General features: G+C 63.7%; 104 protein-coding genes, 3 tRNA genes and 4 pseudogenes (2 of these 111 running past the window's edge). 58 read left to right on the forward strand and 53 right to left on the reverse strand.

Annotated features, from left to right (window positions below):
• Positions 1 to 781, reverse strand: the 5' portion of a protein-coding gene (serS, locus tag C479_RS11070) for a serine--tRNA ligase (RefSeq protein ID WP_049907248.1). It extends 590 nt beyond the left edge of the window; the window shows 781 of its 1,371 coding nt (coding positions 1–781); its start codon is at positions 779 to 781; the stop codon falls past the left edge of the window.
• A gap of 182 nt (positions 782 to 963) precedes the next feature.
• Here serS and C479_RS11075 point away from each other — a divergent pair, with 182 nt between their 5' ends.
• The 4 genes from C479_RS11075 (at position 964) to C479_RS11090 (ending at position 2,885) form a co-directional block, all read left to right on the forward strand.
• Positions 964 to 1,677 carry a carbonic anhydrase gene (locus C479_RS11075; protein ID WP_007702333.1) on the forward strand — a complete coding sequence of 238 codons (714 nt, stop codon included), beginning with the start codon at positions 964 to 966 and terminating at the stop codon, positions 1,675 to 1,677.
• 106 nt (positions 1,678 to 1,783) lie between these two features.
• Positions 1,784 to 2,008, forward strand: coding sequence for a hypothetical protein (locus C479_RS11080; protein WP_007702336.1), 225 nt, complete (start codon positions 1,784 to 1,786; stop codon positions 2,006 to 2,008).
• Positions 2,009 to 2,126: 118 nt separating this feature from the next.
• Positions 2,127 to 2,321: a cold-shock protein gene (locus C479_RS11085; RefSeq protein ID WP_004267330.1), complete on the forward strand. Its 195-nt coding sequence runs from the start codon at positions 2,127 to 2,129 to the stop codon at positions 2,319 to 2,321.
• Positions 2,322 to 2,519: 198 nt separating this feature from the next.
• Positions 2,520 to 2,885, forward strand: coding sequence for a cupin domain-containing protein (locus C479_RS11090; RefSeq protein WP_007702349.1), 366 nt, complete (start codon positions 2,520 to 2,522; stop codon positions 2,883 to 2,885).
• Positions 2,886 to 3,059: 174 nt separating this feature from the next.
• Here C479_RS11090 and C479_RS11095 read toward each other — a convergent pair whose 3' ends face one another.
• Positions 3,060 to 4,037 carry an aldo/keto reductase gene (locus C479_RS11095; RefSeq protein ID WP_007702355.1) on the reverse strand — a complete coding sequence of 326 codons (978 nt, stop codon included), beginning with the start codon at positions 4,035 to 4,037 and terminating at the stop codon, positions 3,060 to 3,062.
• Between the two features lie 95 nt (positions 4,038 to 4,132).
• Between C479_RS11095 and C479_RS16835 the strand changes: the two genes are divergently transcribed.
• A complete protein-coding gene (locus C479_RS16835; RefSeq protein WP_241430186.1) occupies positions 4,133 to 4,294 on the forward strand; it encodes a hypothetical protein in 162 nt (53 codons plus the stop codon).
• 54 nt (positions 4,295 to 4,348) lie between these two features.
• Entirely contained in the window at positions 4,349 to 6,439 is a 2,091-nt protein-coding gene (locus C479_RS11100) for a prolyl oligopeptidase family serine peptidase (protein ID WP_007702357.1), read from the forward strand.
• 37 nt (positions 6,440 to 6,476) lie between these two features.
• Here the strand turns inward: C479_RS11100 and C479_RS11105 are convergent, their stop codons facing one another.
• The 3 genes and pseudogenes from C479_RS11105 to C479_RS11115 all read right to left on the reverse strand — a co-directional run bounded on the left by C479_RS11105 (position 6,477) and on the right by C479_RS11115 (position 9,897).
• The gene (locus C479_RS11105; protein ID WP_007702359.1) at positions 6,477 to 7,466 is read right to left on the reverse strand and encodes an FAD-dependent oxidoreductase; all 990 of its coding nucleotides are present in this window, start codon (positions 7,464 to 7,466) and stop codon (positions 6,477 to 6,479) included.
• A 2-nt stretch (positions 7,467 to 7,468) separates the two neighbouring features.
• Positions 7,469 to 8,584, reverse strand: coding sequence for an ABC transporter substrate-binding protein (locus C479_RS11110; protein WP_049907249.1), 1,116 nt, complete (start codon positions 8,582 to 8,584; stop codon positions 7,469 to 7,471).
• A gap of 135 nt (positions 8,585 to 8,719) precedes the next feature.
• Positions 8,720 to 9,897 (reverse strand): annotated as a pseudogene (locus tag C479_RS11115) (FecCD family ABC transporter permease).
• Between the two features lie 182 nt (positions 9,898 to 10,079).
• Here C479_RS11115 and C479_RS11120 point away from each other — a divergent pair.
• From C479_RS11120 to C479_RS16100, 10 genes are all read left to right on the forward strand, one after another.
• Positions 10,080 to 12,140: a DEAD/DEAH box helicase gene (locus tag C479_RS11120; RefSeq protein WP_007702364.1), complete on the forward strand. Its 2,061-nt coding sequence runs from the start codon at positions 10,080 to 10,082 to the stop codon at positions 12,138 to 12,140.
• A 162-nt stretch (positions 12,141 to 12,302) separates the two neighbouring features.
• A complete protein-coding gene (locus C479_RS11125) occupies positions 12,303 to 13,001 on the forward strand; it encodes a DUF7504 family protein (protein ID WP_007702367.1) in 699 nt (232 codons plus the stop codon).
• A 53-nt stretch (positions 13,002 to 13,054) separates the two neighbouring features.
• A tRNA-Pro gene (locus C479_RS11130) sits at positions 13,055 to 13,127 on the forward strand.
• Positions 13,128 to 13,209: 82 nt separating this feature from the next.
• Complete coding sequence (locus tag C479_RS11135) at positions 13,210 to 13,497, forward strand: DUF7563 family protein (RefSeq protein WP_007702370.1); 288 nt, start codon at positions 13,210 to 13,212, stop codon at positions 13,495 to 13,497.
• Positions 13,494 to 13,628 carry a hypothetical protein gene (locus C479_RS16935; RefSeq protein ID WP_007702373.1) on the forward strand — a complete coding sequence of 45 codons (135 nt, stop codon included), beginning with the start codon at positions 13,494 to 13,496 and terminating at the stop codon, positions 13,626 to 13,628. Before C479_RS11135 ends, C479_RS16935 begins: the two co-directional genes overlap by 4 nt.
• 112 nt (positions 13,629 to 13,740) lie before the next feature.
• Entirely contained in the window at positions 13,741 to 14,268 is a 528-nt protein-coding gene (locus tag C479_RS11140; protein ID WP_007702378.1) for a hypothetical protein, read from the forward strand.
• Positions 14,258 to 14,839 (forward strand): hypothetical protein, encoded by a 582-nt coding sequence (locus tag C479_RS11145; protein ID WP_241430187.1) that lies wholly within the window; start codon positions 14,258 to 14,260, stop codon positions 14,837 to 14,839. The genes C479_RS11140 and C479_RS11145 overlap by 11 nt, the downstream gene beginning before the upstream one ends.
• Positions 14,836 to 15,123: a hypothetical protein gene (locus C479_RS11150; protein WP_007702384.1), complete on the forward strand. Its 288-nt coding sequence runs from the start codon at positions 14,836 to 14,838 to the stop codon at positions 15,121 to 15,123. Before C479_RS11145 ends, C479_RS11150 begins: the two co-directional genes overlap by 4 nt.
• Before the next feature lie 3 nt (positions 15,124 to 15,126).
• Entirely contained in the window at positions 15,127 to 16,752 is a 1,626-nt protein-coding gene (locus tag C479_RS11155) for a DUF7845 domain-containing protein (RefSeq protein WP_007702387.1), read from the forward strand.
• A gap of 747 nt (positions 16,753 to 17,499) precedes the next feature.
• Positions 17,500 to 17,913 carry a homing endonuclease associated repeat-containing protein gene (locus C479_RS16100; RefSeq protein ID WP_161607172.1) on the forward strand — a complete coding sequence of 138 codons (414 nt, stop codon included), beginning with the start codon at positions 17,500 to 17,502 and terminating at the stop codon, positions 17,911 to 17,913.
• 145 nt (positions 17,914 to 18,058) lie between these two features.
• On the opposite strand, the gene C479_RS16105 is transcribed toward C479_RS16100, so the two are convergent.
• A complete protein-coding gene (locus tag C479_RS16105; RefSeq protein ID WP_152415880.1) occupies positions 18,059 to 19,180 on the reverse strand; it encodes a hypothetical protein in 1,122 nt (373 codons plus the stop codon).
• A gap of 314 nt (positions 19,181 to 19,494) precedes the next feature.
• Between C479_RS16105 and C479_RS11160 the strand changes: the two genes are divergently transcribed.
• Together C479_RS11160 and C479_RS16110 are read left to right on the forward strand one after the other, a co-directional pair.
• Positions 19,495 to 19,749, forward strand: a complete 255-nt coding sequence (locus C479_RS11160) for a DUF7692 domain-containing protein (RefSeq protein ID WP_007702389.1) — start codon at positions 19,495 to 19,497, stop codon at positions 19,747 to 19,749.
• Positions 19,750 to 19,999: 250 nt separating this feature from the next.
• Positions 20,000 to 20,605 (forward strand): hypothetical protein, encoded by a 606-nt coding sequence (locus tag C479_RS16110; RefSeq protein ID WP_152415881.1) that lies wholly within the window; start codon positions 20,000 to 20,002, stop codon positions 20,603 to 20,605.
• An 820-nt stretch (positions 20,606 to 21,425) separates the two neighbouring features.
• On the opposite strand, the gene C479_RS16265 is transcribed toward C479_RS16110, so the two are convergent.
• Positions 21,426 to 21,575: a hypothetical protein gene (locus C479_RS16265; protein ID WP_161607173.1), complete on the reverse strand. Its 150-nt coding sequence runs from the start codon at positions 21,573 to 21,575 to the stop codon at positions 21,426 to 21,428.
• A gap of 99 nt (positions 21,576 to 21,674) precedes the next feature.
• Between C479_RS16265 and C479_RS11170 the strand changes: the two genes are divergently transcribed.
• Positions 21,675 to 22,040 (forward strand): hypothetical protein, encoded by a 366-nt coding sequence (locus C479_RS11170; protein ID WP_007702400.1) that lies wholly within the window; start codon positions 21,675 to 21,677, stop codon positions 22,038 to 22,040.
• A 37-nt stretch (positions 22,041 to 22,077) separates the two neighbouring features.
• Here C479_RS11170 and C479_RS11175 read toward each other — a convergent pair whose 3' ends face one another.
• The 7 genes from C479_RS11175 to C479_RS11205 all read right to left on the reverse strand — a co-directional run bounded on the left by C479_RS11175 (position 22,078) and on the right by C479_RS11205 (position 27,908).
• A complete protein-coding gene (locus C479_RS11175; protein WP_049907250.1) occupies positions 22,078 to 22,461 on the reverse strand; it encodes a hypothetical protein in 384 nt (127 codons plus the stop codon).
• A 151-nt stretch (positions 22,462 to 22,612) separates the two neighbouring features.
• Complete coding sequence (locus tag C479_RS11180) at positions 22,613 to 23,785, reverse strand: ATP-binding protein (protein WP_007702405.1); 1,173 nt, start codon at positions 23,783 to 23,785, stop codon at positions 22,613 to 22,615.
• Positions 23,782 to 24,576: a hypothetical protein gene (locus tag C479_RS11185; RefSeq protein WP_007702408.1), complete on the reverse strand. Its 795-nt coding sequence runs from the start codon at positions 24,574 to 24,576 to the stop codon at positions 23,782 to 23,784. Before C479_RS11185 ends, C479_RS11180 begins: the two co-directional genes overlap by 4 nt.
• Positions 24,573 to 25,106 (reverse strand): hypothetical protein, encoded by a 534-nt coding sequence (locus C479_RS11190; protein WP_049907251.1) that lies wholly within the window; start codon positions 25,104 to 25,106, stop codon positions 24,573 to 24,575. The genes C479_RS11185 and C479_RS11190 overlap by 4 nt, the downstream gene beginning before the upstream one ends.
• 2 nt (positions 25,107 to 25,108) lie before the next feature.
• Positions 25,109 to 26,863: a hypothetical protein gene (locus C479_RS11195; RefSeq protein ID WP_152415882.1), complete on the reverse strand. Its 1,755-nt coding sequence runs from the start codon at positions 26,861 to 26,863 to the stop codon at positions 25,109 to 25,111.
• A 53-nt stretch (positions 26,864 to 26,916) separates the two neighbouring features.
• Positions 26,917 to 27,474, reverse strand: a complete 558-nt coding sequence (locus tag C479_RS11200; protein ID WP_007702417.1) for a hypothetical protein — start codon at positions 27,472 to 27,474, stop codon at positions 26,917 to 26,919.
• 5 nt (positions 27,475 to 27,479) lie between these two features.
• A complete protein-coding gene (locus C479_RS11205; protein ID WP_007702420.1) occupies positions 27,480 to 27,908 on the reverse strand; it encodes a hypothetical protein in 429 nt (142 codons plus the stop codon).
• A gap of 141 nt (positions 27,909 to 28,049) precedes the next feature.
• On the opposite strand from C479_RS11205, the gene C479_RS11210 reads away from it, so the two are divergent.
• On the forward strand, positions 28,050 to 28,232 hold the full coding sequence (locus tag C479_RS11210; protein ID WP_049907252.1) for a hypothetical protein: 183 nt from the start codon (positions 28,050 to 28,052) through the stop codon (positions 28,230 to 28,232).
• On the opposite strand, the gene C479_RS11215 is transcribed toward C479_RS11210, so the two are convergent.
• Both C479_RS11215 and C479_RS11220 read right to left on the reverse strand, forming a co-directional pair.
• The gene (locus tag C479_RS11215; protein WP_007702426.1) at positions 28,233 to 28,793 is read right to left on the reverse strand and encodes a hypothetical protein; all 561 of its coding nucleotides are present in this window, start codon (positions 28,791 to 28,793) and stop codon (positions 28,233 to 28,235) included.
• A 355-nt stretch (positions 28,794 to 29,148) separates the two neighbouring features.
• A complete protein-coding gene (locus C479_RS11220) occupies positions 29,149 to 29,412 on the reverse strand; it encodes a winged helix-turn-helix domain-containing protein (RefSeq protein ID WP_083893859.1) in 264 nt (87 codons plus the stop codon).
• Positions 29,413 to 29,735: 323 nt separating this feature from the next.
• On the opposite strand from C479_RS11220, the gene C479_RS11225 reads away from it, so the two are divergent.
• Positions 29,736 to 30,758 carry a tyrosine-type recombinase/integrase gene (locus C479_RS11225; RefSeq protein WP_007702429.1) on the forward strand — a complete coding sequence of 341 codons (1,023 nt, stop codon included), beginning with the start codon at positions 29,736 to 29,738 and terminating at the stop codon, positions 30,756 to 30,758.
• 559 nt (positions 30,759 to 31,317) lie between these two features.
• On the opposite strand, the gene C479_RS11230 is transcribed toward C479_RS11225, so the two are convergent.
• Positions 31,318 to 31,599, reverse strand: a complete 282-nt coding sequence (locus C479_RS11230; protein ID WP_007702430.1) for a HalOD1 output domain-containing protein — start codon at positions 31,597 to 31,599, stop codon at positions 31,318 to 31,320.
• A 135-nt stretch (positions 31,600 to 31,734) separates the two neighbouring features.
• Positions 31,735 to 33,669: a rhomboid family intramembrane serine protease gene (locus C479_RS11235; protein WP_007702431.1), complete on the reverse strand. Its 1,935-nt coding sequence runs from the start codon at positions 33,667 to 33,669 to the stop codon at positions 31,735 to 31,737.
• 292 nt (positions 33,670 to 33,961) lie between these two features.
• Between C479_RS11235 and C479_RS11240 the strand changes: the two genes are divergently transcribed.
• Positions 33,962 to 36,178: a (Fe-S)-binding protein gene (locus tag C479_RS11240; RefSeq protein ID WP_007702432.1), complete on the forward strand. Its 2,217-nt coding sequence runs from the start codon at positions 33,962 to 33,964 to the stop codon at positions 36,176 to 36,178.
• A gap of 53 nt (positions 36,179 to 36,231) precedes the next feature.
• On the opposite strand, the gene C479_RS11245 is transcribed toward C479_RS11240, so the two are convergent.
• On the reverse strand, positions 36,232 to 37,617 hold the full coding sequence (locus C479_RS11245; protein ID WP_007702435.1) for a hypothetical protein: 1,386 nt from the start codon (positions 37,615 to 37,617) through the stop codon (positions 36,232 to 36,234).
• Positions 37,618 to 37,842: 225 nt separating this feature from the next.
• On the opposite strand from C479_RS11245, the gene C479_RS11250 reads away from it, so the two are divergent.
• Together C479_RS11250 and C479_RS11255 are read left to right on the forward strand one after the other, a co-directional pair.
• Positions 37,843 to 38,775 carry a hypothetical protein gene (locus C479_RS11250; RefSeq protein WP_007702436.1) on the forward strand — a complete coding sequence of 311 codons (933 nt, stop codon included), beginning with the start codon at positions 37,843 to 37,845 and terminating at the stop codon, positions 38,773 to 38,775.
• Positions 38,776 to 38,914: 139 nt separating this feature from the next.
• On the forward strand, positions 38,915 to 39,970 hold the full coding sequence (locus tag C479_RS11255) for a Glu/Leu/Phe/Val dehydrogenase family protein (protein ID WP_007702439.1): 1,056 nt from the start codon (positions 38,915 to 38,917) through the stop codon (positions 39,968 to 39,970).
• Between the two features lie 48 nt (positions 39,971 to 40,018).
• On the opposite strand, the gene C479_RS11260 is transcribed toward C479_RS11255, so the two are convergent.
• Both C479_RS11260 and C479_RS11265 read right to left on the reverse strand, forming a co-directional pair.
• Entirely contained in the window at positions 40,019 to 41,131 is a 1,113-nt protein-coding gene (locus C479_RS11260) for an acyltransferase (protein ID WP_007702441.1), read from the reverse strand.
• Between the two features lie 119 nt (positions 41,132 to 41,250).
• Positions 41,251 to 43,092 carry a formate/nitrite transporter family protein gene (locus C479_RS11265; protein WP_007702444.1) on the reverse strand — a complete coding sequence of 614 codons (1,842 nt, stop codon included), beginning with the start codon at positions 43,090 to 43,092 and terminating at the stop codon, positions 41,251 to 41,253.
• A gap of 284 nt (positions 43,093 to 43,376) precedes the next feature.
• Between C479_RS11265 and C479_RS11270 the strand changes: the two genes are divergently transcribed.
• The 3 genes from C479_RS11270 to C479_RS11280 all read left to right on the forward strand — a co-directional run bounded on the left by C479_RS11270 (position 43,377) and on the right by C479_RS11280 (position 48,861).
• Positions 43,377 to 45,062 (forward strand): multicopper oxidase family protein, encoded by a 1,686-nt coding sequence (locus tag C479_RS11270; RefSeq protein WP_152415883.1) that lies wholly within the window; start codon positions 43,377 to 43,379, stop codon positions 45,060 to 45,062.
• A 176-nt stretch (positions 45,063 to 45,238) separates the two neighbouring features.
• Positions 45,239 to 47,419 carry a beta-glucosidase gene (locus C479_RS11275; protein ID WP_049907253.1) on the forward strand — a complete coding sequence of 727 codons (2,181 nt, stop codon included), beginning with the start codon at positions 45,239 to 45,241 and terminating at the stop codon, positions 47,417 to 47,419.
• A gap of 95 nt (positions 47,420 to 47,514) precedes the next feature.
• Entirely contained in the window at positions 47,515 to 48,861 is a 1,347-nt protein-coding gene (locus C479_RS11280; protein WP_007702453.1) for a PQQ-dependent sugar dehydrogenase, read from the forward strand.
• 286 nt (positions 48,862 to 49,147) lie between these two features.
• Here the strand turns inward: C479_RS11280 and C479_RS11285 are convergent, their stop codons facing one another.
• On the reverse strand, positions 49,148 to 49,684 hold the full coding sequence (locus C479_RS11285) for a hypothetical protein (RefSeq protein ID WP_049907254.1): 537 nt from the start codon (positions 49,682 to 49,684) through the stop codon (positions 49,148 to 49,150).
• A 242-nt stretch (positions 49,685 to 49,926) separates the two neighbouring features.
• On the opposite strand from C479_RS11285, the gene C479_RS11290 reads away from it, so the two are divergent.
• The 3 genes from C479_RS11290 (at position 49,927) to C479_RS11300 (ending at position 51,599) form a co-directional block, all read left to right on the forward strand.
• On the forward strand, positions 49,927 to 50,568 hold the full coding sequence (locus tag C479_RS11290; RefSeq protein ID WP_007702467.1) for a hypothetical protein: 642 nt from the start codon (positions 49,927 to 49,929) through the stop codon (positions 50,566 to 50,568).
• Positions 50,569 to 50,785: 217 nt separating this feature from the next.
• Positions 50,786 to 51,403, forward strand: a complete 618-nt coding sequence (locus tag C479_RS11295; RefSeq protein WP_007702469.1) for a type II toxin-antitoxin system death-on-curing family toxin — start codon at positions 50,786 to 50,788, stop codon at positions 51,401 to 51,403.
• Positions 51,393 to 51,599: a hypothetical protein gene (locus tag C479_RS11300; protein ID WP_007702471.1), complete on the forward strand. Its 207-nt coding sequence runs from the start codon at positions 51,393 to 51,395 to the stop codon at positions 51,597 to 51,599. The genes C479_RS11295 and C479_RS11300 overlap by 11 nt, the downstream gene beginning before the upstream one ends.
• A gap of 613 nt (positions 51,600 to 52,212) precedes the next feature.
• Here the strand turns inward: C479_RS11300 and C479_RS11305 are convergent.
• Positions 52,213 to 52,286, reverse strand: a tRNA-Phe gene (locus tag C479_RS11305).
• Positions 52,287 to 52,470: 184 nt separating this feature from the next.
• Between C479_RS11305 and C479_RS11310 the strand changes: the two genes are divergently transcribed.
• Entirely contained in the window at positions 52,471 to 52,917 is a 447-nt protein-coding gene (locus C479_RS11310) for a DUF7344 domain-containing protein (RefSeq protein ID WP_007702473.1), read from the forward strand.
• Between the two features lie 445 nt (positions 52,918 to 53,362).
• Positions 53,363 to 53,596: a hypothetical protein gene (locus C479_RS11315; protein ID WP_007702474.1), complete on the forward strand. Its 234-nt coding sequence runs from the start codon at positions 53,363 to 53,365 to the stop codon at positions 53,594 to 53,596.
• 32 nt (positions 53,597 to 53,628) lie between these two features.
• Here C479_RS11315 and ilvD read toward each other — a convergent pair whose 3' ends face one another.
• From ilvD to C479_RS11370, 12 genes and pseudogenes are all read right to left on the reverse strand, one after another.
• Positions 53,629 to 55,383, reverse strand: a complete 1,755-nt coding sequence (gene ilvD, locus C479_RS11320; RefSeq protein WP_007702475.1) for a dihydroxy-acid dehydratase — start codon at positions 55,381 to 55,383, stop codon at positions 53,629 to 53,631.
• A 36-nt stretch (positions 55,384 to 55,419) separates the two neighbouring features.
• Positions 55,420 to 55,806 (reverse strand): annotated as a pseudogene (locus C479_RS17090) (isocitrate/isopropylmalate family dehydrogenase); the annotation flags it as partial.
• Positions 55,807 to 55,891: 85 nt separating this feature from the next.
• A pseudogene (locus C479_RS17095) lies at positions 55,892 to 56,446 on the reverse strand (isocitrate/isopropylmalate family dehydrogenase); the annotation flags it as partial.
• Entirely contained in the window at positions 56,443 to 57,108 is a 666-nt protein-coding gene (gene leuD / locus C479_RS11330) for a 3-isopropylmalate dehydratase small subunit (RefSeq protein ID WP_007702477.1), read from the reverse strand. The gene leuD and the pseudogene C479_RS17095, both read right to left, overlap by 4 nt.
• Positions 57,105 to 58,523, reverse strand: a complete 1,419-nt coding sequence (gene leuC / locus C479_RS11335; RefSeq protein WP_007702479.1) for a 3-isopropylmalate dehydratase large subunit — start codon at positions 58,521 to 58,523, stop codon at positions 57,105 to 57,107. Before leuC ends, leuD begins: the two co-directional genes overlap by 4 nt.
• Positions 58,520 to 59,053: a hypothetical protein gene (locus tag C479_RS11340; RefSeq protein WP_007702481.1), complete on the reverse strand. Its 534-nt coding sequence runs from the start codon at positions 59,051 to 59,053 to the stop codon at positions 58,520 to 58,522. Before C479_RS11340 ends, leuC begins: the two co-directional genes overlap by 4 nt.
• On the reverse strand, positions 59,050 to 60,327 hold the full coding sequence (ilvC, locus tag C479_RS11345) for a ketol-acid reductoisomerase (RefSeq protein WP_007702483.1): 1,278 nt from the start codon (positions 60,325 to 60,327) through the stop codon (positions 59,050 to 59,052). Before ilvC ends, C479_RS11340 begins: the two co-directional genes overlap by 4 nt.
• Before the next feature lie 169 nt (positions 60,328 to 60,496).
• Positions 60,497 to 61,156: pseudogene (ilvN, locus tag C479_RS11350) on the reverse strand (acetolactate synthase small subunit); the annotation flags it as partial.
• Complete coding sequence (gene ilvB, locus C479_RS11355) at positions 61,153 to 63,039, reverse strand: biosynthetic-type acetolactate synthase large subunit (protein WP_007702487.1); 1,887 nt, start codon at positions 63,037 to 63,039, stop codon at positions 61,153 to 61,155. The pseudogene ilvN and the gene ilvB, both read right to left, overlap by 4 nt.
• Before the next feature lie 442 nt (positions 63,040 to 63,481).
• Entirely contained in the window at positions 63,482 to 64,690 is a 1,209-nt protein-coding gene (locus tag C479_RS11360) for a LeuA family protein (RefSeq protein WP_083893860.1), read from the reverse strand.
• Between the two features lie 193 nt (positions 64,691 to 64,883).
• Positions 64,884 to 67,322, reverse strand: coding sequence for a hypothetical protein (locus tag C479_RS11365; protein ID WP_007702490.1), 2,439 nt, complete (start codon positions 67,320 to 67,322; stop codon positions 64,884 to 64,886).
• A gap of 408 nt (positions 67,323 to 67,730) precedes the next feature.
• A tRNA-Val gene (locus C479_RS11370) sits at positions 67,731 to 67,804 on the reverse strand.
• 221 nt (positions 67,805 to 68,025) lie between these two features.
• Here C479_RS11370 and C479_RS11375 point away from each other — a divergent pair.
• Both C479_RS11375 and C479_RS11380 read left to right on the forward strand, forming a co-directional pair.
• On the forward strand, positions 68,026 to 69,969 hold the full coding sequence (locus C479_RS11375; protein ID WP_007702492.1) for an ABC transporter ATP-binding protein: 1,944 nt from the start codon (positions 68,026 to 68,028) through the stop codon (positions 69,967 to 69,969).
• Between the two features lie 195 nt (positions 69,970 to 70,164).
• Complete coding sequence (locus C479_RS11380) at positions 70,165 to 70,788, forward strand: YIP1 family protein (RefSeq protein WP_049907255.1); 624 nt, start codon at positions 70,165 to 70,167, stop codon at positions 70,786 to 70,788.
• A gap of 103 nt (positions 70,789 to 70,891) precedes the next feature.
• On the opposite strand, the gene C479_RS11385 is transcribed toward C479_RS11380, so the two are convergent.
• Entirely contained in the window at positions 70,892 to 71,236 is a 345-nt protein-coding gene (locus C479_RS11385) for a DUF5789 family protein (RefSeq protein ID WP_007702496.1), read from the reverse strand.
• Between the two features lie 146 nt (positions 71,237 to 71,382).
• On the opposite strand from C479_RS11385, the gene C479_RS11390 reads away from it, so the two are divergent.
• Positions 71,383 to 72,123 (forward strand): creatininase family protein, encoded by a 741-nt coding sequence (locus C479_RS11390; protein WP_007702497.1) that lies wholly within the window; start codon positions 71,383 to 71,385, stop codon positions 72,121 to 72,123.
• 24 nt (positions 72,124 to 72,147) lie between these two features.
• Here C479_RS11390 and C479_RS11395 read toward each other — a convergent pair whose 3' ends face one another.
• Positions 72,148 to 72,552, reverse strand: a complete 405-nt coding sequence (locus tag C479_RS11395) for a DUF5790 family protein (RefSeq protein WP_007702498.1) — start codon at positions 72,550 to 72,552, stop codon at positions 72,148 to 72,150.
• 147 nt (positions 72,553 to 72,699) lie between these two features.
• Entirely contained in the window at positions 72,700 to 73,113 is a 414-nt protein-coding gene (locus C479_RS11400; protein ID WP_007702500.1) for a dihydroneopterin aldolase family protein, read from the reverse strand.
• Between the two features lie 168 nt (positions 73,114 to 73,281).
• On the opposite strand from C479_RS11400, the gene azf reads away from it, so the two are divergent.
• Positions 73,282 to 74,043 (forward strand): NAD-dependent glucose-6-phosphate dehydrogenase Azf, encoded by a 762-nt coding sequence (gene azf / locus C479_RS11405; RefSeq protein ID WP_007702503.1) that lies wholly within the window; start codon positions 73,282 to 73,284, stop codon positions 74,041 to 74,043.
• 3 nt (positions 74,044 to 74,046) lie between these two features.
• Here the strand turns inward: azf and C479_RS11410 are convergent, their stop codons facing one another.
• The 3 genes from C479_RS11410 to C479_RS11420 all read right to left on the reverse strand — a co-directional run bounded on the left by C479_RS11410 (position 74,047) and on the right by C479_RS11420 (position 76,131).
• Positions 74,047 to 74,295, reverse strand: coding sequence for a hypothetical protein (locus C479_RS11410; protein ID WP_007702505.1), 249 nt, complete (start codon positions 74,293 to 74,295; stop codon positions 74,047 to 74,049).
• A 583-nt stretch (positions 74,296 to 74,878) separates the two neighbouring features.
• On the reverse strand, positions 74,879 to 75,505 hold the full coding sequence (locus tag C479_RS11415) for a DUF309 domain-containing protein (RefSeq protein ID WP_007702507.1): 627 nt from the start codon (positions 75,503 to 75,505) through the stop codon (positions 74,879 to 74,881).
• A gap of 128 nt (positions 75,506 to 75,633) precedes the next feature.
• Entirely contained in the window at positions 75,634 to 76,131 is a 498-nt protein-coding gene (locus tag C479_RS11420) for a TRAM domain-containing protein (RefSeq protein ID WP_007702515.1), read from the reverse strand.
• Positions 76,132 to 76,310: 179 nt separating this feature from the next.
• Here C479_RS11420 and C479_RS11425 point away from each other — a divergent pair, with 179 nt between their 5' ends.
• The 5 genes from C479_RS11425 (at position 76,311) to C479_RS11445 (ending at position 83,016) form a co-directional block, all read left to right on the forward strand.
• Positions 76,311 to 77,102, forward strand: coding sequence for an electron transfer flavoprotein subunit beta/FixA family protein (locus C479_RS11425; RefSeq protein WP_007702519.1), 792 nt, complete (start codon positions 76,311 to 76,313; stop codon positions 77,100 to 77,102).
• On the forward strand, positions 77,099 to 78,055 hold the full coding sequence (locus tag C479_RS11430) for an electron transfer flavoprotein subunit alpha/FixB family protein (RefSeq protein WP_007702522.1): 957 nt from the start codon (positions 77,099 to 77,101) through the stop codon (positions 78,053 to 78,055). The genes C479_RS11425 and C479_RS11430 overlap by 4 nt, the downstream gene beginning before the upstream one ends.
• A 399-nt stretch (positions 78,056 to 78,454) precedes the next feature.
• Positions 78,455 to 79,729, forward strand: coding sequence for an ABC transporter substrate-binding protein (locus C479_RS11435; protein WP_049907256.1), 1,275 nt, complete (start codon positions 78,455 to 78,457; stop codon positions 79,727 to 79,729).
• Positions 79,729 to 82,113 carry a methyl-accepting chemotaxis protein gene (locus C479_RS11440; protein ID WP_007702528.1) on the forward strand — a complete coding sequence of 795 codons (2,385 nt, stop codon included), beginning with the start codon at positions 79,729 to 79,731 and terminating at the stop codon, positions 82,111 to 82,113. The genes C479_RS11435 and C479_RS11440 overlap by 1 nt, the downstream gene beginning before the upstream one ends.
• Before the next feature lie 60 nt (positions 82,114 to 82,173).
• Positions 82,174 to 83,016 (forward strand): polyprenyl synthetase family protein, encoded by an 843-nt coding sequence (locus tag C479_RS11445; RefSeq protein ID WP_007702531.1) that lies wholly within the window; start codon positions 82,174 to 82,176, stop codon positions 83,014 to 83,016.
• Positions 83,017 to 83,066: 50 nt separating this feature from the next.
• Here C479_RS11445 and C479_RS11450 read toward each other — a convergent pair whose 3' ends face one another.
• The 3 genes from C479_RS11450 to C479_RS11460 form a co-directional block, all read right to left on the reverse strand.
• On the reverse strand, positions 83,067 to 84,428 hold the full coding sequence (locus tag C479_RS11450) for a hemolysin family protein (protein WP_007702534.1): 1,362 nt from the start codon (positions 84,426 to 84,428) through the stop codon (positions 83,067 to 83,069).
• A 107-nt stretch (positions 84,429 to 84,535) separates the two neighbouring features.
• Complete coding sequence (locus tag C479_RS11455) at positions 84,536 to 85,642, reverse strand: DUF373 family protein (RefSeq protein ID WP_007702537.1); 1,107 nt, start codon at positions 85,640 to 85,642, stop codon at positions 84,536 to 84,538.
• A 100-nt stretch (positions 85,643 to 85,742) separates the two neighbouring features.
• Positions 85,743 to 87,695 (reverse strand): sensor histidine kinase, encoded by a 1,953-nt coding sequence (locus C479_RS11460; RefSeq protein WP_007702540.1) that lies wholly within the window; start codon positions 87,693 to 87,695, stop codon positions 85,743 to 85,745.
• Positions 87,696 to 87,787: 92 nt separating this feature from the next.
• Here C479_RS11460 and C479_RS11465 point away from each other — a divergent pair, with 92 nt between their 5' ends.
• The gene (locus C479_RS11465; RefSeq protein WP_007702543.1) at positions 87,788 to 88,783 is read left to right on the forward strand and encodes a radical SAM protein; all 996 of its coding nucleotides are present in this window, start codon (positions 87,788 to 87,790) and stop codon (positions 88,781 to 88,783) included.
• 227 nt (positions 88,784 to 89,010) lie between these two features.
• On the opposite strand, the gene C479_RS11470 is transcribed toward C479_RS11465, so the two are convergent.
• Positions 89,011 to 90,189 carry a helix-turn-helix transcriptional regulator gene (locus C479_RS11470; RefSeq protein WP_007702546.1) on the reverse strand — a complete coding sequence of 393 codons (1,179 nt, stop codon included), beginning with the start codon at positions 90,187 to 90,189 and terminating at the stop codon, positions 89,011 to 89,013.
• Between the two features lie 230 nt (positions 90,190 to 90,419).
• Between C479_RS11470 and C479_RS11475 the strand changes: the two genes are divergently transcribed.
• On the forward strand, positions 90,420 to 91,643 hold the full coding sequence (locus C479_RS11475; RefSeq protein ID WP_007702550.1) for a DUF7096 domain-containing protein: 1,224 nt from the start codon (positions 90,420 to 90,422) through the stop codon (positions 91,641 to 91,643).
• A gap of 124 nt (positions 91,644 to 91,767) precedes the next feature.
• Entirely contained in the window at positions 91,768 to 92,259 is a 492-nt protein-coding gene (locus tag C479_RS11480) for a type IV pilin (protein ID WP_007702553.1), read from the forward strand.
• A 44-nt stretch (positions 92,260 to 92,303) separates the two neighbouring features.
• On the opposite strand, the gene C479_RS11485 is transcribed toward C479_RS11480, so the two are convergent.
• Complete coding sequence (locus tag C479_RS11485) at positions 92,304 to 92,924, reverse strand: methyltransferase domain-containing protein (protein WP_007702558.1); 621 nt, start codon at positions 92,922 to 92,924, stop codon at positions 92,304 to 92,306.
• Positions 92,925 to 93,161: 237 nt separating this feature from the next.
• Here C479_RS11485 and ahaH point away from each other — a divergent pair, with 237 nt between their 5' ends.
• From ahaH to C479_RS11525, 8 genes are all read left to right on the forward strand, one after another.
• Positions 93,162 to 93,494 (forward strand): ATP synthase archaeal subunit H, encoded by a 333-nt coding sequence (ahaH, locus tag C479_RS11490; RefSeq protein ID WP_007702560.1) that lies wholly within the window; start codon positions 93,162 to 93,164, stop codon positions 93,492 to 93,494.
• Entirely contained in the window at positions 93,481 to 95,793 is a 2,313-nt protein-coding gene (locus tag C479_RS11495) for a V-type ATP synthase subunit I (RefSeq protein WP_193788372.1), read from the forward strand. Before ahaH ends, C479_RS11495 begins: the two co-directional genes overlap by 14 nt.
• A gap of 178 nt (positions 95,794 to 95,971) precedes the next feature.
• Positions 95,972 to 96,256, forward strand: a complete 285-nt coding sequence (locus C479_RS11500; RefSeq protein ID WP_007702565.1) for a hypothetical protein — start codon at positions 95,972 to 95,974, stop codon at positions 96,254 to 96,256.
• A gap of 16 nt (positions 96,257 to 96,272) precedes the next feature.
• Positions 96,273 to 96,854 carry a V-type ATP synthase subunit E gene (locus tag C479_RS11505; RefSeq protein ID WP_007702567.1) on the forward strand — a complete coding sequence of 194 codons (582 nt, stop codon included), beginning with the start codon at positions 96,273 to 96,275 and terminating at the stop codon, positions 96,852 to 96,854.
• The gene (locus C479_RS11510) at positions 96,851 to 97,903 is read left to right on the forward strand and encodes a V-type ATP synthase subunit C (protein WP_007702570.1); all 1,053 of its coding nucleotides are present in this window, start codon (positions 96,851 to 96,853) and stop codon (positions 97,901 to 97,903) included. The genes C479_RS11505 and C479_RS11510 overlap by 4 nt, the downstream gene beginning before the upstream one ends.
• On the forward strand, positions 97,900 to 98,223 hold the full coding sequence (locus C479_RS11515; protein WP_007702573.1) for a V-type ATP synthase subunit F: 324 nt from the start codon (positions 97,900 to 97,902) through the stop codon (positions 98,221 to 98,223). Before C479_RS11510 ends, C479_RS11515 begins: the two co-directional genes overlap by 4 nt.
• 1 nt (position 98,224) lies before the next feature.
• Positions 98,225 to 99,988: an ATP synthase subunit A gene (locus C479_RS11520; RefSeq protein WP_007702576.1), complete on the forward strand. Its 1,764-nt coding sequence runs from the start codon at positions 98,225 to 98,227 to the stop codon at positions 99,986 to 99,988.
• Position 99,989: 1 nt separating this feature from the next.
• Positions 99,990 to 101,417 carry an ATP synthase subunit B gene (locus C479_RS11525; RefSeq protein WP_007702578.1) on the forward strand — a complete coding sequence of 476 codons (1,428 nt, stop codon included), beginning with the start codon at positions 99,990 to 99,992 and terminating at the stop codon, positions 101,415 to 101,417.
• Between the two features lie 85 nt (positions 101,418 to 101,502).
• Here the strand turns inward: C479_RS11525 and C479_RS11530 are convergent, their stop codons facing one another.
• Positions 101,503 to 101,718, reverse strand: coding sequence for a hypothetical protein (locus C479_RS11530; RefSeq protein WP_007702580.1), 216 nt, complete (start codon positions 101,716 to 101,718; stop codon positions 101,503 to 101,505).
• 58 nt (positions 101,719 to 101,776) lie between these two features.
• Here C479_RS11530 and C479_RS11535 point away from each other — a divergent pair, with 58 nt between their 5' ends.
• The 3 genes from C479_RS11535 to C479_RS11545 all read left to right on the forward strand — a co-directional run bounded on the left by C479_RS11535 (position 101,777) and on the right by C479_RS11545 (position 103,218).
• Positions 101,777 to 101,980 carry a zinc ribbon domain-containing protein gene (locus C479_RS11535; RefSeq protein WP_007702582.1) on the forward strand — a complete coding sequence of 68 codons (204 nt, stop codon included), beginning with the start codon at positions 101,777 to 101,779 and terminating at the stop codon, positions 101,978 to 101,980.
• A 108-nt stretch (positions 101,981 to 102,088) separates the two neighbouring features.
• Positions 102,089 to 102,793, forward strand: a complete 705-nt coding sequence (locus tag C479_RS11540) for a V-type ATP synthase subunit D (protein ID WP_007702584.1) — start codon at positions 102,089 to 102,091, stop codon at positions 102,791 to 102,793.
• A gap of 35 nt (positions 102,794 to 102,828) precedes the next feature.
• A complete protein-coding gene (locus C479_RS11545; RefSeq protein ID WP_007702587.1) occupies positions 102,829 to 103,218 on the forward strand; it encodes a DUF6276 family protein in 390 nt (129 codons plus the stop codon).
• 13 nt (positions 103,219 to 103,231) lie between these two features.
• Here C479_RS11545 and C479_RS11550 read toward each other — a convergent pair whose 3' ends face one another.
• Together C479_RS11550 and prf1 are read right to left on the reverse strand one after the other, a co-directional pair.
• A complete protein-coding gene (locus C479_RS11550; protein ID WP_241430188.1) occupies positions 103,232 to 105,067 on the reverse strand; it encodes a bacterio-opsin activator domain-containing protein in 1,836 nt (611 codons plus the stop codon).
• A 255-nt stretch (positions 105,068 to 105,322) separates the two neighbouring features.
• Positions 105,323 to 106,582, reverse strand: a complete 1,260-nt coding sequence (prf1, locus tag C479_RS11555) for a peptide chain release factor aRF-1 (RefSeq protein WP_007702591.1) — start codon at positions 106,580 to 106,582, stop codon at positions 105,323 to 105,325.
• Between the two features lie 135 nt (positions 106,583 to 106,717).
• Here prf1 and minD point away from each other — a divergent pair, with 135 nt between their 5' ends.
• Both minD and C479_RS11565 read left to right on the forward strand, forming a co-directional pair.
• Positions 106,718 to 107,548 carry a MinD/ParA family ATP-binding protein gene (gene minD / locus C479_RS11560; RefSeq protein WP_007702592.1) on the forward strand — a complete coding sequence of 277 codons (831 nt, stop codon included), beginning with the start codon at positions 106,718 to 106,720 and terminating at the stop codon, positions 107,546 to 107,548.
• A 77-nt stretch (positions 107,549 to 107,625) separates the two neighbouring features.
• Positions 107,626 to 107,976, forward strand: coding sequence for a DUF7344 domain-containing protein (locus C479_RS11565; RefSeq protein WP_007702593.1), 351 nt, complete (start codon positions 107,626 to 107,628; stop codon positions 107,974 to 107,976).
• Between the two features lie 230 nt (positions 107,977 to 108,206).
• Here C479_RS11565 and argS read toward each other — a convergent pair whose 3' ends face one another.
• The 3 genes from argS to C479_RS11580 all read right to left on the reverse strand — a co-directional run bounded on the left by argS (position 108,207) and on the right by C479_RS11580 (position 112,249).
• Entirely contained in the window at positions 108,207 to 109,985 is a 1,779-nt protein-coding gene (argS, locus tag C479_RS11570) for an arginine--tRNA ligase (RefSeq protein WP_007702594.1), read from the reverse strand.
• Positions 109,986 to 110,081: 96 nt separating this feature from the next.
• A complete protein-coding gene (locus C479_RS11575) occupies positions 110,082 to 111,293 on the reverse strand; it encodes a pyridoxal-phosphate dependent enzyme (protein WP_007702596.1) in 1,212 nt (403 codons plus the stop codon).
• Positions 111,293 to 112,249 (reverse strand): succinylglutamate desuccinylase/aspartoacylase family protein, encoded by a 957-nt coding sequence (locus tag C479_RS11580; protein ID WP_007702599.1) that lies wholly within the window; start codon positions 112,247 to 112,249, stop codon positions 111,293 to 111,295. The genes C479_RS11575 and C479_RS11580 overlap by 1 nt, the downstream gene beginning before the upstream one ends.
• 195 nt (positions 112,250 to 112,444) lie before the next feature.
• On the opposite strand from C479_RS11580, the gene C479_RS11585 reads away from it, so the two are divergent.
• On the forward strand, positions 112,445 to 113,842 hold the full coding sequence (locus C479_RS11585) for a hypothetical protein (protein ID WP_007702601.1): 1,398 nt from the start codon (positions 112,445 to 112,447) through the stop codon (positions 113,840 to 113,842).
• 73 nt (positions 113,843 to 113,915) lie between these two features.
• Here the strand turns inward: C479_RS11585 and C479_RS11590 are convergent, their stop codons facing one another.
• Positions 113,916 to 114,109, reverse strand: partial view of a stage II sporulation protein M gene (locus C479_RS11590; protein ID WP_007702608.1) — the end only. It continues 1,291 nt past the right edge of the window; 194 of the gene's 1,485 nt are visible here — the last part of the coding sequence; its start codon lies off the right edge, out of view; the stop codon is at positions 113,916 to 113,918.

Below are 114,109 nucleotides of genomic sequence, written 5' to 3' on the forward strand. Positions count from 1 at the left end.
GGAGATCCTCGTCGACGAAGATCTCGTCGCGGTGCATGTTGGTGACCGGCACCTCCGCGGTCGGCAGGAGCCAGAGGTCATCGTCGTCGTACGGCTCGTCGTTGTCCGCCCCGAGGCGGTAGGCGTCCTCGGTGAACTTCGGGAACTGGCCGGTCCCACGCATCGAGGCCGAGTTGACCGGGATCGGTGGGAGCACGTCGACGTAGCCGTTCTCGCGGTGGACATCGAGGAAGAACTGGATCAGCGCGTGCTCCAGTCGGGCGCCGTCCCCTCTGAGGAACTGGAAGCCGCCGCCCGAGACTTTTGCGCCGCGCTCGAAGTCGATCAGTTCCAGGTCCTCACCGATATCGTAGTGAGAAACGACTTCGTCGGGAAGATCGCGCAGCTCGTCGAAGCCTTCGCGCCGGCGCTCGACGTTCTCGCTCTCGTCTTCCCCGACGGGGACTTCGTCGGCGGGGATCTGGGGGAGCCGGAGGAGTCCCTCTTCGAGTTCGGCTTCGAGGACATCCGCTCGCTGCTCTACCTCCTCGAGTTTGGCTTTGAGTTCGTTCGAGCGCTCGATGGCGGCCTCGGCTTCTTCGTCTTTGCCGTCCCGTTTCAGTTCGCCGATCTGCTGGCTCACCTGATTACGATCGTGGCGGAGGTCGTCGCCGCGGGCTTTGAGCTCGCGCCACTCCTCGTCGACTGCGAGGAGCCGGTCGAGGTCGAGATCGACCCCTTTGTTCGCCAGCGCTGTGCGTACCTCATCGGGGTGTTCGCGCACGTAGGTCCGATCGAGCATTCGTTGTATGGTGGTTCCGGACGCCTCGCCTAAATCGTATCGGAACATATGACGCGTGCGCGAGCCGTGATCGATGTCGCTCCGGCTGTCGCCGATCGGACGAATGCCGTGTCCACGGCGGTTCGTGGGACCGATCGCGCCGAGCCGAATCGTTATTGGGCTCCCCCGCCCATCCCTCCGCTATGGACGAACATCTCGCCGCGTTGCTCGATGGCAACGACGAGCACGTCGAACAGGTCCCCGATGGAACGTTCGAGGCGGTGCAGGACGGGCAGGAACCAGACGTCGTCTCCGTCTGCTGTTCGGATTCGCGGGTCTCCCAGGAGGGAATGTGGCACGTCGACGAGCCGGGGGAGCACTTCACGGCGAGCAACATCGGCAACCAGGTCTGGGACGCCGACGTCGGCGAACGGATCGTCAACGGGAGCGTCCTGTACCCGATCCACCACTGCGGGACGGAGGCGGTGGCGGTCGTGGGCCACACCGGTTGCGGCGCGGTGACTGCGGCCTACGACGTCGTCCGCGGCGAACCGGCGCCGCGCCCGCTCGGCGTCTCGAAGCTCGTCGAACTACTCGTTCCCGTCGTCGAGGCCGGGCTGACTGACGAGCGCGTCGATGCGGCCACCGACGGGACGCCGGCCGATGGGGTCGACGAGGCGACCGTTCGCGATCAACTCGTCGAGTACAACGTCCACACCCAGATCGACTTCCTGCTCGATGCGCCGGAGATTCCGGACGACGTCTCCGTCTACGGGTTCGTCTACGATTTCCACGGCACGTACGGGTCGGAACTCGGCCGGACGCGCCTCGTCAACGTCGACGGCGCAACCGATCCGGCCTCGATTCGCGACTCGCTTTCGGCCTCGTATCACGACGCCGTCGCGACGCTCCTGTAACCGGTCACGGATCGCTCGGTGGGTCGAACGCTGTCAGAAAACCGCCAACACCGTGTCGCTCGGTCGCCACGGTTATCACGCCGTCTCGCCTAGCAACCTACGTCAAATGCGTCGCCTCTTCGACTCGGATCTGGCGTTTTACGCCGCCGTCGGTGTCTTCATCACCGCACTCTTCCTCGTCGGGCTGGCTATCCTGGCGGCCCTCAACCCCGACGGCATCGGAACGAGAGAACTGGGTGGCTTCGTCGTCGGCTTCGGCCTGTTCATGGTCTCGTACGTGACCGCGATGGTTATCTATCGGCTGGTCCCCGACGATATCGACGCGTCGTGATCGGCGATGGGAGGGACGTTCAGCCGTCAATTGAAGTCTAGGTGCTTCTGGCGCCTGTTTTTTCGGCATTGTGGGAGTCGGAAGTGTTATGAGTGCTGCCCCCGTCTATTCGAGCGCAATGGCGAAAGGAACCGTTGATTTCTTCAACGACACTGGCGGCTACGGATTCATCGAGACTGAGGACGCGGACGACGACGTGTTCTTCCACATGGAAGACATCGGCGGCCCGGACCTTGAGGAAGGACAGGAACTCGAGTTCGAGATCGAGCAGGCCCCCAAGGGCCCGCGCGCAACGAACGTCGAGCGCCTGTAAGGCGAATTCGCTGAGGTATCGACTCTTGACTGCAGCACTTACCCTTCTGAGCGACGGCTGTCCCACTGTGGCGCCCACCACCCCGAGCTACGGCCGTCCCACTGTGGCGACGCACTACCCACTGCCACGGCCCTGCGATCCCATCGGACAGCCCGCGAAATCGATCGATCTTTTGACGGTGGCCACCGACGCCCACATATGAGCGAGCCGGTCATCCGAGGTGCGGACGACATCGAGTACGAATCGGTCGACGCTGCCGACGGCCTGGCGAAGGGCGTCCTGATCGCCGAGGACCACGGTGCGCCGAATTTCGCGATCCGCCGATTTACCCTCGATGCGGGCGCCGAGGTGCCAAAACACACGAACGACGTCGAGCACGAGCAGTACGTCCTCGCTGGCGAGTACGTCGTCGGTATCGGCGACGAGGAACACACCGTCTCGGCCGGTGATTCGCTGCTGATTCCGGCTGGCGTCCCGCACTGGTACCGGAACGAGGGCGACCAGGACGGCGCGTTCCTCTGTGCGGTTCCAAACGGTGACGACGCGATCGAACTGATCGAGTGAGCAGGAGCGACGCGAGAAGTGAATCGTCGACAACGCATCGTGGGATCGCTGGGTACCCTCGGCCTGCTACTGATTTCCCGTCTCGATCCCGAGGCGCCGTCGCCGAACTGCGCGGGTGGCTGATCGGGATTCGTCGGGTCACGTCGTCAGCGACCACGTTGTGACTGTTGCCGATCAGTCGTGCCCGGAGACCGGTACGGGTTCGTAGGGTTCTTCCAGGTACGCCTGGTCGCTCGCCGAAAGGTCGATCTCGAGCGCTTCGACGGCCTGCTCTAGATGCTCGACGCTCGTCGTCCCGACGATCGGCGCGTCGACGGCGTCCTGGTGGAGCAGCCACGCCAGCGCGATCTGGGCCATCGTCACACCCTTCTCGGCGGCCAGCTCCGCGACGCGCTCGTTGATCTCCGTCCCGCTGCCCTCGCGATAGGGGTGTTCGTACATGTGCTCTTCCGTCTCGCCGCGTGTGGTCGCGTCGATCTCCTCGTGTGGTCGGGTGAGATAGCCCCGGGCGAGGGGGCTCCAGGGCATGACCCCGACGTCTTCTCGCTCGCAGAGGGGCAACATCTCCCGTTCCTCCTCGCGGTAGACGAGGTTGTAGTGGTTCTGCATCGTCTGGAAGTGCTCCAGCCCCTGTCGATCGCTCGTGTGGAGGGCGTCGGCGAACTGGTAGGTCCACATCGAGGACGCGCCGGCGTAGCGGATCTGCCCGCGCCGGACGGCGTCTTCGAGTGCTCGGAGCGTCTCCTCGATGGGGGTATCGTCGTCCCAGCGGTGGATCTGGTAGAGGTCGATCGTGTCCATCCCCAGGCGCTCCAGCGAGCGCTCGAGTTCCTGCTCGATCGCCTTCCGGGAGAGCCCGCCGGAGTTCGGATTCGACTCGTCCATCTGGAAGTAGCACTTCGACGCGACGACCTGCTGGTCGCGGTCGTACTCCGCGAGGACGTCCCCGAGCACGCGCTCGGACTCCCCATCGGAGTACATGTTCGCGGTGTCGAAGAAATTGATCCCCAGGTCGATCGCTCGCTCGATGATCTCGTGGGACTCCTCCTCACCGAGGACCCACTCCCGCCAGTCGCTCGTCCCGAAGCTCATACAGCCCAGGCACAGTCGGCTAACCTCCACGCCCGTCGAGCCGAGGGTGGTGTACTCCATGCACGAGCTATCGCTTCTACCCTCAAAATACTCCGGGTGTCGGCGAGTGCGAGCGGGTTCGGACCCTGAGCGAAGCGACTGCGGGATCAGATGGGGTGCGAAACGATCGTTCCCCGACGCGACGGAGCCAGCACCCGAGGGCGGATGCCGCCATCGAGGCGGCGGTGGGCTGTCTCAACTCGACAGACGGCGACGAAGACGGCGCGTTCCTCTGTGCGGTTCCCAACGGTGACGATGCGATCGAACTGATCGAGTAGTCGATGGCCGCCGCTTCCCGAGCCTTGATGGCGCCTCCCTCTCGAGTCAGTAGCATGCGTACCCCGACAGGTTCCGACCCGCCGGCGACCGAGCGGGACCCGGTTATCGAGGAACTGCACGGCGAGGAGATCACGGATCCCTACCGCTGGCTCGAGGGCAGCGACGAGGCCGTGAGCGAGTGGGAGGATGCCCAGAACGCCTACACCGATCAGTTCGTCGAGACCGATCGCCGCGAGAGCCTCAGGCCGCAGTTCGAGCGCGTCGCCGAGCACGCGACCTACCAGTTGCCGGTCGCCCGCGGCGGGCGGTACTTCCAGCTGATCGAGGCAGCGGACGCCGATCAACCCCGGCTGACCGTGCGCACCGAACGGGACGCCGAGCCGCGAACCCTGGTCGACCCGACCGAGTTCGGCGAGACGGTCTCACTGGGCTGGTTCGTCCCTGATCCGGACGGTGAACGCGTCGTCTACGGGTTGATGGACGGTGGAACCGAAGAGTTCGATTTGCGCGTGCTCGACGTCGAGCGCGGCGCGGTTATCGACCGGGTCGACGACGTCGGGCGCTGCGGCGAGTTCTCGGTCGCGTGGCAGGGGAACGGCTTCTACTACCAGCAGACCGGGAGCGCGGCCGACGACGAACTGCTCGAGAAGGCGATTCGGTACCACGAGATCGGCGACGACGGTGCGGACCGCCTCGTCACCGAGGCCATTCCGGAACGTCGCTGGCCGCAGGTCCAGGTCGACCGCGAGACTGGGCTGGTTCTGGTCTCGCTTGGCGAACTGGCTTCGGACACGGAGCTGTACGTGCTCGAGGACGACGAGCTGGTCCCGTTGGTCACCGATGTCGACGCCTCGCTCGAACTGTTGGCACACGAGGGGCGGGTCTTCCTCCTGACGAACCACGACGCGCCGCGATTCCGGCTTCTCGGTATCGACGCCGCGGCCCTCGCTGACGGGGGCGCCGCCGAACTTCCGTCCGATTCGACGGGCCTGGACGCGTTCGAGCCCGTCGTTCCCGAGAGTGACGACGTCCTGTTCGACGTCGCGCCGGCCGGCGGCGGACTGGCCATCCACCGGATCCGCGAGGCCCGTTCGGTCGTCTCCCTTCACGACGCTGACGGCACCGAACGCCACGAACTGGCCCTGCCCGAGTATGCCGGGGTCGGTCGCGGCGCCCTCGGTGGCAGCGCGGACATGGACGAGGCGTTCCTCGCGCTCCAGACGTTCGACCGGCCGTCGAGCATCGTCCACGTCGACGCTGGACCCGGGGCGGGGCCCGACGACTGGACCGTCGTTCAGGAACCCGACCTCCCGGCGGAACTCGACCCGCGGGCGGAGCTTTCCCTCACCGTCGAGCGTCTGTGGGTCGACTCGACGGACGGAGCGACGGTACCAGTGTACGTGGTCCATCGCGCCGATCTCGATCCCGATGGCGACGCGCCGACGATCCTGTACGGCTACGGTGGCTTCCGGATCCCGCTCTTGCCGAGCTTCGACGCGTATCGGCTGCCGTTCCTGGCCGACGGTGGCGTCTTCGCCGTCGCCTGCCTGCGCGGCGGCCTCGAGTTCGGCGAGGCGTGGCACGAGGCCGGTCACCGCGCGCAGAAGACCCATACCTTCGACGACTTCGAGGCCGCGGGCGAGGCGCTGATCGAAGAGGGGTACACGAACTCGGATCGGCTGGCTGCCTGGGGTGGCTCGAACGGCGGCCTGCTCGTCGGTGCAGCGATCACGCGCCGGCCCGAACTCTTCGGCGCTGCTATCTGTGCGGTGCCGCTGCTCGACATGCTTCGCTTCCACGAATTCCTGCTCGGGGCGACCTGGACGCCGGAGTACGGCTCGCCGGACGACCCCGAGGAGTTCGCGTGGCTCCGCGAGTACTCGCCGTACCACAACGTCGAGGAGACGGCGTACCCGGCGACGCTCTTCCAGACGGCCGCCGGCGATACGCGGGTCCACCCATCTCACGCCCGAAAGATGACCGCCCGCGTTCAGCACGCCACGACCGGTGACGCCCCGATCTGCTTCCGCGGCGACGAAGGGACGGGTCACGGTGCCGGGACCGCGACCTCCATCCAGATCGAACAGCAACTGGACAGGTGGACGTTCGTCTTCGAGATGCTCGACGTGGGCGGCGAGGAGTAGATCGTCGACACCGACGATCGACCGCTTGTCGAGCGCGTTACTGCGCGTCCGACTCGTCCAGATAGGCTCGAATCCGTTCCTCGCCGACGTGATCCAGGAGCCGGTCGTAGCCTCGCTGGGTTCGGTCCTCGACGGCCGCCGGGTCGCAGTACGCCTGCGAGAGCCGATCGACGTCGGCTGCGCGGAGGGCCGCGAGTTGCGCTTCCCCGAGCCCATGATCGTCTGGCACGCGTTCATCGAAGTACGATCGCCAGTGCTCCCGACGCTCGTCCGCGGGGAGTTCCGCGGCACGCCGGAACCAGTCCCAGTAGTCGGCGACGGGTTCGGGATAGCCTTGCTCACGGCGACGGTCCGTAATGAGCGATCTGGCAACGTGGCCGCCCTGGCCGGCAGCGGTGACGACCTGCGTGTCGCGATCGCCGTTCGGCGAGGCGACGTACAGGCCATCGATCGGCGTCCGACCGTCTTCGGCGGGGTAGTCCGGGTCGAAGTACTCGGTCGACTCGCCGTCTCGTTCGAACGTCCGAAACATCGCGTCGTCGTCATCGAGCGGTCGAAGGTAGTCGCCGCCGTAGCGCGTCGCTGTGAGCACGTGCGCCGCCCTGGCCTGCTGGCCATCCTGCGTCTCGACGACGAAGCGCGGGGGCTGTGGGTTCTCGACCGGTTCGCCGCCTGCGGTATCGCCGTCACCGTCGGCGTCGGCCGAGCGCTCGACGGCGGTAACCATGTCGTCGACGAGTTCACACCCCGCTTTCCTCGCGTGGTCGTGGATCAGGTCGGCGAACGTCTCGACGTCGATTCCGGCGGGAAAGCCGAGGTAGTTCTCGAGGAAGGCGCATCGCTGGAGCGAGGAGTTGCCTCGGTCGAAGATGACGGTGTCGAGGCCGTATCGTGCCGTGAAGACGCCGGCCGCGCAGCCGGCCGGGCCACCGCCCACGATGACGACGTCGTAGTCTGGCGACGTGGTCTCGTCCTTCGTCGAACCGTCGGCGGTGTCCCCCGCCGTACCGTCCTGAGGTTCGTCCATCGTTAGCTATCCTCGGCGACGATGTCGCCGACGGCCGCTCGATCGAACAGCTCCTCGCCACCGAATTCGTCCGGGAAGAGCCGCTGGGCGGCGTCCTCGAGCTGGAACAGGTTGATGATCGGTCCCTGGTAGATCATCCCGCCGGGGATGACGCGATCGGTCTGGACGGCGGTGAGTTTCTTCGCCACGGAGTGGTCCTTCATGTGGTCGACGATCTGGCTCTCGAAATCCTCGTCGATGACGCCGTCATCCTGTCTGATGGCAATGACATCGGGGTCGACCTCGAGTAGCGTCTCGTAGTCGATCGTCCCGCGACTCTCGTGGAAATCGGCGACGTGGCTTTCGGCGAGGGCGCGTCCGACGCCGAGGTCGTTCCACTGTTTGGACTGCGTGCCGTCGTCGATGACGTAGGGATAGAACGACTCCGGGGGTACCTCCGCGGGGAAGAGGATCGCCACGTCGGGCCTCTCGTCGGGAAGGCGCGACTGGACGTCCGCCAGTACTTCGTCGTGAAGACTCGCGAACGCCTCGTAGCGGTCGCGCGCCTGGAAGAGGTCCGCGATCTTCTCGAAGGCTTCGTAGAGAGTGTACTGGGCGTAGTCGTGCCACGGGTAGCTGCCCGAGAATATTGTGTTGCCGACGAACGGGGCCACGCCGTTTTCGATCTCGTCGATCTTTCCCTGGTCCCAGCCGAGCCGATTGATCATGAAGTTGGGATCGATCACGTGGACGTCGGCCTCGAGCGCGTAGAAGATTTCCCGGTCCGTGCTCCCCTGCCAGAGTTCCGTGAGTTCGCTCTCGTCGACCGAGACGCCAGGAATCTCGTCGTAGTAGTGTGTCCCGTACCGGGCCCGGATGCCGATCGCGGAGAGCCCGTCGGCCTGTCCGAGGGCGACACCCATATCGGCGTAGTCACCGGTGTAGGGAACCCATGCCTCCGGGACCGAGTCGAATTCGACCGTCCCGACAGGCTCCATGGTAACGCTGTAGCTCCCGTCGGCTTCGGCTTCGTCCGTCCCGTCCCCTTTCGTGAGACACCCGGCGATCAGTCCGACACTGGCTGTCGCTCCCGTCGCCCGGAGCACGCTCCGTCTGGTCCGCCGTGGTCGCTGATCCATGGTTTTAGGCTCGCCTAAAATAATAAAACTCTTCCGGCTTCACCCATTCCGAAGCCCGCTTGACCGGACGGCGTATCGTTCGTCCGGACGGCCGGAGTGGCGGCGACCGTCGTGACGGCCGAACGGAGGTGGTACCTACAGTTCACCCATGGATTGCTGTCTTCGCATCAGGTAGAGGAAGTACGGTCCGCCAATAACGCCGGTGACGACGCCCACGTGGAGCTGTGTACCACCCAGTGCGAGCCTCGCACCGACATCGGCCGCCGTCATCAGCGCCGGCCCGGCGAACGTGCAGCCGATCACCAGTTGCCGGTTGTCGCCTCCGACGATGGTCCGGACGATGTGCGGGACGATAAGACCGAAGAAGCTGATGATGCCAGCGACGGCGATGGCTGCACTCGCCGCGAGGATGGCTACGCCCGATAGCAGAAAGCGCACCCGTTCGACACGCATCCCGAGGCTGCGCGCGGTCGATTCGCCGAGCAGTAACACGTTGAGCTGCCGGGCGCCCGCGAGCGCCAGTACGATCGCGACGATAGCAGGGATGCTCGCGATCCTGACCTCGTCCCATCCGGTGGCGGTGAGCGAGCCCGTGATCCACGCCAGGCCCCGCTGGACGGTGCCGAGATCGTCCGCGAAGAAGAACAGTCCCTGCTGGAGCGACTGAAAGACCATATTGACGATCACGCCCGCGAGGACGAGCCGGACCGGACTGGTGCCGCCCTTCCAGGCGATGGTGTAGACCAGCAAAAAGGCGATCGAGCCGCCGATGGCGGCGATAACGGGCAGAAACGGCGCAAAGCTGCTGAAAACGACCAGCGTCGCCAATACCGCGAAGCCGGCGCCCGAACTCACGCCGAGAACGAACGGGCTCGCCAGTTCGTTGCGCGTCACCGCCTGGAAGATCGCACCGGAAACCGCGAGCGTNGAACGAACGGGCTCGCCAGTTCGTTGCGCGTCACCGCCTGGAAGATCGCACCGGAAACCGCGAGCGTCGCCCCGGTGATGATCGCGACGAACACCCGCGGGAGCCGCATATTCCAGACGATGGCCTCCGCGTCGGTAAACTCCGGCATTTCCCCTCCAAGAAGGAAGAATTCCCAGGCATTGAGGTTGAACACCACCGTGGGTTCGAGCACGGCGTCGACGACCTCGCTCGGATTCATCGTAAACGTCCCGTACCGGATCTGAACGAACCCGGCCACCATCGTGATCGCTGTACTCGCCAGGCACAACAGGAGTAACTGCCGGCTGACCCACCCCTCTCGTGTTCGCGATGTCTGGTGGGCTGTGGCTGATTGAGTGGTCTCCATTCGGTTTTAGGGTGGCCGAAAACTATCTTAGTGGTTCCGATTTTAGGCAAGCCAAAAATCTTCGGGTCGGTCACCGTTTCCCCCGGGTGAGATGGTTCCGTCCGACGGCGAATCGCATGGTCGAGGATCGCGTCGCCATCGACTCCGAACCCCTCAAGTACTACAGGCGGCTACGACCGTCCGTGTCGCAGCAGTTCCAGGCGGTAGATACCCTCTTCGCCCACCAGGTCGGTGACGACTACCTCGTGGTCCCTATCCGGGACGACAACCGGTTGTTCCGCGCGAAACTGGGCCTGTCGGAGACCTCGGCCGGGCCGCGGCCGACGAAGTTCCGCCTGAAGCAGGGATCGAGCGAGGAGCCGAGACAGCCCGACGAGTTCGTCGAGATCGCTCGCCGGGCCGACCGCATTCGGATCTCCGAGCAGACGTCCGCCGGGAAGCGAACTGAGCTACTGGAGATGCTCGCAGGCTACCAGCTCGACGACAAGGCCAAGGCGGTTCGGACCTGTCGATACTGCGCGTCGGAGGGCCGGTATTCGCCGGTGACGACGGAGACCGCCGTCAAAGACGACCGCGACTGGATCTGTCGGGACTGTGCCCGAAAGGAACTGGAGCGCCAACTGTCCTACAGCGGCGGCGTGACGGGTGCGGCCAAAGAGCGCCTTGAAGACCTCATGATGGAGGTTCAGGACCTCCAGCGCATCGTCAACCTCCTGAAGGGCCAGCTCGATCCGGACCTGACGAAGTTCGATACGATCAGCGCGACGACCGACGAGGTCGACCTCGCACCGGTCGACTCGCTCGACCTGCACGAAGACCTGCAGGGGCTACTCGAGGACCGGTTCGACACCTTGCTTCCAGTCCAGAGCCTGGCGGTCGAGAACGGGTTACTAGAAGGGCGCGACCAGCTCGTCGTGAGTGCGACGGCGACCGGGAAGACGCTGGTCGGCGAACTCGCCGGGATCGACCGCGCGCTGAAGGGCAAGGGGAAGCTGCTCTTTCTGGTTCCCCTCGTCGCGCTGGCCAACCAGAAGCACGAGGACTTCGAGGACGAGTACGGCCACCTCGTCGACGTCTCGATCCGCGTCGGGGCGAGTCGAATCGCGGACTCGGGCAACCGCTTCGACCCGAACGCGGACGTCATCGTCGGCACCTACGAGGGGATCGACCACGCCCTGCGGACGGGCAAAGACATGGGCGACATCGGGACCGTCGTCATCGACGAGGTCCACACGCTCAAGGAAGCCGATCGGGGCCACCGCCTGGACGGGCTCATCTCGCGGCTGAAGTACGCGACCGAGAACCGGGCCGTCGAGAAGAGTGGATACGATGGGGCCCAGTGGGTGTACCTCTCGGCGACCGTCGGCAACCCCGAACACCTGGGGAAGGCGCTGGAGGCTACCGTGATCGAGTTCGAGGAGCGGCCGGTGCCGATCGAGCGCCACGTCACCTTCGCCGACGGCCAGGAGAAGGTGCGCGTGGCGAACAAGCTCGTCAAGCGCGAGTTCGACACGAAATCGTCGAAAGGCTATCGCGGCCAGACGATCATCTTCACGAACTCGCGGCGGCGCTGTCACGAGATCGCCAGGAAGCTCGAGTACGACGCCGCGCCGTACCACGCCGGGCTCGACTACAAGCGACGCAAGACCGTCGAGCGGAAGTTCGGCGACCAGGAGCTGGCTGCCGTCGTTACGACGGCGGCGCTCGCGGCGGGGGTCGACTTCCCCGCTTCGCAGGTCGTCTTCGATACGCTGGCGATGGGGATCGAGTGGCTCTCTGTCCAGGAGTTCCACCAGATGCTCGGTCGGGCGGGCCGGCCGGATTACCACGACGAGGGGAAGGTGTACGTCCTCGTCGAACCCGATACCACGTACCACAACTCGATGGAGGGGACCGAGGACGAGATCGCGTTCAAACTCCTCAAGGGCGAGATGGAACCCGTGACGACCCCCTACGACGAGGGGGCGGCGATCGAGGAGACGCTAGCGAACGTCACGGTGGGCGGTCGTGACGCGAAGCGGCTCAACGACCGCATGCTGGGCGACGTCCCGACGAAACACGCGATCGGGAAGCTCCTCGAATACGACTTCATCGACGGTTTCGAACCGACGCCGCTGGGGCGGGTGGTCACCGAACACTTCCTCGACCCGGACGAAGCGTTCGCCCTGCTCGACGGCATCCGCAAGGACGCGACGCCGTTCGACCTGATCGCGGACATCGAGTTACGGGACCAGGAGCTCTAACGCACATCTTGATGTCTCGAACCTGTCCGTGTGTCGCCCTTTGTCCGTGTGACGGAGGGACACAGCGTGAGACCGGAGTGCACGATGTGAGCGGCCGGAAAGGTAAAGGTCGTGTTGTCCGAATAGCAATTCAACGCGGACCCCCAGTCCGAGTGACCAACGATGGAATCTGCGCCGCTTGATGCTATCTCCCCGCCGGCAAACGTCCTCCTCCTGCACGATTCGCAGGCACAGCTACCCGGTTGTGAGTCGCTCTGCTGTGGAGCGGACCGAACGGCAATCCTGCGGGTCTCGTTCGCTGGCGAGTCGTGTGAGGAGCCGCCGCTCGGTGCGACGGACGCACGCGTCGGGTTACTTTCGATCGGCGACGTCATCAGGGCTGTCGAGTCGAGCGACGAACCGGACTTTTCCGGCCCCGTCGCCGTCGACACCGTGGCGGATCCGACGGACCTGTCGGCGATCGGGGTGTCGATCAGCCGCTTTTGCGAACACTGGGCTGACGAACAGGTAGGCGTCTGTTTCAGTTCGCTCGATGCGTTGCTTCGCCAGCGCGACCCGGAACCGATCTTCGAGTTCATCTACTACCTCAACCGCCGACTCGAAACGATAGACGCGATGGCGCACTTCCATCTGGACACGTCCCGACACGAAGACCGCATCGTCGCCGCGTTTGGCGAGATATTCGACGAGATCGTGATCGACGACAGTGCGACCGGGTCGCTTCCAGAGGCCACCGACGACGACGTCGCCTCACTGCTTGCGGCCGTCGAGCCCGAGCCCGACTCGCCCACGTACCCCTGGGAAACCGGCCAGCTCTCCGAAGCGACGGATGAGGACGTCGAACAGGTGCTGGGTGGGTAATCGCCCGCGTCAGAACGAAACCCTTTACGCCCTGCCCGAAAAAGGAAGTGTACGGGACCGTGGGTTAGTCTGGTATACTTCGGGCCTTGGGTGCCCGTGACCGCGGTTCAAATCCGCGCGGTCCCACTGCGTATAAAAGTAAACCGGCCAGTTTTGCCGGTTCTACTTCCTGTTTTCAGCAGTCTCAGGTATTCGGAGGTGGCCGGTGATGCACCGGTTCGACCCCGACTATCGGGCGAATCGGTGCCGTAAATGCGGCTCTCACGTCACCCCTGAGTTCCGACGCGGCTACGGTGACGACGAGGACCGAGCCCATCGCTGCTTCAACTGCGATTCTCGCCCACGGATCGACCGCGGGAGCGCCGCGGGCAAGTCCGTCCCGATCGCCGATCCGCTCGAAAACCCGGGCCGATTCGGTGAGCCGCTGAACGAACTCCCTTCAGCAGTGCAGGCGCTCTGCCGTCCCGTCGCGACTGACGGGGGTGAGCGACAGTGACCGACGCGTTCGTCCGCGCGTCGGCGCTGTACGACGTGGAGACGCGCTCGACGATCGTCCACCCGGCAAAACAGGCGAGCGACATCGAAGTCCGCGAGGCGGTCGACAAGGCCGGAGGTGAGCCGGCGTGAATCGTCTCGTCGAGAGCGACGACTGCGAGCGCTGTGGCGAACCGGCCGCCGCGACGAGTCGCCTGTGTCCCGAGTGCGTTCGCGAGGTTCGCCGATCGCGAGGTGATCTGCCGTGAGCTCGCGAGCGAGTCTCGGGGAGATCGAGAGTCCGAAGGCCAGCGGTGACGCGATCGAGGCCGACGTCATCCAGGCGGTCGACGCATTGGGCTACGTGGGCGACGCGACGGCCACCTGGCACGACGCGGAGACAACCGGCCTCCTTGAACCGTCGACGGCGCTGCCGTTCTACGGCATCGTGGTCGTCGAGCCGGAGACGCCGATCGAGATCAAAGCCTGCCAGGTCCGGACGAGCAACGGCTCGCGTTCGACGCGCGGACGGTTCTACGTCAAACGGCGAGCGCACGAGCAGCTGCTCGACGCGGCCGGGATGTACCTACTCGCGGTCTACGTCCCGCGGCCGGGTCTGCCGAACGTGGCGCGGGCGATCGTGCCTGCGACGCTCCTCGACGAACTCCTCCGCGGTCGGTGGTACGATGTCGACGCTGACCGATCCGAGCAGGAGGTCGCGCAACTCGCCTGGTCGCACGTGATCGACCCGGAGACGGTCGACGAATCGCGAGGTGGTCGCCGTGTCGAGTGACGGGACCGAACGGCCAGAACCAGTCACCGAGATCGTCTCGAACGGCGGTCGAGATCCAGACGGGTCGGCCCGGATGCTCGGACGATGGACATTCCAGTACACGCCCGCCCGTCGGCTCGTCGAGAAGATCCTGTCCGGCCGTGTTCTGAACGCCTGCGCTGGGAAGACGAAGCTGCACCACGACGGGGAGATCGTCAGGAACGACCTGAACCCGGACCGCGACGCAGATACGTATCTCGACGTCGCGACGATCGCGGAGCACTTTGGGCCGCAGTCGTTCGACACGGTGGTTTTCGATCCGCCGTTTGATCAGAAACAGGCCGAGGAGAAGTACGACGGCCTGCACGCGAGTGACGTCTACAGCGCGCTCGGCCAGTTCAACGAACTCGTTCGACCTGGTGGAGCCGTCATCGCGTTCGGCTGGAATTCCTGGGGGATGCGTTCGTTCCCCGCGTACGAGCGCGAGGAGACGGTTCTCCTCCAACGTGGGCCGATTCACCGCGACGTTATCGTGACGGTGGACCGGCGGACGAGTGAAACACTCGCGACCGACGGAGGTGAGCTGCCGTGAGCGTCGAGACCGACCGGGACCTGAACGCCGAACTCGCGAGTCCAAAGTCTGGGTTCCAGGGCTTCCCAGTCGACGCGATCTGCACGGGCTGCCAGCACGTCCACGTTAAGCAGGTGCGACCGGAGGACGTCGGCCAGTCGATCGAGATCGACCCGGTGACGCTCGATACGGATGCGCTCACGTCGTTCAAGCACATCTGTTACCGGTGCGGCTCGGCGACGTGGTGGAACCCGACGGCTGTGCTGTCCGGGTTGATCGAGACCCAGCGGTCCGCGGAGGAGTGACCCATGTCGCAGGTCGCGGACGCCCCTCACGAGAGCCACGGCCGGTGGAAGTGGGACGAGTGGGGTCGCGGTCCGTATCAGGCGCTGTCGAAGGTGATGCTCGGACCACCGTACGAGGGGTACCTCGAATTCACGACCGAGATCGACGGAGAACCCTGGTTCATCAAAGTGAAGTATTCGAAATCGGGGTTTGCACCGGCGGAGAGCGATCCAATCGATGCTCCTCGTCTCTACGAGTGGGACATTATCGGCCGTGGGCCGGGTGAATCGAAGTCCACCTACAACATCTCTCCGCGGTTCGCCGATATGCGCCATTGGGAGACCGGTGAACCGGTGAATCTTCCGTGGGAGAACCAATTCGGCGAGACTGAAGGCGTCGACGTCGAGTATAAGCCCTCGAACGTGACGCCCGAGCGGGCGCTCGAACTGTTGCCCGAGTTCTTCCAGGCGATCTTTGAGGAGGCCGGCGAGCCGGTGTATCGCGAGTACTTCCGTGAGCCGCCGCATCCGGAGTACAGCCGTGAGTGGGCACACGAGCGGTACGTACGGGCGCGTCGCGAGTGGGCCGAACGCATGGCAAAGTCGGGTGTCCTCCAGAAGATCACGCACCACCTGGCCGATACCGAGGGCGTGAAGATGACGCTCGATATCGACAACGAGGAGATTGTGAACCACCAAAATCGGCTTACTCTCCCGCCGTCAGCCGTGAGCGAACTGTTTCCCGGCCACAGCTACGGTCGGAAGTTCGAGATCTACCTACTCGCCGATCCGGACGCAGTGAGCAAGGATCACCCGTCCTACCACCCGAAGGTGGAGGTCCTCGTGAACCAGTCGTTCAACGATGGCGAGTCATGGGCGTGGGCCGAGCGCCAGGAGGTAGTCGAGGAGATCGAGGAAACGCTGATGAACTTCCTGGCGTGGGAAGACATCCCGCTGAATCCGGACGGCAGCGGCGTGTACGTCGAAGACGACCACTTTGCCGCGGAGACGCGCGAGAAACCCGTTGAGATCTACCAGGATCCGACGCCGGGCCTCGAAGCGAAAAGCGACCACCTGTTAGTGACGACGCTGCGCGAAATGGGCGACACAGCCGAGGAGGTCGCCGGTACGATTGCGACGGACGGCGGCCAGCGGGTCGGCGACCTGGCCGACGAACTGGGGAAGCACCCCGCGACGATCTATCGGGCGATCAAAGAACTCGGCGAGCTCGTCGAACTCGATTCCGGCCACGTCTCCTACCGAGCCCGGAAGTTCCAGGAGGAAATTCGTGCGCTCGTCGAGAGCGCCGAGTACGCCATCGAGAGCACGGCCGACCGCCTCCAGCAGGTGATGCACCTGGCGGAGCACGTGGCCGACGTCTCGCCGTTTCAGCAGTGGGTCGCGGAGTACGGCGCCGAGATGCGCTACGACGACGAGACTGGCGATCCGGAGACGCTACGGATCGACGGCATTCTCTCCTGGCTGAAGACGAGTTCGTACGAGTCGGTCCAGGCGGCAGCTCGCCAGGCGATCGAGAAGTGGCGCCACTCAGGCAACGATCCGGCGGTGATCCGTGGTGCGATCATGAAGTGGCAGACACCGGACGGCGGGACGGAGACTGGCTACATCGGCGCCGTCGCCGACCGCTGAAATGGCCCCCGTAGTGGCAACGCTTTTCCGAGACTTGTTTTCAGCAAACAGACTTTCATCCGTTAGCGTATGTTGCAATTTTGGTTGCGTTCGAGCGGTGGGCATGGGCTCGACCGTCGCGACCGCACCGCGACCCCGGCGGGGTCGTTTCGCGCTGCGCGCGAAAACCCCCTTGGGGCGTGTCCCCAAGGGGACAGAGCCAAAAAATTACACAGCTACCCCCACAGCCTTCGCAATCTCCAGTTGAAGCACATGAAACGGTGGTCGGGCGGGCCCAGGTAACTCGGCGGAACTATATTTACCGCGTAACAGTTTCAAATCGATTACTGTCTTCGACTCCAATCCTCACAAAAGTTAATAGGCTGCCAGCACCTGTCTTGGAGCATGATTCCAAGGGGGTCATTTCAATGCGCAATATGTGAGGAATGGCACCACTCGAGTAAGAAGAACAATGAATTCCGCTCTTATTTCCCGGAACGGAGAATTCCTGTTTGCGATTATTGCCTCCATGAATATCGGACGAGTCCAGAATACAAGGATCTCAGACCGGAGGTGGATCCCAACGACAAAGAGAAAATTGAGAGGATTCGAGAGTATTACGGCGAGAATCACATTTACTTTTAATTGATTGCACGAGCCATTATATCCCCGCTATGACAGCCAGGATCATTTAATGAAATGAGGTAAAAGGATATCCGACCAATATCGTAGAAAGGTTAATGACTGTTCCCAATCATGATCTGCGAAATGGAGTTTTCTGAATCGGATTGTTTGGAAGCATTGATCAGGGCTTCGAATCAGCTTGGCCGGACCCCGACCATGGACGAATACGATTCGATGAACCTCTCCCCTTCCGCATCTACGATCTCGGATCATTGCGGCACTTGGCAGCTCGCCATCGCAAAGGCGGGCTTGAATCGCGAATCACGCCGAGAGTACACCGAGGAAAACTGTATCAATGCGCTCAAAAATGCCGCTGACATTCTTGGCTCAGAACCCAGTTTGAGCGAATATAGGAAATTAAGCCTTAGGCCCTCAGCGTCCACTATTCAAGATAGATATGGTTCATGGTCAGAGGCAAAAAAAGCAGCCGGTGTCGAAGATTACGGAGAACAAAGCCCAGAAGAAGAAGCTCGCGAGTTCTTCGATAAATTTGGGTGAGGTAAATGAGTGCTCAACAACGATTCTGAACCGATCCGGAATATGTTGATATGCACTCCGACGTGGAACTCGAGGATCGAAAGCGGATCGAGAAGCCGCTAAATTATCATCGTAATATGAGCCTATATTCACAAATGAATTTATCTTAGTACCCCTGTCGTCGCATTACGTCTGCTGCAGCTGTTTTACTTACATCTACGCCTTCCGTATCCCATGACCCCCAAAGTTCAGCAGGTATTGCGGGACAATCTCTGTCCTCAGTAACATGATTGTGATTTCTCAAGAAATCCATCCCGGATTCGCTGACGTCTATTGCAAAATACCTGCTTTCTTCGACAACCTCCTCATGCCACATATTTAGCAACCTTCCGCCATACTCCTCATCTCGGTATTTTGGCCGAACATACACCTGTTGCAGACAAGGACGGTCTACTTGGCCAGGTTGATTCCAGAGAAGATATCCCACAATTTCTCCTTCAGAACCGATTTCTGGATTTCCGATTAATAGCCCCTTCTGATGATCTCCACGATAATAGCCAAAATTCGGGTACTCTATCTGTGATTCTCTTGTTAACCCGTGCAGGGTGGCATCCGCTGTAGTAGTTTCACCATCGCTTTCAACTTCATAGAATCTAAGACAATCACGCTCGATAGGCTTGCAACCTTTCCCCCAATCACCTTCTATCCAATCAAGTTCAAATGAAGTCCGGTAGAGCGTTTGACTTGTGCCACCTATAGAAAGTCTGTATGGGCTGTTGCATTTTGCACAGCTGATTATAGTTAGATCTAATTGGTTCAACTGCTCTTCGTTTTTAGGCTGGTTTTTGCATTTACATTCTGGTGGATCTTCCCTATCATCGGTCCATTCCCCCTCTTCGACTAATCGGTCAATCTGTTCCAGAGTATATTTCTCACCGAGGGTAAACCGACGAACATAGGCTTTCATCTTTTTCTGCATTACGTCTATTACCTCTCGATCTTCCCACTGGAAAATTATATCCCGATTCCAAATTTCACCATAGGAATGGTATTCATTCTCTAATGAAAAGTTGTACAATGGTTTGAATTCATATTCGCCTTCTTCCTCAAGGAGACTGAATATTTTCGCCGATGACTGTTGGAGAACGAGGAAAGCAGTACAGAATCTACCCTCTTTCTCCCCTCCAATATGCTGAGGGAGTATCTTGTCTACGCCATCCTTTTGCTCTAATCTCTCAATTTGCTCTGTATGATCGGGGTATTTCTGAATATTATTGACGTCAATCATCCTTAACCCCTTTTCATTGGTGCTAAAAAGATGTTTTCCTGGGTGGGTCTGACACGGGAGCAAGTTCCTTGAACGGTTGATATTGGAAGTGCTTCGTTAGCTGGTTGTTCGGAAGCCACCACTTGCGCGCCGAGAGAACCGGTTTCCCGAATATGCACACGAGCGCCAGCTGGCCGTGTGCATATCCCGCGCCGATCGAGGCGACGCGCCGGCCAACCACTCGGTTAGCCTGACAGAAACGCCCCCGATTATGGGCTGTGGGCCGGGTCCAGTGAGACGAAAAAACTAGGATCTGGGGGTCCGTGTGTACGAGTATGCGAATTCGAACGGACGGCGATAAGGCGTACCGGAACGACGCTATTGAACGCGCTGCCGACTTCTACGACTGTAACAAGACGAAAGCCGTGGTCTCGGCGTGCGAAGACATCCCCGCGCTCGTAGCGGCAGCTCGCCAGGTGATCGAACGGGACGACCTCACCGCCGAGCAGCGTGAGGAGATCGCCGAGACGCTCTCGACGAGAGCAGTAAATTTCGAGATTGATACCATGGTTACGATGGAGACAGGATGAGAGTCAGGCCGCTCCCTTCAACTGAGTAAACCTGAAACAACCGGTAGGTGCGGATGCAAACCTAACGCGCTTCATCCTTTCAGGAAATACAGGTTTTGATAGAACTCTGCTGAATATATATCATATTCAGAACCTGTCTCTTTTCAGTTGCTATTCTTTTGATGACATAAATGGTTGTAGTCTATACTAGGTTAAATTGGAGTGAAGAAGACGAGAACTTTTTTCTTCATCATCGTAAATGGTTCACAGCATGTCAAATGCGGCTGAAGCACCTGATGAATACTCAACGAGGATGCTACCATTAAGGTGGGTAATTGGCATAATTGGATTCGTAATGGGGATACTCATTGGCTTCCTCATAAACCCAAACAACTGGACTAATGCCGTAGAGAATCTAAGTGCTGTAGGTCCTACAGCCAGCGCTATAGCCACGTTGGCCTTAGTTTTTGTAACAATCGAATATACATGGAATACAAGAAACCTCGTGGATATCACCCACCAGCAACATCAGCAGTGGCGTTTGCGAGAAGTAGAAAATTGGTATAGAGACGTACTTGATGCTGCCAGAGGAATGCGGGAAATTTTACGCCGAGAGTTTGAACAGAGGCAGGAGCCTGTGGGTCCAGAAGTAGCCCGGAAGAATGGTATGGACGAATTTGTGGAAGATCTTCGTAAATATCGTCGCCGTCATCCTTCTACAGTTGACGATGACGACTTTCTTGAACTGCTCCGAGATACTGCTAATGAATGGTGGCTCATTGACGTTAAGCAGCGTAGAATTACAGAAGATACTGACTTTCATTCTAAAATAAATAATATAATTGAACAGGCTGAACAGTCTCTCGATGAATATTGATAGAAGGGACAGGCGCTAGTAAGGGGCTAACACATCTAAATACTATAATAATCGAAACGCCTATACCGGTGCAGCCCTATCCTCGGTGCTACCCATGCCCCACTATCGGGTGGTAGCTACCGAGACGGGCGAATTTGGCCGAGGCAGCGTCGAGACCGTTGTAGAAGCTGATTCTAAGGAAGACGCGAAGGACCTTGTCGACCCAGGATTCAGAGCAGATTATGAGGTAAATCATGTAGAAGATCCAACCCCAAAATAAATGTCCAGCCGAACTGATGACTATCAGGAAATGAATCGGAGCGCCCGCGTTCGTGGCCCTAGTAGAAGGTCTGATCTTCTTGCGTTCAAGAGCCCTCATCGCTCGCGGTTAACAAATCTCAGTATACACGCTGAAGAAAAGAACTGGTTTGAACTAGTGATCCGGAATCAGCCGGATGAGGATGATCCTGACGAAAGGACGCGGCGATTTCTCCGGCTCCCCAAGGATGGGCATATTACGATACAACGCTCTTTCGATAAGCCATTGTGCATGGTAGAGGCTGGTTGTCAGATAGCTGTTCTGAATCGGTCACAGGGGTCAAAGAATACTGACTACGCGGTCAATATGCAGTTCATGGAGCAGAATCCCTAACAAATTTCCATCACCCGGTTTAGTTTCGCCATCTAATTTCTATTGAATCTGTTAGCTTTGACGGACAACGCACGACCGGGGCTTGATTGCTATCGATGAAGTTGATTGCTGCTCCGTTGCTTTCTTCGCCTGTACTGACCCTCGACGAGGGCTGTTACCTGCGACGTCATGACTACGGTAGAACGGAATTCATTGAGTGACCGGGAGGTCGAACTCCGTAGCGAGTTCCGCGGCCAGGAGTCGGCATTGGGCAGCGCGTTTCGAGTCGGCCGGGCGATACTGCTCGAGCAGTTCGAGCGCGTCGATGAGCACGACCGCGTCGTCCTGACTGAGCTTCATCGGGCCAGGGTGGCCGCGTGATAGGATAAAAAGGTACGTATCGGAAGAACGGAAACGACCCGGATAGGGCTACGTCGACGGCTCCACCAATGCTGCTGTATGGAGAATCCGATCAAGTACCACCTGCAGCGGAAGCGAGTCGTTCGACGCGAACTCTCCGAACTGCTCATCCGCCGCCAAGACGAGGACGTGGAGCGCCTGCTCGACGCACTGCTACGGTTGTACGGGATGCCGAGCGGGCTTATCGCCGTTCGCGACGGTGGACTTGAGGCGATCACATACCAGCACAACGTCAGGGGAAACTCTGGCCGCGACACGATCCGCAGCAATTCGATTCGGCCGAACGGCATTGTGCGTCGGGGAGATCGACTCGCAGAAGCGGTAACCCCAGTAGAGTGGCTTGAGGAGCATCACGACGATCTTGATTGGATCCGGCACGATCTGCGAGAGGATCTTGAAGACTGATCTGGAAAGTTTCAACTGGCACCCGTTCTCAACCGGATTAGAGCACGTCGCCGATCGCGATCTTCGCCTGTTGGGTTTCGCGGTGATCGCCGCCACCGTGCCACCGGAGCAGCGGGAGGTTCGCCGCCTTGACCATCTTGTCCTTGACGATCGTACAGCCTGAGCGGCCGTGCGGTCGGTAGACGACGAAGCAGTACCAGCCGTTGTGCCGCCGGAGCTTTCGGTGATAGGCGTGATATACCTTGAAGTTGCCCGGCTGGCCGTCGGCGTGTTCGAGCATCGTCGACTTGATCTCGACCGGCGTGCCGTTCCCGAAGCGGGCATCGTGCCAGCTCGCCCGTTCGAGATCGAAGCGACGCTTCGCGGCCATCCGCTTCTCGCAGATCGTACCGAAGTGGTTCGCCCGCTTCGAGCGATTCACGCCGAACCACGCGCCACGCGCGTTTTATATATCGACTCCTCTCGGCTGTCACCAGGCGTGAGCGGTGGGCCGCAAGGTTCGACGGGTTTCGAGAGAACCGCAGTAGTAGTGGGGCGTCTCGTGTCGTTGCCAAGATGCCATCGCACTCCCGTCATGCGATTGTGGCCTCCACGTTGGCAACGGCCTCAGTGTGTTTTCCGTTACGATCGTATTCGTTCCATCGCTTCCGGACGGTCTCACGGCTCCACGGGACGAATTCGGCCACTTGCCGGTTACTCATCCCCTGCTGTTTCGCCCGGATTACGGTGTAGAGCGCGGCCTTCTCCACAGCCTCTTTCTCGCTTACATCCTCGCCCTCGTCGTCGGAACGGAGGTCGTGCCAACTCCAGGCGGTCGCCTCGTGCGTGTCGAAGCGCCAGTCAGTCGGCGGGATTCCGGTGATGACCGCAATCTTGCCCTGGGGCTTGCGATTCCGGATCGAGTCGTAGATTGTCGCCTCTTTCTTCCCGTCCTTCTTGACGACCTTCGACTGCTCGCGAACCATCGGGTGAACGTCGCCGCCGTCGTGGCCGATAATGATGAGCGACCCGCCGTACTTGCGGATCTTGTAGACGAGTGGCCCCATTTTCTGCCGGGTTTCGTACCCCTGTGCGCCGCCACCTGCAGCGTGGCTCGACGCCTCGTCGAAGATGAACAGCTTCGGCGTCTGTTCGTTCTCGGTGGGTTCGCCGTCCTGCTTGATCCACTCGTCGAGCGCGCCGTAGTTGGCGAGCCAGCCGTCACGAAGCCGGCCCTCGCCGTCGGTCCACTCGGTGGTTTCCTCGAGCGTCTGGATGTTCGACGCGACGAGTGCGTCCCCCGGCTGGTGGTGGCGCCAGCGCTGGCCGAGCAGGAGCGCGAAGTCAGTCTTCCCGCTGCCGGGCTCGGCGTAGATGTAGATGATCGACGCCGGGCCGGTGACGAGATCGTCGACGTTCCCGATCGCTTGGATACCGCTTACGTCCGCGCGCTGGTTGGTGTCGCCGGTGAGGTGCTTGACCGTCGCCATGTCGCCGTTTTCAAGCGCCTGGCGGGCGACCTGCGTGCCCTCGATCCGCTGGATCTGGCGATGCTTATCGAGGTCTTTGGACTTCGCAGGGAGTTCGTCGGGCCGGTCACACTCCGTCGGATCGTAGTGAACCGCGCGGATCGAGAGCGCCCGCTCGATCTTCGGATCCCGGACGATACCCGTGTGCGGGAGGAGTTCGCGGTTTGCGCGGGCCTGGTAACCGTCCTGATGCTCGCGGAGTTGTGCCGCGGTGAAGATCTCCTGCTCGTCGGTCACCGCTGCCCACCCCCGTCCGTGGCGGCCTGCTGGCCAGCGTCGACGGTGACGCCTTCGGGGTTCGCGACCGGATCGTACTCGTGTTCGTAGTCTCCGAGGTCGCGAATCTCGTCGGTGTCCCACTCCTGCGATTCGTCTTCGGCGGCCTCGAACCGTTCTTTCACGGCGGTCTTCTGGCCCATTAGCCCACGCTCGTCGGCTTCGGCCTGGAAGTTCACGACGTCGCGCTCGATCTCGACGCCCATGCGGGAGATGCGGGCGCGCAGCTTGTTGTACGCGATCGCGGTCTCGATCAACTGGCCGTGGATGTCTTCCATCATGGCCTTCACAGTGATGAGCTTCGAGTCGGCGAGTTCCGAAAAGTGACAGCCGGTGACGATCAGCTCGTCTTGTTCGTCGAACCACTCGAATTCACGCACTTCGAACGCGTCCCCGTCGTTGACGACGTACGGACTTGGCCCTTCGACGGTCTTTTTCTTCCATACCTCGGGCTCGACGTAGTACTTCTCTCTGTCGTCAGTGACGCCGTTGATGTGGTGAACCGTGATCATATTCCGGAGCCGGAGCTTGCGAACGAGCCAGACGAAGAATCCGAATAGCGGCGGTCCTAACAGCATGAACGCGGCGATCCACCCCATCACGACCGGCGGGATTCCTGGCAGGGTTGGCTTCAGCCAGACGATCGCGATCGCCGTCGACACCAGGAGGCCCGCGACGAGCAGCTGCGCTTCGGCGACGATGTAGGTCAGCCGGTCCTTCCAACTTCCGAACGTCGTGGATATGTCGTTCATGCCTTGATCACTCCGTTTTCTTCACTTCTGAGTACCCACGCGGCCGCGCCACCGGACATCAGCATCGAGAGGCCGACGCCGGATAGGACGCCAGACGTGCCACCGAACGGGGCAAATGGGTTCTCTCCGGTCGTCTGTCCCGTCGAGACCGTCACCTGTCGGCCGGCGTCGATCGAGTCCGACGTGGTGATTGCAGCAGCGGCTTCGCCGCCTGCTGTCCGCGTCGTGAGCGTGATTGTGTTCTCCCCTGGAAGTAATCGTTCTCGCCGGATGGCGCTGGCCTGCGTGCCCTCGCCTGGTTGTGTGGATTCAGCGACGGTGACCGTCTTCGGGCGCTCGCCCTGGAGGTCGAACGTCAGAGTAAACGTGCCGTCCGAAAACTCCCAGTCGGTGAGGGTGAGGTCTTCGTCGACCGGCGTTCCCTCGACTGTAGTCTCGTTCGTCGCGTTCTGTGCCTGTGCAGTCGCGCCGCCCATGCCCACGGCCAGCGCGACCGCTATCGCCGTCATCGCCAGAAAAATCCGTTTCATCGTTAGTTCCCCGTGACCTGCCCGACTCCCCAGGCGATACCAATTAGCGCGACCGCGCCGGCGATCATGCCGCCGCTTCCGCCGCCCTCCCACGGCCAGGACCAGCCGCCTCCTCCGTCGTTCTTCGCTTCCTCGTACTTCTTAATCAGCTCCTCTTGGCGCTCCTGCATCGCGGCCCATTCTTCCTCGGTGATGTAGTTGTCGTCAGTCTGTGGTTCGTTCTGGCTGAAATCGAGTTCCTCGACCTCGTTGCCGTCCGAGTCGGTGATCTTCTTGACCGTGAACGTCTCGTCTAACTGCACCGTCCAGTACTCGGTTTCATCCGTCTGAGAGTAGACGGCGACCCCCTCGATTTCGGTTATCGCGTTCTGCACCTGGCCGGAGATGTCCACCGTCCAGGCTGTCGGGTTGTCGGGATCGTCCGGCGTGAAGTCATCCGCTACGACTTCGGCCGACTCGCCGGCGACCGTCTCGATAACGTATCTCGATCCTTCGAAGGGTTCCGCGGTGAAGGTGACAACCCCGCCGTTGACCGCGCTCTCGTAATCTGACCAGGTGCCGTGCCCCTGGCTCACGTCGTAAGTGAAATACCAGTCGGCGGTACTCGTCTCAGGGTCGATCTCGTCACCTTTGCTTACTCCCCCGTCCGGCACGCTCGTTGGTGCGAGTTGCCCGTACAGGGTCGAATCGGATTCCTGCAGGTAGATTTCCGCCTCGCGCTCGAAGTCGACCGGGATGTTGAGAGCCGCCAGGTCCTGGATCGCCTGGTTAAACTCGCCTTCGCCGGTACTCATCTCCGCGAGTTCGCGCGGCGTGAGTAGTTCCGCCGTATCGAGTTCACCAGCTTGGACCTGTCCGTAAACGCCATCTACCCAGGTGGTCAGTCCGTCCGAAACCTCCGTGATGACGTTATTTAGTCGGTTGTAGACGGTTGTGGCGCCCTCACTCGATAGGTAGGAAATGGTTGCATCCAATCCCGTGACGGTCAACCGTAGGTCCTCGATGGTGTCAAGGCCATCGAGACTACCATCAACTCTCTCGACCCCGACCGGCGACACCTGAAGGGTGAAGTTCGACTGATAATTGTCGTAATTCCCGACGCAATAGATCTGATAGCACTGCAGATCAAACGTCGAGCCATCAGGGAGATCGACAGTTTTCGTAGCCTTCGACTTAATTTCTTTATCCTGCAGAGGGTCATGTTCAGACACCAACTCGAAATCGAACACATCACCAGTAGCCAAATCGGGGTGGTCAGAGACGGCCGCCCGGAACGAATAATATTCGTTCACGGCTTCGTTCCAACTCTTGAAGTAGTTGGTTAGGACGGTGGTTGCATGGGCGTTCGCGGCCTCTCTCGCGGTCGCGGTTACTGTCTCCTGCGTGTCCTGGTTGTTGAGAGATTCGATGCCCGCGACTTTGCCGTCAGCGTACAATTGGTGACTCAGCCCCGTCTCTGCGATGTTGATGTTGTCGGTGAACGTCGAGTTGAGGGTGCTGAATCGGGTTTCTGCGGACTGATAAACCTGATTTTTCAGGGCGTCAGGAGTCAGCCCCTCCGGGGGATCGTCCGATCCGATCACTTCGTACTCGCGGAGTGCCCAGCCAGCCACCGCGCCAGCTGCCGCCGCGGTCCCAGCTGCGGCTACCGCCGAGCAGATCCCGCCGCAGATCACGCCCTCTGCGCGACCGACCGGAGAGAACGGCGGGACACCCGACACGAGGCCAACCGTCCCGACCGCACCGGCGCCGGCCATCCGAAGCACGTCGCGCCGGGAGACACCCTGTTGTGGGCTTTGGGCCGAACTCATCAGTCGAACCTCCGTGCGAGTGCGAACGCAACCGCGGCCAGGATCAGCACGCCGGCCGCGAAGCCGGCCGTCTGTTCATCACCGATTACGCCGCCACCCCCGCCGCCGGCTGTGGTCGTGTCCACGTCCGTCAGCGTGACAGCCGACGCGTTCCCGTCACCGACGACCAGGGCCATCCAGTCTTCGGCCGCCTCGAGCTCGACAGTCTCGTTCGATACGTCGACGGTGATCGCCGCGGACGTGTCCGTCGCGTTCAGCGTGGTCGTGGCGTTCGCGACGGCCGTCAGGTTCGCCGTGTCGGTGCCCGGATAGATCCAGGCCGTGACGTTCGTCTCCGTCGTGATCGCCGACTCGTTCGCGACGTAGGCGGTGACCTCCGTCGTTGCGTTCGTTACTTCGACCGTCTCGTTGCCGATCTCGGTTCCCGTATCCGTGTCGACGGCCGCGGCACCCGTCGCGCTAAACAGCGCGATGAACCCGACCGTACAGACGATCAGGAAGATCGGGAGCGCCGCGAAGGTTCCGCGGATCAGCGTGTTGTGCGTATCCGGTCGCATGGGAATCACGCTCGGTAGGAGACGAAGACCGACGCAGCCGAGAGGTACAGCACGGCCGCCAGCTGCGTCATGTCGTGGTAGTTGACGAGGCTCTCGACGGCCGGAACGAAGACATACAGCAGCGGGAGCGCAAGTGCGGTCCCGATGACAGCCATCTCCTCCTGGCCGTGTTCCGTCTTGGAGTTCAGGATGTTCGTGACGATGATCCAGGCTTCACCACCGAGCGTGAGCAGCAGCGCCGGCGAGATCGAGACGCCCGCGATCGTCCACAGGGACTGCGTGAAGTCGTAGCCGCCGAAAACGTTGATCTGCCAGGTGAAGACGCCGACCATCAGCGCCCAGGTGATCGGGACGACGACGAGCGCCGCCACGTCGATCAGGTCGATCTGGTTGTTAGTCGTTCCGCCGCCGAACGTGATATTTCTCGCTGCCATAATTGGGTACGGCCGAGGAGTCGGCCGTTGCCCTACCTACCCGGCCAATTCCCCTAACATATAGGAATCTAATAATATCCTCGTGGGTGCCTCAATAGATCCGTCGTAGATGTTTTATACCAGATGGTTACTCGCTCCGCTATGGGAGTCAGAGAGACCTTCGCCGATTGCGTGATGGTACAGGGACGGGATGCGGATGAGACCGTTACTGTGACCGTCCCGAAGGAGATCGCCGACGAGCTCGAACTTGAGCGCGGAGAACCGGCTCTCTGGCAGTGTGATGAAGGAGGCGAGTTCGCCCGAGTAAAGCGGCCAAACCGCTGATTATCCGACTGTTCTCGTTGGCGTTTTTGCTGGTGAGTGGCTGGCGCTTGCCGTCTTGGAAATGGCCTTAGCGAATTCCGCTTTTCCGCCGGCTAATTCCATCTCAAAGGTCCGCTCCCCCTCCGCTGATTTGATTGTGACTTTCACGTATCCAGGTTTGGTTTGAAGTCCCTCGTACACGACGACGGCAGCAAGTACGCCTAACGACAGTCCTGCTACCAGGAGAAATGATTGTACTTCTGACTCTGCCTGTCCCATAAAGGCAATCGAGAAAAAACCGAGTATTCCTAACATCGCTCCAAGAACGATGTAACCCTCATCGTACTCTTTGGACTTCTGCTGTTTTACAGAAACTGTCCCAATGGCGTCCAAGAACAGGGATTTGACGGTGATGGTCTCTCGCCCTCTGTCAGAACGCGTGAGCCAGAGTAGTCGGCGATCAGTGAGGAGGTATTTCCTACCGTTGTCTTCCCCCTCCTCTCCCTCTTCCTCAGCGTCTATCGCGGTCTCGTTGCTCTCGATGTGGGATTCGAGTAGTTGGTAATCCTTCTGCGAGCCCATCGGTCACCCCTGATTATCACCAATCCGTCTTACACTTATCGGAAAACCGGAAAACCAGTTTCACTTTCACTAAGCGGCTTAGGGCACTCTCCTTTACAAATCGGCATCTCGTTCCTGCTGTGTCTTCGAAACAATTGGTCTCAGTCGACTCAGAGACGGATCGTTGGCGATACACCTGCCCACAGGGGCATCGATCCTGGGAAGTTACGAACAACCACTTCTGGTGTCAGCAGTGCGCTCGCACGCACAGCCAAGACTGTGAGCCGGAATTCGCCGAACTCCGGGATAAGAAAACTGGCGCGTTGATCCCGCGGGAGCGGTTGGACGTGCGGCTTCGAGGTGGCGCGAAGTGAGGCTATTCGTCGCTCGGCTTGAGCTCGCCCGCGTCGATCTCGCCGGCGAGGTACTGCTCGCCGAGGTCGGTGATCTCGTAGTAGCCTTCTTCGGGTCTTTCGACGAGCCCGTATTGGAACAGGACATCGAGTCGCCGGCTCACCGTCACTCGGTGCTTGTCGATGTTCTTCGAGATTGTAGTCGGTCCAAGCTCCAACCCGGTATTCAGCGTTTCCAGAATCCGCTCATCGGTTGGATTCTGCATCCAGTCACCGGGTTCCCTCATCGTTCGTATCTAACAAAGCGAATTCTTACATCTTCCGAACCGTGTGATATTGGATACGATATTGTAGTCTTTAGATTACGATATCGTAGCTATCTTTATAGTGGTGGAGTAGAGACTGGTGAGCCAACCGGAGACTCACGCGGTCCTGACTGTCCGTCAGGTCCGGCACGAAAATGCGGACTGGTGTATGGGCACCAGGTCCGCGGCGGCTCCGGTAAGAGAGGTACCGAAGCCATGTTCGAGATTCAGGCGCGGGGCCTTGAACGTCCCGCTCGACGACGCGAACCGTCCGCAAATCGCCATCCGATCAGCCGGGGTGAGCAATGAAGCGGCCGACTGACCTTTCGCCGCGCGAGGCCTTCGAGCGGTATCTAAACGCTCGCAAGACCGAACTGACCGACGAGACGCTCGTCACGTACCGGTATCGGCTGAAGCTATTCGTCGAGTGGTGCGAGCGCCAGGAGATCGAGACCGTCGACGAACTCGACGGCTGGATTCTCGATCAGTTCGAGTCCGCCCGATCGGGCCAGAACGTCGCTTCGTACACCCTGCACAACGAAATGGATACGCTTCAGGCGTTCATCGCGTACCTCGAACGGATCGAAGCCGTGGGCGATGGGCTGGCCGAGAAGGTCCACGTCCCCGACGTTCCGGAGGACGAGCAATCCCGCGAGACGAAACTCGACGCCGAGCGGGCCATCCAGCTGCTCCAGCACTACCGGACCAGCGACCGATACGGATCCAAGTATCACGTCCTGCTCGAAGTCGCCTGGAACACCGGTGCTCGACTCGGCGGGATTCGCGGGCTCGATCTCCGCGACTTCGACGCCGGCGAGCAGTCGCTCGAATTCGCACATCGTCCGGAGACGGACACCCCGCTGAAGAACAAGCTCAACGGCGAGCGAATCGTCGGGATTGACGGATCGGTCGCGAAGGCGATCTCGACGTACATCCGAACGAACCGCGCCGACACACACGACGACTACGGCCGCCAACCGCTTTTCTCGTCGCTTCAGGGCCGGCCGATAACCAACACCCTTCGAAGTTGGATGTACCGGGCGACGTTCCCGTGCGTGCATCAGCCGTGCCCGCACGGCCACTCACGGCCGACGTGCGACTTCACGAACCACAGCAGTTCGAGCCAGTGCCCCTCGTCGCGAGCGCCCCACCACGTCCGAACCGGCTCGATCACCTGGCACCGTGACTGTGGCGTTCCCCGTGAAGTCGTTCGCGAGCGGGTCGACGCCAGCCAGGACGTGATCGAGAAGTACTACGACAAGGCGAGCAAGCGCGACCGGATGGAACAGCGCCGACGACCGCACCTGCAGAAACTGACCTTCGAGTAACGATGTCACCGAATCACAATTCCCGATCGAGAAGAATCGCCAGACAAGAGAATTCCGTTGAGAGCGGGTCTAGACCGCGCGGTCCCACTTCTCTCGCCGCGAGCAAACTCGCGAGCGGCGAGCACGTGACGAGCGCGCGATTTGAAGGAGACGAGTCGCAGCGCGAGCGTAGCGCGGTTCGGAACGAGTGCGAGGCCGAGCGTATGCGAGGCCTCGTTTGTGTGAACGAGGAGTGAAACGACCCGTGAACGAAGTGAGAACCGCGATGCGAACGGTGTAACCGTTTGCGTAGCGAGCGACCGTCTCGGCGTGGTTCACGATCCACGCGCTCGCACTTCTCCGCGACGTACGGACGTGAGGAGCAGAGCGTGGAAACAAGTGGTTTGAATCAGACCGAGTTTCTGGGGAGCGTAGCGAGCAGGTTCTCGGGCGTGGGTTATCCCCGGTGAGTTCGACCACGGTCTCCGTTACTCGGTCGAGTGCAACCGCTGACCGACGTTCATGAAAGCGACGGACGTCAGTAGTGGGTGTCGGCTAGCGTCCGGTTGGCGGTCGTCGACTAGTCGAGTGGCACTTCCCGGCTCGCGCTGGCGCCCGACGGAGTCGTCTCGGCCGTACTGACACGGACGTCGCCAGCGGCGGTGACCGCCACGTCGTAACCGTAATACGAAAAAGAGACCGCTCCGGGCCCCACTCTGTCGGTCGTCGCGGTCGGCTCGAACAACGATTCTAGTGCATCAGTGTCGATGACGTCGTGTAGCGGTGGCGTGAGCGCTGTCGCGTCGACATCTTCTCGGTCGGCAATTTCGCGGACAATTTCGACCCCAAGGTCCCCCGTCATTGCACACACGCACTGGAAGCGGTCCTAAAACGGCTCCGGTTCGTCGGTGAGAGTCACGGATGCCGGCACCAATGGCCATTTCCGAAAGTCTCCGTTAACTCACTCAATCGGTGGCAGATGACGGGTAATATCGGACTACTGGGATCCCGGATACGTCTCCCGTTCGGCGATCGTCGCCGTCACACCGTCGCGAGAGACGGTAATCCGGTCGCTGTCCTCGCCGGATTCGGTCCGCACGACGAAGGGTCCGGCAGATTGCGAGCCATTCACCTCGGGCACGGGTACCGTCGTCGTCTCACCGTCCTGTTCGAAGCGGACCTCGAATCCGTCGGCCGTCGGCGCGAGGAGAACCCGCGTCTCGTCGAATTGCGCACCGGTCTCGACCGGCGCGGTAGCGTACGAGCGGGTTCGATCGCCGTCGACGACGAGGTCGATCGCGTAGACGGTCTCGTTTCCGAGCACCTCCCAGCCGGTGCGCTCCGCGCGAATCGTTTCGTACTCTCCCGGGCCGCCGACGGCGACGGTCGCTTCGCCGTCGTAGGCGATGACGTCAGCTCGTTCGCCGATCGTGAACACCTCGTGGTCGTCACTGGCGATGAGTAGCCCGTCGTAGGTGGCGTTCGACTGGGCGTCCTCGGGGAACCCGAGCATCGTGCGATCGATGCTCGCGTTCTCCTCGTACGTGACGGTGTACTCGCCGACGTCGACGGCGCCGCTTCCGGTCGGCTCTCCGTCGATCAGGGTGAAGCCGTACGGAACGCCGACGACGGCGACGACGGCGGCCAGGACACAGAGCGTGACGAGCGCGGCCTGTCGATAGTCGACGGGGCCGCCGGTGAGCCGGTCGGGAAGCAGCGGCGGGATGGCCGGGATGACGAGCAAGGCGTACGCGACGACGAAGATCCCGACGACGAATCCGGAGGCCTCCCCCATCGCGAGGGGTGCTGCCACGAAGAGGCCGAGTGCGACGGTGAGGAGACCGACCCAGACGATGGCGAGGCGTTTCCGACTCGGCATCCGTGGGACCGTGGCGAGCGGACGTGGCAGTCGCCGGGTCGGTCCGGTCGCGGCGACGGAGACGACGACGGCGAGGACGAACAGGAACGTGACGCCGACTCCACGATAGAGGGTGTAGGTATCGCTGCCGCCGGGCCAGACGAGCAACCAGACCGACTGGGCGAGTCCGACGAGGAGGAGCGCCCCGAATATCGAACCGGTAGCGGGTGTCCGCTCGCGTGTGCGGAGGACGGCGATCGCGCAGATGGCGCCAAGGAGGAACCCGAGCAGGTGCGCCTGGAAGCCGACGCCGGCCCAGCCCGGCGGCGAGGGGGCGCCCGACTCGATCCCCGCGGTGACGATCGGATTCGTGACGGCATCGTAGAGGACGCCGAGTGCCGCACTCGCGACGACGCCACCGACGGCGAGGCGCGGTGCGACGAGGAGCGTGAACGCGACGATGGCGTAGACGGCACCGGAGAAGCCGAGCCCCGGGCCGAGCGAGAAGACGGACGTGAGCAGAGCGATGGCGAAAAGCGTACCGGGGAAGGCCACCAGTGCGCGAACCCACGGATTCGCCAGCCAGCCGCCCGATCGGTGCGACGGTCCGACTCGTTCGGCTGGTCCGACCCGTCCCCCTGGTTCGGCTGATCCGCCGTCCTGGTGGTCGGGTGCCAGCTCGGGCTCGTCGGTCCGCCCGCGCTCCGACGGCGGGTAGTGCCCCCAGGTGTACTCCGCGATAACGCCGAACACGACCGTCGCCGTCGCGTTCGAGACGAGGTGCGCAGGCGACCCGTGCGCGATCCCGGCGGTGAGCCAGCCGGTGGGGTAGAAGTACGACCACGAGATGTAGGGGTAGGTGACCGGTCGTTCCCAGTGTGCGAACCCGTGCTGGGCGAAGAGGTAGAACGCGACGAGGACGCTTACTGTGACCGCCGTTCCCCACGGGATACCATAGATCAACCGGCTGGACAGTCGTCGTCTCCAGCGCACGCGATCAATACTGGATAAAAGATACCCGAGCGCGAGAGCCACGGCGAGTCCGAGTCCGAGCACCGTCTTCGAGACGACCATTAACGGTCCTTGCGAGTCAGCGACCCTAATTGTTCGGTTACCTGATGTTGAGGCCCTGGCGGACATGCACCGACGGATGCCGGTGGAATCGATCACCGCTTTCTCTCTCTCTCTCTCTCTCTCTCTCTCTCTCGATTCCACCACACACCCGCGCCGTCCTGCGAACGCCCCAGAGTAGTCGCGCGATACGGCTCGACAATTCTAAACCAGGTGTGAATTCGTGCGGGACGTGAGCCGGGTGGGTCGATCGAGTGTGACAAGAGTTAAGGTGGTTTACTCCGGTCACTAGGGCATGTTCAGGCCTCTCGACGGTGCCGTTCCCCTCGCGACGAGCAAGGCGACACGCGAGACGTACTGGGGGCTCACGGGTACCGAGTACCTGACCTTCTACCTCTTCGCGACGATCGCCATCCTCGTCTTCGCTTACGGCGCGTACAGTCGGCTCGCTCGCTACGCGCGAGCCTCCGATGACCCGTTCCCGCGCGTTGACGACCTCGTCGGCCGGGTCGTCAGTGGGACGAAGACCGTCCTCTCGAACGAGAAGCAGTTCAACCGCGACCTCTACGGCGGGTTGATGCACTCCTTTATCATGTGGGGCTTTCTGACGCTGTTCATCGCGACGCTGATCATCATGGCCGACGAGTACGCCGTCCAGAAGATCTTGCACCAGCCCTCGGCCTGGGTCGGTGACTTCTATCTCTCCTACCAGTTCGTCGTGGACGCGATGGGGCTGCTGTTCGTCGTCGGCATCGGCATGGCGCTCTACCGGCGCTACTGGGTCGGCAACCATCGCTTGCTCGACCGCCACACGTCGTTCGAGGACGACCTCTTTATCTGGTCGCTGTTCGCCCTCGGGATCGGCGGCTTCCTGCTTGAAGGGCTGCGTATTTACTCGATGGGCATTCCAGAGTTCGAGCGCGTGAGCTTCGTCGGCTACGCACTCGCACTCGCGTTCGACGGGATGGGCCTGGCGTCGCTCGGCCCGGAGGCGGCCGGCTTCAACACCGGCGGACTCAACGTCGAGAACCTCCACTGGGCGATCTGGTGGCTCCACTCGCTGAACGCGTTCTTCTTCATCGCGTGGATTCCCTACGCCAAGCCGTTCCACATGCTTTCGTCGTTCGCGAACGTCGTCACGCGCGACGAGCAGGCCGGCAAGCGGCTGCCGAACGTCCCCGCCGACCTCGACGCGACGAACGCCGAGACCATCGAGGACTTCACCTGGAAGGAGATGCTCGACCAGGACGCTTGTACGAAGTGCGGCCGGTGTTCGGCCGCCTGCCCGGCGAAGGCGTCTGATCGCCCGCTCGACCCCCGAAACGTCATTTTGGACCTGAAGAAGTACCGGGAGTCACTCGACGCCGGCGAGACGGAGGAGCAACCGATCATCGCCGACGGCGGCACGTCCGTCATCGATAGCGAGACGATGGAGTCGTGTATGGCCTGTATGGCCTGTATGGACGCCTGTCCGGTCGAGATCGAGCATCTGAAGAGCTTCACCAAGCTCAACCGCCAGCTGACCGACCAGGGCGACGTCCGCTCGTCCATGCAAGACGTCTTCCAGAACGTCATGCAGGACGGCAACACATTCGGCGACAGTCCGCGCGACCGGGCCGCCTGGGCCGAGGAACTCGAGTTCGACCTGACCGACGCCCGTGAGGAGTCAGTCGACTACCTCTGGTACGTCGGTGACTACCCGAGCTACGACGAGCGAAACAAGCAGGTCGCTCGCTCGCTCGCGACGATCCTGCAGGAAGCCGACGTCAGCTTCGGCATCCTCTTCGAAGACGAGAAGTACGACGGCAACGACATCCGCCGCGTCGGCGAGGAGTTCCTCTACGTCGAACTCGCGGGCCACCACGTCGAGACCTGGGAGGACTGCGACTTCGACAAGATCGTCTGTACGGACCCGCACTCCTACAACACGTTCGAGAACGAGTACCCCGAACTCGACTTCGAGGAGTTCGCCGACGACCCGATGATGCCGTTCGAGTACACCGACGAGTGGAACGCCGACGGGGAGATCAACGTCTACCACTGGACGCAGGCCATCGAGGAACTCGTCACCGAGGGGAAACTCGACCTCACCGGCACGGAACTCGACTACACCGTCACCTACCACGATCCGTGTCATCTGGGGCGGTACAACGACGAGTACGAGGCCCCGCGCGAACTCATCCGGGCGACTGGCGCCGACCTCCACGAGATGCCGCGAAACCGCGCCGACTCGTTCTGCTGCGGCGGCGGTGGTGGCGGTCTCTGGATGGACTTCGAGGAGGAACCCAAGCCGAGCGAGGAACGGCTGCGAGAAGCGCTTGAGGACACCGACGCTGGCGCGGCCGTCGAGAAGTTCGTCGTCGCCTGTCCGATGTGCATGACGATGTACGAGGACGGGCGCAAGACCGGCGGCTTCGAGGACGAGATCGAGATCGTCGACGTCGCGGAACTGCTGGTCGAAGCGATCGGAAAAGCCGACGAGGCCAACGTCGAGATCGCGGCCGCGGACTGACGACATCGTCGCGGCGGGGTGATTCGACGTGAACACCCTTCAGTGGGGTGATGCTACGAACCACCACAGCACCCGCTCCCCGCGGACAGGCTGTCGGGGCCAACCCACCCGTCGGGAAGCGACGAATCGCACCACTGCAGGGCGTACCGAGGGTGATACTCGCCGTCGATCTCACAACAGCGTCGATCCGCGACGATCGCTTGCGCCTCGACGACGACCGGCTCAGAACCGCAGGCCGACTCGAAGATCGGCGGGTCGCTCACGCTGACCTGGACGCAGTCGTCGATGTCCCACTCGAACGTGCACGAATCGCAGCAACCGCTCGACGCGACGAGATCCGATTGCCGAATCCACGCGACCGGGAGGTCCGGGTCGCACCACTCGACGTAGTATCCCGGCGTCGGGCCGTCTGCGCCCTCACAGCAACCGCCTTCGAGGACTGTCGCTTGTACCCCTTGCGGAAGTCGTTCGATCGGTTCTCCGGTGCACTCCTCTTCGAAAATCGGCGCTTCGTCGACGGCCGTCTCGACGCACGTTTCAGGGTTCCAGCGCGGTTCACACGCACCGCAGCAGCCGCTCGATTCGACGAGGTCAGCCTGTCGAATCCACGTGACCGGAAGGTCTGGATCACACCACTCGACGTAGTATCCCGGCGTCGGGCCGACCGGTCCGTCGCAACAATCGCCTTCGAGAATGGTCGCTTGCATTCTCCGTGGCAGTTGGTCTATCGGCTCCTCGACACACGCTTCCTCGAAGATCGGTACCCCGTCGACGGCCGTCTCGACGCACGTATCGGGTGTCCAGCGCGGCTCACAGTCGCCGCAGCAACCGTTCGACACGGTGAGAGCCGACTGGTCCACCCAACCGGGGGGCAACTCGTCGGTACACCACTCGACGAGGTAGCGCGGGACCAGGCCACTATCTACCTCACAACAGATTCGTTCGTGGACGATACCCCTCGCGCCGCTCGTCGTGACGGCCTGGGGCTCCGCGGCGCATTCTTCTCCATAGATGGGAACCTCGAAGCCGGTAGTTGCGACGCAGGTTTCGATCGGCCATCGGAACGAGCAGGAGCCACAACAGGAAGGCGTCAGCTCTAGGGCCGCTTGGGCGACCAACCCATCGGGGTAGTTCGCCTCGCACCATTCGACGTAGTAGTACACGCCGCTTTCCCCACAGCAGGTGTAGTCCCGAAGTAGCGCTTCCGTACCGGCTGGAACGGTCGTCCCTCCGTCGTCCCCGCAGCCCTCGAGCAGTAGTGTATCCTCGACGGTGACGGCGCACGCTTCGGGCTGCCAGCGCGGCTCACAGGCCGCGTTCGCGGAGGCGGTCGCTCCCGTGAGCCCGGTTGCTCCGACGCCAGCAGCGCCGACGCTTCCGAGGACGTGCCGGCGAGAGACTTCTCCACGTTCACTATCGGTGGTGTCTGTTGGTAACATAACACAAACTAGCCTCTACAATCAACACTATAAAATTTAGCATTATGTGCCCCTCTCACGACGCGAATAATACCACTTTCGGCGCAGACGGTCGCCGAATCGTTTCGCTCGACGAATCATCGAAGTCGACGTCGAACATTCTCAATTGAGAACGGGTTTTCTCCTCGCGTTGGGGGTCGGCCCGTTCGTCACCACGATTAATTGTGTGCCCGGCGAAGCTCGCTCATGGACGGCGAGTACAGTCCCACGGAGTCGATGGATCGCGAGTCACGATCGAACCGCTACTACCGGAACGCGGTCGAGCGTCACTGGGACCCCGCCGAGATCGATCTGGAGACGGATCTCGCAAACCTCCGTGCTTACGCCGACGAAACCGATGACTTCGATCGGGCGGACTTGGACGCGATCGTCACCGGTATCGCCAAGTTCGGTGCCGGCGAGGACGCCGTGACAGAGGATCTGGCGCCGCTCGCCGTCGTCCTCGACGATATCGACGATCAGCTGTTTCTCACCACGCAGCTCTACGAGGAGGCCAAGCACGCGGACTTCTTCGATCGCTACTGGCGGACGGTGGTCGGGGGCGTCGAGGACTATCTCGGCTGGGAGCGGACGAGTCCGCGGGACGACCGGTGGTTCGACGAGGCCTACCTCGAACTGTTCGAGCGGAATCGACGGACCATGCACCGACTCCTCGAGGACGATACGCCCGAGAACCGGGCGATCGCCTACTGTCACTATCACCTCACCGTCGAGGGCATCCTCGCCCAGACCGGCTACTACGGTATGAGTCGGTCGTTCGGCGGCGAGTTCGACGACCTACCGCACCTTCCCGGTCTCGTGGAAGGGTTCGACCGGATCCGAAGCGACGAGGGCCGCCACGTCGGCTTCGGAATGAATCAGCTCAAAGCCCTCGTCGAGATGGGCGAGATCGCGCCATCCCTGATCGAGGAGACCGTCGCCGACCTCCTCCCGCTGGTCCAGGGGATCACCGACGACGACCGCTTCGCCCCCGACGAGGAACCCGTCGGGCTTCAGCCGGGTGAACTCGCCACGTACGCGATGGAGAAACACGAACAGCGCCTCACCCAGATCGCCGATGCGTCGGCGGACGTTCCCGACGTCGAGGAGCTCGTCGCCATCGGCGACGGCGATCGGTGAGTGTGGCTGATACAGGCGAGTAGTACCGACGGCTCGCCGCCGACCCGCAACAATTGCCAACGGCACGTAACGAGCGTGAGTCGCGTCTCAGCGAGGCGCATGTCAGTAGTGTTTTCACGTAGAACCCGAACCGTTCGGTATGGTATTCGACTCGCTCGCCGAAGGGGAACACGAGCAGGTATCGTACTTCTCCGATCCGGAGACGGGGTTGGAGGCGATCATCGCGGTCCACGACACGACACTTGGGCCGGGCCTCGGTGGCACCCGGATGCTCGATTACGAGACCGAAGCCGACGCGTTAGACGACGTGCTCAGACTCTCGAAGGCGATGACGAAGAAGGCCGCCGCGGCCGATCTCGATCTGGGCGGGGCGAAGGCGGTCATCGTCGGCGACCACGAATCGCTGAAGACGACGGAGTTGCTGGAAGCCTACGGCCGGGCCGTCGACTGCATGGGCGGGCGCTACATCACCTCCGTCGACGTCAACTCCTCGGTCGCGGACATGGAGGTCATCGCGACCGAGACCGACCACGTCGTCGGCCGCGAAGATGGCCTCGGTGATCCGTCGCCGATCACTGCGACGGGCGTGCTCTCCGGTCTCGAAGCGGCCGTCGAGTACGAGTACGGCACCGACTCGTTCGACGGGGTCGACGTCGTCGTCCAGGGGCTCGGCAAGGTCGGCTCGGCCCTCGCGAGCGGCCTCATCGAGCGCGGCGCGTCCGTCACCGTCTCCGACGTGAGCGAGGACAACGTCGAGCGGTTCCTCGCGGACCACGACGCCGACCTGGTCGCCCCCGACGACGTCTACGACGAACCCTGCGATGTCTTCGCGCCGTGTGCGATCGGCGGCGTCATCAACGACGAGACCGTCCCGCGCCTCGACTGCGACATCGTCGCCGGCGGCGCGAACAACCCGCTCGCCGAACGTCGACACGCCGACGAACTGGCGGATCGCGGCATCTGGTACGCACCCGACTACGTCATCAACGCCGGCGGGCTCATCACTGTCGCCGAGGAGTACCGCGGTGGGACGCGCGACGCCGCCTTCGAGAAGGCAACCGCCATCGGCGATCGCCTCTCCCGGATGATGGAACGAGCCGAGGACGAGGGAACGACGGTCCTCGACGCCGCGGACGCGTTCGCCCGCGAGCGAATCGAGAGCGCCGACCGGCCGACGCCCGCCCGGTTCGACTGATCGGCGTCGGCGGTGCCGATCGCGTTCCCGGACCGAGAATTGGCTGCCTTATTGCTCTCTGGTCGTTCGTGTAGGTATCGCTGCGATGATGGCTCGGCGGAGACGTTTGCTCCCGTCTCGTGCTCCAATGCGCCGATACCCCTCGAGCGAGACGGCGTAGGCGACGATCGGGACCAGCAATTCCCAACCGATCACGGCAAGTAGTCCGGCGTTCGCCACGCCGAGGAACGCGGCGACCCCGTCGAGCGCAAAGAGCGCGATCGGGTGGTAGACGTAGACCCCGACAGCGTAGCGGCCGATCGTCGGCACGGGCGTCTCGCGACCGAGTGACGGCGTGGCGAGGACGTAGCAAAACAGTGCCGTCGAATAAAACACCGTCAGAAGACTGAACTCCGGCGTGTAGGCCGTCGTTCGGAGCGTCTCGTCGGTGAGAACGTACCCGAGGACGTAGTGTTCGGCGAGGTGTCCTATCGCGCCGAGGGCTGCCAGGCCCAGATACCGATTGCGGCGGTCCGGATCCGGGTGCCACGACCACGTGTGCATGCAGTAGCCGAGCGTCGTGTAGAACGCCCCGAAGAACAGGGCGTCCCGGGCCTGGATCGAAAGCGTCGGCCCCATCGTGTAGCTCTCGGCGAGCAGGCCGATCACGTGCAGACACGCGGCGATCGGCAGGGCGTAGCGGGTCAGTCCCGTCGCGACGAACGCGTACAGGAAACCGATCGAGAAAACCAGTGCGGGCAGGAACCAGAGGTGGTAGATGACCGAATCGCCGTAGTATACCAGTCCGAGCGGGTCGAGCCCTGCAGCCAGCGACTCGATCACCGCCCGCCCGACCGACGCCCCGGACTGGCTGGCGAGCGCGCCCGCGGTCACCACGGCGAGCGGCAGGTAGATCGCCACGGCGTACCCGTAGATACTCGTCACGCGAGCGACGTACGAGCGGACGTACTCACCGCGCGAAACTCGCTCGGTCTTCGTCGCGAAGAGGTACCCCGACGTCAGGAAGAAAAACGGGACGGCGAACCGGCCGACTGCGTCTGTCGCGAAGTAGACGGCGTTGCCGGCCGCGCCCATGCCGCGAAGCACTTCGGCGTGGAGGACGACGACGAAGCCGATCGCGACGGCCCGGCCGACGTCGATACTCGCGATCCGCTCACTCATTATCGATCCCCAGTCACAGAAATCCTATATGTCTTTCCAGTCTCGGCCGCTGTAGCAGCATCGACGCACCGCCGATTCATCGGCTGACCGATGCCGGAGAGTGCCAATCGAACGGCGCCTCACTCTCGCTCGCCGATTCCCTCTCGTCGATTTTCGCGACTGCCGGCGCCGATCAACCGTTCGAGGAACGTCCGTTCGGAGGGTCGTTCGGCGAGGAGCATCGATCCCTCGACGTCGTCCAGGATCGAGAGGTGCAGCGAGTCGGTGACGAGTCGGGAGAGCAAGCCGCGCTCGCTGGCGCCGATGATGACCATCGCTCGATCGTGAGCCGCGTCGCAGATCGAGCGCTCGATATCGCCGGACGTGTCGACGACGAGATTCGGATCGGTGAGATCGTAGTCCGCCGCCAGTTTTTGAAGGAATCGCTCGCCTGCCTCGCGTTCTCCCGGCCCGTCGACGACGTGTAGCAGGGTAACCTCGATGTCTGCGGTGGTCTGCAGTATTCCGGCGATCTCGGCGCCGAGATCCGCGTTCGGTCCGCCTGCCGTCGGGAGGAGGATCTCGTCGGGTTCGAGCCCACGATCCCTGACGATCAGGAAGTCGGTCGGCAACTGGTTGGTGAGTTCGTCGAGCGGCCGTTCGGCTCGTGCCGACGACCAGACCGTATCCCGGCCCCAGCCCATGAGGACGAGGTCGGGACTCAGCCGGTTCGCCGTGTCGAACACGTCTTCGAAGGATCGGGGCGTAACGACCGTCGACGTCTGGAACTCGATGTCGTGGTGTTCACCCATCGGTTCGAAGGCCTCCAGTTGGCGCTCAGACGCGTCGACGATTCGATCGTGCTGCTCGGGGTCCCCGTGGAAGGCGCCGTGTTCGGGTGCCTGCACGAAGTGGACCACGTGGACCGCACCGGACTCGCGTGACCCGGCGAGGGTACACGCCAGTTCGACCAGATCTCGCTCGGTTCGCGGATTCGAAATCGGAACGAGCACGCGGTAGGAGTCAGCATCTCTGACGATCTCTTCGATCGTGTCGACGACCGGGACGTACGTCCGTCCGGCAAGACCGCCGGCGAGCCACTCTCGCACCGAGAGTTTTCTCGCGTCGGCGAATCGACCGGATTCGAGGCGGTGCTCGCTCGTCTGATAGTAGTTGACGAGCGTGAGGAGCACGACGCCGCCGATGGTGTTCCCGAGCAGGACCGGGATCACGAAGTCGGTCATTCCGGGGATGAACGCGACCTCGTCGGTGACCAACATCGCGAAGACGACCTCGGTGAAGGAGACGACGACGTGGAAGAGGTTACCGAGGGGGATCGTCAGGAAGGCGATGTAGATGAGGACGACCCGTGAGATCGTATCGCGGGCCGCGAAGTCGACCCAGACGAGTCCGGCGACGACGAGTCCGGCGAACGCACCCTTGAAGAACAGGTCCCATCGGGCGATGGCGATGCCGTCTTTGGCGAACGTGATCGCCGCTTCGACGGCCGGCGGCTCGAAGACGCCGCCGTAGGCGAGCACGATGGCGCCGATCGCCCCGCCCGCGAAGTTACCGAGGAGGACGATCAGCCAGTGCCGCAAGAGCGAAGGGACGGATGCTAGCCGCTCCAACGTCAGCAGGACCGGTGGAAGGGTGTTCTCCGTGTAGAGCTGGTAGCCGCCGATGATGATGTAGATGAATCCGAGCGGGTACAGTAACACGCGTGCGATCCCGCCGTCGGCCTGCGGGTACAGCGACGCGTAGACGAGAAACGTAATCGAAATCGCGAGTCCGCCGGCCACGGCGCTGAAGAATAGTTCGCGCGTTCCAGAGGTGATCTCGTGGTCCGCGTCGGCAATGATCCGCTGGAACAGTTCGTCGGAGGAGAACCGCTCGGGGACGACTTCGCCACTGGTCGGGACGTCTGATTCGTCTTGTCCGTCGGGTTCACGTGTTACGGACGTCTCGTCGGCCCCACTCATTGTCGGAGTATTTGGACGGGGTACTAAAACCGTTTAGTCTTCTGACCGACGGTTTCGGGAGCGGGTACGTGTGAGGCCACCGTTGCCCGATCTGCTTGTGCTGGTTCCTCCGTCACTTCCCTCTCCAAAATCGAAAACAGATAATTGAAACTACTATAATAAAAAGATTAATTTCCATTGGCTGTATTTGTGTGCGATATGGTATCAGAGAGCCAGTTATCGATACGGACGTCTCGAGTGTCGGTCGACGAATGCAGTGTGGGTCCGGTTCGGGGGTGGCACTGATGCGGCCGGTATCCAGGCGTCGGCTGCTCCAACTTGGCGGTGCCACCGGGCTAGCCGGCCTCGCGTCGGCCGGAGTCGCCGGCCGGTCGAATTCGGACGATCTTTTGCAGGACCACGAAGGGCCGGACCTCGAGAAGTACGTACAGCCGTTGCCGATCCTCGACGAACGCGATCCCGACGACTGGGTTGGGATCGGCCAGTACCACAATCTCGAGATCACGGAGTTCACCCAGCAGCTCCATCCCGATCTGCCGGAGACGACACTCTGGGGGTTCGACGGCCAGTTCCCCGGGCCGATCATCCCCGGATTTCGTGGCCTTCAGCTCGCGGTCGAGGTGGACAACGACGGGTTGCCCGACGAACACCTGCTTTCGGTCGACGAGCGAATCGCGGGGACCACGACGGCGAACTACCCCGGCCACGACGATCCCGTTCCCGAGGTGCGTAACTCGATTCACTTCCACGGACTCGCCGTGCAGGCCGCGTCAGACGGACAGGCGGACATGTGGGTTTCACCGGACGGCGTCACCGGGCCTCGCCGGAGCAGAGACGTACAAGTGATCCCCAATCAACAACCCCGCCTCTCGACGACCTACCACGACCACACGCGTGCCATCAGCCGACTGAACAACTACGCTGGAGTCGTCGGTCCGTACCTCGTTCGAGACGGGTCCGAACGGCAACTCGAACTCCCGACCGGGGAGTACGATGTCACGCTCGTCCTGGCCGATCGATCGTTCACCGACGACGGCGCACTGTACTATCCCGACGAGTTTGTCCCCATGTTCGGCGGCGAGAAAGCCACGGTCAACGGGGCTATCTGGCCGTACATGGAGGTCGAACCGCGTCGATACCGGTTCCGTATTCTCAACCCGTCGAACGGACGCACCTGGGGACTCCGACTCAGAAACGAGGCGGACGACAGCGAGGAGGTCCCCGAGATGACGCAACTCTCTGCCGGTCACGGCTACCTCGAGGATGTCGTCGGGGTCGGTCCGTACGGTGACCTCGGCACACTCTTGCTCTCGCCGTTCGAACGCGCGGAAGTCGTCATCGACTTCGCCGACTTCCCCGGCGAAACGTTCACCGTCACCAACCACGCCCTCTTTCCCTATCCGCACGGCGACCACCACAATCCGAACACGAGCAGTCCGGCGCCCGATTTGGACGAAGTCATGCAGTTTCGCGTCTCGCGCGAGCGCGTCGACGATCCGTCGCGCGATCCACACGAGATCGAGTTCCCGACGCCCGAGCGACCGGATCCGGCGGACGCCGTCGAGACCCGAGAGATCACCATGCAGATGGACATGAACGAAGCGCCGATGTTCCACACGCTCAATGATCGGGGCCCGTTCGACGACGTCGCCATCAGGCCCCAGCTCGGCTCGACCGAGACCTGGGAACTCAAAAACGACACGATGCAATCGCACCCGATCCACCTCCACCTGGTCCGGTTCTGGGTCGAGGGGCGCAAGGACCTCGGCGCCGACGAGTTCCAGGATCCGCGTCCGAACGAGCGAAGCGGCAAGGACACCGTCATGGTCATGCCGAACCAGAACGTCAAACTCACGGTCGCGTTCGACGATTACGCGGGCACCTACCCGTTCCACTGTCACAACCTGGAACACGAAGATAACGCCATGATGCGGCCGCTCGAAGTCGTCGACGAGGACAGCGACGAGTAAGCGGGCACCGACGAGTCGTCAGCCAACTGACTGTGGGTGAACCCAGCGACCGTTCGGCCGGTGGGTAAGGGGCGACTGTGCGCCACTTTGTCTCTCCGACCTCCGCCGTTGTAACCTGCCGTTACTGACGAGATTGTGGTGCCTAGTAATCGACGACGTCGGCGACGACGCGTGGTATGACCAGAGGGCCAGCGACCACCTGCCGGCTGTCGTCCGTGCTGGCCGCTGGGCTGGCAATCGGAGCCCTCGTTTCCAGCACGTTCAGGAGTGGTGACGAGTCAGAGCCCGAGCTGGGAACCGACCGACCGCCCGCCGACCTGATCGACGAGATGGATCTCGGACAGAAGACGGCGCTCACTCACGGTCACGCGTTCGATCGAAATCCCCTCGACCGCCGCCAGACGGGCTACGTCGAACCGGTTCCCGAACTCGATATACCACCGTTGAAACTGACCGACGGGCCACACGGCGTTCGTCGCGGTCCGGCGACCGCCTTTCCGGCTGGCGTGAACCAGATCTCGACCTGGGACTGTGATCGACTGTACGCCGTCGGGAACGCGATGGGCCGCGAGGCGAAGACAATGGATCAGGACGTTCTCCTCGCCCCGGCGATCAACATCGTTCGGGTCCCCACGGGCGGCCGGACGTTCGAGTACTTCGGCGAGGATCCGTCCCTTGCCGCCCGCGGCGCGGTGGCCACGATCCGGGGGATTCAGGACGCGGGCACGATCGCGACCGCGAAACACTTCGTCGCGAACAATCAGGAAGGCAAGCCTCGCTTCCGGGCCGGCTCGGACGTTCCCGTCCTCAGATCGCTCCTCCAGCGTGGGTCGCGCTTCGTGGCCGACTCGCAGGTTGGCGAGCGTGCACTCCGAGAGCTCTACCTGCCCGCATTCCGGGCTGCCGTCGAAGAAGCCGACGTCGGAGCGGTGATGACGGCCTACAACAGCGTCAACGGTGACTACGTCTCGGAGAACGCGCACCTGTTCGACGTGCTGGAGAATGAGTGGGGATTCGACGGGTTCACTGTCTCCGACTGGCTCCTCGGCGTCAAGAGCCTGAACGGCTCGATCGAGGCCGGCCTGGATCTCGAGATGCCATACGGGCTCTTCTACGGTCTTCCCCTCCGGCTGGGGCTCACACTGGGAAGCGTCGACGAAGCTACCATCGACGGGATGATCGAACGGACGCTCGGGCAGATGGAGCGATTCGGTATCTTGCAGGGCGAGCGGGTGGGTCCGTCCGGCGTGGCGAACACGGCCGAACATCAGCGACTGGCACGCGAGACGGCCGCCGACGGTGCAGTGTTGCTGAAAAACGAGCCGATCGGTGACGGCGATCCCCTCCTGCCGATCGACCCCGATCGGGTCGAATCCATCGCAGTCATCGGCGATGCAATCGACACGGCGACGGTCGGTGGCGGTGGCTCCTCCGCTGTCTCTCCACCCTACACCGTGAGTCCGCTCGCAGGGATCGAAGCCCGACTGGGCGCGGACGTGCGGATCGTCACCGCGGACCCGACGAACGGTATCGACCGGGTGGTCGACGTCGCCGAATCCGTCGAGTGTGTCCTGGTCTTCGTCCAGGACGCCGCCACCGAGGGCGTTGACCGATACGACATGGCGCTGCCCGGGAGACAGAACGAGGTCGTGTCGGCCGTCGCCGAGGCGAACGACCGCGTCGCGGTGATCCTCAACACCGGCGGCCCCGTCACGATGCCGTGGGTGGCGGCGGTTCCGGCGATTTGCGAACTGTGGTATCCGGGCATGGCAGACGGGCTGGCGACGGCGGATGTCGTCTTCGGTGACGTCGACCCCGGCGGGAAACTGCCGATCACGTTCGGGGCGCGGTTCGACGACTACCCGGTTTCCACACCCGAGCAGTACCCCGGTGTTGCCACCACTGTCACCTACACGGAGGGCGTCTTCGTCGGCTACCGACACTTCGACGCCCACGATATCGATCCGCTGTTTCCCTTCGGTCACGGCGAGTCCTACACCACGTTCGACTACGGCGAACTGTCGGTGTCGCCTGCCGAAACCGCCCTCGACCGACCGATCTCCGTCGCTATCCCGGTCGAGAACACCGGCGATCGGTCCGGACGCGAGGTCGTCCAGGTGTACGTCGCGCCGACAGAACCGAGCGTCCCTCGTCCGCCGAAAGAACTTCGCGCGTTCGAGGCGGTGACGCTCGCACCCGGTGAACGGACCGTGGTCGAACTCACGCTGTCGTCCGACGACTTCGCCTACTACGACGACTCGCTGGCCGACTGGGTGGTCGACCCGGGCGAGTACACGATCCTCGCTGGCAGTTCCTCACGAGACATCCGGGCGAGTCACCCAATCAGGATTCGATAGGGATCGTTCCCGGAGCGGTTGAACAGTCTGGTTGGTGTGGCATCCATCGTCGCCGGAATAGGCGTATTTCCCGCTCGCTGGCATACGTCTGTGCTATGGATTCACACGCTGGGCGGCGGCGGTTCCTGACGTATGCAGCCGTCGGTGCCGCCACAGGACTCGCCGGCTGTGCAGGGGAGTTTTCTCTCGACACCACAGACTCGGATGCCGTTCCGACCGAGGTCGAATCCGTTCCCGAGGCGGTCGGACTCGAGACGGTCGTCGACGGACTGGACGCGCCGCTCACCGTTTCGTTCGTTCCCGATGTGAAATCACGGTACGTCGCGGAACGCGACGGCCGCGTCCTCCGTCACGGCTCGGACGGTCTGCAGGACGACCCTGTCCTCGATCTTCGCGAGACGGTCGAACCGGAGGGGGAGAAGGGACTGCTCGGCATGGCCGTGCATCCGAACTTTGCGGACAATCGACGACTGTTCGTCCGCTACAGCGGTCCGCTCCGCGAGGAGATGCCGGCGGACTACAGCCACACGTTCGTCCTGGCCGAGTTCGAGGTGACCGCGGACGGGACGCGAGCGCCGCGCGACACCGAACGGCGGGTTCTCGAAATTCCGGAACCCCGTCCCCTTCACAACGGCGGCGATCTCGCGTTCGGGCCCGACGGCTATCTCTACGTCTCGGTCGGGGACAGCGGTGCCAGTCCCGAAGAGGGGTGGCACGGTCCCGGCGGTGGCGGCAATGGCCAGGACGTGACCGAGAACCTTCTGGGGAGTATCTTGCGCCTGGACGTCGACGAACCCCCGTCCGGGAACCGGAACGCTGCGGACGACGAACGAGGTGGCCAGGCCGACCGGGGGTACGCCATCCCGGACGACAACCCGCTCGTCGGTCGGGAGGGCCTCGACGAACACTTCGCGTGGGGGTTTCGAAATCCCTGGCGGCTCTCGTTCGACGGCGACGACCTGTACGTCGCAGACGTCGGCCAGAGCAGCTACGAGGAAGTGAACCTCGTCGAAAACGGTGGCAACTACGGCTGGAACGTGAAGGAAGGAACGCATTGCTTCAAAGGCGAGGACTGTCCGGACGAGACGCCCGACCACGTGCGGGGCGGCGAACCGCTCGTCGATCCGATCATCGAGTACCCACACGAGGGTGGCCCGGTGAGCGGCGTCTCAGTTATGGGCGGGTACGTCTACCGCGGGTCGGCACTTCCGGACCTGCACGAGCGCTACGTCTTCGGTGACTTCATCCCGGATGGGCGACTGTTCGTCGCCACGCCGTCTGACGACGATGACGAACTGTGGTCGACCGTCGCCATCGAACTCGACGACGCGGCGACACTCACCCGCATCCTCTCGTTCGGTCGGGACGACCGAGGCGAGGTGTACGTCCTCGGAACCGGCTCCGAGGCCGGTGGGCTCTTTCGCATCGTCCCTGCAATGTGACGCGAGGGCCGTCGCTACTCGTCGGTTCACTCCGCTATCGATGGGCGATCTACACCACGATGCCCTCACACGCGTTCACGGCCTCGTCGTTCGCATCTGCCGGTTTCACGCTGGCCGGAGCTAGGCTCTGTATGGGCGCGGCTGTTGGGAGACAGACTGCCAACCGACGGTTTGCTACTCGCCATTTTACTCGCCGCGAGAACTGCCGTTTGCCGAGTTCGAACCGACGATATCCCGCAGTTCGATACGGCGACCGGGATACCATGTAGCCGTTGGCTGTCCCGTCCTACCTGTCGCTTACCGTCTCCTCGTCGGTGTCTGACGCAGATTGATTCCGTTCGATCGCTGCCATCGTTCGATCTTGGGAAGCGTCGTACGAGTGTCCGAGCGCGATGAGGAACCCGACAATGGCGGTCACCACCGCAACGGCGCCGATAGCCACGACAACGATGGCGACGACCGGTCCGGACAACACCTGTGCGGAGGTGAGAAGCGCGATCGCCGTTACCGATGCGATGAGTGCGAGCAGACGGCCGAACCGACCGAGGCCGAAATCGACCCCGGAACCGCCAGCCGGAACGAGTTCGTTCAGAACTCCCTCGTACCCATCCTCGCTAACGGCATTCCCAAGCGAATTGATCGAATGAGCGATCCACAACCCAGCAGTGAAGCTGAGCAGGGCGACGAACGTGGCGACACCGACGAGGCCCTCGACGAGCAGTCCCACCAGAATCGCATTAGCGAAGACGACCACCATGATGCCGTGAATTAACAGCGAGCGCGCTCCGAAGTCTTCCAGCACGGTCACATGGCCCAGTCTCATAGGGTTTGCAGACCGAGAACGGAAATATCTCTGTGCCCTTCCTGTGCAGCGTCCGGAAATTTACGCTCCGCCAAGACAGTTCGGGGTGCTCGCTTCGCTCACAGAAACTCGGTCTAGTTCAAATCCGGTGAGGGCAGGTTCAGACTCACTTTGGTCGCGGTTTGCAACAGAACCCCTCTCGAGGATTTCCCACTCGTCAACAGACCGAACCTATTTAGTAGCGTTTCGAGAACGTCAGTGCGATGACGGGCGACGTCGAAACGGAGTCTGCAACTGCCACGGCCGATGCGATGCGCTCGTTCAATCGATTCCTATATGGCTATCTTGCGCTGCTGATCATCGCCTTCCTCGGTCTCCTGCGATTGTTTGGGTACCCGATCGCGATCGCTGTCGCCCTGGCTGGCCATCTGCTGATCCATGCCCCGCTATTCACGCTGACAGGAAACATGCGAGCACGAACCGACGAGTCAGTCGCGGCGGTTCGCGACGAACTCTCGTCGGTCGAGAACCCACTGACGTCGCTGTGGCTCACGGACGCCGCCCAGATCGAAACAGACGCGGACGCTGGAGCAATCCACTTCCGGCGCAACGGGCCCCTCGGCCTCACGTCGAAACAGTATCGACTGGTCGCGACGGAGCAACCGGACGAGACGATCGTACTGACGATCTCACGGGATGGGCGCTCGATCGTCACAGCACGCGCTTCGGTCGAATCAGCCGAAGCCGGGACGTGGGTCGCCTTGACAGCCGAGCGAACCGCCGTTCATGCTCTGTCCCTCGTCATGATGACGCTCTTGGGATCGACGATCGATCGGCTATACGCGGCGCACGGATACGACATCGTCGACGACTCTCACTCGATCGGGCTTCGAGTTCCATGGTGACAGCCCGTGTACTGATCCAGCTGGGAGCGCTCTTGATGCGTGCTGCTCAGGCCCTCGATTTCGGTACTCGCCGCGCCAGATAGCCCACCGAGTTTTCACGCGGCTTGCTCCGCTCACCGGGTAGAATTACGGATGTGGTGCTTCTCGGATTTGAACTGTGGAGTACGGGCAATACCGGAGTACTTACACAACCTTCTCCCATACTTCCCACTGCCTGATGTCGACGGACAATAACGAAGATGAATTGTGGTATCCATCAGTCGACGATATCCTGCTGCTCCATGAAGACATTGTCTCCGAAGACGGTGAGGCTAGCCCTGGCGTAACCAACCCGGACCGAATCGAATTTGCGATCAATTACGTCAAACACGGTCACTTCGGTGAGGTCCCGAATACGATCCACGAAAAGGCGTTTCACCTGATGCGGTTACTTGCGTCGAATCACTGGTTCGTCGACGGTAACAAGCGGACTGCCCTCAATACCACCGAACTCTTCTATCTCGTCAACGGATACGAACTAAGTTACGGAGAGGACATCCGTTCGATGCTCAAATTACTTTCCGTAAGAGAATCGCTAATCGATCGTTCTATCGGCCCTCTCTATTTGTCCGATCAGGCGGCGCCAATCGATATTGAAGAGGACATCGACCCCTGGACCGCTCTCGGTGTTCTTCTCGTCGCCGCACTCATTCAGTATCTAGATGTTGACCCTGATGAGTATCTATCCGACGACTACGACGAGGCGCGTGTTCGGGAGGGGTGGGGACTCACAACGATATACGACGGAACCGTTAACATCGACGAGGACAAAGGCACACAGGAGAATGGCAGCTGACGAAGCCGCTTTTAACGGCAAGGAGAATCTACTCGAGACGCTGCTAGCGGACTTCCGTGAGCGATACGTAGAGGAACACGGCGAAGAACCGCCGGAAGCGATACTGCACGACGCTCGCCGAGATATTCTTCGGTCGCTAGCGAAAAAAGGACGTGACGAGCACCGGGACGTTTACGACGCACTCGCAGACGAATAGCCGTTTTTCTGCTGCGGCGCAACACGCCTCTCTCTCGACTTCGCCCCCAGACGTATTCTTGTGAGAGCCCGTCAACTGAACTCCGCTTAGAGCGGCAGTATCTCATACGAACCGACCGCATCCCAATTTGAACCCCTGCACCCAGTTCGTCTCATACAAATTCGATCGGCCATTTCAGGTGATCTGCCGCTCTCAGACCCGATTCCCCGTCTATCCGCAATAGAAGTGCCGCCTCCCGGATTGTGAACCACGCCCGGAAATGCTCGCTTCGCTGCGCCTTTCCGGTCTCGTTCAAATCCGCTCGGATCACATATTTGCGGCTCGCGGTGTCGCTCGCCGCAAAAGTATGCCGCCTCCCGGATTTGAACCTCGCCGATACGTTCCTGCTCGCTCCGCTGCGCGGGCTGCGACTCGTCTGGTTCAGAATCTGTCCGGCGGCAGTTTCTACACCCGCTCGCTACGCTCACGGATTTGAAACATGCCGCCTCCCAGATTTGAACCGAAGGAAGATGGTCGCCTCGCTTCGCTCGGCGCTGCGACTTCCAGGGTTCAAACCGGCGGGAGCATTTTCACTGCTCACTCGCTACGCTCGTTCGCGTTGTTCGCAGGAAAATGCCGCCTCCCGGATTTGAACCGGGGACAGCTCGATCTTCAGTCGAGTGCTCTCCCAGTCTGAGCTAAGGCGGCCTGTACTGTTCTCCGTCGATAGCACAAAAAAGGATTTCGAATGGCGTCGGCGAGGGGGTCGGTGGTACGCGGTGAGTACGATCGAGATCGTGTTCAGTGACCCGCCGAGAGTATCCGTATCACGTGTATTTTCCTCGCTGATATTCAAGACACACTTTTGCCCGCGAGTGGGTAAGACATTGTTATGGCACCGCTTACCGAAGAAGCGGATTCCGGCACACTGACGGCGGATACTATCCTCGAGTTACTGGCAAACCGCCGTCGCCGGTATCTTCTCTACGCACTCAGGGGGCGAACGGACCCCATCGAACTGTCCCGTCTGGCCGAAACCGTCGCGGGCTGGGAACACGACGTCCCACCTGACGAAGTGGCAAAGAACGATTACAAGAGCGTGTACGTCTCGTCGGTCCAGTGCCACGTGCCGAAACTCGCCGAGGCAGGCGTCGTCGACCACGATACCAACGACCACTCGGTCATCCTCGCGGAGAACTACGAACAGCTCGAACCCTATCTCGAAGTCGTCATTCGTGACGAACCCGAGAACTCGACCCTTCAGCGTGCACTCGATTCGCACTCCGGCGACGGATTCTTCCGTTCGATCCGGGAGAACGTCTCTCGGTTGACGCACTAACGGCGCTTGGAGTGGCGTTGTCCGCCGCGGACCGTCAGTATCCGACTCGTCTTCGAACGATCCACTCTGTCTGAAGCTTCGGAAATGGGTATTGGAAACTCTCGTGGGCCCGCGTTGCTTCGCTACGGACGGATTACGCCACAACTGCCGATTCGGGCAGTACTGGAAGGGCGTCGGTGCCACTCATTACCGCCGACCCACTGTGTTGGACTGTGGAGACGCTCCACGCGTACATGCGCGGAGATATCGTAACACCTCGTAGAAAAACGCAATCACACGATACCACCCCCGCCTCGCCGTGGCCACGGACCACCCGTCCGCTTACGGTCGCGATAGCACGTTCACCCGCAGCCGCCCCCGTCACCCACGCTGGAACCCTCACACGAACTGACACCACCTGCATCGGCCCCATTGCACCAATCCCACTCCCTGCGACCCCAAACCCATGCCTTCCGACGATCCCACGAGAACCGATGCGCGACTGTTCGCCGTGCTGACGCTCGCGTTCGGCGCGTTCGTCGTGTTGAAGAACGCCCAGCCGACCGTCGTCTTCGTCGGTACCGGCATCCTCCTGCTCGTCTACTTCGGCGGCACGCTCGCGACGATCGAAATCGCCGATCGCCTCCGGATTCACGTTCGAAACACGGAGTCGGACGACGAGGAGGAGGAGGAGGAGTGATCGATCCGTCGTGGACCCACGCAGTGGCTTCCTTATCGGTTATCGTCGCGTTTCGCCGCCGGATTCGTCACGGCACCGGTCGCCGCCGATCCGAACGCCTGGCCGTACTTTGCGAGGACGCCCGACGTGTACGCGGGTTCGGGCTCGTCTCTCGCGCCCAGTCTGGACTCGAGTTCGGCGTCGTCGAGCGCGACGGAGAGTTCGCGATTCGGGATGTCGACCGTCACGATGTCGCCGTCTTCGACGGCGGCGATCGGGCCGCCGTCTGCCGCCTCCGGGGCGACGTGGCCGATCATGGGCCCGCGTGTCGCGCCGGAGAAGCGACCGTCGGTCAGCAGCGCGACGTCGTCCTCGTGGCCCTGGCCGACTACGGCCGCCGTGACGCCGAGCATCTCGCGCATGCCGGGGCCACCGCGGGGCCCTTCGTTCCGGATGACGACGACGTCGCCCGATTCGATCCCGCCCGACTGGACCCACTCCATAGCGTCCTCTTCACGCTCGAAGACGCGGGCCGGTCCCTGATGGTAGAGTTCGTCGTCGCCGGTCACCTTCAGCACTGAGCCGTCGGGTGCGAGGTTGCCGGTGAGGATGACGAGGGCGCCCTCCTCGTGAAGGGGGTCTTCGATCGGGCGGACGACCGCCGGGTCGACGGCGTCGTCGGCCGGCAGCGACAGCGCGTCGAGTTCGTCCTTGATCGTTCGGCCAGTGACGGTCATCGCGTCGCCGTGGAGCAAGTCGGCGTCCAAGAGTCGGCGGAGGACGACCGGAATGCCGCCCTGCTGGTGGAGGTCGGCCATCACGTGCGTGCCGCCCGGGCGGACGTCGACGATGTGGGGCGTCCGTCGGGAGATCTCGTCGAAGTCCTGGATCGCGAGGTCGATACCGGCCTCCGCCGCGAGCGCGAGCAGATGGAGGACGGAGTTCGTCGAGCCGCCGATTGCGACGTCGAGCGTGATGGCGTTCTCGAACGACTCCCGGGTGAGGATGTCGGAGGGGCGCCGATCCGCCTCGACCGCTTCGAGTGCGAGTACGCCCGCCTCGGCGACGATCTCGGCGCGTTCGTCCGTCACGGCGGGTGCGGTCGCGGAGCCCAGGGGAGCGAGCCCGAGCGCTTCGCTCATCGAGGCCATCGTGTTCGCGGTGTACATGCCGGCGCAGGACCCGGGGCCAGGGCAGGCGGCGTGTTCGAGTTCGTCGAGTTCCTCGCGCGAGAGGTCACCCTCGGCGTGGGCGCCGACGCCCTCGAAGACGTCCTGAATGGTGACGTCGTCGCCGTGGAACTCGCCGGGGAGGATGGTGCCGCCGTAGCAGAAGACGGTCGGGCGGTCGGTTCGGATCGCGGCCATCATCATGCCCGGCAGGTTCTTGTCGCAGCCGGCGAGCGTCACCAGTCCGTCGAGTCGCTCGCCGAAGGCCACCAGCTCGACCGAATCCGCGATCACCTCGCGGGAGACGAGCGAGGCCTTCATCCCTTCTGTCCCCATCGAGATCGCGTCGGAGATGGTGATGGTCCCGAATTCGATCGGCATGCCGCCCGCGTCGTCGACGCCGGTCCACGCCACGTCGGCGAGCTCGTCCAGGTGGACGTTACAGGGGGTGACGTCGGCGGCCGGGTTCGCGACCCCGATCATCGGCGAGGCGAGGTCCTCGTCGTCGTAGTCCATCGCGTAGAACATCGCCCGGTGGGGCGCGCGATCGGCCCCTTCGGTGACGTCGGAACTCGGTAACGATGTTGATTTGGCGGTTCGCGAGTCGTCGTCGCTGGTGTCGTCGTGTCTCTGTGTCATTGGTGGGTCACTTTGGTTGGTTCGATCGGCTTTCGTCTACGGTGCTTCATCGGTCGACATCCGCTCGATAATCGCCGCGGTGACGTCGCTCGTCGTCGCATCGCCGCCGAGATCGGCCGTCCGCGGGCCCGATTCGAGCACGGACTCGACGGCCCGGCGAACCGCCCGCGCGTCCTCGTCGTACCCGAGGAATTCCAGAAGCATCGCGGCCGACAGGATCGTTGCGCTCGGGTTCGCGATGCCTTCTCCGGCGATGTCCGGAGCCGTTCCGTGGACGGGTTCGAACAGCCCGCGTTCGGGCCCCAGATTTGCGGAGGGAAGGAGGCCGAGACCACCGACGAGCCCGGCCGCCAGGTCGGAGAGCACGTCGCCAGCGAGGTTCGGACAGACCACGACGTCGAACTGGGTGGGGTCGAGACAGACGCTGTCTCTTATACACATCTCTGATGGCGNCTACATCGAAGACCGACTCGCGAAACAGTCCGTCCGTCTCGCCCATCACGTTCGCCTTATGGACGACGGTGAACGAGTCGGCCGCGGCGTCTGCGAGGTAGCGACAGGCGAACTCGGCGAGCCGTTCCGACGCGGCGCGGGTGGTGAGTCGCGTTCCTGTCGCGACGTGATCACTCAGGCGGTGTTCCAGGCCGGTGTAGACGCCCTCGGTGTTCTCGCGGAGGAAGACGAGGTCCGTCTCGGGCCGGAGGGCGTCGACCCCCGGATACGCCCGCGCCGGCCGGAGGTTGACGAACGAGTCGACGGCACGCCGAAGCGGGAGGATCACGTCCGCGGCACTTTCGCCCGCAGCGCCGAACAGGGTCGCCTCGGCCGTTTCGACGGCCGCACGGCTCTCCGCGGGCAGCGGCGTTCCCCGCTCGCTCGCGACGTGGTCGCCCGCCTCGTACGTCACGAGGTCGAACCCGATATCGAGGGATTCGAGGACGTCGACCGCGGCCGGCACGACTTCCTGGCCGATGCCGTCGCCCGGGATCACGACGATCGTCTCGTCGTCGGTTCCACCGTTCCTGTCGGAGACGTCCCCGCCGGCGCGCGCTGCATCACTCATCGCTCCTCACCCCCGGCGTCGTCAACTGTCCGACCGACGCCGTCGCCGGCCTCGAGGTCGACGTAGGGGAGCGATTCGGCCGTCTCGTGAACGGTTTCGGGATGCTGGCGCATCAGCGCCGTCGTGTCCCAGTTGCCGTCGACGAGCGCCCGCCGCTGGGCCTCGTCCACCGTGACGTCGAGGACCGTCTCACCGTAAATGACGGCTTCGTCCGCGACGGAGACCGTGACCGGGTCGTCGGGGTTGTTCTCGATCCAGTCCTGCAGCGCCGTGACCGCCTCGTGATCGGCCGTCACGGTCGGGATGCCCAGCCCGAGGCAGTTGCCCGCGAAGATCTCGGCGAAGCTCTCGCCGACGATGGCGTCGATCCCCCAGCGCATGAGTGCCTGCGGGGCGTGCTCGCGCGAGGAGCCACAGCCGAAGTTGCTGTTGACCACGAGGATCGACGCGCCGGTGAAGCGATCGTCGTTGAACGGGTGCTCGAGGGGGTCGTCGTTCTCGTCGTATCGCTGGTCGAAGAAGGCGAACTGGCCGAGGCCCTCGAAGGTGATCGCCTTCAGGAAGCGCGCCGGCAGGATCTGATCCGTGTCGATCTCGTTGCCGCGGATCGGGACGCCGGTGCCGTGAACGCGCTCGACCGGCTCAGGACCAGTGTCGTTCATACAGCGCCCTCCGGAAGCGTTCGGACGTCCGTGACCGCGCCGGTCACGGCCGCCGCGGCGACCATCTGCGGGCTCATCAGGACGGTTCGGCCGTCCGGACTGCCCTGGCGGCCGACGAAGTTGCGATTCGACGAGGAGGCACAGACTTCGTCGCCCTCGAGCTGATCGTCGTTCATCCCTAGACACATCGAACAGCCGGCGCCGCGCCAGTCGAAGCCGGCCTCACGGAAGACCTCGTCGAGGGCTTCGCGTTCGGCGGCGGCCTTGACTCGCTGGCTGCCGGGGACGACCATCGCGCGGACGTCCGGGTGTACCTCGCGGCCCGACACGACGTCGGCCGCGGCCCGCAGGTCGGCCAGGCGCGCGTTCGTACAGGAGCCGAGGAAGGCGACGTCGATCTCGTACCCGGCCATCGTCTCGCCGGGCGTGACGTCCATGTGGTTCTGGGCCTCGCGGGCGACGTCCTGTTCGTCTTCGGGCAATTCGGCCGGGTCGGGGATCGGCTCGGCGATGCCGACGCCCTGTCCCGGGGTCGTTCCCCAGGTGACCATCGGGTCGAGCGCCGAGGCGTCGAGCTGGACGACATCGTCGTACGTCGCGTCGGGATCGGAACGGATCGACTCCCAGTAGGGCTTCAACGACTCGAGTCGGTCCGGATCGTCCGTGAATTCGGGGGTTTTCGCCAGCCACTCGTCGGTGGTCTCGTCCGGGTTGACGTAGCCCGCGCGGGCGCCGCCTTCGATCGACATGTTGCAGAGGGTCATTCGCCCTTCCATGCCCATCGACTCGACGGCGTCGCCTGCGTACTCGTAGACGTAGCCGACGCCGCCGTCGGTTCCCAGCTCGCGGATGATCGCCAGGATGGCGTCCTTGGCGGTGACGCCCGGGTTGAGGGTGCCCGTGAGCTCGATCTTGCGCACCCGCTGTTTCTCCATGGCGACGCAACCGGTCGCGAGCACGTCTCGAATCTGCGAGGTGCCGATGCCGAAGGCGAGCGCCCCGAACGCGCCGTGGGTTGCCGTGTGGGAGTCGCCGCAGACGACGGTCGTTCCGGGCTGGGTCAGCCCCTGTTCCGGGCCGACGACGTGGACGATGCCCTGTCGCCCCGTCTCCGGGCTCGAAAACTCGATCCCGGCGGCGGCGACGTTCGACTCTAGCGCCTGCATCATCTCCTCGGCCGCCTCGTCCGCGAACGGTCGCGACTGGTCGGCCGTCGGGACGATGTGATCGACCGTGGCGTACGTGAGCGAGGGGTAGGCCACGTCGTAGCCGCGCTCGTCTAGCATCCCGAACGCCTGGGGGCTCGTGACCTCGTGGACCAGGTGCAGGCCCACGAACAGCTGGTCCTGCCCGGTCGGCAGGGTCCGCACCCGGTGGGCGTCCCAGACCGCGTCGTAGAGCGTTCCCTCGCTCATTTCGACCGATCGGTGGTTTCGCTGCCACGGCCGAAGGTCCGCACGTGGCCGTCGACCGGTGACGTGTGGTCTCTGTCCTTTACTCGTCGTCGGGGAGCGTCATCGTCGGTCGCGGCTGCCTCCGACGTGTCGCCGTCCGCTTCGTCGTTCGGCCGTCGGCCACCGTCCGTTTGCGCCGAGCGCCCCTCGTGGTAGCGATCGAACGTTCGTTCCGGGCCCTCGACCGGCGAGGTGTGGTCCCTGTCTTTCACGCGTCGGGGGCGCCTTCCGTCGGTGGTTCCATCCGCCCTCGACGCGGTATCCGGTCGGGTATCGGCATCGGTCGTGTCTGCGTGTTCGTCTCGGTGCGATCGCGTTCGGCTGGGTTCGGTGTCGTGTTCGGTCATGCTGTCGGTTGGGTGTGCTGGATTCGGTTCGGAACCGGTCGGTGCGTCGTCGGTGCTCGTCGGGTCCGGTCTGTTCGGTGATCGATCGGCCCCATCAGCTCCGGCGGTGGACTCGACGTGAGCCGGGCGCTGATTGTCGTTCATCGGGCGTCCTCCGCGTCCTCGTCCCACGCGAACAACGTCCGCAACTCGGCGCCGACGCGCTCGATCTCGTGGGTCTCCTCGGATCGTCGGTACTGGGTGTACGCGGGCCGCTTCGCCTGATTTTCGCTGATCCACTCGCGGGCGAACTCGCCGTTCTGGACGTTCTGAAGGATTTCGTCCATCCCCTCGCGGTCGACGACGCTCTCGCCGCGGGTGAGACCGCCATACTCGGCGGTATCGGAGACGGAGTTCCACATCTCCATGTGGCCGCCCTCGTACAGCAGGTCGACGATGAGTTTGAGCTCGTTCAGGCACTCGAAGTAGGCCATCTCGGGAGCGTACCCCGCGTCGACGAGCGTCTCGAAGCCGGCCTTGACCAGTTCGGTGACGCCGCCACAGAGGACGGCCTGCTCGCCGAAGAGGTCGGTCTCGGTCTCCTCGCGGAACGTCGTCTCGACGACGCCGGCTCGGGTACAGCCGAGCGCGTCGGCGTACGCCAGCGCTTGCTCGCGGGCCTCGCCGGTCGCGTCCTGGTAGACCGCGAGCAGGCCGGGCGTCCCCTGCCCGTTCTCGTAATTGCGCCGAACGAGGTGGCCCGGCGACTTCGGTGCGATCATCGTCACGTCCACACCCTCGGGCGGCTGGATCTGGTTGTAGTGAACGTTGAACCCGTGGGCGAACTGCAGCGTGTCGCCGGACTCCAGGGTCGGCTCGATCGACTCCTCGTAGACGGCGGGCTGGACCGTATCCGGGAGCAGGACGCTCACGACCGACGCCTGAGCCGCGGCCTCGTCCGGCGTCGCGACCCGCAGCCCGTCTTCCTCCGCAGCCGTCCATGAGGAACTATCCGCTCGGAGACCGACGACGACGTCGACGCCGCTCTCCGCTAAATTCTGGGCGTGTGCGTGGCCCTGCGAGCCGTAGCCCAGGACGGCCACTGTCTCGTCGTCGAGGGCGTGGCGGTCGGCGTCACGCTCGTAGTAGACTGTCGCGTCGAACGACGGCGACTCGTCGGCGACGTCCGTCCCGCCGTCGGTGAGACATCGCTTCGTCCGTTCGGTCGAGGCGTCGGGGTCGGCCGGGGCGCTGGCCGACTTGTCACTGGCAGCTCCGTCGTCTGGCCCTGTTTCGCCAGCCGTTCGCCCAGTCACGGTGACGGTCGTCCGCTCGGCCCGTCGTTCGGCCATTCGCTCGACTGTCCGCTCGTGGTTGGTTCGGCCGCTGTCCGTGGCGTGTGTCGCTGTCGTATCGTGTTGTGGGTGTGTGCTCGTCATACTTTCACTCAGCCGGTGGCTGTCCCTGTTTCTCCGTTCGGTCCCTCCGTTCCGTCGTCGCGGTTCTCGGGCTGTCTCCGCCCGCTTCGGCCGGTCCGTTTCCCTCGCTTTGTCCCTCACCGCTCGCGGTGCCTCTGCTCGCTTGATCCGAGGCCTCCCGTCGGGCGGTCTCGCAACCCGGGGCGGGCGCTTCGCCAGGCGTCGTCGGCACGTCACCGCGGGCGAGCGCGGTCTGGCCCGTGCGGGCGATCTCGACGATGCCGAACTGCCGGTAGGCGTCGATTGCGGCGTCGACTCGCGACTCGTCGCCGGTGAGTTCGACGGTGATCGTCTGCGGGTCGGCGGCTATCGTCTCGCCGTCGTACATCTCGGTGATCGCGTGGACTCGTTCTGGCTCGTCGCCGCGGACCTTGACGAGGACCAGCTCGCGAGAGACGGTCTCCCCCGAAATCTCGCCCGCGGAGATGACGACGGGGAGCTTCCGGAGCTGTTTTTTGAGCTGATCGACGCCGGGATCGGTCTCCTCGACGACCATCGTGATCCGGGCGTGGCCCGCGACGGTCGTCGGCCCGACGGTCAGGCTCTCGATGTTGAACTGTCGGCGCGAGACCAGGCCGGACACCCGCGCGAGCACGCCCGGTTCGTGTTCGACCAGGGCGGAGACGACCGCCCGGCGCCGGTCGTGTTCGGCCTCGACGACCGGGTCGATTCGAATCCCGTCCGTGGTTCGGCGCGACTCGGGATGCGGTCGGTCCGACGGAGCCGGACCGGGCAGTCCGTCGTTCCTCCCGTCTGCGTCGCTTCGAGGTGGGGAACCCTCGCCGCTCATAGGTGCTCCTCCGTGAGCGCGAATTGGCCGTTCGCGCCGCCGCTCGGTACCATGGGCAGGACGTTTTCCTCCGGGTCGATGTGGCAATCGATCACGGCGGGGCCGTCGTAGTCGAGCGCCGATTCGACGGTATCGGCCACCTCGGCTGGATCGACGATGCGGAAACCGCGTGCTCCGAAGGCCTCGGCGAGCGTATCGAATGCGGGAACCCAGTCGTACTCCGAGGCCATCCGCCGTCCCTCGAAGAAGGCGTCCTGCCACTGGCGAACCATGCCGATGTGCTCGTTGTTGAGCACCGCGACCGTGACGTCCAGTTTCTCGCGCACCGCGACGGACAGCTCCTGCATCGTCATGAGGAACGAGCCGTCGCCCTCGAAACAGACGACGTCGCGGTCAGTCTCGCCCGCCTCGTCCGCGGCAAGTCGCGCCCCGATAGCTGCCGGAAGTCCGTAGCCCATCGTCCCGAGTCCGTGCGACGAGACCCAGGTGCGCGGCTCGGCGAACGTCCAGAACTGGGCGGCCCACATCTGGTGCTGGCCGACGCCGGTGGTCACGATCGCGTCGTCGGCCGTCGCCGCATCGAACGCCTCCACGACGAACTGCGGTTTCAACGGCCCGTCGTCGCTCGTGGCGTAGGTCAGCGGATACGTCTCCGCCCACTCCGCACACTGCGTGCGCCACTCGGCAGCTGCCGGCGGCGACTCGACCGCGGCCGACAACTGTTCGATGACGGCGCCCGCGTCGCCGATCAGCGGATAGTCGGCGTGGACGTTCTTGCTGATCTCGGCCGGATCGATGTCGACGTGGATCACCTCGGCCTCGGGCGCGAACGTGTCGATCCCCCCGGTCAGGCGGTCGTCGAACCGTGTCCCCACGGCGATCAGGCAATCGGTATGCGTGATCGCCATGTTCGCGTAGCCGGTGCCGTGCATGCCGGCGAACGATAGCGACAGGGCGTCGTCCTCCGGGAACGAACCCAGTCCCGGCATCGTCGTCGTCACCGGAATCCCGTTCGTGCGCGCGAACGCCGTCGCGACATCGCTCGCATCCGCGGCGACGACGCCACCGCCGAACAGGCACACCGGGCGGTCGGCCGACTCGATCGCCCGAGCCGCTGCGTCGACGGCGTCGGGGTCGGCCTGGGATCGTGATTCGTCGCTTCGGGTCGCTTCGCTTTCGGCTCGTGTCGTCGATGTTCGTCCGGCTCCACGGCCCGATTCAGTCGCTTCATCGAGTGTGACGTCTTTTGGCAAGTCGACCAGCGTCGGACCGTGTCGATCCGCGCCGGCGCGTGCGTAGGCCTCCTCGACGGTCGAACCGACCGTCGTCGCGTCGGTCGCGAACGCGTTGTACTTCGTGATCGGCCGAGTGACGCCGATCGTGTCGGTCTCCTGGAACGCGTCGTTGCCGACGAGGTCGGTCGGGACCTGTCCCGTCAGGGCGACCATCGCGTCGGAATCCATGTCTGCGTCGGCGATGCCGGTGACGAGGTTGGTCGCACCAGGTCCCGAGGTCGCCAGGCAGACGCCCGGTTTCCCTGCGACGAGGCCGTACGCGTCGGCTGCGTGGGCGGCCGCTTGCTCGTGGGCCATCGTCACGTGCCGGACCGACGACGCTGCGAGTGCGTCGTACACCGGCATGATCGCTCCGCCCTGAATACCGAAGGCCAGCTCGACGCCGCTCGCTTCGAGTGCGCGGGCGACGGCGTCGGCGCCGGTCGTGGCATCCCCCAATTCGTTCTCGGTGTCGTCAGTTGCGGGTGGGCCCAGTTCGGTAGCTGTCTCGTCTCCGGTTGTCGTCGCGTCCGGCGACGAGTCGGGTGCTGTGCCTCGATCTGCGGTGTCGTCTGTGTGGTCTCGATACGTCGTCTTCGTGTCGGTCATGTGGGCATACTGTCAGTCGCTGCTGCAGGACAATTCGAACGCGAGCCTCGTCGGCACTGGTCGGTGAGAGCGAGGTGCCAGACGGCTGGCTGGCGGTCGACGATACGTCCGGTCGGGGAAGAGAGGGGTGTGTAGGGGACTAGGCCCCTACAATAATCGAACCACCGAGAATTGCAGCGACAGCTCCCGTGACCGCAGCAAAGTCGTGAGCGGGAGCGTTCGGTCGCACTGTACCCGGTGAGTCGACGGCTGATTTTATATATCTGTCGGCGACTGCAACGATCGCCACAACTCGCCCTTATGGCCCCCGACAGCCGCGGACTGTCGTCTACCGGGCGCAACGGTCGACGACGGTGCGCCGCGTCGAGCGACCGGCGATATCGCGCCGTCCGCGGAGCGACCCGCTGGTGATGGGTGGAGCTCACCCGTCTGCGGACGGCCATCAGATGGGTCCCTCGTGAACGCGTGGTCGATCGACGCCCACCTCACGAGCGAAGCGCTCGACGACGTCCTGTGGGACGTCGCCCTCGGTTGCGCCGTACGATTTGACCCGATCGACCACCTCGCGTACCTGCTCGTCAGTGGGATCGTATCCGGCCTCTCGCAGGTGCTTGCGGACGCTGTGGGTCCCCGTGTGTTTGCCCAGGACGAACGCGCGTTCGGCGCCGACCATCTCCGGGGTCATCACGCCGGGCTCGAAGGTCGCCGCGTTCTCGATCACGCCCGCGGCGTGGATGCCGCTCTCGTGGCTGAACGCGTTCTCGCCCACCACCGGCTTGTTCCGGGGGACGTGGACGTCGCTTCGCTCCTCGACGAGCGAGGAGAGCTCGACGAATCGCGTGGTGTCGATGCCGGTGTCGGTCCCGTAGACCGACTCGATCGCCATCACGACCTCCTCGGCGGCGGCGTTCCCCGCTCGCTCGCCGATGCCGTTGACCGAGACCTGCGCCTGACTCGCGCCGGCTTCGATGCCGGCGACCGCGTTCGCCGTCGCCAGGCCGAAGTCGTCGTGACAGTGCACGTCGATCCTCGCGTCGGCGTGGTCGTCGACGAATTCGACGAGGTCGCCCATTCGCGAGGGCGTGCAGACGCCGACGGTGTCGGGGACGTTGATCCAGTCGGCGCCGGCCGCCGAGGTGGCTGCGACCATTTCGGCCAGGAACGCCGGCTCCGTCCGCGTCGCGTCCATCGGCGAGAACATGCACTCGACGCCCGCCTCGGCGACGCGCTCGACCGCTGCGACCGACCGACGTTTGACGTCCTCCCGCGTCGCGTGCATCGAGTCGGCGAGCTGGACGTCCGAGGTCGACGCGAATACGTGGACCATATCCACGCCCGCATCGAGTGCCGCCTCGATGTCTTCGTCGACGATTCGCGCGAGGCCGCAGACGGTCGCGTCACTCGCCTCGGCGATGTCGCGGACCGCCTCGAACTCCGCCCCGGAGTTCACCGGGAACCCCGCCTCGATGACGTGCGTACCCATCTCGTCGAGCATCGCCGCTATCTCGCGTTTATCGTCGTACGTGAACGAGACGCGTGCCGCTTGCTCACCGTCACGAAGCGTCGTATCGAAAATCTGTACGTCGTCAGCGTTGGCTGCAGTAGCCGCTTCAGTACCGTCGAAGAACTCGACTCCCCTGCCGGGTGACAGAGGCGCCCTCTGGTGTCGTCATTGCGCCCTGACTGAATGAACGGATGGCCTTAAATCTACGGGTCGAACCGAACGTTGCCGGGTCGGTGGCGCTGCAGACCCAGGCCGAGCGAAATTTCGGCGCTGGGCCGGATCGCTGCGGTTCCCAGCGTAGTGCGGTGATAGACCGGGATCGATGTCTCAGCGCTCGATTCTAGTAGGACCCAGGCGGCGTTTTCCGCGAATACGGCGCGGCGAAGAAGCCGTACAGCGGTTTCGACGAGCCGACGTACGACGGCTCGAACCAGTTGCCAAGGTCGTCCTTCTTCGTAAACTGGATCCGCATTTCGTTGTCGTCCGGGTAGTTCGGGTCGTAGACGTAGATTTCGATCGTGTCACCGGATCGCGTGTAGCCGTAGGCCAGCACCTGATGGTTGTTCCCGATCTGATTGAAACCGGTCTTGAGGGGGTTGCCGTGCGTATCGACGTGAATTAACCCGAGCGGACAGAGGGTGTTGCTGTCGAGGGTCGGTTTGATCTCGTTTTCCCACTCGTCCCGCATCACCTCGTTTCTGCTTTTCTTCACCTGCCCCCACTTCTTCGTGTTCGCCGAGTTCATCAGCGTCTGGTAGATTCCCGCGCCGAGTGCGTTTCCATCGCCGGGAACGAAACTGTCGAACAGCCGCTCCGAGAGGAAGTTGAAAAGCCGCGTGTCCTCCGCCGGCTGGTCACCGTGGACTGGCGAGTTCGGTGGCGACCGCGCGACGAGGTCGTCGGACCAGGGCGTCACCCCGTGCTCGAAGTAGTCCCGCACCGCGAGTACCATGCCACCGCACATACCGTTCGTGGTATCGCCGATTTCGTCGATCGTTCCCAGTCCGAACGGGAGCCTGATCGGCTGGGGGAGCGTGTACTGCCCCGCGGGAAAGTCGTTATCAAACGCGAAGGCACAGTCTTCGACGCTGAACCCCTCGACTGCGGTGTCGAGTACCCTGTCGGTTTCGTATCTGGGTGTGCTTCGTCCGGGCCGTGCGATACCGAGGAAGCCCACGGATTCGACGTCGTGTCTCCCGTCGCTGCCCTCCTCTTCCTGGAGCCTGACGTCGAACCCGTGTGCATCGAGGTTCGTCGTCCGCGTCACGACCTCGTTGTATCCGTTGTACGTCTGGCACTGGGTGAGAAGCGCCGGTTGTTTGCTGCCGTAATCCGGAACGAACTTCGTGCTGAACCACTGGTGGGTGGCTTGCGTCGTGCCGACGTGGAGGTGCGACCCGTCCGAGAGTACGTGCGTTCCCGACTCCAGCAAGAGGTAGCCGATGGTCTCTTCGACGTGTCTGCCGTTCAGGTAGTCCCACTCCTCGATCTGGAGTTCGAAGGATTCGGGGCCGACATTGCGCAGGCGGACGTGAGCCGGCTGTTCGCCGTTGTACGTTTGTATGTCTGCGAACACCACAGGGTCGTCGTACACCTCACCACCGTACTTCAGCGTGTGCCAGTACGATTCGTCGTGCTGATCGAACGAAAACGTCCCGGCCCACCCGATGCTGTTCCCGTTCTCGTCTTCGATCGGGCCTTCCGGACGGGAGAGGACGCTTATCGTCTCCTCGTTGTGCCGGCGCTCCTCGTTCTGTGAGGCTTCTTCCTCGACCCGTACCTGCCCTCCGGTCGACGAAATAGCCCGTAACCGCGGTGCAGCCGTATCGGAGCCGTTGAACGTATCGAGATTGGTCAGAACGACCGGGTTCGACGAGGTAATACGCGTCTCGAAATCGAACGCCGTCCAGTCGTGGTCAACGTCCTGGACCCGACCGAAGCCGACCTCGACGTCGCGACGTGGCGTCGCAACGACGCCGACCGTCTCCTGGACGTGTTCGCCACCGCGGGCCGCCTCTTCCTGAAGGCGGACCTCGAGGCCATCGCCGCCCACGTTCCGGTGTCGTGTTACGATTTCGTGGTGACCGTTCTCGGTCTGCGACCGGCTCACTACGGCGGGGTCGCTGCCGAACGCGGCCGAGAACGTCATCTCCGACCAGTCGTCGTCGGTCGGGACGGTCCGAACCTCGAGCGGAGTCCCGTCCGAGAGAGGGTTCTCGTCCGGGAGCGTGTGGCTTCCTTGTTCGAGAACGAAGTATCCGACCGTTTCCTCCGTATGTGGGCCGTTATGGGTATCCCACTCTTCGATTTGAAACTCGAAGCTATCCGGCTGCACGTTTCGAACCCGTCCGTGACAGGCGTCTTTCCCGCGGTAGGTCATGACCTGCGTGAGCACGACCGGATCGTCGTAGCTATCATTCAACTCGATGGTGTGCCAGTGGTCACCGTCCGGCTGTTCCAGATCGATGGCACCGGCCTCCCCGATGTGACGCTCCGACACGTCCGTGATCGGACCACTCGGCGCTCCGAGAAACCGGATCGAATCGGCCTTGTGCCAGGTCTCTCCGTCCTTCGAGGTCTCCTCCTCGACGAACGCCTCAAGACCATCCGCACTGACGTTACGAAGTCGGAGGCCCGCAGTATCTCCTCCGTGGAACGACGCGATCGATCCCACGACGACGGGCTCTCCTGTCGACTCGAGCTCGGGGACGTCCGCGTTCGTCCAGTCGTCTGTCGCCTCGAAACCGCCTGCCGTGAACGAGTCAGTTCCATCTGTCACGTTAGAATCCCGTCCTATTACCGGAAACGTTGCATGAAAAAGTTATCTAATAATATATTATTTGTCTAATTGGAGACGATTCTTTGAAACGCAAAGTGACGTATAATCTCCCTCTCAGTCGGCGATTTCTGCCACCATCATTCTGTAGTAACAGGCCTAGTTGATCGAAATTTGATAGGATGTGGTCCACGGAGGTGCACCTATCGCCGTTTCTCACCGCGTCCTGCACATCAGCTCCGTCCGGACGACCTCTCCCTCAGCCCGCCGCTCTCGGATTGTTCGCGCCGGCAGAAGTGGGCTCGGGCGGATTCGAACCACGCCGTCACCTCACTACGCTCGGTGCCGTCTGATTCGACCCGCCCTTACGTCACGCAGCCGGCGCTCACGAGTTGTTCGCGCCGGCGGAAGTGGGCTCGGGCGGATTCGAACCACCGACCTCGGCCTTGTAAAGGCCACGTCATAACCAGCTAGACCACGAGCCCGTATCCGACCGGTGGTGACGCGTTCGAATAACTGTTACCTTCTGCGTCAGTCGGGGGAACGTTGCGCGGAAGCCAGTTGCAGTCCGTCACCGATAATCGACGCGTGGCATCCATCGTGTGCGAGAGTCGGCCCGACGCAAGATCGAGCAGTACCCGTCCGATCCCTCACTATTTCGATTCGAAGGGAATATTTATTGGGCGTGCTCCCGCACGGCGGTGTAATGAGTGTTGATTGGGAGGAAGACGATCCCTTCGAGGAACAACGGGACAAGATCGAGAACCCGATGAAGCGGTTGTTCCGCGAATACGGAGCTCGGTACAAGTTCCAGGCGTTGGTCGGGATCTTCGCAAGTATCTTTGCTCGGTTGCTTGACCTGTTGCCGCCGCTGATGCTCGGCATCGCCATCGACTCGATCTTTCGTGACGGTGGCGCCGCGTCTTTCTCCGAACAGATACCGCTGGTCGTCCTCCCCGACGGCCTGTTGCCACCGACCCAGGAGGGTCAGTTCTGGTTCACGATCGCGGTGTTGATCGGTGCGTTCGGTTTCGGGGCGATCTTCCACTGGTTGCGCAACTGGGGCTTCAATTCCTTCGCACAGAACATCCAGCACGACGTGCGGACGGACACCTACGACAAGATGCAGCGGCTGAATATGGACTTCTTCTCCGACAAGCAGACCGGCGAGATGATGTCCATCCTCTCGAACGACGTCAACCGACTGGAGCGATTCCTCAACGACGGGATGAACTCCCTGTTCCGGATGTCGGTGATGGTCCTGGGGATCGGCGGCTTGCTGCTGTGGATCAACTGGCAACTGGCGCTCGTCGCCTTGCTGCCGGTGCCGCTGATCGCTGTGTTCACGTACGCCTTCGTCAAGATCATCCAGCCGAAGTACGCCAAGGTCCGCTCGACCGTCGGGAAAGTCAACTCCCGACTGGAGAACAACCTGGGCGGTATCCAGGTCATCAAGTCCAGCACGACGGAGGACTACGAATCAGATCGCGTCGACGACGTCTCGATGGGCTACTTCGACGCGAACTGGGACGCCATCGAGACCCGGATCAAGTTCTTCCCCGGCCTGCGCGTCATCGCCGGTGTCGGGTTCGTCATCACGTTCCTCGTCGGCGGCCTCTGGGTGTTCAACGGCACGGCACCGGGGCCGTTCACCGGGACGCTGACCGAGGGGAACTTCGTCGTCTTCGTCCTCTACACGCAGCGATTCATCTGGCCCATGGCCCAGTTCGGGCAGATCATCAACATGTACCAGCGTGCTCGCGCGTCCTCCGCGCGGATGTTCGGGTTAATGGACGAACCGAGCCGCGTCGAGGAGAATCCCGGCGCGACGGAACTCGAGGTGACCGACGGGCACGTCGAGTACAACGACGTTACCTTCAGTTACGACGGCGATGAGACGATCGTCGAGAACGTCGACTTCGAGGTCGAAGGCGGCGAAACGCTCGCCCTGGTCGGCCCGACCGGTGCCGGCAAGTCCACGATTCTGAAGCTCCTGCTCCGGATGTACGACATCGACGATGGCGAGATCCGGATCGACGGACAGGACCTCCGGGACGTCACCCTCCGAAGCTTGCGAGAGCGGACGGGGTACGTCAGCCAGGACTCGTTCCTGTTCTACGGCTCCGTCGAGGAGAACATTTTGTACGGGACCTTCGACGCCACCCGCGACGAGGTGATCGAGGCCGCGAAGATGGCGGAAGCCCACGACTTCATCGAGAACCTGCCGGAGGGCTACGACACCGAGGTCGGCGAACGCGGCGTCAAGCTTTCGGGCGGCCAGCGCCAGCGCATCTCCATCGCGCGGGCGATCCTCAAGGATCCGGAGATCCTCATCCTCGACGAGGCGACGAGCGACGTCGACACCGAGACGGAGATGCTCATCCAGCGTTCGATCGACAAACTCGCCGCCGACCGGACCACGTTCGCCATCGCTCACCGCCTCTCGACGATCAAAGACGCCGACACTATCGTCGTCCTCGAGGGCGGACAGATCGTCGAACGTGGCACTCACGACGACCTCCTCGATAACGGCGGCCTCTACGCGCACCTCTGGGGCGTCCAGGCCGGTGAGATCGACGAACTCCCTCAGGAATTCATCGAACGCGCCCAGCGCCGGACCGCTCGAACGGAGTCACAGCAGGACGACTGACCGTTCGATTCGATTCCCGGTAGGGCAGTGAATCCCGTCGTCCACCGCCGACCGCACCGTTCGTTATCGTCCCTTTCGTTTTTTTGTCCGGTACTCGTCTTTACTGCCGATCGATCTCGACCAGTAGTGGTTGAAGATAGCGACGCGTCCACTTGGATACGAAAGCATTTTGTAAGTTTGAAAACTGGTCGTCGTATGGCAGTGCGTACTCCGCTCTTCCGTCCGAGGGCGTACGTCGCAAATCGGACTGGGACGGTCATGTCGGGCGTCGGCGTGTTCGTGTCGTACGCTGTCCTCGAACTCGTGGCCGTGTTCTTCCTCCTCACACACGTCTTGGACCAGATCACTGGGCTCACCCCTGCCCAGGAGCGGTTGCTTCAGTCAAGCGTGCCGTCCATGGTCGTGGGCATGGTGATCGGAATCGTCGTGGCCTGGCTAGTCGTCGCCGCAGTGATGCACTTCGGGAGCGGCGGCGAGCGGACTGTCGGCACGTTCCCCGACGCCCTCGGAATCGCTGGGTGGGCGTACGCACCGGAGATAGTCTTCCTCGTGCCGATGACGGCGAACGGGTGGCACCAACTCCAGTCGCTCAGCTTCGACGGCTCGAACCCCGAGCAGCTCCCAATCCAGATGAACGAGGCTGCTGTCCAGCTTACGCCCAACCCGATCTCGATGGTCTTTCTCTTCCTCGTTACGGCCTGGAGCGTCTACATCCTCACATACGGGGTCGCCGAGACTCACGACGTGCCTCCGAAAACGGCTGCGCTGCCGGCGGTCGTCGTCGGTATCGGGTCGATCTTCGCGGCGCTCACAGGCTAAGTAGAAGATCAGTTACGTCTGTGTTCGTCGCCTCATGGACGTCGACTCTCTCCGAGCCCCTCAGCTGACGACGTCACGCCAAGACACCAGTCCGTCGATGTAACTAGAACGACTCCTGTTCTCGCTGTCCGTCCTGTCCCGGCGCACCCTCGTCCTGGCGATCCTCGCCCGGTGCCGGGGGTGTCCGGTCGCTGTAGTTCTTACGCCCGATCGCTTCGTCGCCGACCATCGTCATGATCGCCTGTCTGACCGCGGCCGCCGAGTCGTACCGGTCCTCGTTGAACGGTTCGAGCAGCTCCCGGAACGTCGTCGTCTTCTCTTCCATCTTCACTTCTTCCTCACCGTAGGCCTCTAGCAGTTCGTCCTGGCTCACGGGATAGTCGTGTTCTTCGAGTTTCGTCCCGAGCTCGCCGAGTTCGACACCCTGTTCGCGATTCTCGTCACTCATACCCGGTCCGTTGGGAGACCGCCGGAAACCCCTTCGCCCTGCCAGCGCGTGTGCACCGCCGAGGTCACTCTACACGAGGTTGCCCCGCCGTCTGAGACGCGGGCAGAGACGGTGCTTACAAGACCCGACCATCCGTGAGAGCGGACATGGACCTCGAACGTGCTACGTGGCCGGAGGCGGCCGATCTGGACACCGACCTGGCCGTCCTCCCCGTCGGCAGCACGGAACAGCACGGCCCCCACGCCCCGCTCGGGACGGATACGCTGGCGGCGACCGCCGTCGCCGAGGCAGGTGTCGAGGCGTTCGACGGCGAGGTTGCGGTCGCCCCAGCGCTCCCCGTCGGGATCGCCGAAGAGCATCGTCATTTCGCCGGGACACTCTGGCTGGAACCCGATACGTTCCGCGACGCCGTCCGCGACTGTGTCCGGAGCCTCGCCCACCACGGGTTCGATCGCGTCGTCGTCGTCAACGGGCACGGCGGTAACGTCGACGCCTTGCGGGAGGTCACCGCCGAGCTCAGTCGTCACGACGACGTCTACGCCGTCGCGTTCACCTGGTTCGAGGCTGTCGGCGACCATTCGGCCGAGATGGGCCACGCGGGCCCGCTCGAAACGTCGCTCCTCCGGGCGATCGAACCCGACCTCGTCCGCGAGGACAGGGTAGCGTCGGCCCGTGACGGTGCCGCGGACGGCTGGGGCGAGTGGGTGAGTCACACGAACGTGGCGCACGATTCGGCCGAGTTTACCGAAAACGGCGTCGTCGGCGATCCGACCGACGGCGACGCCGACCGTGGCGAGGAACTGCGAGAACTGGCAGCCGAGTCGCTCGCCCGCCTCCTTACCGCCGTCGACACGCGCGAATTCGACGCCTCCTCACCGACACACTAGTGGCTAGGGCCCTCCAGTCGGAACTCACTCCTCGTCTTCGTCGTCGGCGGATTGGAGGGTGCTTCGCAGTCCCGGGATCGTCTGTGTGAGGTCGCCGACCTGGTCGCCGGCCTGTTCGATATCGCCGATCGTCGATTCGAGCGTCTCGATCTCGTCGGCGAGGTCCTCGGCGTCGTCGAACGCGTCGGCGCGCTCGCCCATCGTGTACCACTTCTTGGCGTCACGCAGGTGCTCCTCGGCGTCACCCGTCTCGAGTGCGGACTTCAACCCGTTCAGGGCGCCGAGGACGTTGTCGGCGTCGGTCTCCCAGATCGCTTCGGCGTCTGGCAGGGCGTCGCGGGCGTCGGCCAGGGAGGATTCGACGTCCTCGCGCATCTCGTTCGCCGCCTCGCCGAACAGGTCGTCGTCGGTGAGTGAGGCCTGACTCATGCCTGATTGTACGACTTCGCCGGGGTTAAACGATCGCCCGAAAGTGAAAGTGAAAATTGGCCCGTGAGGGTGTCTCCCCCGTCTGGAACTCCGACCATCGCGTGCTGGTCGAGGTCGCCGTCCCTGTTCCAGATTGTCGAGACGCGGTCACCTGTCGTGGTCCGTGTTTCGGTCCTCCCCGCTCGCGATGTCGACCACGCGCATCAACGGGTAGCCGTCCTCCATCGCCATTTGAGCGGTGACGGTGTGGGCCTCGTAGCCCACGACTATCTCGACGTCGAGGAAGCGGCCGGTCAACTCGGTGTAGTCAGCGTCCGATTCGTCGAGTTCGGCCTGCAGTGCGTCGGTGTCGACCGCGACGGTCACGGATTCACAGTGTGGCTGGTTCTCGATCGCGTCTTCCATCGCACGGGCGATGCTGTCGGCGCTCGCGGGCGAGACCGGCGTCCCGGCGAACTGGTGATAGAGCGAGCCGAACTTGATCCCGGTCTCGAAGCAGGCGACCTCGCTTGGAGTAGGGTCAGCGGTGTCGGACGAGTCCGACGGTGGTGTCTGCGTCATGGTGGCCGGTCGCTCGCCGGAACAATGGTCGTTCCGATCAACAACACCGGTGCCTTCTGTCGGCGCGATCGCGCCAACTCTACACCGTGGCCGTCATCGGTCCCGGGGCTGTCACCCTTCGTCCCAGACCGCAAGCTACGTATCTGGGTGGCTCCTTCGGGCGAACGAATGGCACAGTCGGTCCTGTTGACCGGGGCGGCCGGCCGCGTGGGGACGGCGGTCCTGAGCGATCTCGCCGACGAATACGAGTGGCGACTCCTCGATCGGGATCCGCCGACCGAGGACCTGCCGGGCGAGTTCGTCGTCGCCGACATCACCGACGAGGACGCCGTCCGCGAGGCGATGGCGGGGATGGACGCGGTGATCCACCTCGCGGGCGACCCGCGTAAGGAGGCTCCGTGGTCGTCGGTCCTGCCGAACAACATCGACGGCACCCGTGTCGTCTACGAGGCCGCCGTCGAGGCGGGCGTGGACACGGTCGCGTTCGCCTCGTCGAACCACGCCGTCGGCCACTACGAGACCGACGAACGCACGCCGGAGATGTATCGCGAGGACGACGATTTTCGCCTCGACGGGACGGAACTCCCGCGCCCTGGTAACCTCTACGGCGTTTCGAAGGCCGCCGGCGAACTCCTCGGGCGCTACTACCACGACGAGCACGACCTCTCGGTTGCCTGCGTCCGTATCGGCAACCTAACGAAAGGTCATCCACCGATCGACTACGAACGCGGGCAGGCGATGTGGCTCTCCTATCGCGACTGCGCGCACCTCTTTCAGCGCTGTATCGAGGCCGACTACGGCTACGAGATCGTCTACGGCATCTCCGACAACGACCGGAAGTACTACTCGATCGAACGCGCTCGGGAAGTGCTCGGTTACGAGCCCCAGGACAACTCCGCGGAGTGGAACGGCGACGAACGAATCGCGTAATCGTCAGGCGGTCCCACGCCAGTAGTCGACGACGCGATACCCGAGGTACAGCGTCGCGTTCAACACGCCGACGAACGCGAACAGGTCGCCGAGCTGGAACCAGAGTCGCTCGAGGATCCCGAGCTCGGTCAGGCCGTGCGTGAAGAAGGCGCTGATGATTCCCCAGACGAGCAGAATGGCGGCGAGCCGTGCACCGTCTTCGATGTACGCCGGGACCGGGAGCGGATCCGGGATGGAGGGCTGGTCTGTCATATCAGGGCTTTTTTAGTTGAGTAATAAATATGTTAAGACTGTCCGGCCGCTTGGCAGATTGTGTCGTCTTCCCTCGGCCAGTTTCGATCCGTTCTATTACGTCGTGTGACGGTACCCCGTCACGAACCGCCCGCGCCGACGAGATATCTTACGAAGGGGAAATAGAATACGTTATATTCATCGACGACCGAACGACGCCTGGGGGAGACCCTGCCTCCGGCGGAAAAAACGCCCGATGGTAGCGCTCGTCCTCGAAAGTGACGCGGTGTCTCGGGATCCACGACGGCTGCGGCCCAGGACCGGCTGCGGCCGTCGTCCCCGCGGCTACGCGACAACTGATAGAGGGCGACCGCCCGCCGGGTGATTGAAAGCCCCCCGGAGGCTACGTGCGACGCCGAGGCTCGGCGATACCGCCTCACGGCCGAAGCCGAGCCGAAGAACTCGCACGGATTCGACGCGAACGAACGGATCAGTCCTACGCTTCGACGGTTTTCATGCCGGTGCACACGCTCGAATAGCGACTACCGTTCGCCGAACATTCCGCGACGACGCTCTCCGTTTGTCGAATGGTTTCACGCCGGCGTTACCGCTCGTCGAACAATCCCTCGACGGCGCTCTCCCGCGCGTCGCGTCGATCGACGTGTGCGCGGAGCCGCTGCACGATGAGCGGTCGATCCGCCGCGTCTTCGCGCACGAAATCGAACAGCAGTGCGAGGAACGGGCCACCGTCTTGCCCGGCATCGAGGTCGGCCAGTGCGTACGCGCCCGCGGTGCCGATCGGTGCATCGTCGTACCCCCACTCCTCGGCGAGGACCTTCGCGGCGATGACCGTCTCTTCGGGGGTGCAATCGGCCAGGGAAAGTCGTTCACCCTCGTGGGTGAGCGAGAGCGGTTGCCGTCGTTCGATCACTTCGGGGTCGGCCTTGAGCCGTCGTCCGTATCGTCTGACGTCGCCGACGTTGCACCCGCGGTACACGTCACCGAACTCCCGCAGATATTCACGCCCGCTTTCGGCGAGGCCGACGGCACCCTCCCAGTTCCCGCGGTGGGCGTGGTGAACCGCCGCGGTGAACTGGATCAACCCGTGGAGCAACCGCTCGTCGTCGGTTCCGGTCTCGAGATCGAGCCAGTGCGTTTCCCACGCGTCGTGGGCTGCGTGGTAGTGACCGTCGTTGTAGACGGCGATGCCGGCCCGGAGCGGCGCTCGCATGGCTCGGCGTTTGCGGTCCGTGGGGAAAAACGTCGCGGGGCAGGTGGGGTCGCCGGCTGCACCGATATCGGAAACCGGATTGGCAGGTGTGTCACCACTCGTGGACGGGGTGTCGTCGCGGCGAGTCCTCAGGAGCCCCAGAAGTTCTCGCGGCTGCCAAGCTGCGGGCGATCGGGGCCGGAGTCATCGCGTTCGCGGTCGTCCGTGTCCGCGTCTGCATCATCGTCCTCGTCCTCGTCTTCGTCCGCGTCGGCGTCGGATTCGTCGTTGTCGCTCTCGTCCTCGTCGGGGTCGAGCGGTAGGCGTTCGACCTCTTCCGCTCGTGCGTGGTTGCTGTGAACGCGGGAGATCTCGACGCGCGAACGGGCCTTCGGGAGGACACCGTCGACCATCACGATGAAGCCGTCCTCGGTCCGGCCGACGCCGGCGCCGCTCTCGTGCATGTCGACGATGTCGACGACGACCTCCTCGCCGCTCTTGACGGGCTGGGTTTTGAGTTCGCTTATCGGCTGGTTGTAGTGGTTACACCACTCCTTGCCACCCTTGTCGCCGTAGTGCTGACACCCCATGCCAGCGATCCGCTCGGAGAATTGCGGACAGTCGTCGGCGAGTGGACAATCTGCCATACCCGCCGTAGCGCCGGCAGCGTTAAACCGCTTGCGTATCGCCCACTGGGTGTGACTGGGGCGAATCCGCCACGCCGACTGGACTGCGGGCTGGCTGGCCGCGTCTCGCCGGATCAACTACCGACGTGACGAAGCCGGTTTCGAAAGCATTTACGGTCCTGCGGTCGGAGTTCGAGGCGATGAAAATCCTCGTAACGGTCGCGGAGGTGGCAACCGTCGACGACGAGTTCGAGATCGACGGTACCGAGATCGCCGACCAGTACCTGAACGCCGATCTGAACGAGTGGGACGACTACGCCATCGAGGAGGCCGTCCAGCTGCAGGAGGGCGGCGTGGCCGACGAAGTCGTTACCGTCACGATCGGCCCCGAAGAGTCCGAACAGACGATCCGACAGGCGCTCGCGAAGGGTGCCGACCGGGCTATCCGTGTCTGGGACGAGTCACTGGAGGGTGTCGACCTGCTCGACGTTCGCGCGAAGACGGAGATTCTGAAGGCCGTCGTCGCCGAAGAGGAACCCGATCTGATCCTCTCGGGCGTCCAGACGGGCGACGACAGCTGGATGGCGACCGGCGTCTCCCTCGCCGAGTCGCTCGACTTCCAGTGGTCGGCCGTCGTCAACGACCTCGACCACGATCTCGAGGACGGTACCGCGTCCGTGCGACGCGAACTCGAGGGTGGCGTCGAGGAGCTCTCCGAGGTCGATCTCCCGGCCGTGCTGACGATCCAGACCGGGATCAACGAACCGCGCTACGCGAGCCTGCGCGGCATCCGTCAGGCCCAGCGCAAGCCGCTCGACGCGAAGACGCTCGACGACATCGGCGTCGATGCGGGCGTCGTCGATGGCAGCCTCGAACTGACGGATATGTACGAACCGGAGTCCGAGAGCGACGCGACGGTCTGGGAGGGAAGCGCCGAGGAGACCGCGGGCGAGCTGGCTGAGATGCTTCGAGAGAAGGGGGTGACGGCATGACAGACGTGCTCGCGATCGCGGATCACCGCCGCGGCGAACTCCGACCGGTGAGCTACGAACTCGCGACGGCGGGACGCGAACTCGCCGACGAGACGGGCGGTGACTTGCACCTGGCCGTCATCAGTGGCGCGGTCGACGAATTCGGCGAGAAACTCGCCCGCGAGGGCGTCGACGTCGTTCACACCGTCGCAGACGGCGAGGAGTTCAACCACGACGTCTACGTCCAGGCGATCGAGCAACTCGTGGACACGATCGATCCGCAGTACGTCCTCGTGCCCAACAGCGTCAACGGACTCGATTACGCACCCGCGGTCGCCGGTCGCCTCGACCTGTCGATCGTGACCGACGTCGTCGACCTCGCCGTCGACGGCGACTCGCTGATCGCGACGCGCGAGATGTACGGTGGCAAGGTCGAAACGACGACGGAACTCGACGCCGGCACTGCCCTCGCCACGATCCGAGAAGGCGAGTGGCCCGAAGCCGAAGGCACTGCCGACGCCTCGATCGAGGCCTTCGACGCCGAGATCGACGAGGACGCCGTCGGCTCGACGGTCACCGGCTTCGAGGAGGTCGCCGGCGGCGACGTCGACATCAGCGAGGCCGACCTGCTCGTCTCGATCGGCCGCGGGATCGAAGAGGAGGAGAACCTTGATCTGATTCGCGACCTCGTCGACGCACTCGATGCCACGCTCTCGTCGTCGCGACCGATCGTCGACAACGGCTGGCTCCCCGCGAACCGCCAGGTCGGCCAGTCCGGGAAGGTCGTCACACCCGACGTCTACATCGCCATCGGCATCTCCGGCGCCGTCCAGCACGTCGCCGGCATGAAGGGTTCGGACACGATCGTCGCGATCAACACCGACCCCAACGCCCCGATCATGGACATCGCCGATTACGCGATTCACGACGACCTCTTCGACGTCGTGCCGGCGTTGATCGAAGAGTTCCAGTAGGGCGGGATCCGACGTAGTGAGGATCACGAAACAGCGAGCGGGGGCCGGAGCGACGTGCGGGCAGCGAAGAACGGCCCAAAGCGACGATTTTCTGTGCAGCGAGTTGCGGCTCCTCCGGGCACACGAAGGTGAAATCTGTGGTTCGAACGTCTTCCAGATGTTCGATCGGCGACTGAGTATGGAGCGCTGATCGTCTGGTCGGCGGCTGCCTCACCAGTGGCCGAGCGCTATCGAATCGACGCTCGGGTGTTGGTTTGATCGGGTAGTTATGCGTGGTCAGATTCGTGCTGTTGTTACTAGCCAACGGTTGCCAAGAACGCAAAAGCGTACGAATAAAAATATGTAATGCTATTATCATTCTCCGGAGATATTATAGTGGTACTCTGACAACCGGGGGCCATGGTGGATCGCCACAAGAGACGAACAGTGTTGTCAGGGGTTGCCGTTGGTGCGCTCGGGTCGCTTTCGGGGTGTCTGGACCGGCTTCCAGGAGTCGGGTCCGGCGAGACCGACGACGGGCCCGGCGGGCTCGGTCGAACGATAAAGATCGGGATGTTGCACTCGCTTACTGGTGACCTGAGTCACGTCGGCGAGCCGATCCGCAATGCCGGTGAACTGCCGATCACACAGCTAGAGGCTGCCGACGTCGATCTCGAGTTCGACGTCGGGCGGGCCGACGCGGAGACCTCGCCATCGGTGGGCGTTCGGGAGGCGTTGCGGCTCGTTCAGGAGGGCTATCCGGCGATCAACGGGGCGCTGAGCTCCGACGTGACACTCCAGGCGACACAACAGGTGTTGATTCCCTACCGGACCGTCAGTTGTTCGCCGGCGAGCACCTCACCGACGATTTCGACGCTGAACGATGGTGGAATGGTCTATCGGACGGCGGTCTCCGACACGTTCCAGGCGACCGTCCTCGCGGATCGGGCCGCGGCGGAGGGCCACTCGAGCGCCGCGACGTGCTACGTGAACAACGACTACGGCTACCAGTTGAGTCGGGCATTCGAGCGTGCATTCGTTCGCGAAAACGGTGGCACCGTCACCGCACAGGTTCCCTTCCAGCAGGCACCCGAAGACGGGTCGATCTCCTACGCCGACCAACTGTCGGCGGCCCTCGCCGACGATCCGGACGTGATCGTTCTCATCGGGTACGCCAACAGCGGCGCACAACTCCTCCGTGACCTGCACGACAGCGAGGCCGATCCCGCGGTGCTGGTGACCGACGGAATGCAAGACGAAAGTCTCCCCGGCCGTGTCGGTGAATCGATCGACCACGTCAGGGGGACGGCGCCACTTTCGGCGGGGCCCGGGAAGGACTTCTTCGATCGGACGTACGAATCCGAGTACGATGGACCGCCGGATAGTACGCCCTTCAACGCACACAGCTACGACGCGACGGCCGTGCTCTTGCTCGCCAACGCCTACGCCGGGGAGAACGTCGGCGAAACGATCATGGCGTCCATTCCCGCGGTGACCGACGAGACCGGCGAGCGGATCGGCCCGTCGGACCTGGCGCGCGGGATCGAACTCGCCGCGCAGGGCGATCCTGTCGAGTACGTCGGCGCCTCGAGCGGCGTCAGATTCGACGAAAACGGGGATGTCGTCGCGGCGAACTTCTCGTACTGGACCTACGAAGGCAACTCGATTACGCAACTCGATACGGTGGAATACTGATGTCTCTCGGATCACAACTGGTGCCGTCGTTCGTGCGCCGGCGCTACCGAACGAAGTTCGTCATCTCGATTCTGGCCGTCGTCCTCGTCATCGGGCTCGTGGGCGGAGCCAGTTACGTACAGGCCGAACAAACCGTCGAAGACGAGTCGAACGAGCAACTCGAATCCACGGCACAGCTGCAGGCGGATTCGATCGGCGACTGGGTCGAAACGATGGGCGTCCAGACTCGAACGATCTCGGCGTCAGCGCCGCTTCGCGATGGGGCTGTACAGGACGTCCAGGCCCATCTCGTCGAGGAGCAGGCGCGGATGTCTGTCGACGTTCGTGCGATACACTATGTCGATACGGATGACGGGCAGATCGTCACGAGTACCACCCCATCCCAGCGCGGCGTCAGCCTCGGTGCTATCGACGAACCCTGGGCGCGCTCGGACATCGAGTCGGAGCTGTCGTTCGACGACGACGTCTGGCATACGGGCGCGTCCTACGAGGACGACGTCCTCGGAGATCAGGTCATGGCGTTCGTCAGCCCGGTCAACGAACGCTCGGATCGGGTCGCGGTCGTGATCGGGACGCTCGAATACCAGGTCGAGCAACTCCAACAACCGTCGTCGGCCGCGACGACGAGTATCGTGGATGCGAGCGGCTCGCCGGTGTTCGAATCGACCGACGGGACCGATCGACCCGCCATCGACACCGACGCGCTCGACACCGCACTGACGGGACAGACGAACGTCGTCGAGTCGGACGAGACGGTCGCCGCGTACGTTCCGGTCGCCAACAGCGACTGGGTCGCGGTGACGACCGTGCCGAGAGCCGAGGCCTACGGTGTGGCCAACTCTGTCGGGTGGAACGTTCTCGTTCTGATCGGGTTGAGCCTCCTGTCGCTGGGGGTGATGGGGATGGTGCTCGGCCGCCAGACGGTCGTCCCGCTCACGCAGCTTCGCAACCGGGCGACGGCGATGGAAGAGGGGAACCTCGACGTCGATCTCGAGACCGACCGGGTCGACGAGATCGGTCGGCTGTACGACGCGTTCGACAGCATGCGTACGTCGTTGAAAGCCCGGATCGACGAGGCGACGCAGGCTCGTGACGAAGCCGAAGCGGCCCGCGCCGAAACCCAGGCGATGAACGAACACCTGGAGGCGACGGCCGAACGGTACCAGCAGGTGATGGCCGACTGCGCCGAGGGCGATCTCACCCGGCGCCTTGAGCCGTCGAGCGAGAACGAGTCGATGAACGAGATCGCCACCGCGTTCAACGACATGGTCGCCGATCTGGAAGAGACGACGGCGCGCGCACAGGCGTTCTCGAAGATCGTCGCCGAGGCGAGCCAGGACGTCACGGGAAGCGCGGAGGAGGTCAAATCCGCCTCCGCTCAAGTGAGCGAATCCGTCCAGGAGATCTCTGACGGTGCCGATCGCCAGCACGTGAATCTCCGATCGGTCGCCGGTGAGATGGAGGGTCTCTCGACGACGACCGAGGAGATCGCCGCCTCCTCGAACGAGGTGGCCGACGTGGCCGAACGAACGGCTACGACGGGTGCCGAGGGTCGCGACGCCGCCCGGGACGCCATCGAGGGAATGCACGAGATCGAGGCGGACTCGGCCGACGCCGTCGCCGCGATCGAGCAACTCGAAGCCGAGATGGACCAGATCGACGAACTGGTCGAGTTCATCTCGACGGTCGCCAACGAGACCAACATGCTGGCGCTGAACGCCAACATCGAGGCCTCCCGGAGCGGCAGTGGCGGGGACGCGGGTGACGGCTTCGCGGTCGTCGCCGACGAGGTCAAAGAACTGGCCTCCGAGACGAAGGAGGCGGCCGAGGACATCGAAGAACGCCTCGGCAGCATCAAGTCCCAGACCGACAGGGCGTCCGCGGAAGTCCAGCAGACTGCCGATCGGGTGACCGAACAGGTCGACTCCGTCGAGAACGCCGCTGCGGCGCTCGAAGAGATCGCCGAGTACGCCCAGGAGACCAACGACGGCGTCCAGGAGATCTCCGCCGCGACCGAAGAGCAGGCGGCCTCCACCGAGGAGGTCGTCGCCATGGTCTCGTCGGCGACCGAGATCGCAGAAGAGACCTCGGACGAAGCCCAGCAAGTCGCTGCTGCGGCCGAAGAACAGACCTCGGCGATCACCGCCGTCAGCCACCGTGCTGACTCGTTGACGTCGCAAGCCGACGAACTCAGCACGGCACTCGACGGATTCGACACGGCCGTCGATATCACCGTCGAGGAGGGGGACGCGGTTCCAGCCGAGGCCGACACTGCTGGCGACGGCCAGGTCTTCGAGGAGAGCACGGACGAGGGCTGGAGTCCTGCGAACGATGCAGGCGGCGATGGCGATCAGTTCACGTTCGACGATTCGAACACGAACTGACTGCCGACTGACCCGTTTCGATCCGTCACGTACTTTTTCGTGTCGCCCCGTTACCCGATAATGGAGCGTCCGGTCCGCCGACAGGCACTGATCGACGACCGGCTCGAAGCGGTCGTCACGGCCATCGAGCCCCCCGATCTCCGCGAGCAGGTATCCCGGACGACCCTTGCGGGTGGCAAGCGCGTGCGCCCGACGGTGACGATCCTCTCGTGTGAGTTCGTCGGCGGCGACTCAGCCGATGCGCTCGACTTCGCCGTCGGTATCGAACTCGTCCACACCGCGTCGCTCGTCGTCGACGACATCATCGATCGGTCGCCGATCCGCCGCGATGCGCCGAGCGCGTGGAGCGCGTTCGGTCACGGACCCGCGATCGTCGCGAGCGACGGGCTGCTCGGAGAGGCGTTCGATCGCTTTTCGACCGACCCGGCGGCCATGCAATCGGTGACCGCGGCGATGGTCGAACTCGGCGAGGGTGAGGCGATGGAACTCGTCTCGACTCCGTCGACGGAGGCGGAGTACATGACGCTCGCGCGCCGCAAGACCGGTGCGCTGTTTCGGGCGGCGGCGGAACTCGGTGCGATCGCGGCGGACGGCGACGACGAGACCGTCACGGCCATCGGCGAGTATGCAGAACGCGTCGGCGTCGCGTTCCAGATTCGCGACGACGTTCTGGACGCGGTTGCCGACCCGGAGACGCTCGGGAAACCGACCGGTCGCGACGCGTCGCTCGATCGACCGTCGCTGTTACAGGTGACCGACCTCTCTCCGAGTGCGGCGAACCAACGTGCACGTGATCAGGTCGAACTGGCGATCGACGCCCTGGAGCGGATCGAACCGGTCGATACCGAGGCGGAGGCGTACCTCCGCGAACTCGCCGAGTTCGTCGTCGAACGTGAACAGTGACGGATCGGGCGTTCAACTGACCGGCCCGCTCTCCTCCGGAACTGCTTCGGTTATTTCTCCCCGTCTTGCCCGTCATCAACGTCGTCTGGACGGTCCGCTTGACCGGCTCGCCTGACGACGACGCGCGTGATGCGATTCTCGTCGACATCGTCGACGGTGAGGGTGGCGTCGTCGAGTTCGAGACTGTCGCCGGGCGCTGGCACTTCGCCCAGTCGTTCGAGAATCATGCCGCCGACGGTTTCGACCTGTTCGGCTTCGAATGCGGTCCCGAGTCGGTCGTTTACGTGTGCGACGGTGACGCCACCGTCGACCACGTACGTGTCGTCCGACTGGCGCTCGATGGCCCGCGTGTGCTCGTCGAACCCGTCGCGGAGGTCGCCGACGACGACTTCGACGACGTCTTCGACGGTCACGATCCCCTCGAAGACGCCCCACTCGTCGACGATCGCGGCCAGCTGGCGTCCTTCGGTCTGGAACTGGGTGAGCAGATCGGTGACGCGAGCCGTTTCGGGGACGACGGGCAGATCGCGTGCGAGCGATTCGGCCGTCGTCTCGTCGGCCGTGGTTTCGGGTCCCATGACCCGCACGACGTCTTTGGCGTCGACGAAGCCGACGATACGGTCGGTTCCGTCACCCGTACCGAGCACGGGATACCGGGTGTGACCGATCTCGACGATCTGTGCTCGCATCGACTCGATGTCGTCGGCTGCGTCGAAACTCGCCACGTCCGGGGCGGGAATCATGATCTCTTTGACGGTGATGTCGTCGAGTTCGAATACGCGGTGAATCATCTCGACTTCGTCCGGATCGAAGTTCCCCTCGCGACCCGATTGTGAGAGGACGGTGAGTAACTCCGCTTCGGTGAAGGTCTCCTCGCTCTCGGAGGCGGGCGGCACACCGAGCAGACTGGTGAACCCGTTGGCGGCGCCGTTGAAGACGACGATCCCGGGATAGAGGATATAGTAGCTCACCTTCATCGGGAGGGCGACGAAGAGCGCGATCTGTTCGGTCCGGGCGATGGCGAACGTCTTGGGGGCGAGTTCGCCGAAGACGACGTGCAAGAACGTGATGAAGGTAAAGGCGAGGGCGAAGGAGACGAGGTGGACGACACCGGTCGGGAGGACCTCTCCCAGGAGCGGTTCGATCAGCGCCGCGACGGCGGGTTCTCCCGCCCACCCCAATCCGAGCGAGGCGAGCGTGATGCCGAGTTGCGTGACCGCGAGGTAGTCGTCGAGATTGTCCATCGCCTCCTGCAGGATTCCGGCGCCCGTTCGCCCATCCTCGACGAGCCGGTCGACGACGCTCGGACGGATGCGGACGAGCGCGAACTCCGCGCCGACGAAGAATCCGTTCACGACGACCAGTGCGAGCGCGACGAAGAGCCGACCGAGTGAGAAGACGATGTCTACCATACAGATCGCCTCGGCGGTGCCAGAACGTGGTGCATACCGCAAGGGGAGTGGCCGATCGTCGTAATGCTTTCCCTACAGGTGTCCTCAAATGGGTGGTGAATCGGCGGTCACTCGCCGACGTTCACCGTTCGTGGGCTCCCGTCGCGTGAAATCCGCGACTCGACGATCGCGAAGGTGAGCGTACTCAGGATGGCGAGGACGGTGCCACCGGTGAGCGCCGTCGCCAGCGCCGCCACGTCGATTTGGTCGACGAAGAACCCGCTGACGGCGTAGAGGACGACGGTCATCGCGACGACGTAGAACGGGGCGTTGAGGTAGCGCCACTCGAGTCGCTCACCGATGTAGGCGTCGGTGAGTTGCCCGAGACTCGTCGTCAGAGCGGCGGCGCCGAACCACTGGATGGCGCCGTGGAGGAATGCGGCGGCGCCGATCGGGAGCCCGACCGCTTCCTGGGTGGACCCGAGCGACTCGATCGTTTCGAACCCACTGACTCCGCCAAGGGCGACGAGGGCGATGGCGACGAGGTACGCGATGATCGTCATCCGGCCCGCGTAGAGCGACCGGCGGAGGCTCGTGGCGACGCCGCCAAGCGAGGCCCCCAATCCCAGGCCGCTCGAGATGAGGTAGACGCCGAGCAGCGTCGAGACCGATCCGATGACGAGCCCCGGGAAGTCGAGGAGTGCGCCGACGAGCGCGAGCGGATAGATCAAGAGTAAGATACCGAGTGGAATCAGGATCGTCCCGCGGGTCTCGGGATCTGCCATCACCTGCTTGATCGTGTAGTACATCGACTCCAGATTCTGGGCCTGCCGGACGACGACCCGGCGGACGCCGTCGACGGGGACGCGTGCACGGATGACGGGGAGAACCGACTCGTCCTGTGCCCCGTCGGTGACGACGACGGTCGTGACGTCCTCGCCGGTCGAGAGGCTGGCGAGTACCGTATCGACCTCGTCGCCGATCTCTCGACTCGCGCTCACCTCTCCCTCCTCGTTGCCGGTCACGACTGCGACTTCGACGCTCTCGTCGCGCGCGTCGATCTCGTCGTAGACGTGCAGTCCCTGGAAGATCACGTTCGCGTCGGAGTCCTCGGGATCGGCCGTCGCCATGGCGATGGCGGCTTCCTCGACCGGCTCGCGCCCGATGACCGGCGTGGTGAAGCCGGTCTTCCGGCCGAGATCGTCGTCGAGGTCGACACAGAGGACCAGCAGCATCGAGCGAGTGTACGGAAGCCGCCTATATCGGTCTTCGGGGATCGAGCCGCCGGCTGGAGCCGGAGCCGCGGTACCACGCCCCCGGTCCGCCTCCCTCGAATCACCGCCCCGATCGATCCACTCGCGCCGAGTCGACCCCGCGGAACTCGAACCGTGCGCCACCGGATGCGCTCTCCCCGGCCGTGACGGTCCACCCGTGGGCCTCGGCGATCTCGGCGACGATGGCGAGGCCGATACCAGTCCCGTCAGGGTCGGTCGTGACGCCCGCCTCGAAGACGTCCACGTTCGGGAGGCCGGGCCCGTCGTCCGCGACCAAGAAACCGGAGGGTTCCACCGCGGGGTTCGAATCGCCGTCGATCCACCCAACGGAAATCTCACGGGCAGACTCGGGTTCGTTCGTGGGGTGTTGCTCGTTGTCGGCCGACACGTTCGCGTGCGAGTCGTGGTCGGTTGCCTGGGTTGCGTTCGGGTCGGTCGCTCCGGTGTCGTCGGCGATGCCGTGGTCGACGACGTTGCGAAACAGGTTCGTCAAGAGTTCACAGAGCCTGCTCCGGTCGGCCAACACCGTTCCGGCGACGTCGTGACGGAGCGTAACCGGTCCCTCGACGACGGCCCACGCCTCGTCGACGACAGCCCCGAGGTTGACCCGCTCGGGTTCTCCGACGGTTTCGCCCTGTCTGGCGAGCGCCAGGAGGTCGTCGATCAACGTCTCCATCCGTTCGAGCGCCCACGATATCTCGGTCGTCGAGTCGTGCTCGACGGCGCCTTCGAGCAACTCCGCGTGTCCCTGCGCGACGTTGAGAGGATTCCGGAGGTCGTGGCTCACCAGGCTGGCGAACTGCTCGAGTCGGTCGTTCTGTCGCTCCAGTTCTCGCTGGTACCGTCGCTCGTCGGTGATTTCGCGGAACGCGTTGACGGTCCCCGTGAACTCCCCATCGTCGAGCGGTAACGTGGTCAGCGTCGCCCGGTACGTTCTCGTCTCGCCGTCGGGCGTGTGGAGTCTCGGCTCGTGGGTAATCTCCGTGACGTCGGTGTCGTCGCTCAGCAGCGTCCGGACGCGCTCGACGTACGAGTCGATCTCTTCGGGGGCGAAGTAGCCGCGCTCGACCAACGTCTGGAATGACTCGCCGACGATCTCGTCGGCCGATTCCGCGAACGGTGCGACGAACTCGTCGTTCGCCCAGGTGATCGTCCCCGTTTCGTCGAGGCTGAAGAGACCGATTGGCGCCGTCTCGACGATGGTCCGAAAACGGGCGAGTTCGCGGGTTCGGCGCGTCCGCTCGGAGATATCGCGAACGACGCCGACCGAGCCGAGGACCCGATCGTCCGTCGTAACCGGCACGATGGTGGCTTCCCCGACGCGCTCGTCGCCGTCAGCCGTTTCGAGGGTGAATTCGAAACGGCCCGCCGACTCATCGCTCGACGTGAGGTCGGCGAGGAGTTCGCTTGCTCGCTCGAATTCGGCGCTACCGATGAACCTACTGGCGTGAGCGCCTACGAGATCGGTCCGGTCGTACCCCGAAAACCGGGCGAGCGCGTCGTTTGCGAGGACGCATCGGCCCGACGAGTCGAGCACGTACATCGGGTCGGCCGCCAGTTCGACGACCGTCTGATAGCGCCCGAGCCGGGTCGAGTCGGTCGACGTTTGCGTCAGCGGCGGACGCGCCGTACTCGCGTCGACGACGGAACGGAGCCGCCGGGCCACGAGGGCGGGTTCCCGCTGAACCGTATCGCGCCGGAAGATGTCCGCGGCACCGGCCTCCAGCGGGGAGGTGGTGTCCTCGTCGTGTCCCAGAACGACGGCGACGGGCGTCTCTTCGGGGACGGCACGGATTCCGGCGTCTCGTCCATCGGCGTCGAGGTCGAGAACGAAACAGTCTGCGACCCGGGTGGCTGCGTCGTGCTCGACGGTTGCGTCCTTCGGTTCACCGTCGCGGAGCCACTCGACCGATCGGTCGGTGACGGTGATCGGGTGGATAGCCTGCTCGACGATCGCCTGCGTCTGCCCTTCCGGCGTCGGGCCGACCCAGCACACCCGGATCCGCTCTCGCATGCTATTCGGAAAGGGGCGCCCGTCTCAAAAGGTTTCAGGCCGGAGCCGATGCGTGGTGCTTTTGGCGCCCGGCCCAGTATCGGACGTATCGAATGATCTCGAAGGGCTGTGAGCAGTGCGCGAAGGGCGGCAAGATGGTCATGTTCGTCTACGGCTACTGTGACCAGCGCGACTGCTTCTACTGCCCGCTCGGTGAGAATCGAAAGAACGTCACCGACGTCTACGCTAACGAACGGCTCGTCGAGACCGACGACGACGTCTTGGAAGAGGCCCACCGGATGAACGCCCTCGGGACGTCGATCACCGGTGGCGAACCCCAGGAGGCCCTGGATCGGACCTGCCACTACCTCTCACTGTTGAAAGACGAATTCGGCGAGGATCACCACACCCACCTCTACACCGGAATTACGGGCGGTCGCGAGAACATGCGCCGCCTCGCCGAGGCTGGTCTCGACGAGATCCGCTTTCACCCGCCGCTCGAACTGTGGGGCGATCTCCACGGCACCGAGTGGGAGGACATCCTCTACATCGCTCGCGAGGAGGGACTCACGCCCGCGTTCGAGATCCCCGGCATCCGCCCGGAGCCGGAGTTTCTCGACTTCCTCGACGAGGGCGCCGCCGACTTCTGTAACGTCAACGAGTTCGAGATGTCCGACGGAAACTATCGCCGAATGCAGGAGGAAGGCTTCGAACTCAAGGAAGATCACATGAGTGCCGTCGACGGCTCTCGCGAGGAGATCCTCGACGTGATGGGCGACCACGAGCGGGTCTACTTCTGCACGTCGGTCTTCAAGGACGCCGCCCAGCATCGCCGCCGTCTCAAACGTATGGCCCGCCAGATCCGTCGCGAGTTCGACGACGTCACCGACGACGGCACCCTCGTCTACGGCAAGACGCGTGCCGATCCCACTCGCTTCGAGGCCCTCGGAGTGCCCACCGAATTCTACACGGTGAAGTCGAACCACGTCGAGGTCGCCTGGTGGCTCTTAGAGGAGATGATCGAGGAGGGCGACCTGGACGACGGGGAGATCGTCGAGCAGTATCCGACCTACGACGGTCAAGTTGTCGAGCGAACACCGCTAGTCTGACCGCGAGCGAAGCGAGCGGCATTTTTGGTGCAGATTTTTGGCGGAGTGGATCGCGACCACCGGGAGCGATCCCGACGAGAAAAAGGTGCACGTGCCAGGTTGTCGAGCGAACACCGCTAGTCTGACCGCGAGCGAAGCGAGCGGCATTTTTGGTGCAGATTTTTGGCGGAGTGGATCGCGCGAGCGCGGCGTACGACGCCGCGAAAATGCGAACGGGGCGGCCGTCATCACTCGGCCTGCGTGGGATCGACGTCCGGGAGCGTGATGAGGTTCTCGCGGCCGATCCGGAGTTTCTCGATGTCGTCGTCTTCGTCCATCTGCGAGAGGAGCTGGGACACCTTAGCGTTGGACCAGCCGGTTTCGTCGACGATGGCGGCCTGCTTCATACGGCCACCGTTCTCCGTGAGCATGTGTGTGACGCGCTCTTCGTCGCTTAGGAGTTCGGGATCGACCGTGTCGTGATCCTCGTCGGTGACACCCGACTCCGTCGGTTCCGGTGACGGCTCGTCGATCGTGTCGCGTTCGTCGGTGTCGTCAGCTGGATTCACTCCGGCGAGGATTCCCTGAAGCCGCGTCGTCACTGGCGCAATCGGCGGCCACCAGTCGGGACGTTCACCCTCGTCCCACTCGCCGTTGCGAGTCGACCGGACGTACCAGAGTGCCCCACCGCCGACGGCGACCAGTGAGAGGAGGCCGAGGAGCAGCTGCCACGAGTCTTGGATGAAGCCGACGACACCGGTCTGGGAGGAGAAGACGATATCGAAGTCCTCCGGAGCGAGTGTCGTCCGCCCGTCCCAGACGATCCGGTTGTTCTCGATACCCTGTGGGGCGGTGACGATGTCGTGTTCGTCCGGTCCCTCGATGATCAGGCGCTGATGCGGCTCGAGACCGGGGAACCAGGTGGTGCCGGATGCGGTCAGGAACGTCTCCTGCAGACGGAGGTAGTCGCCGTCGGTTTCGGCGAAGTTCGTCCACGTCACGCTGTAGCGGATGGTGCCGATCTGCGTATCGGGCTCGACCGCGTCCGCATCGTACGCCCCGACTTCGGACGCCGGTCTGACGACCGACTCGTCCCAGCCGGCGTCTTCGATGTCCATCTGTCGGCCCGTCCCCGCTTCGGCGTGCGGGACGAAGCCTTCGAACCACGAGCGGTCGAGCCTGACGTCTCGTTCGCCGCTTCTGATTTCTTCGGCGAACACCTCGAACCGCTCGCGATCGGACTCGTTCCGGAGGACGATGTGGTGTTCGACGGTCCAGCTCGCGTCGCCGTTTTCCAGCAACTCGACTCGTATATCCTGTCGACGGTCGTCCCCGGTACCGTCGTCGAGCGCCGCGACTGGTGCGGGGCCCGCGGTGAGCAGGAGGGCGACGACGAGGGAGACCAGGAGGGCCGATCGGACCCGCATTGATGTGTTTCGGTGCGGCCCCGTGTCAAAAAACCCTTTCTATACGTCCATTTCTCGGATCCGGCTGCGAACCGGCAGGCGGGCGACCAGGCAGGACTGTTCTGCCGATTTCAGCCGGCGGGGCCGGTCTGGGGCGACCGTGTTGCGACACGTTCCTTCTCATTTACGCGTTCTGCAAACGAAGAAAAAGACGACTGGTTTTTGTACCTGGGCTCGAAACGACGGAATCGATGAGGAACGCGCTCTCCGTGGCGATTGCCGCCCTCCTCGTAACCTCTCTCCTCCCACTGGCGTCGGTCGCAGCTGCGCCCGGTAGTGACTCGATCGTCGCGAGCCCGTCGGAAGCGAACACCGCCGTCGCACAGCAGACGGGCCCAGATGGAACGACTGAACGCCTCGGCCTCGAGGGGTCGGCCACCTCGGCCTATGCCGACCCGTCTCCCGATTTTGGGACGGCGCTCGCCGCGACTGACGACGAGTTGCGTCGCGAATGGGCCTTCCACGAACTCGAGTACAACTGGGACGACATCCCGGAGAACGAACGCCAGGACCGGATCGAGGCGTACAACGCCCAAATACTCGACAGGCTCGACGAACTGAAAGCGCGGGAGAGGGCGGCCGTTCGGGCGATGGCTGCCGGCGAGATCCCCGCCGATCGCGTACTAAGTACGATCGCGAGGAACGATCACGAAGCGGAGATCCTCCGGACGAACGTCGACCGCTTGGAGTCGTACGCGACCAGTCCGCGCGAATTTGGCTCGATGAGGCGGACGACGAAGGGGGCGATCGCAACACACGAGGGACCGGTCCGGGACGCGGCGTTTCAGATGTTCTCGGCTACGGGACAGACAAAAATTTTAACACCAATTCTCGTGGAATCTACTGAGTCGGGCGCCCTCGTCTCGTCGGTGACCGATGGGTCGTATCTCCGGGAAGTGAACCGGTACGATAACCGGGACCTCTCGCGCCCGAGACAGTTGGAGGGAATCACGGCCGGTACCGACCGGTTAGCCGAACTGTACCCATGGGCGCTTAGTCCGGAGGGCGATGCGACCGGCAAGTCCTACGACGAACTCCTTCCGCGCCACCAATTCACGTTCGAAATGTACCACACGCAGGGGCTGCTCCGCGTCCATCTGGATAGCGGAACGACCGATGTCTTCCGCGAGACGCAGGAACTCGAGCTCGCACGACTACCGATCGAGACGGCCGGGAGCTGGTCCGGAGAGTCAGCGACCGTCGAACTGAACGTGACACCGCGGGTTGGTCCGATCCAGTTCAACGTCACCGACTCGGAGACGGAGTCGCCACTCGACGCCACCATCCTCGTGGACGGCGAACCGGTAACACGGACGGGCGAGGACGGCGCCGCCTGGATCGTTCGGCCACTAGCCGAGTCGGAGATCGCTGTTCAGGTCGACGGCGAGACGATCCCCGTCGAACCCGACCCCTGAGCGCGGCCGGCGGTATCCGTTGCTGACGTCGATTCTTTGTATCATCGAACTTGGAGCATTGCGTCGGCCACGGCGCGACGGTCTCGTCCGCAGGTTGAAATACGAGGCGGCAGCCAGGGGGCCCGTGGTCGGACGCCCTCTCACCGGATGCGCTCGCCTTCGGTCGATATCGCCGGTCGTTGGTGTCATCGCGCTGGTCGCCCTGACAGTTTGTCTGGGCACCATCGTCGCCGTCGGTGTCGGCTCGGTCGAAATCGGTACCGAGTCGCCAGCGTTCGGCTTCGAGGCCACTGCCGAGAGTGCAACCGATCGAATCGTCCTCGAACACCAATACGGGGACGAAATCGACGTCTCGACGATCGACGTGGTAGTGACGGTCGACGGCGAGGCGCTGGCGGTCCAGCCACCGGTCCCGTTCTTTCAGGAAGACGGATTTCGAGGCGGACCGACCGGTCCGTTCAACTCACGGGCGGATTCTCGGTGGGGTGTCGGCGAGAGAGCGGGGTTCCGACTCGCGTCGACGAACGCGCCGACGATCGATCCGGGGGACGAAATCGTCGTCTCGGTCGAACGAGACGGGACACTGCTCGGGCAGGCGTCGACGGTTGCCGAGTAGTAGTGGGCGGCTTTTCTCCACGATACGCTTGGCCTCGTCGACCGTCACTCCGGCGCGCGCCCGACGGTGGTGATGGCGACCTCGGGGTCGTAGCTCGGCCCCATCAGGACGTGTTCGACATCCTCGAACCCGGCCTTGGTGAACATGCGATCGGCGTCGGCCTCGTCGTAGAAGAGCATGATGGCGTCGGCGAGTTTCTGGGTGATCGTGTGGTCGGGGTAGTTCGGCCCGACGACGAGCACCTGGCCGCCCGGGACGAGGACCCGCCGGATCTCGCGGAGGGTTCGCACCGGCTGGGGCCAGTACTCGATCGACCCCGACGACCAGACGATATCGAAGGTGTTCGAGGCGAACGGCAGGCGTTCGGCGTCGCCGAGGTGAAAGTCGACGGGCCCGCGTTTGCCAAACTTGCCGTAGGCCTGCTGGAGCTGGTGGGGGCTCTGATCCAGCGCGACGACGCGATCGACGTGTTCGAGGAGGCCCTCGGTTCCGAACCCGGTCCCGCAGCCGACGTCTAAGACCCGCGGTTCGTCGTCGAAGTCGAGCAAGTCGAGCGCCTCCGTGCGCATCTCCTCGTTCCAGATGAACGGGTTCACCCGGTCGTAGACCCGCGAGAGGTACTTGTAGAAGAACCGCGCGCGAGCTTTGTTCTCCAGAATTCCCATTACCAGCTACTGCTGTGGCGACCGCAATATGTCTGCTGATCGGTGCCAATCCAGGCCATGGGTCAACGCTGCTCGGTCGATCCCCGTCGAAGACGGCTGAACGGGCGGTACCATCGGGTACCGGCCCCTGCTCGGTCGTCGCGGATCGGTCGTCCGCTGCGTCGGCGATTGGCCCGGGCCAATGTGGTTTCGCAACTACCTTATACGGCGCCCCGCCAAAATCCGCACGATTCGACTATGCCGAGGCCAGAGGTTCTCGAACGGATACAGTCGGCGGAGACAGAAGCCGACGAGATCGTCTCCGAGGCGGCCGGAGACAGGGACGAACGCATCGCCGAGGCCCGGGAGCGCGCCGAGGAGATCCGCTCCGAAGCCGAGACCGAGGCTCGAGAAACCAAAGAGGCGCGTCTCGAGGAGGCCAGGAACGAGATCGACGCCGAGTGCGAGCGAATCCTCCGCGAGGGCGAGGCCGAACGCGAGGCTCTCGCCGACAGCGCGCGCGAGCAGGTCGACGAGGTGACCGACTACGTCGTGAGCCTGCTCCAGGAGGAAGTCGATGTTCAGGCCTGAACGGATGGCGAAAGTCTCGGTGACGGGTGCGCGGGCAGTCATGCCCGACGTCATCGAGACGCTGCACGAACTCGGCCTCGTCCACCTCTCGGACTACGACGGTTCCTGGGACGGGTTCGACAACGGTGATCCGATCGAGGGGGCCGAGGAAGCCTCCGAGAAGCTCGTCACGGTTCGAGCCCTCGAAAGCACGCTCGACGTGACGGCCGAGGACGTTGCGCCCCAGTCGACGCTGCCGGACGACTGGGAGACGAAACTGGCGGACCTTCGCGACCGCGTCAACGAACTCGACGACGAGGGAAGCGCGCTTCGCGACGAACGGCGCGAGGTCGCCGATCGTATCGACCGCCTCGCACCCTTCGCCGCCCTCGGCATCGATCTCGACTTACTCTCCGGGTACGAGAGCATCGATCTCGTCGTCGGCGAGGGCGATCGAGCGGAGATCGAAGCCGAACTCGAGTCGGCCGCAGAGATCCGCGCGTTCGAGACGTTCGCCACCGACGGCGTCGTCGCGATCGCCGCAGCACCGGCGACCGACGACGCGCCCACCGAGGCCGACACCCGCGGGCTCGTCGCCGACGCGCTCGTCAGCGTCGAGTTCACGAACTACGAGGTGCCCGACGTCGACGAGACGCCGGCGGCGTACCTCGAAGACCTCGAGACACGCCGCGACGAACTCGATCGCCGGCTCACCGAGATCGAGACCGAACTCGCAGACCTCGCGACCGATCGCGGTCCGTTCCTTCGGCGTGTCGAGCGCGAGCTCACGGTCGACGTCGATCGCGCCGAGGCGCCACTTCGCTTCGCCACGACCGAGCACGCGTTCGTCGCCGAGGGCTGGATCCCGGCCGAACGATTCGACGCCTTCGAGGCCTCGCTTCGCAACGCGGCCGGCGAGAGCGTCGAGATCGAGGAACTCGAGATCGCCGACTACGAAGAACACGCCCACGCCCACGGCGACGCGCACGAGGTGGGTGACTCCGACGAGAAAGATCGCGCGGAAACCGGCGACCGAGAGACGCAGTCGCCGGAGTCGGCGGCCGAGGAGGAACCGGAACCGGCCAAAGCCACAGACGGCGGGACGACGGTCTCCGGCGCGTCCGGCGCGGTGACCATGGACGAAGATCCGCCGGTCGTGATGGACAACCTCACGCCGGCGAAGCCGTTCGAGATGATGGTCAAGATGGTCGGCCAGCCCAAGTACAGCGAGCTGGATCCGACCTTCCTCGTCTTCCTCACGTACCCGATCGCGTTCGGGTTCATGATCGGTGACATCGGCTACGGGCTGCTCTATATGGCCCTCGGCTACGGGCTCTGGAAGGGCATGGACTCGAGTGCCGGCAAAGCGCTCGGGACGATCGGTATCTGGGCCGGCGCCTTCACCGCCATCTTCGGCTACCTGTACGGCGAACTGTTCGGCACGCACCTCTCGTACCTCGGCATCGAGGGATTCCCGCTCATGGAATCGCTCGCGAAGGGGCTCCAGTCCTCGGAGTGGGCCCTGTTCTGGATCGTGATCAGCCTCGTGTTCGGCCTGATCCACCTGAACCTTGGCTTGCTCATGGGCTTCGTCAACGAACTCAAACACGGCCTGAAGGCGGCCCTCTACGAGAAGTTCTCGTGGATCCTCGGGATGAACGGCCTGTTCATCTGGATCTTCTCCCACCAGGACGCCGGGAGCTTCGATCACGGCGTGGGATTCCTGCCGGGAGACATGACCTTCGGTAGCATGAAGCCCACGTTCCTCGCAGGGGCGACTAACGAGGCCGTCCTCTACGACTACCTCGGTTTCGCCGGGTTCCCCGAACTCGTCGGTATCCTCGGCTTGATCGCGATGTTCGTCGGCCTCGTGATGGTCGGCATCGGCGAGGGAGCGACCGGCCTCGTCGAATCGCCGGCCTGGATGTTCGGGCACGTCCTCTCGTACCTCCGATTGACTGCGGTGTTGCTCGCGAAGGCAGGAATGGCATTCGCGGTCAACCTGCTCGTCTGGGGTGGCTACTCCGACGGCCACGGCCACACGGTCTTCAACCTCCCGACGTACGACGTCTCGGGCTACGAGATGGAGTTCGTCGGCCTGATCCACCTCGGTGACGGCCCACTGATCTCGGCTATCGCGATCGTGGCCGGCATCCTGGTCCTGATCTTCGGGCACGTCCTCGTGTTGATCCTCGGGATCACTTCGGCGGGCATTCAGATGCTCCGCCTCGAGTGGGTCGAGTTCTACCAGAAGTTCTACGAGGGCGGCGGCGAGGAGTACGAGCCGTTCGGGCGTGACGTCGGCCAGACGGCCGACTGAACCCGGTCTCACTGCCCGCTCGTTTCGCGTCTGTCACCGACGCTCACAGCGGTCAAATTCTCCCGAAATCGGGCCACCCAGCTTTTAGCGGTATCGATTTCTTTCGAGGGATTTATGGGGTGTGCAGAGCCAGGTACGACTGTTCACAGCCAACTGAACGTGCGGACTTCATCCAATCATGATCGAAAACGTACCCGACCTACTCGACACGGCACTGCAGACGACCGAAGCGGCGACCAACGAAGCTGACGTCGAAGTGGCCTCGTACATGGCCGCTGCGGCGGCGGCGATCGGTGTCGGGCTCGCGGCGCTCGCCTCCGGCTACGCAGAGCGAGGCATCGGCGCTGCGGCCGTCGGCGCGATCGCCGAGGACCGTGACATGCTCGCGCCCGGCATTCTGCTGACAGTCCTGCCGGAGACGCTCGTCATTTTCTCCATCGTCGTCATCTTCCTGGTCCAGTAAGCGACCACCTCTCACAATGAGTTTGGATACTGTCGTAGCGGATATTCGAGAGGAAGCCCACGCGCGTGCGGAGGAACTCCGCGAAGAGGCCGAGACTCGCGCCGACGAGATCGTCGCCGACGCCGAGGACGACGCTGCGGAGATCCGCGAGCAGGCCGAACGGGAGGCCGACCGCGAGATCGAGCAGCTGCGCGAACAGCGCCTCTCCAGTGCGCAACTCGAGGCCAAGCAGGAGCGTCTCGAGGCGCGCCGCGACGTGCTGGGCGACGTTCGCGAGGCCGTCGAGGAGGAGCTTACCTCCCTCGACGGTGACACTCGCGAGGAACTCACCCGAACGCTGCTTTCGGCTGCAAGCGACGAGTTCGAGGCCGGTGACGACGTGCGCGTCTACGGTCGTGCCGGAGATCAGGAGCTCCTGGAATCCATCGTCGACGACTACGACGGCTACGAGGTGGCCGGCGAGTACGACTGCCTCGGCGGCGTCGTCGTCGAAAGCGAGGGATCGCGAGTCCGGGTCAACAACACGTTCGACTCGGTCCTCGCAGACGTCTGGGAGGACAATCTCCGCGAAATCAGCGAGCAACTGTTCGAGCAATGAGTGCAGGTGCCTCGAATCCGGAGTTCGTCAACGCACGCGTCCGGTCACGCAGAGCGACGCTGTTCGCCGACGAAGACTACCGGAAGCTGATCCGGATGGGGCCGAGCGGTATCGCGCGGTTCATGGAAGAGCGCGAGTACGAAGACGAGATCAACGAACTCGGCGCACGCTTTTCGGGCGTCGACCTGATCGAGTACGCCCTCAATCGCAACCTCGCGAAACACTTCGACGACCTGCTCGACTGGTCGGAGGGGCGGCTGTACGACCTGATCGCCCGGTATCTGCGCAAGTTCGACGTCTGGAACGTCAAGACGGTTATTCGGGGCATCTACACGGACACGCCGGCCGAGGAGATCCGCACGGATCTCATCCGCGCCGGCGAGCTCGACGACGCCCTGCTCGACCGACTCGTCGACGCCGGCGAGATCGAAGACGTGATCGAACTGTTGAACCGGACGATCTTCTACGAGCCGCTGTCGGCCGCGTTCGAGGTCTACGAGGAGTCCGGTACGCTCGTTCCGCTCGAGAACGCCCTCGACCGGACGTTCTACGAGCGCCTGCTGGCCGACCTCGGTCGCCCGCAGGAGGGGCCCGAAGCGATGTACGTCGAGTTCCTGCAGGCCGAGATCGACTTCCGGAACGCCCGGAACGCGCTCAGGCTCGCCCGAAGTGGAGCCGACCTCGATCCGTCGGCGTTCTACATCGAGGGCGGTACCCTGTTCACCGAGTCGGAACTGAACCGACTGGTGAACGATCGCGACGAACTCGTCACACACATCACCGAGGATCGGACGTACGGTGACCGCCTGTCGACCGCACTCGATCAACTGCGCGAGGCCGACAGCCTCATCCAGTTCGAGCACGCCCTCGACGCGGCGCTGCTCGAGTACTCGGACCGACTCTCGAGCATCTACCCGGTGTCGGTATCGGCGGTGCTCTCGTACATCCTCGCGAAAGAACGAGAGGTCGAGAACATCCGCGCCATCGCGCGCGGTCGCGAAGTCGGCCTCTCCGAAGCGGAGATCGAAGACGAACTGGTGGTCCTATGAGCCAGGAAATCGCCGTCGTCGGCAGCCCGGAGTTTACGACTGGATTCCGACTCGCCGGCGTCAGACGGTTCGAAAACGTGGCCGACGACGACAAGGACGACGAACTCGACGACGCGGCCGAGCGAGTTCTCGACGACGGTGTCGGTATCGTCGTCATGCACGACGACGACGTCGAGCACCTCTCGCGGGGCGTCCGCGAGCGCGTCGAAACGAGTGTCGAACCCGTCGTCGTCACGATCGGCAGCGGTACCGGCGGCAGCGGACTGCGCGAGCAGATCAAACGCGCGATCGGGATCGACCTGATGGAGGAAGAAGACTAGTATGAGTCAGGCAACAGATACAGAGACCGTCCAGGAGGACGGTGTTATCGACAGCGTGAGCGGTCCCGTCGTGACCGCCACGGACCTCGACGCCCGGATGAACGACGTCGTCTACGTGGGCGACGAAGGGCTGATGGGCGAGGTTATCGAGATCGAAGGAAACGTCACAACGATCCAGGTCTACGAGGAGACCTCCGGGGTCGGCCCCGGAGAGCCCGTCGAGAACACGGGCGACCCCCTCTCCGTCGACCTCGGACCGGGGATGCTCGACTCCATCTACGACGGGGTCCAGCGCCCGCTCGACGCCCTAGAGGAGAAGATGGGATCGGCGTTCCTCGACCGCGGTGTCGACGCACCGGGTATCGACCTGGAGGAGACCTGGGAATTCGAACCCAAGGTCGACGAGGGCGACATCGTCGAGCCCGGCGACGTCGTCGGCGTCGTTCCGGAGACCGTCACCATCGAACACAAGGTGATGGTCCCGCCCGACTCCGAGGGCGGCGAAGTCGTCGCCGTCGAGTCCGGCGAGTTCACCGTCGAGGAGACGGTCGTCGAACTCGACACCGGCGAGGGGATTTCGATGCACCAGGAGTGGCCGGTTCGGACCGCCCGTCCAGCCGCCGAGAAACGCACCCCGACGGAACCGCTCGTCACGGGTCAGCGGATCCAGGACGGCCTCTTCCCCCTCGCAAAGGGTGGGACGGCCGCGATTCCGGGACCGTTCGGCTCCGGCAAGACCGTCACCCAGCAGCAGCTGGCCAAGTGGTCCGACGCGGACATCGTCGTCTACATCGGCTGTGGCGAGCGCGGCAACGAGATGACCGAGGTCATCGAGGACTTCCCGGAACTGCCGGACCCGCAGACCGGGAACCCGCTGATGGCCCGGACGTGCCTCATCGCCAATACGTCGAACATGCCCGTCGCCGCGCGTGAGTCCTGCATCTATACGGGAATCACGATCGCGGAGTACTACCGCGACATGGGCTACGACGTCGCGCTGATGGCCGACTCCACCTCGCGGTGGGCCGAGGCCATGCGCGAGATCTCCTCCCGACTGGAGGAGATGCCCGGCGAGGAGGGCTACCCGGCCTACCTCGCCGCGCGACTGGCGGAGTTCTACGAGCGCGCCGGTCGATTCGAACTGCAAAACGGTGGCGAAGGATCCATCTCGGTCGTCGGCGCGGTGTCGCCACCGGGTGGGGACTTCTCCGAGCCGGTCACCCAGAACACGCTGCGCATCGTCAAGACGTTCTGGGCGCTGGACGCAGACCTCGCCGAGCGTCGACACTTCCCGGCGATCAACTGGGACGAGTCCTACTCGCTGTATCGTGGCCAGCTCGATCCCTGGTTCACGGACAACGTCGCCGGCGACTGGCCGGATATCCGCCAGTGGGCCGTCGACACGCTCGACGAGGAGGCGGAACTGCAGGAGATCGTCCAGCTCGTCGGCAAGGACGCGCTGCCGGAGGACCAGCAGCTGACCCTCGAGGTCGCGCGCTACCTCCGCGAGGCGTGGCTGCAGCAAAACGCCTTACACGACGTCGACACCTACTGTGAACCCGAGAAGACCTACCAGATGCTCGGGGCGATCAAGACGTTCAACGACGAGGCCTTCGAGGCACTCGACGCTGGCGTCCCGGTCGACGAGATTCAGGGCGTCGACGCCGCACCGCGGCTGAACCGGATGGGTACGGCCGAGGAGTACGACGAGTTCATCGACGAGATCGAAGCTGATCTCGCCGAGCAGCTCAGGGGGTTGTACTAACATGAAGGAGTACCAGACGATCACGGAGGTCAGCGGACCGCTGGTCTTCGCCGAGGTCGACGAAGCCGTCGGCTACGACGAGATGGTCGAGATCGAGACGCCCGCCGGCGAGACGCTGCGCGGGCAGGTCTTGGAGTCGAGCGAAGGGCTCGTCGCGATCCAGGTGTTCGAGGGGACCGAGGGGATCGACCGCAACGCGTCGGTCCGCTTCCTCGGCGAGACCATGAAGATGCCCGTCACCGAGGATCTCCTCGGACGGGTGTTAGACGGCTCCGGGAACCCGATCGACGGAGGACCGGAAATCGTTCCGGACGAACGGCAGGACATCGTCGGCGAGGCGATCAATCCCTACTCCCGGGAGTACCCGGAAGCGTTCATCCAGACCGGTGTCTCCGGTATCGACGGCATGAACACGCTCGTGCGCGGCCAGAAGCTCCCGATCTTCTCGGGCTCCGGCCTGCCGCACAACGATCTGGCGCTGCAGATCGCGCGCCAGGCCTCTGTTCCGGAAGAAGACGAGGAAAGTGACGACGGAGACGACGATGGCTCCGAGTTCGCGGTGATCTTCGGTGCGATGGGGATCACGCAGGAAGAGGCCAACGAGTTCATGGAAGACTTCGAGCGCACCGGCGCGCTGGAGCGCTCGGTCGTCTTCATGAACCTCGCGGACGACCCCGCCGTCGAGCGGACGGTCACGCCGCGACTGGCGCTGACGACCGCCGAGTACCTCGCGTTCGAGAAGGACTACCACGTCCTGGTCATCCTCACCGACATGACCAACTACTGTGAGGCGCTGCGCGAGATCGGCGCCGCACGCGAGGAGGTCCCGGGTCGCCGTGGCTACCCCGGATACATGTACACCGACCTGGCCCAGCTCTACGAGCGGGCGGGTCGGATCGAGGGCCAGGAGGGGTCGGTCACGCAGATTCCGATCCTGACGATGCCATCCGACGACATCACCCACCCGATCCCGGACCTGACCGGCTACATCACGGAGGGTCAGATCATCGTCGACCGATCCCTGAACAGTCAGGGTGTCGAGCCGCCGATCGACGTTCTGCCGTCCCTGTCCCGTCTGATGGACGACGGGATCGGCGAGGGCCTCACCCGTGGGGATCACGGCGACGTCTCCGACCAGCTCTACGCCGCGTACGCGGAGGGTGAGGACCTGCGCGACCTCGTGAACATCGTCGGTCGCGAAGCGCTCTCCGAGCGTGACAACAAGTACCTCGACTTCGCCGAGCGGTTCGAAGCGGAGTTCATCCAGCAGGGCTTCGACACCAACCGGACGATCGAGGAGACGCTCGGCGTCGGCTGGAAGCTCCTCTCGATGCTCCCGAAGTCGGAACTCAACCGCGTCGACGAGGAGTTCATCGACCAGTACTACATCGAAGACGAGAGCGAGACGGTCGAAGCGTCCGCGGACTGATCGCTCGCGGCTTTCCGTTCTGCTGTCGGTTTCGAACGCGTTGGACCGATGCGTCGCTAGTCTCGAACGGTTGCTATCAGTTCAATCAGTCCCAGCCGACACCATCGTCGCGTTCGTCATTCGGCCGATCGTCCGGTGACCCTTCCTTCGTTCCGCGTCCGCCCTGTTCGATCGCGCGCCGTTCGGCCTCCCCCCGGTCCATCACTGGCGGATCGGCGGTTTCTCTCTCGATCAGCCACCAGAGACAGAGGAACGCGGCGAGCGAAACGAAGAGAAAGGCGACCAGCGTCGCGGCTACCATATACATACGTGTCAACTCGACCGGCAAATACTTTGTTCTCTGGTGAGAACTGGCGGCTATGGAGGACGGAGAACGCGGCTGTCCGAAGTGCGGGCACACGAAGACGGAGACGGACAAGATCTCGACGACGGGTGGTGGGCTCTCCAAGATGTTCGACATCCAGAATCGAAGTTTCCAGGTCGTCAGTTGCACCAATTGCGGCTACTCGGAGCTGTACCGAAACCAGTCTTCGGGTAATATGATCGATCTGTTTCTGGGGTAAGTCGGCGTTGGTGTCGGGTGGTTCCGGACGCGGTCGGACGTCGTCGCTGGCCCGTCTCCGGCACATCTGAAAACAGTTATCCGCTTGGGTGCGAAAGGTCTCGGTAAGATGGCCACCGACGTCAAACCGACCCGCAAGGAGTTGATGGCGATCGAGGATCGCATCGAACTCTCAGAGCGGGGCCACGGCACGCTAGAGCAGAAGCGCGACGGCCTCATCATGGAGTTCATGGACATCCTCGATCGCGCGCAGGACGTCCGGGGCGAACTCACTTCGGACTACGAGGAGGCCCAGCGGACGATCAACATGGCCCGTGCGATGGAGGGCGACGTCGCGGTACGCGGTGCCGCCGCGGCGCTGCAGGAACACCCCGAGATCACCACCGAGTCGAAGAACATCATGGGTGTCGTCGTCCCGCAGATCGAGTCCTCGCGCGTCTCGAAGAGTCTGGACCAGCGCGGCTACGGGCTCATGGGCACCTCGGCCCGTATCGACGAGGCCGCCGAGGCCTACGAAGACCTCTTAGAGAGCATCATCCTCGCCGCCGAAGTCGAGACGGCGATGAAGAAGATGTTAGAGGAGATCGAGACCACGAAACGTCGTGTCAACGCTCTCGAGTTCAAACTGCTTCCCGACCTCTACGAGAGCGAGGAGTACATCGAGCAGAAACTCGAAGAGCAAGAACGCGAGGAGATCTTCCGCATGAAGAAGATCAAAGACAAGAAAGAGGCCGAAGAAGCGGAGGCCGCTGCCGAGGAAACCGATCCGTTCGTCGACGCCGACGTCCAGGAATCCGTCGCCGGCGGCGACTGAGTTCGCACGACTCGCGTCCCCGATTTTTCTCTTCTATGGATTGCCCGTGTACCGTCGACCCAGTCGTCTTCACCGTCACCGAGTCACTTCGGGCGTGTGCGCCTGACGAGGCGGCTGTGGCGGCGATCTGCCCTCGCTGTCTGACCGTCGCTGCAGTTCCGGACGCGTCGTCGCCCGAGCCCGATTTCTCCCGGATCAGTGTGGCTTTCCCGGACGGTGAGGGTGCTATCGCGCTTGCGCTCGCGCTGGGACTCCTGGATTCGCTGGCGCTGAACCGGTCGGCGATCGAATCGGCGCTAGATGCCGCCGAGCGGGCTGGCACCGACACGCTGCTGGTGATCGATCGGCTGATCGACGATCCTGACGTGGAGCCGGCGATCGATCTGGAGCGCCGTCGGGACAAACTCGAGAGTCTCCTGTACTGACCCGCGGGGTCGATCAGCGCCCGTCGAGGAATTCGTCGAGGATCTTCCGTTCAGCCGTGCGGACGTGCTGATGGAAGGTTGCGGGGCTGATATCGAGCGTCTCGGCCACGTCTTCGCCGGAACTGTCGCGCGGCCACTCGAAGAAGCCGGCGTAGTACCCGGCTTTCAGGGCCGCCAGCTGGCGCTCGGTGAGCGCCGATTCGAGGACCGACGAGACGTCGTCTTCGGTCAGGCGCCGTTTCGTCTTCTGGCGTCTGGTTACCGGTTCGATGCCAGGGTAATTGTCGCGAAGGCCAGCGATCAGGCGGGACACGTCGGCGCCAGGCGGGAGGTGAACGCGGGTAAACAGGTCGCCATCGACGAGCTGCACGTCGTCGACGTAGCCGCCGTTGGCGGCGACGACGGAGGGGATCGGTGCGTTCGCGAGTGTGATTTCGAAACTCGCCTCGTCGCCATCGGTCGAGATAACCTCGTAGGACTCGTACTGGGGCGTTTCGTCGGCGTCTACGAGTGCTTCGACGGCGGCCAGACCGCCGTCACTGGCGGTTCCGTAGAGGACGTACGAATCGTCGCCGACGGGGACCGTCTGGTGGAACTCGGCCGTGCCTGATGGGGAGTGACTCAGTCCGAGTGTCTCGAAGAAATCTCGACACTGTAGGCCGATTTCGATAATGTCGTCGCTCATCATCGCCCGTTTGCGTTCCGCGGCGGAGATGGCGTGGCCGACGGTCTCGCCCAGTTGGCCGATGACTGCTCGTTCGTCCTCGTCGAAGGCGTCGTCTCGGTCGGTGTAGAGACAGAGCAAGCCGTACAGCGTCGATTCGTGGCAGATCGGGATCGCGACACAGCCCGAAAAGCCGTGTCGAGCGGCGACCTCCCGCCAGGGTTCGAACGTGGGGTCCGCCTGGACGTTGGGGCAGGTCTGGACCTCTCTCGTTCGGACGGCGCGGGCGGCGGGTCCCTGTCCGAGGGGCGATTCCGGATCGGTGGAGATCGTCACTTCGTCGGCGTAGCCGTCGAAACCGCGTTCGATGCGCGGCTGTAGTTCCGATCCCGTCGGGTCTACTTCGGCGATGCAGGCACCGGCGTAGGCGTCCGACTGGACGAGTTTGGTACAGACCGCGTCTTCGATCTCGTCTCGCGTCGACCCTTCGAGCGCAGCGGCGGTCACGTCGCTAACGATATCGTGAAGATCGTTCAAGATCGCCAGCCGTTCTTGCTGGCGGGCGAGCGTCTCCTCACGAGCGTTTCGATCACGGTCGTCTCGGACGATTCCGACGGCACCCAGAAGTGCACCCGCGTCGTCGGTCCACACGCCGAACGCCGTCGTGACGGGGACCGTCGTTCCGTCGACGCGCTCCAGTTCGAATTCGAGCGAGAGGTCGGTCGTCGTCGTTTCGTCCTCGGTCGCGCGGAGCCGGGCGTCGAGTTGTGTCGTGACGTTTCCGGGGCCGATCGACGACAGTGGCCGTCCCTGAACCTCCTCGCGGTCGGAGCCCAGGAGGGCGGTGAACGCGTCGTTGACCGCGACGAGCGTACCGTCGGCGTCGATCTCGAAGACTGGCTCGCCGATTACCTCGACGACACGCCGGGCCAGCGAGCCGGTTGCCTCGAACGGCCCTCGATCGTTGGTGGATCGCTCCCACCAGAGCCGTTTACCGCCGTCGATCGATTTCGAATCGAGGACGCCCGCTTTGGCGAGCGCCGCCAACTGATCGGCGACGACCGTCGGATCGCGACCGACCGCGTCGGCGACTTCACCCGTCGAGAGCGGCTCACCGGGTCCGGCCGACGAAAACACCGCTCGAACGTCGGTGTCTCCATTTTCCTCGCCAGCCGGTGATGACATATGACCATCGTATACGGTCACGGGTTTAAGAATTCCGTCGGCGGCGTCGGCCGTGTCGCTGTCTTCGGCACCCATCTGCAGCTGGTCGTGAGCGAACAGGGGGCGGTGGGCGGAGCACTCGCGAGAATCGAGAGCGGGCGATGATCGATCGGACGATTATACCAAGGTGCCGGAACGGTCGACCGTGACGAGATGGATGGACGGACGAACCGAGAGCGGTCGATGGGCGGTAGGAACGACGGGGTAATGGGGCTCTTAGACGCCGGTCGAGTACCGGAGGATGCCGGCAAAGCCGCCGAAGGCATCGTAGAGTTGCTCGCCTTTCTCGAAGTCCGTCGAGATGAACTTCGTCTCCGTGCCGCGCTGTTCGGCGATCTCGATCAGGTGTTCGATCGCGTCCTCGCGTTCGGCGTCGTCGGCGTCCACTTCCGTCCCACACTCGCTACAAGTGTGATCGGTTGTCGATTTGCGCCGGTCGACGACCTCGCGGTCGGTGGTGCCACAGTCGGGACACTCGTAACTGATGACGTCCTTGCGGAGGTCCTCGCTGATCAGGAGCCGTTCGACGGAGCCCATCACCAGATTTCGCCGGGTCTGTTCGAACCCGTAGGTGGCCAGCTCGCCGGCGTTGAGTTCCTCGAAGAAGGTCTCCATCTGGCGCTTGTCTTTCATTACCTCCGCGTCGGCCAGCGCGTCCTGGGCGTTGTCGACGAGTTCGCGGAGCCCCGACTCGTCGGTGTAGGAGACGTCGAACTTGCCAATGACGGAGTCTTGCAACTCGTGGTGGAGGTAGTCGCCGTCCAAGAACTCCTCTTTGGTGGGCGAGGGGCCGCCGACGAGGATACCTTCGATCTCGTGGCGTTCGGGGACGAAGAGGTCGTTCGCCATGCCCGCGACCTCCTGATAGAAGTTGTCGATCGCCTCGAGTCGGAGGCGGGCGAATCGCTGGGCCGACTGGCCCCCTTTGCGCTGTTTCCCGGGGACGAGCGAGGAGGCGGACTTGACCGGCTCGATTCGCTTGCCCTTCAGCCAGCCGACGTTCGCTTCCCGCCGATCGAGGACGACCAGGCCGTACAACCCCTGGTCGGCCAGCATATTATCGAGCGGTTCGGTGAGAAAGTCCGAGTCACAGTGATAGCGGAAGGATTCGACCGGCTGGGGCGGTCCCTCCAGGACCTGGGTGACCATCTCGGTCCGGCCGCCGCCGGAGTCGACGGCCCCCGAGAACAGGACCATCCCGTTGTCAGGGGGATAGGTATCGTAGTACTTGAGGCGGTCTTTGATGCTCGTCAACGCGTCCTGGACGTTCGTCCGAGTCTGCTTGGACTTGATGTTCGAGGCCTCGGAGTGCTCCTGGGTGACGTGTGCGACGACGTCACTGATCTGGCGATCGTCGGGGACGTAGATCGTTACGAGCTGGGTCCCCGACCCCTCGTAATTTTTGAGGTCCTCGATCACCTTCCGGAACTCGTATTTCTTCCGGTCGGTTTGGCCCTCGGCTCCCTCGCTACTCATTGTCCAAACGAAACGGAGCGAGGGCTAAGTACCTGTTGACACGATAAGCGCCCGTATCGGCGGCCAGCGTCTGCCGCCCGTCGGACGGGTTGCCACGATTTAAGGTGATCCCGGCCCACTGATTCGATAGTGACCATGCCCCAGGAGACGGTGTACGCCATCGCGAGCGGGAAGGGTGGCGTCGGGAAGACGACCACGACGGTAAACCTCGGGACTGCCCTCGCGCAGGCGGGTGAACAGGTCGCGATCGTCGACGCAGACCTGGGGATGGCGAATCTGGCCGGATTCGTCAGTCTCTCTCCCGGCTCGGCGACGCTTCACGACGTGCTCTCGGGCGAGGCGTCGATCGAGGACGCGACCTACCGGCTCGCGGCAAACATCGTCGGGGTGCCAAGCGGCAACGAACTCGCCGACTACGCCGAGACGGAACCCGACGGCCTGGGCGAGGTCGTCGAGACCCTCCGTGATCGCGTGGACTACGTCCTCATCGACGTGGGCGCCGGCGTGAGCCACGAATCGGTCCTCCCGCTCGGGCTCGCGGACGCCGTCGTCCTCGTCGCGACGCCGGAACCCGCCGCGGTACAGGACGTCTCGCGGACGATCGAACTCGTCGACCGGGTCGACGGTGAGGTCGCCGGCCTCCTCGTCACGCGGACTCACCCGTCCGGTGACGTCTCCCCAGAAACCATCGCCGAGAAACTGGGCGTCGCGGAACTCGGTTCGATTCCGGAAGATAGGGCGGTGAGAGCAAGCGTCTACGCGGGCACACCGCTCGTCGTCCACGCTCCCGAGAGTGACGCAGCGGTCGCCTACCGCGAGTTTGCCACGACGTTGACCGGCGTCGAGAGTGCCGGGCCGTCGGCGGACGACGCGGCGGCGGATGATTCCTCGACAGCCGACTCGGAAGACACTGCCTCCCACGGCGACGTCTCGAGTGCGATTACCGACGCCGAACCCGACGCCTAAGCCCGTCTCCGCTCGACCGTAGCAGGCCTAAACAATTTGGGGAAATTGTCATACGCCTTCAGCCGGAGCAATTGGATATGGCTACCCCCATCGACACAACCGAGGCCTGTGAACTTCTCTCGGACCCCATCCGGCGGTCGGTGCTCGAACTGTTCCGCGACCGGGCGGTCTGGCCGATCGACGAGCTTGCGGCCGAACTCTCCGATCGAGACGGTGTGGCACCGTCGGCGGCTGGCTCGTCGGCGACCGCCGAACGGACGCAGATCGAACTCGTCCACAATCACATCCCGCGGCTCGTCGACCACGGCGTCCTGGAGTGGGACAGCCGGTNCTCGTCGGCGACCGCCGAACGGACGCAGATCGAACTCGTCCACAATCACATCCCGCGGCTCGTCGACCACGGCGTCCTGGAGTGGGACAGCCGGTAGGGTGACGTGGTTCGAAGCGATGGGTTCGACGCGCTCGACCGGATTGCCGAACTCGCCCCGGACGATCGCCAGCCGACTGTCGCGACGCTTACGGACGGGAACTGATCGGCGGACTGATTGTATCGCCAGCCGGACTAGACCGAGGGTAGCCGGTAGCGCGGGTCACCGTTCGTCGTGTTACATGCTCGGGCTGAGCGGTTGCGACCGCCGGTGTGAGGCGGCCGGTTCGCTCACATCGACCGCGGTGGGGCGACACCGAGGACGTTCAGCGCGTTCGCCATCGTGTGCTTCGAGGCGGCGACGAGCGCGAGGCGGGCGTCTCGGGTATCCGTATCGACGTCGTCGGCGAGGACCGGGCACTCCCGGTAAAACGCGTTGAACGTCTCGGCGAACTCGCGCGTGTACGTCGCGATGCGGTGGGGTTCGAGGTCGTCGGCGGCCTCCTCGATCTCCCACGGGAAGCGGCCGATGGTCTCGATCAGGTCGCGTTCGGCGTCGGTCGCGAGCGCGTCCGTGTCGATCGTCGTCGCGAGTCCGTCCTGTACGTTTCCGGGGTCCAGGCCGGCCTCTTCGAGGATGCCACAGCAGCGAGCGTGGACGTACTGCACGTAGGGCGCCGACTGGGCCTCGAAGTCGAGCGCGCGGTCCCACTCGAAGGTGATGGCCTTGGTCGGTTGCTTGGCGACGATGTCGTAGCGAACGGCGCCGATACCGACCTGTCGAGCGATGCGCTCGATGTCGTCCTCGGTGAGGTCGTCGTCGCGGATGCGGTCGTCGAGGCGGTCTTCGACCTCCTCGCGAGCGCGGTCGATGGCCTCGTCTAACAGGTCGTCCAGATCGATACCGGTCCCCTCCCGGGTGCTCATCCCCTCGCCGCCGGGGAGGTTGACCCAGGAGTAGAATAGTTGCTCCAGATTCTCGGTATCGTGACCGAGGAGGGAGAGCGCTTTGCGGAGTTCCTCGAACGTGAGCTCGTGGTCCTCGCCGATGACCGTCACCGCGCGATCGTACTGTTCGAACTTCCACTCGTGGTGGGCGACATCGCGAGTCGTGTACAGGGACGTGCCGTCGGCGCGCAGGAAGACGAACGGCTTCTCCATGCCGAACGCCGAGAGGTCGAGTTGCCAGGCGCCGTCCTCGTAGAACGCTTCGTCTACGTCCTGCAGGCGCGAGACGACGTCGTCGGTCGAGCCGTCCTGCATGAAGCGCGTCTCCTTGACGAACTCGTCGTACTCGGCCGGGAGGCGCGCGAGCGTCTCGCGCATGCCGCCGAGCACCTGATCGACGACCTCGGTCACGCGCTCGTAGGCGTCTTCGTCGCCGGCCTCGAGTCCCTGCATGATCGACTCGATCTCGGCCTCGGCGGCCTCGACCTCGGCAGCCGGGCCGTCCTCCAGGAACGCGTTGCCTTTGCGGTAGTAGCGGACGAGTTCGTAGTCGGCCTTCTCGCGCTGGGGTTCGGGCAGGTCGGCCTCGTCGAAGGTCTCGTAGGCCCAGGTGAAGACGGCGATCTGGCGGCCGGCGTCGTTGACGTAGTAGTGACGGTCGACGTCGTAGCCGGCGTAGGACAGCAGCGTCGCGACGGCGTCGCCGATGATCGGGTTGCGGGCGCGACCGACGTGGACCGGTCCCGTCGGGTTGGCGCTCGTGTGCTCGACGACCACCGACTCGTCACGATCCGGCCGGTGTCCGTAGTCGTCGGCCGTCGCCGCCTCGACCGTCTCGGCGTAGTAGGTGGGACTCGGCAGGAAGTTCACGTAAGGTCCCTGGGTCTCGACGCGGTCGACGTAGCGCAATTCGTCGACGTCGATCTCGTCGGCCAGCTCGGCGGCGACCTGTGGCGGCGCGGCACCGACCTCGCCGGCGAGCCGGAAGGCGACGCTCGAGGCGAGGACGCTGTCGACGTCGTCCGGCGGTTCCTCGATCCCGAGGTCGTCGGTCGGCAACTCGCGGGCCGAGAGGGCCGCATCGAGCGCCGACGCGACCTCGTCGCGAAGCGCTGGGAACATACCGCTCCGTTTTCGGGGCGCGGGTATAGGAATGTCGGGTTCGGCCGGTCCGCGGATGCCGCGCGGTCACTGCGGTGGGGCGGTCGTCGGACGCAGCTACATCGTCTTCAGGCCGGAGCCGGTCAACGGCACGACGACGTCCTCGTCTTCGTCGAGGTGGCCCAGTTCCCGCAGGTGGGCGAGTGCGGCCGGCGCGACGGCCGTCGTGGGTTCGACGTAGAACCCGCCGCGGTGGAGTCGATCGAGGGCGTTCTCGACTGCGCCGTCGCCGAGGCCGATGGCGGTCCCGTCCGTCGCTTCGATCGCCTCGACGATCTGGCTGCCGCGGGCGGGCTCGCGGATCTGGATCCCGTCGGCGATGGCGGCCTCGGATTCGCCCTCTTCGACGACGCGGTCGCCGTCGACGACGGTGACGATCGGGTCGTAGCCGACCGACTGGACGCCGAGCAGACGGGGCATCGTGTCGGTGATGCCCGCCTCACGGAGGAGGTCGAAGCCGCGGTAGGCCCCCAGGAAGAGCGTCCCGTGACCGATCGGGAGGACGAGCGCGTCGGGGGCGCTCCACTCGCGCTGGGCGGCGATCTCGAAGGCGAACGTCATCGTCCCCGCGTAGAAGGCGGGGTTCCAGGCGTGACTGGCGTACCAGCCGCGTCCGGTCTGATAGGGGGCGTCCGGATGGCCGTCGGCGGGGTTCGGGTGGCCGTCACTGCCCTCCCGGTCAGCCGCCGCGCCGTTTTGGTTGCCGGTGGCCGCACGGGCGCCCTCGACGGCGTCGACGCAGGCGGCCGTGACGTCCTCGCGCGAGCCCGGCACCCGGACGGGCCGGGCGTCGACGCGCTGGATCGCCATCAGCTTCGACTGTTTGACGTCCTCGGGGACGTATATGTCGGCGGGGAGCCCCGCCCGTGCGGCGTACGTGGCGATCGCGGCGCCGGCGTTGCCCGAGGAGTCCTCGATCACCTTCTCGACGCCGAGTTCGACCGCCCGCGAGAGCGTCGTGGTCGCCCCGCGGTCTTTGAACGAGCCCGACGGGAAGACGTACTCCAGTTTGAAGTCGGCGTTCCACTCGGGGGCGTCGACGAGCGGCGTGAACCCCTCGTGGAAGGTGACGTGTTCCTCGATCGGGAGGAACTCGAAGAACGTCCAGAGACCGCGGGAGGTGTCGAGACTCGACAGTGGCCGGGGATGGCCCTCCGGGTACGGTCGGTCGACGAACTCGAGGGCGTGCCCGCAGCCACAGCGCCAGGGTTCGTCGGGGCCGGCCTCGTAGACGGCGTCGCAGTCGGGGCAGACGAGATCTGACGCCATCAGACCGTCTCCACCCCGGTTCCGACCGAACAGACGTACTCGCCGGTGGCGACCTGCGGCAGTCGCCGGGTCCGCCAGACGACGCCGTCGGTCTTCGCACGGACGGTCGCCTTGGGTTCACCGAACGGCGTCGTCACCGTAAACAGCGTCTCGCCGGCCTCGACGCGGTCACCGAGATCGCACGCGAGGGTCACGAGCCCGCCCGCCGGCGCACTGAACTGGTCGAAGTCGTCGGCGCGTGTCTGGGGCTCGACCGTCGCGTCCCCGTCGAGGAAGCCGTAGTACCGGAGCACGTTGAAGACACCCTCGACGCCGGTCTGGATGCTCGATTCGTCCCAGCCGACGCAGCCGCCGAGTTCCGGGTCGACCGTCGGGATCCCCTCGTCCGGGGCGACGCGGGCCAGTTGTCCCTCCGGCCCTTTCTGGTCCAGAATGTGGCCGGCGCCGAAGACGCGCGCGAGTTCGAGACACTCGTCGTGCAGTCGGTGGCGCTGGCCGCAGCGGACGCGCACCTCGTCGATCATGCGGCTCGTCGATCCCTGGTGGAGGTCGAGCACGAGGTCGGCCCGGCTCGCGGCGTCGAACGTCGCCGCCGCGATGCGCTCGCTCGAGGTCCCGGTCTCGTCGCCAGGGTAGGTCCGATTCATCTTCCGGTCGTCGATCGGGTTACGGTGTTCGGCGACCTGATAGGCGTGGTAGTTGACGATCCCGACCACGAGGATCGTCCCCGACAGCTCGGCGGGATCGAGCTGTGGCACCACGCGCTGGAGGACACCCACGCCGTTCAGTTCGTCGCCGTCGCTCGCTGCTTGCAGGTAGAGGGTCGATCCGGCGTCGGCCCCGTTGATCACGGCGACCGGGAGCCCGAACGGCGAGCCGTCTCGGGTCTCGCCGACCTCGAGCCGACCCGTATCGAGCTCCCCGGGGGCCGCGTTCGCCGTTCCCAGCGTCGTCATGGGATGGACGATGGTGGCGCGTGTCTTTACTGGTTCGGTCTCCGGCACGTGGCCCCCGGGTGAGGGCGGTCACGTCGCCCGGTCGTCCTGCTCGACAAAGCGACTGATCGGTCCGCTCGACCGAATCATCGATCGAGCTGGCTGGCCGGGCCCGAAACGGGAATCGACAAGTGGATCCACCGCACACGCCTCGCCATGAGTGATACGGCGGATGCGACCGACGCCGACCCGGATCCGCTGGATCCAGTCAGGCAGTTTCTCGCGCTTGAGCGAGACATCCTGGTGCTCTCGCTCGCGATGTTCGCCTTCAGCCTCGGCTTCCAGATGACGAGCCGGTACATGGCCGAGTACATGGTCGCCCTCGGCGCCGGCGGGATCGCCGTGGGGCTGTTCGGGACCGTCGGGAACGTCGTCTCGGCGGTCTATCCCTATCCGGGTGGGGCGATCTCGGACCGAATCGGCTCGCGGTACGCGCTGACGGCGTTCGGCGCCATCTCGACGGCCGGGTTCGCGATCTGGTTCGTCGCGCCCGCACTCGCCGACGTCACGATCGGACCGACGTCGCTCGCCATCGTCGCGCTCTTCGTCGGACTGCTCTTCTCGCAGGCCTGGAAGTCGTTCGGCCTCGGCGCCACGTTCGCCATCGTCAAACAGGCGGTTCCGCCGTCGCGTCTCGCCGCGGGGTTCGCGAGCACCGAGACGTTCCGCCGGACGGCGTTTCTGGTCGGGCCGCTGCTCGCCGCGGCCGTCTTCCTCGCGTTCGGTGGGCCGACGGCCGAGGCCCTGTCCGCAGCGTCGGTCGTCACCGCCTTCCAGTGGATCCTCGCCATCGCGATCGGGTTCGGTATTCTGGGAACCGTCGCCCAGCACGTCCTCTACGACGCGAGCGAGGACAGCCTCGGCTCGGAGTTCGCCGGCGTCGCGCAGATCCGCGAGGACCTCGGGAGCCTTCCGGAACCGCTGAAACCGCTGCTCGTCGGTGACGCACTCGTCCGATTCGCCAACGGAATGGTTTACGTCTTCTTCGTCCTCGTCGTTACCCGAGAACTCGCCGTCGGGCTGACACTGCCGGTCTCGCTCCCCGTCCTCGGCGACGCGCTCTCACCCCAGGCGTTCTTCGGGCTCCTCCTGGCCCTCGAGATGCTGGTCGCCCTACTCGTGATGATCCCCGCGTCGAAACTCGCCGAACGCGTCGGGTTGAAACCGGTCGTCGCGCTGGGCTTCGCCGTCTACGCTCTCTTCCCTGCCCTGTTGATCTCGGCACCGGCGAACGCCGCCGTCGTCGCCGCCCTCTTTGCGTTCTCCGGGCTCAGATTCGCGGGACTGCCCGCGCACAAGGCGCTGATCGTCGGCCCCGCCGACCGGGACGCCGGCGGGCGCGTGACCGGCTCGTACTACCTCGTCAGGAACGTGCTGGTCATCCCGAGCGCGGCGCTGGGTGGGGTTCTCTGGTCCGGCCTCTCGAACCCGCTTTCTGGGGCGACGATCGTCGAAGGGTCGCCGACACTCGCGTTCGTCCTCGCCACGGTGATCGGTCTCGTCGGAACGGCGTACTTCCTCGTCTTCGGCCAGGAGTTCGAGGCCTACGCTTGAGGTGGCGGTACCTCGGTTCCGCAGAGCACCGCACAAATCAGTCGACCGGTCGTCCGTCCCCCGTCACCGGGGCCTACAGGAACGGTCGCCAGTAGTAGGGACTGACGAATCCCTCGATCAGGGCGGCGATTGCGAGCAGGATGCCGATGCCTAGCAGGACCCAGAACGCCCGTTCCAGGGCGTCGGCCAGCTCGAGGCGGCTTCCCGACCCGCGCCAGGTCCGCACCCAGGTCGTCCCGAGGAAGATGCCGACGGCGCCGGCGACGA

The sequence above is a fragment of the Halovivax asiaticus JCM 14624 genome, from assembly GCF_000337515.1.
Lineage (GTDB): Archaea > Halobacteriota > Halobacteria > Halobacteriales > Natrialbaceae > Halovivax > Halovivax asiaticus.

Excerpts from the sequence above, each read along its gene's own strand:
- C479_RS11075 (WP_007702333.1), top strand. The coding sequence starts at position 964 with ATGGACGAACATCTCGCCGCGTTGCTCGATGGCAACGACGAGCACGTC.
- C479_RS11080 (WP_007702336.1), top strand. The coding sequence starts at position 1,784 with ATGCGTCGCCTCTTCGACTCGGATCTGGCGTTTTACGCCGCCGTCGGT.
- C479_RS11085 (WP_004267330.1), top strand. The coding sequence starts at position 2,127 with ATGGCGAAAGGAACCGTTGATTTCTTCAACGACACTGGCGGCTACGGA.
- C479_RS11090 (WP_007702349.1), top strand. The coding sequence starts at position 2,520 with ATGAGCGAGCCGGTCATCCGAGGTGCGGACGACATCGAGTACGAATCG.
- C479_RS11095 (WP_007702355.1), bottom strand. The coding sequence starts at position 4,037 with ATGGAGTACACCACCCTCGGCTCGACGGGCGTGGAGGTTAGCCGACTG.
- C479_RS11100 (WP_007702357.1), top strand. The coding sequence starts at position 4,349 with ATGCGTACCCCGACAGGTTCCGACCCGCCGGCGACCGAGCGGGACCCG.
- C479_RS11105 (WP_007702359.1), bottom strand. The coding sequence starts at position 7,466 with ATGGACGAACCTCAGGACGGTACGGCGGGGGACACCGCCGACGGTTCG.
- C479_RS11110 (WP_049907249.1), bottom strand. The coding sequence starts at position 8,584 with ATGGATCAGCGACCACGGCGGACCAGACGGAGCGTGCTCCGGGCGACG.
- C479_RS11125 (WP_007702367.1), top strand. The coding sequence starts at position 12,303 with ATGGAATCTGCGCCGCTTGATGCTATCTCCCCGCCGGCAAACGTCCTC.
- C479_RS11135 (WP_007702370.1), top strand. The coding sequence starts at position 13,210 with ATGCACCGGTTCGACCCCGACTATCGGGCGAATCGGTGCCGTAAATGC.
- C479_RS11155 (WP_007702387.1), top strand. The coding sequence starts at position 15,127 with ATGTCGCAGGTCGCGGACGCCCCTCACGAGAGCCACGGCCGGTGGAAG.
- C479_RS16100 (WP_161607172.1), top strand. The coding sequence starts at position 17,500 with ATGGAGTTTTCTGAATCGGATTGTTTGGAAGCATTGATCAGGGCTTCG.
- C479_RS16105 (WP_152415880.1), bottom strand. The coding sequence starts at position 19,180 with ATGATTGACGTCAATAATATTCAGAAATACCCCGATCATACAGAGCAA.
- C479_RS11160 (WP_007702389.1), top strand. The coding sequence starts at position 19,495 with ATGCGAATTCGAACGGACGGCGATAAGGCGTACCGGAACGACGCTATT.
- C479_RS16110 (WP_152415881.1), top strand. The coding sequence starts at position 20,000 with ATGTCAAATGCGGCTGAAGCACCTGATGAATACTCAACGAGGATGCTA.
- C479_RS16265 (WP_161607173.1), bottom strand. The coding sequence starts at position 21,575 with ATGAAGCTCAGTCAGGACGACGCGGTCGTGCTCATCGACGCGCTCGAA.
- C479_RS11170 (WP_007702400.1), top strand. The coding sequence starts at position 21,675 with ATGGAGAATCCGATCAAGTACCACCTGCAGCGGAAGCGAGTCGTTCGA.
- C479_RS11185 (WP_007702408.1), bottom strand. The coding sequence starts at position 24,576 with ATGAACGACATATCCACGACGTTCGGAAGTTGGAAGGACCGGCTGACC.
- C479_RS11190 (WP_049907251.1), bottom strand. The coding sequence starts at position 25,106 with ATGAAACGGATTTTTCTGGCGATGACGGCGATAGCGGTCGCGCTGGCC.
- C479_RS11195 (WP_152415882.1), bottom strand. The coding sequence starts at position 26,863 with ATGGCCGGCGCCGGTGCGGTCGGGACGGTTGGCCTCGTGTCGGGTGTC.
- C479_RS11200 (WP_007702417.1), bottom strand. The coding sequence starts at position 27,474 with ATGCGACCGGATACGCACAACACGCTGATCCGCGGAACCTTCGCGGCG.
- C479_RS11205 (WP_007702420.1), bottom strand. The coding sequence starts at position 27,908 with ATGGCAGCGAGAAATATCACGTTCGGCGGCGGAACGACTAACAACCAG.
- C479_RS11210 (WP_049907252.1), top strand. The coding sequence starts at position 28,050 with ATGGGAGTCAGAGAGACCTTCGCCGATTGCGTGATGGTACAGGGACGG.
- C479_RS11215 (WP_007702426.1), bottom strand. The coding sequence starts at position 28,793 with ATGGGCTCGCAGAAGGATTACCAACTACTCGAATCCCACATCGAGAGC.
- C479_RS11220 (WP_083893859.1), bottom strand. The coding sequence starts at position 29,412 with ATGAGGGAACCCGGTGACTGGATGCAGAATCCAACCGATGAGCGGATT.
- C479_RS11225 (WP_007702429.1), top strand. The coding sequence starts at position 29,736 with ATGAAGCGGCCGACTGACCTTTCGCCGCGCGAGGCCTTCGAGCGGTAT.
- C479_RS11230 (WP_007702430.1), bottom strand. The coding sequence starts at position 31,599 with ATGACGGGGGACCTTGGGGTCGAAATTGTCCGCGAAATTGCCGACCGA.
- C479_RS11235 (WP_007702431.1), bottom strand. The coding sequence starts at position 33,669 with ATGGTCGTCTCGAAGACGGTGCTCGGACTCGGACTCGCCGTGGCTCTC.
- C479_RS11240 (WP_007702432.1), top strand. The coding sequence starts at position 33,962 with ATGTTCAGGCCTCTCGACGGTGCCGTTCCCCTCGCGACGAGCAAGGCG.
- C479_RS11245 (WP_007702435.1), bottom strand. The coding sequence starts at position 37,617 with ATGTTACCAACAGACACCACCGATAGTGAACGTGGAGAAGTCTCTCGC.
- C479_RS11250 (WP_007702436.1), top strand. The coding sequence starts at position 37,843 with ATGGACGGCGAGTACAGTCCCACGGAGTCGATGGATCGCGAGTCACGA.
- C479_RS11255 (WP_007702439.1), top strand. The coding sequence starts at position 38,915 with ATGGTATTCGACTCGCTCGCCGAAGGGGAACACGAGCAGGTATCGTAC.
- C479_RS11260 (WP_007702441.1), bottom strand. The coding sequence starts at position 41,131 with ATGAGTGAGCGGATCGCGAGTATCGACGTCGGCCGGGCCGTCGCGATC.
- C479_RS11265 (WP_007702444.1), bottom strand. The coding sequence starts at position 43,092 with ATGAGTGGGGCCGACGAGACGTCCGTAACACGTGAACCCGACGGACAA.
- C479_RS11270 (WP_152415883.1), top strand. The coding sequence starts at position 43,377 with ATGCGGCCGGTATCCAGGCGTCGGCTGCTCCAACTTGGCGGTGCCACC.
- C479_RS11275 (WP_049907253.1), top strand. The coding sequence starts at position 45,239 with ATGACCAGAGGGCCAGCGACCACCTGCCGGCTGTCGTCCGTGCTGGCC.
- C479_RS11280 (WP_007702453.1), top strand. The coding sequence starts at position 47,515 with ATGGATTCACACGCTGGGCGGCGGCGGTTCCTGACGTATGCAGCCGTC.
- C479_RS11285 (WP_049907254.1), bottom strand. The coding sequence starts at position 49,684 with ATGAGACTGGGCCATGTGACCGTGCTGGAAGACTTCGGAGCGCGCTCG.
- C479_RS11290 (WP_007702467.1), top strand. The coding sequence starts at position 49,927 with ATGACGGGCGACGTCGAAACGGAGTCTGCAACTGCCACGGCCGATGCG.
- C479_RS11295 (WP_007702469.1), top strand. The coding sequence starts at position 50,786 with ATGTCGACGGACAATAACGAAGATGAATTGTGGTATCCATCAGTCGAC.
- C479_RS11300 (WP_007702471.1), top strand. The coding sequence starts at position 51,393 with ATGGCAGCTGACGAAGCCGCTTTTAACGGCAAGGAGAATCTACTCGAG.
- C479_RS11310 (WP_007702473.1), top strand. The coding sequence starts at position 52,471 with ATGGCACCGCTTACCGAAGAAGCGGATTCCGGCACACTGACGGCGGAT.
- C479_RS11315 (WP_007702474.1), top strand. The coding sequence starts at position 53,363 with ATGCCTTCCGACGATCCCACGAGAACCGATGCGCGACTGTTCGCCGTG.
- ilvD (WP_007702475.1), bottom strand. The coding sequence starts at position 55,383 with ATGACACAGAGACACGACGACACCAGCGACGACGACTCGCGAACCGCC.
- leuD (WP_007702477.1), bottom strand. The coding sequence starts at position 57,108 with ATGAACGACACTGGTCCTGAGCCGGTCGAGCGCGTTCACGGCACCGGC.
- leuC (WP_007702479.1), bottom strand. The coding sequence starts at position 58,523 with ATGAGCGAGGGAACGCTCTACGACGCGGTCTGGGACGCCCACCGGGTG.
- C479_RS11340 (WP_007702481.1), bottom strand. The coding sequence starts at position 59,053 with ATGAACGACAATCAGCGCCCGGCTCACGTCGAGTCCACCGCCGGAGCT.
- ilvC (WP_007702483.1), bottom strand. The coding sequence starts at position 60,327 with ATGACGAGCACACACCCACAACACGATACGACAGCGACACACGCCACG.
- ilvB (WP_007702487.1), bottom strand. The coding sequence starts at position 63,039 with ATGACCGACACGAAGACGACGTATCGAGACCACACAGACGACACCGCA.
- C479_RS11375 (WP_007702492.1), top strand. The coding sequence starts at position 68,026 with ATGAGTGTTGATTGGGAGGAAGACGATCCCTTCGAGGAACAACGGGAC.
- C479_RS11380 (WP_049907255.1), top strand. The coding sequence starts at position 70,165 with ATGGCAGTGCGTACTCCGCTCTTCCGTCCGAGGGCGTACGTCGCAAAT.
- C479_RS11385 (WP_007702496.1), bottom strand. The coding sequence starts at position 71,236 with ATGAGTGACGAGAATCGCGAACAGGGTGTCGAACTCGGCGAGCTCGGG.
- C479_RS11390 (WP_007702497.1), top strand. The coding sequence starts at position 71,383 with ATGGACCTCGAACGTGCTACGTGGCCGGAGGCGGCCGATCTGGACACC.
- C479_RS11395 (WP_007702498.1), bottom strand. The coding sequence starts at position 72,552 with ATGAGTCAGGCCTCACTCACCGACGACGACCTGTTCGGCGAGGCGGCG.
- C479_RS11400 (WP_007702500.1), bottom strand. The coding sequence starts at position 73,113 with ATGACGCAGACACCACCGTCGGACTCGTCCGACACCGCTGACCCTACT.
- azf (WP_007702503.1), top strand. The coding sequence starts at position 73,282 with ATGGCACAGTCGGTCCTGTTGACCGGGGCGGCCGGCCGCGTGGGGACG.
- C479_RS11410 (WP_007702505.1), bottom strand. The coding sequence starts at position 74,295 with ATGACAGACCAGCCCTCCATCCCGGATCCGCTCCCGGTCCCGGCGTAC.
- C479_RS11415 (WP_007702507.1), bottom strand. The coding sequence starts at position 75,505 with ATGCGAGCGCCGCTCCGGGCCGGCATCGCCGTCTACAACGACGGTCAC.
- C479_RS11420 (WP_007702515.1), bottom strand. The coding sequence starts at position 76,131 with ATGGCAGATTGTCCACTCGCCGACGACTGTCCGCAATTCTCCGAGCGG.
- C479_RS11425 (WP_007702519.1), top strand. The coding sequence starts at position 76,311 with ATGAAAATCCTCGTAACGGTCGCGGAGGTGGCAACCGTCGACGACGAG.
- C479_RS11430 (WP_007702522.1), top strand. The coding sequence starts at position 77,099 with ATGACAGACGTGCTCGCGATCGCGGATCACCGCCGCGGCGAACTCCGA.
- C479_RS11435 (WP_049907256.1), top strand. The coding sequence starts at position 78,455 with ATGGTGGATCGCCACAAGAGACGAACAGTGTTGTCAGGGGTTGCCGTT.
- C479_RS11440 (WP_007702528.1), top strand. The coding sequence starts at position 79,729 with ATGTCTCTCGGATCACAACTGGTGCCGTCGTTCGTGCGCCGGCGCTAC.
- C479_RS11445 (WP_007702531.1), top strand. The coding sequence starts at position 82,174 with ATGGAGCGTCCGGTCCGCCGACAGGCACTGATCGACGACCGGCTCGAA.
- C479_RS11450 (WP_007702534.1), bottom strand. The coding sequence starts at position 84,428 with ATGGTAGACATCGTCTTCTCACTCGGTCGGCTCTTCGTCGCGCTCGCA.
- C479_RS11455 (WP_007702537.1), bottom strand. The coding sequence starts at position 85,642 with ATGCTGCTGGTCCTCTGTGTCGACCTCGACGACGATCTCGGCCGGAAG.
- C479_RS11460 (WP_007702540.1), bottom strand. The coding sequence starts at position 87,695 with ATGCGAGAGCGGATCCGGGTGTGCTGGGTCGGCCCGACGCCGGAAGGG.
- C479_RS11465 (WP_007702543.1), top strand. The coding sequence starts at position 87,788 with ATGATCTCGAAGGGCTGTGAGCAGTGCGCGAAGGGCGGCAAGATGGTC.
- C479_RS11470 (WP_007702546.1), bottom strand. The coding sequence starts at position 90,189 with ATGCGGGTCCGATCGGCCCTCCTGGTCTCCCTCGTCGTCGCCCTCCTG.
- C479_RS11475 (WP_007702550.1), top strand. The coding sequence starts at position 90,420 with ATGAGGAACGCGCTCTCCGTGGCGATTGCCGCCCTCCTCGTAACCTCT.
- C479_RS11485 (WP_007702558.1), bottom strand. The coding sequence starts at position 92,924 with ATGGGAATTCTGGAGAACAAAGCTCGCGCGCGGTTCTTCTACAAGTAC.
- ahaH (WP_007702560.1), top strand. The coding sequence starts at position 93,162 with ATGCCGAGGCCAGAGGTTCTCGAACGGATACAGTCGGCGGAGACAGAA.
- C479_RS11495 (WP_193788372.1), top strand. The coding sequence starts at position 93,481 with ATGTTCAGGCCTGAACGGATGGCGAAAGTCTCGGTGACGGGTGCGCGG.
- C479_RS11500 (WP_007702565.1), top strand. The coding sequence starts at position 95,972 with ATGATCGAAAACGTACCCGACCTACTCGACACGGCACTGCAGACGACC.
- C479_RS11505 (WP_007702567.1), top strand. The coding sequence starts at position 96,273 with ATGAGTTTGGATACTGTCGTAGCGGATATTCGAGAGGAAGCCCACGCG.
- C479_RS11510 (WP_007702570.1), top strand. The coding sequence starts at position 96,851 with ATGAGTGCAGGTGCCTCGAATCCGGAGTTCGTCAACGCACGCGTCCGG.
- C479_RS11515 (WP_007702573.1), top strand. The coding sequence starts at position 97,900 with ATGAGCCAGGAAATCGCCGTCGTCGGCAGCCCGGAGTTTACGACTGGA.
- C479_RS11520 (WP_007702576.1), top strand. The coding sequence starts at position 98,225 with ATGAGTCAGGCAACAGATACAGAGACCGTCCAGGAGGACGGTGTTATC.
- C479_RS11525 (WP_007702578.1), top strand. The coding sequence starts at position 99,990 with ATGAAGGAGTACCAGACGATCACGGAGGTCAGCGGACCGCTGGTCTTC.
- C479_RS11530 (WP_007702580.1), bottom strand. The coding sequence starts at position 101,718 with ATGGTAGCCGCGACGCTGGTCGCCTTTCTCTTCGTTTCGCTCGCCGCG.
- C479_RS11535 (WP_007702582.1), top strand. The coding sequence starts at position 101,777 with ATGGAGGACGGAGAACGCGGCTGTCCGAAGTGCGGGCACACGAAGACG.
- C479_RS11540 (WP_007702584.1), top strand. The coding sequence starts at position 102,089 with ATGGCCACCGACGTCAAACCGACCCGCAAGGAGTTGATGGCGATCGAG.
- C479_RS11545 (WP_007702587.1), top strand. The coding sequence starts at position 102,829 with ATGGATTGCCCGTGTACCGTCGACCCAGTCGTCTTCACCGTCACCGAG.
- C479_RS11550 (WP_241430188.1), bottom strand. The coding sequence starts at position 105,067 with ATGTCATCACCGGCTGGCGAGGAAAATGGAGACACCGACGTTCGAGCG.
- prf1 (WP_007702591.1), bottom strand. The coding sequence starts at position 106,582 with ATGAGTAGCGAGGGAGCCGAGGGCCAAACCGACCGGAAGAAATACGAG.
- minD (WP_007702592.1), top strand. The coding sequence starts at position 106,718 with ATGCCCCAGGAGACGGTGTACGCCATCGCGAGCGGGAAGGGTGGCGTC.
- argS (WP_007702594.1), bottom strand. The coding sequence starts at position 109,985 with ATGTTCCCAGCGCTTCGCGACGAGGTCGCGTCGGCGCTCGATGCGGCC.
- C479_RS11575 (WP_007702596.1), bottom strand. The coding sequence starts at position 111,293 with ATGGCGTCAGATCTCGTCTGCCCCGACTGCGACGCCGTCTACGAGGCC.
- C479_RS11580 (WP_007702599.1), bottom strand. The coding sequence starts at position 112,249 with ATGACGACGCTGGGAACGGCGAACGCGGCCCCCGGGGAGCTCGATACG.
- C479_RS11585 (WP_007702601.1), top strand. The coding sequence starts at position 112,445 with ATGAGTGATACGGCGGATGCGACCGACGCCGACCCGGATCCGCTGGAT.